At 71.7% G+C, this 112219-nt stretch carries 103 protein-coding genes, 1 tRNA gene, 3 pseudogenes and 2 riboswitches (2 of these 109 cut by a window edge); of the genes and pseudogenes, 70 read left to right on the top strand and 37 right to left on the bottom strand.

Features of this window, described 5'->3' with window-relative positions; all coding sequences use genetic code 11:
- A protein-coding gene (locus ACWDX6_RS06610; protein WP_451483837.1) for an ATP-dependent DNA ligase crosses the window boundary here: on the bottom strand, positions 1 to 7 show its 5' portion. 1064 nt of this gene lie to the left of the window's left edge; only the first 7 of its 1071 coding nucleotides appear in the window; its start codon is at positions 5 to 7; its stop codon lies off the left edge, out of view.
- Positions 8 to 59: 52 nt separating this feature from the next.
- On the opposite strand from ACWDX6_RS06610, the gene ligD reads away from it, so the two are divergent.
- From ligD to ACWDX6_RS06590, 4 genes are all read left to right on the top strand, one after another.
- A complete protein-coding gene (ligD, locus tag ACWDX6_RS06605) occupies positions 60 to 1082 on the top strand; it encodes a non-homologous end-joining DNA ligase (RefSeq protein WP_451483836.1) in 1023 nt (340 codons plus the stop codon).
- A 77-nt stretch (positions 1083 to 1159) separates the two neighbouring features.
- On the top strand, positions 1160 to 1924 hold the full coding sequence (locus ACWDX6_RS06600; protein WP_451483835.1) for a class I SAM-dependent methyltransferase: 765 nt from the start codon (positions 1160 to 1162) through the stop codon (positions 1922 to 1924).
- Between the two features lie 97 nt (positions 1925 to 2021).
- Positions 2022 to 2297 (top strand): WhiB family transcriptional regulator, encoded by a 276-nt coding sequence (locus ACWDX6_RS06595; RefSeq protein ID WP_451483834.1) that lies wholly within the window; start codon positions 2022 to 2024, stop codon positions 2295 to 2297.
- A 101-nt stretch (positions 2298 to 2398) separates the two neighbouring features.
- Positions 2399 to 3730 carry an SDR family oxidoreductase gene (locus ACWDX6_RS06590; RefSeq protein WP_451483833.1) on the top strand — a complete coding sequence of 444 codons (1332 nt, stop codon included), beginning with the start codon at positions 2399 to 2401 and terminating at the stop codon, positions 3728 to 3730.
- Positions 3731 to 3743: 13 nt separating this feature from the next.
- On the opposite strand, the gene ACWDX6_RS06585 is transcribed toward ACWDX6_RS06590, so the two are convergent.
- The 3 genes from ACWDX6_RS06585 to ACWDX6_RS06575 form a co-directional block, all read right to left on the bottom strand.
- Complete coding sequence (locus tag ACWDX6_RS06585) at positions 3744 to 4718, bottom strand: acyl-ACP desaturase (protein ID WP_451483832.1); 975 nt, start codon at positions 4716 to 4718, stop codon at positions 3744 to 3746.
- Between the two features lie 243 nt (positions 4719 to 4961).
- Entirely contained in the window at positions 4962 to 6611 is a 1650-nt protein-coding gene (locus ACWDX6_RS06580; protein ID WP_451483831.1) for an ABC-F family ATP-binding cassette domain-containing protein, read from the bottom strand.
- 252 nt (positions 6612 to 6863) lie between these two features.
- Positions 6864 to 7280: an SsgA family sporulation/cell division regulator gene (locus ACWDX6_RS06575; protein ID WP_451483830.1), complete on the bottom strand. Its 417-nt coding sequence runs from the start codon at positions 7278 to 7280 to the stop codon at positions 6864 to 6866.
- Positions 7281 to 7461: 181 nt separating this feature from the next.
- On the opposite strand from ACWDX6_RS06575, the gene ACWDX6_RS06570 reads away from it, so the two are divergent.
- Positions 7462 to 8544: a WD40/YVTN/BNR-like repeat-containing protein gene (locus tag ACWDX6_RS06570; RefSeq protein WP_451483829.1), complete on the top strand. Its 1083-nt coding sequence runs from the start codon at positions 7462 to 7464 to the stop codon at positions 8542 to 8544.
- 58 nt (positions 8545 to 8602) lie between these two features.
- On the opposite strand, the gene ACWDX6_RS06565 is transcribed toward ACWDX6_RS06570, so the two are convergent.
- Positions 8603 to 8902: a YciI family protein gene (locus tag ACWDX6_RS06565; protein WP_451483828.1), complete on the bottom strand. Its 300-nt coding sequence runs from the start codon at positions 8900 to 8902 to the stop codon at positions 8603 to 8605.
- Positions 8903 to 8986: 84 nt separating this feature from the next.
- Here ACWDX6_RS06565 and ACWDX6_RS06560 point away from each other — a divergent pair, with 84 nt between their 5' ends.
- From ACWDX6_RS06560 to ACWDX6_RS06550, 3 genes are all read left to right on the top strand, one after another.
- The gene (locus tag ACWDX6_RS06560; RefSeq protein WP_451483827.1) at positions 8987 to 9685 is read left to right on the top strand and encodes an endonuclease V; all 699 of its coding nucleotides are present in this window, start codon (positions 8987 to 8989) and stop codon (positions 9683 to 9685) included.
- Positions 9686 to 9798: 113 nt separating this feature from the next.
- Positions 9799 to 9936: a morphogenic membrane protein MmpA gene (mmpA, locus tag ACWDX6_RS06555; RefSeq protein ID WP_451483826.1), complete on the top strand. Its 138-nt coding sequence runs from the start codon at positions 9799 to 9801 to the stop codon at positions 9934 to 9936.
- A complete protein-coding gene (locus ACWDX6_RS06550; RefSeq protein ID WP_451483825.1) occupies positions 9933 to 10325 on the top strand; it encodes a VOC family protein in 393 nt (130 codons plus the stop codon). The genes mmpA and ACWDX6_RS06550 overlap by 4 nt, the downstream gene beginning before the upstream one ends.
- Positions 10326 to 10398: 73 nt before the next feature.
- On the opposite strand, the gene ACWDX6_RS06545 is transcribed toward ACWDX6_RS06550, so the two are convergent.
- The 3 genes from ACWDX6_RS06545 to ACWDX6_RS06535 all read right to left on the bottom strand — a co-directional run bounded on the left by ACWDX6_RS06545 (position 10399) and on the right by ACWDX6_RS06535 (position 12092).
- A complete protein-coding gene (locus ACWDX6_RS06545) occupies positions 10399 to 10755 on the bottom strand; it encodes a hypothetical protein (protein ID WP_451483824.1) in 357 nt (118 codons plus the stop codon).
- A gap of 229 nt (positions 10756 to 10984) precedes the next feature.
- Complete coding sequence (locus ACWDX6_RS06540) at positions 10985 to 11806, bottom strand: DUF2637 domain-containing protein (protein WP_451483823.1); 822 nt, start codon at positions 11804 to 11806, stop codon at positions 10985 to 10987.
- On the bottom strand, positions 11799 to 12092 hold the full coding sequence (locus ACWDX6_RS06535) for a hypothetical protein (RefSeq protein ID WP_451483822.1): 294 nt from the start codon (positions 12090 to 12092) through the stop codon (positions 11799 to 11801). Before ACWDX6_RS06535 ends, ACWDX6_RS06540 begins: the two co-directional genes overlap by 8 nt.
- 683 nt (positions 12093 to 12775) lie before the next feature.
- Here ACWDX6_RS06535 and ACWDX6_RS06530 point away from each other — a divergent pair.
- Positions 12776 to 12904 (top strand): hypothetical protein, encoded by a 129-nt coding sequence (locus tag ACWDX6_RS06530; protein ID WP_451483821.1) that lies wholly within the window; start codon positions 12776 to 12778, stop codon positions 12902 to 12904.
- Between the two features lie 110 nt (positions 12905 to 13014).
- Here ACWDX6_RS06530 and ACWDX6_RS06525 read toward each other — a convergent pair whose 3' ends face one another.
- Positions 13015 to 14220, bottom strand: a complete 1206-nt coding sequence (locus tag ACWDX6_RS06525) for a saccharopine dehydrogenase family protein (RefSeq protein WP_451483820.1) — start codon at positions 14218 to 14220, stop codon at positions 13015 to 13017.
- Positions 14221 to 14400: 180 nt separating this feature from the next.
- On the opposite strand from ACWDX6_RS06525, the gene ACWDX6_RS06520 reads away from it, so the two are divergent.
- The 4 genes from ACWDX6_RS06520 (at position 14401) to ACWDX6_RS06505 (ending at position 20197) form a co-directional block, all read left to right on the top strand.
- Entirely contained in the window at positions 14401 to 15558 is a 1158-nt protein-coding gene (locus ACWDX6_RS06520) for a CaiB/BaiF CoA transferase family protein (RefSeq protein ID WP_451483819.1), read from the top strand.
- Complete coding sequence (locus tag ACWDX6_RS06515) at positions 15555 to 16697, top strand: acyl-CoA dehydrogenase family protein (RefSeq protein WP_451483818.1); 1143 nt, start codon at positions 15555 to 15557, stop codon at positions 16695 to 16697. Before ACWDX6_RS06520 ends, ACWDX6_RS06515 begins: the two co-directional genes overlap by 4 nt.
- A 68-nt stretch (positions 16698 to 16765) precedes the next feature.
- Positions 16766 to 17983: an acetyl-CoA C-acetyltransferase gene (locus tag ACWDX6_RS06510; protein WP_451483817.1), complete on the top strand. Its 1218-nt coding sequence runs from the start codon at positions 16766 to 16768 to the stop codon at positions 17981 to 17983.
- Positions 17984 to 18022: 39 nt separating this feature from the next.
- Entirely contained in the window at positions 18023 to 20197 is a 2175-nt protein-coding gene (locus tag ACWDX6_RS06505; RefSeq protein ID WP_451483816.1) for a 3-hydroxyacyl-CoA dehydrogenase NAD-binding domain-containing protein, read from the top strand.
- Positions 20198 to 20227: 30 nt separating this feature from the next.
- Here ACWDX6_RS06505 and ACWDX6_RS06500 read toward each other — a convergent pair whose 3' ends face one another.
- Positions 20228 to 20983 carry a MerR family transcriptional regulator gene (locus ACWDX6_RS06500; RefSeq protein WP_451483815.1) on the bottom strand — a complete coding sequence of 252 codons (756 nt, stop codon included), beginning with the start codon at positions 20981 to 20983 and terminating at the stop codon, positions 20228 to 20230.
- A 344-nt stretch (positions 20984 to 21327) separates the two neighbouring features.
- Between ACWDX6_RS06500 and ACWDX6_RS06495 the strand changes: the two genes are divergently transcribed.
- Entirely contained in the window at positions 21328 to 21798 is a 471-nt protein-coding gene (locus tag ACWDX6_RS06495; RefSeq protein WP_451483814.1) for a hypothetical protein, read from the top strand.
- 61 nt (positions 21799 to 21859) lie between these two features.
- On the opposite strand, the gene sph is transcribed toward ACWDX6_RS06495, so the two are convergent.
- The gene (gene sph, locus ACWDX6_RS06490; protein ID WP_451483813.1) at positions 21860 to 22891 is read right to left on the bottom strand and encodes a sphingomyelin phosphodiesterase; all 1032 of its coding nucleotides are present in this window, start codon (positions 22889 to 22891) and stop codon (positions 21860 to 21862) included.
- Between the two features lie 136 nt (positions 22892 to 23027).
- Here sph and ACWDX6_RS06485 point away from each other — a divergent pair, with 136 nt between their 5' ends.
- Positions 23028 to 23516 (top strand): F0F1 ATP synthase subunit B family protein, encoded by a 489-nt coding sequence (locus ACWDX6_RS06485; protein WP_451483812.1) that lies wholly within the window; start codon positions 23028 to 23030, stop codon positions 23514 to 23516.
- A gap of 121 nt (positions 23517 to 23637) precedes the next feature.
- A complete protein-coding gene (locus ACWDX6_RS06480) occupies positions 23638 to 24555 on the top strand; it encodes an oxygenase MpaB family protein (RefSeq protein WP_451483811.1) in 918 nt (305 codons plus the stop codon).
- On the opposite strand, the gene ACWDX6_RS06475 is transcribed toward ACWDX6_RS06480, so the two are convergent.
- The 6 genes from ACWDX6_RS06475 to ACWDX6_RS06450 all read right to left on the bottom strand — a co-directional run bounded on the left by ACWDX6_RS06475 (position 24527) and on the right by ACWDX6_RS06450 (position 32063).
- Positions 24527 to 25894: a GH1 family beta-glucosidase gene (locus tag ACWDX6_RS06475; RefSeq protein WP_451483810.1), complete on the bottom strand. Its 1368-nt coding sequence runs from the start codon at positions 25892 to 25894 to the stop codon at positions 24527 to 24529. The two genes, ACWDX6_RS06480 and ACWDX6_RS06475, sit on opposite strands and share 29 nt — an antisense overlap.
- Before the next feature lie 46 nt (positions 25895 to 25940).
- Positions 25941 to 26777 carry a carbohydrate ABC transporter permease gene (locus tag ACWDX6_RS06470; RefSeq protein ID WP_451483809.1) on the bottom strand — a complete coding sequence of 279 codons (837 nt, stop codon included), beginning with the start codon at positions 26775 to 26777 and terminating at the stop codon, positions 25941 to 25943.
- Entirely contained in the window at positions 26774 to 27742 is a 969-nt protein-coding gene (locus ACWDX6_RS06465) for a carbohydrate ABC transporter permease (RefSeq protein ID WP_451483808.1), read from the bottom strand. Before ACWDX6_RS06465 ends, ACWDX6_RS06470 begins: the two co-directional genes overlap by 4 nt.
- A 107-nt stretch (positions 27743 to 27849) precedes the next feature.
- On the bottom strand, positions 27850 to 29163 hold the full coding sequence (locus ACWDX6_RS06460) for an extracellular solute-binding protein (RefSeq protein ID WP_451483807.1): 1314 nt from the start codon (positions 29161 to 29163) through the stop codon (positions 27850 to 27852).
- A gap of 181 nt (positions 29164 to 29344) precedes the next feature.
- Positions 29345 to 30370: a LacI family DNA-binding transcriptional regulator gene (locus ACWDX6_RS06455; RefSeq protein ID WP_451483806.1), complete on the bottom strand. Its 1026-nt coding sequence runs from the start codon at positions 30368 to 30370 to the stop codon at positions 29345 to 29347.
- 178 nt (positions 30371 to 30548) lie between these two features.
- A complete protein-coding gene (locus tag ACWDX6_RS06450) occupies positions 30549 to 32063 on the bottom strand; it encodes a M1 family metallopeptidase (protein WP_451483805.1) in 1515 nt (504 codons plus the stop codon).
- Positions 32064 to 32261: 198 nt separating this feature from the next.
- Here ACWDX6_RS06450 and ACWDX6_RS06445 point away from each other — a divergent pair, with 198 nt between their 5' ends.
- The 5 genes from ACWDX6_RS06445 to ACWDX6_RS06425 all read left to right on the top strand — a co-directional run bounded on the left by ACWDX6_RS06445 (position 32262) and on the right by ACWDX6_RS06425 (position 38012).
- Positions 32262 to 34256 carry a Xaa-Pro dipeptidyl-peptidase gene (locus ACWDX6_RS06445; RefSeq protein WP_451483804.1) on the top strand — a complete coding sequence of 665 codons (1995 nt, stop codon included), beginning with the start codon at positions 32262 to 32264 and terminating at the stop codon, positions 34254 to 34256.
- Positions 34253 to 35572 carry a M14 family metallopeptidase gene (locus tag ACWDX6_RS06440; protein ID WP_451483803.1) on the top strand — a complete coding sequence of 440 codons (1320 nt, stop codon included), beginning with the start codon at positions 34253 to 34255 and terminating at the stop codon, positions 35570 to 35572. The genes ACWDX6_RS06445 and ACWDX6_RS06440 overlap by 4 nt, the downstream gene beginning before the upstream one ends.
- A gap of 240 nt (positions 35573 to 35812) precedes the next feature.
- Complete coding sequence (locus ACWDX6_RS06435; protein ID WP_451483802.1) at positions 35813 to 37450, top strand: ABC-F family ATP-binding cassette domain-containing protein; 1638 nt, start codon at positions 35813 to 35815, stop codon at positions 37448 to 37450.
- Positions 37450 to 37599, top strand: a complete 150-nt coding sequence (locus ACWDX6_RS06430) for a hypothetical protein (protein WP_451483801.1) — start codon at positions 37450 to 37452, stop codon at positions 37597 to 37599. Before ACWDX6_RS06435 ends, ACWDX6_RS06430 begins: the two co-directional genes overlap by 1 nt.
- A complete protein-coding gene (locus ACWDX6_RS06425) occupies positions 37596 to 38012 on the top strand; it encodes a hypothetical protein (protein WP_451483800.1) in 417 nt (138 codons plus the stop codon). Before ACWDX6_RS06430 ends, ACWDX6_RS06425 begins: the two co-directional genes overlap by 4 nt.
- An 85-nt stretch (positions 38013 to 38097) precedes the next feature.
- Here the strand turns inward: ACWDX6_RS06425 and ACWDX6_RS06420 are convergent, their stop codons facing one another.
- Both ACWDX6_RS06420 and ACWDX6_RS06415 read right to left on the bottom strand, forming a co-directional pair.
- The gene (locus tag ACWDX6_RS06420) at positions 38098 to 40491 is read right to left on the bottom strand and encodes a Tex family protein (protein ID WP_451483799.1); all 2394 of its coding nucleotides are present in this window, start codon (positions 40489 to 40491) and stop codon (positions 38098 to 38100) included.
- Positions 40492 to 40625: 134 nt separating this feature from the next.
- Complete coding sequence (locus tag ACWDX6_RS06415; protein ID WP_451483798.1) at positions 40626 to 41492, bottom strand: SCO6745 family protein; 867 nt, start codon at positions 41490 to 41492, stop codon at positions 40626 to 40628.
- A gap of 111 nt (positions 41493 to 41603) precedes the next feature.
- Here ACWDX6_RS06415 and ACWDX6_RS06410 point away from each other — a divergent pair, with 111 nt between their 5' ends.
- On the top strand, positions 41604 to 42590 hold the full coding sequence (locus tag ACWDX6_RS06410) for a GlxA family transcriptional regulator (RefSeq protein ID WP_451483797.1): 987 nt from the start codon (positions 41604 to 41606) through the stop codon (positions 42588 to 42590).
- A gap of 7 nt (positions 42591 to 42597) precedes the next feature.
- Positions 42598 to 43236: a DJ-1/PfpI family protein gene (locus tag ACWDX6_RS06405; protein ID WP_451483796.1), complete on the top strand. Its 639-nt coding sequence runs from the start codon at positions 42598 to 42600 to the stop codon at positions 43234 to 43236.
- A gap of 17 nt (positions 43237 to 43253) precedes the next feature.
- Here the strand turns inward: ACWDX6_RS06405 and ACWDX6_RS06400 are convergent, their stop codons facing one another.
- A complete protein-coding gene (locus ACWDX6_RS06400; protein WP_451483795.1) occupies positions 43254 to 44006 on the bottom strand; it encodes an enoyl-CoA hydratase/isomerase family protein in 753 nt (250 codons plus the stop codon).
- Between the two features lie 65 nt (positions 44007 to 44071).
- Between ACWDX6_RS06400 and ACWDX6_RS06395 the strand changes: the two genes are divergently transcribed.
- Both ACWDX6_RS06395 and ACWDX6_RS06390 read left to right on the top strand, forming a co-directional pair.
- Positions 44072 to 44698: an HdeD family acid-resistance protein gene (locus ACWDX6_RS06395; RefSeq protein ID WP_451483794.1), complete on the top strand. Its 627-nt coding sequence runs from the start codon at positions 44072 to 44074 to the stop codon at positions 44696 to 44698.
- Positions 44699 to 44828: 130 nt separating this feature from the next.
- Positions 44829 to 45281, top strand: a pseudogene (locus ACWDX6_RS06390) (ATP-binding protein); the annotation flags it as partial.
- Between the two features lie 112 nt (positions 45282 to 45393).
- On the opposite strand, the gene idi reads toward ACWDX6_RS06390, so the two are convergent.
- The 3 genes and pseudogenes from idi to ACWDX6_RS06375 all read right to left on the bottom strand — a co-directional run bounded on the left by idi (position 45394) and on the right by ACWDX6_RS06375 (position 48261).
- Positions 45394 to 46002, bottom strand: a complete 609-nt coding sequence (gene idi, locus ACWDX6_RS06385; protein WP_451483793.1) for an isopentenyl-diphosphate Delta-isomerase — start codon at positions 46000 to 46002, stop codon at positions 45394 to 45396.
- A gap of 327 nt (positions 46003 to 46329) precedes the next feature.
- Positions 46330 to 47115: pseudogene (locus ACWDX6_RS06380) on the bottom strand (class I SAM-dependent methyltransferase); the annotation flags it as partial.
- A 204-nt stretch (positions 47116 to 47319) separates the two neighbouring features.
- Entirely contained in the window at positions 47320 to 48261 is a 942-nt protein-coding gene (locus tag ACWDX6_RS06375) for a cation diffusion facilitator family transporter (RefSeq protein ID WP_451483792.1), read from the bottom strand.
- Between the two features lie 434 nt (positions 48262 to 48695).
- On the opposite strand from ACWDX6_RS06375, the gene ACWDX6_RS06370 reads away from it, so the two are divergent.
- The 18 genes from ACWDX6_RS06370 (at position 48696) to ACWDX6_RS06285 (ending at position 67447) form a co-directional block, all read left to right on the top strand.
- On the top strand, positions 48696 to 50474 hold the full coding sequence (locus tag ACWDX6_RS06370; protein WP_451483867.1) for a DUF5941 domain-containing protein: 1779 nt from the start codon (positions 48696 to 48698) through the stop codon (positions 50472 to 50474).
- Entirely contained in the window at positions 50471 to 51208 is a 738-nt protein-coding gene (locus ACWDX6_RS06365) for a phosphocholine cytidylyltransferase family protein (RefSeq protein WP_451483791.1), read from the top strand. Before ACWDX6_RS06370 ends, ACWDX6_RS06365 begins: the two co-directional genes overlap by 4 nt.
- On the top strand, positions 51196 to 52257 hold the full coding sequence (locus tag ACWDX6_RS06360; RefSeq protein WP_451483790.1) for an iron-containing alcohol dehydrogenase family protein: 1062 nt from the start codon (positions 51196 to 51198) through the stop codon (positions 52255 to 52257). Before ACWDX6_RS06365 ends, ACWDX6_RS06360 begins: the two co-directional genes overlap by 13 nt.
- Positions 52235 to 53014, top strand: a complete 780-nt coding sequence (locus ACWDX6_RS06355; RefSeq protein ID WP_451483789.1) for a CDP-alcohol phosphatidyltransferase family protein — start codon at positions 52235 to 52237, stop codon at positions 53012 to 53014. Before ACWDX6_RS06360 ends, ACWDX6_RS06355 begins: the two co-directional genes overlap by 23 nt.
- A gap of 20 nt (positions 53015 to 53034) precedes the next feature.
- Positions 53035 to 53907 (top strand): glycosyltransferase family 2 protein, encoded by an 873-nt coding sequence (locus tag ACWDX6_RS06350; protein WP_451483866.1) that lies wholly within the window; start codon positions 53035 to 53037, stop codon positions 53905 to 53907.
- Positions 53908 to 53957: 50 nt separating this feature from the next.
- The gene (locus ACWDX6_RS06345) at positions 53958 to 54887 is read left to right on the top strand and encodes an ABC transporter permease (RefSeq protein WP_451483788.1); all 930 of its coding nucleotides are present in this window, start codon (positions 53958 to 53960) and stop codon (positions 54885 to 54887) included.
- The gene (locus ACWDX6_RS06340; RefSeq protein ID WP_451483787.1) at positions 54880 to 55668 is read left to right on the top strand and encodes an ABC transporter ATP-binding protein; all 789 of its coding nucleotides are present in this window, start codon (positions 54880 to 54882) and stop codon (positions 55666 to 55668) included. The genes ACWDX6_RS06345 and ACWDX6_RS06340 overlap by 8 nt, the downstream gene beginning before the upstream one ends.
- A 117-nt stretch (positions 55669 to 55785) precedes the next feature.
- Positions 55786 to 56439, top strand: a complete 654-nt coding sequence (locus ACWDX6_RS06335; protein WP_451483786.1) for a TetR/AcrR family transcriptional regulator — start codon at positions 55786 to 55788, stop codon at positions 56437 to 56439.
- Between the two features lie 314 nt (positions 56440 to 56753).
- On the top strand, positions 56754 to 57674 hold the full coding sequence (gene hpnC / locus ACWDX6_RS06330) for a squalene synthase HpnC (protein ID WP_451483785.1): 921 nt from the start codon (positions 56754 to 56756) through the stop codon (positions 57672 to 57674).
- On the top strand, positions 57671 to 58621 hold the full coding sequence (gene hpnD, locus ACWDX6_RS06325; RefSeq protein ID WP_451483784.1) for a presqualene diphosphate synthase HpnD: 951 nt from the start codon (positions 57671 to 57673) through the stop codon (positions 58619 to 58621). The genes hpnC and hpnD overlap by 4 nt, the downstream gene beginning before the upstream one ends.
- Positions 58622 to 58703: 82 nt before the next feature.
- Positions 58704 to 60101 carry a hydroxysqualene dehydroxylase HpnE gene (gene hpnE / locus ACWDX6_RS06320; protein ID WP_451483783.1) on the top strand — a complete coding sequence of 466 codons (1398 nt, stop codon included), beginning with the start codon at positions 58704 to 58706 and terminating at the stop codon, positions 60099 to 60101.
- Positions 60098 to 61198 carry a polyprenyl synthetase family protein gene (locus ACWDX6_RS06315; RefSeq protein WP_451483782.1) on the top strand — a complete coding sequence of 367 codons (1101 nt, stop codon included), beginning with the start codon at positions 60098 to 60100 and terminating at the stop codon, positions 61196 to 61198. The genes hpnE and ACWDX6_RS06315 overlap by 4 nt, the downstream gene beginning before the upstream one ends.
- A gap of 108 nt (positions 61199 to 61306) precedes the next feature.
- Positions 61307 to 63292: a squalene--hopene cyclase gene (shc, locus tag ACWDX6_RS06310; protein WP_451483781.1), complete on the top strand. Its 1986-nt coding sequence runs from the start codon at positions 61307 to 61309 to the stop codon at positions 63290 to 63292.
- A complete protein-coding gene (locus tag ACWDX6_RS06305; protein WP_451483780.1) occupies positions 63292 to 63945 on the top strand; it encodes a phosphorylase family protein in 654 nt (217 codons plus the stop codon). The genes shc and ACWDX6_RS06305 overlap by 1 nt, the downstream gene beginning before the upstream one ends.
- A gap of 7 nt (positions 63946 to 63952) precedes the next feature.
- Positions 63953 to 64975 (top strand): adenosyl-hopene transferase HpnH, encoded by a 1023-nt coding sequence (gene hpnH, locus ACWDX6_RS06300; RefSeq protein WP_451483779.1) that lies wholly within the window; start codon positions 63953 to 63955, stop codon positions 64973 to 64975.
- 140 nt (positions 64976 to 65115) lie between these two features.
- Complete coding sequence (locus ACWDX6_RS06295) at positions 65116 to 66501, top strand: aspartate aminotransferase family protein (RefSeq protein ID WP_451483778.1); 1386 nt, start codon at positions 65116 to 65118, stop codon at positions 66499 to 66501.
- Positions 66502 to 66578: 77 nt separating this feature from the next.
- A complete protein-coding gene (locus ACWDX6_RS06290) occupies positions 66579 to 67271 on the top strand; it encodes a helix-turn-helix domain-containing protein (RefSeq protein WP_451483777.1) in 693 nt (230 codons plus the stop codon).
- Between the two features lie 20 nt (positions 67272 to 67291).
- Positions 67292 to 67447, top strand: a complete 156-nt coding sequence (locus tag ACWDX6_RS06285; protein ID WP_451483776.1) for a DUF6126 family protein — start codon at positions 67292 to 67294, stop codon at positions 67445 to 67447.
- Positions 67448 to 67461: 14 nt separating this feature from the next.
- On the opposite strand, the gene ACWDX6_RS06280 is transcribed toward ACWDX6_RS06285, so the two are convergent.
- Positions 67462 to 68274 (bottom strand): tyrosine-protein phosphatase, encoded by an 813-nt coding sequence (locus ACWDX6_RS06280; protein WP_451483775.1) that lies wholly within the window; start codon positions 68272 to 68274, stop codon positions 67462 to 67464.
- Positions 68275 to 68664: 390 nt separating this feature from the next.
- Positions 68665 to 68821, top strand: a riboswitch (cyclic di-AMP (ydaO/yuaA leader).
- 4 nt (positions 68822 to 68825) lie between these two features.
- Between ACWDX6_RS06280 and ACWDX6_RS06275 the strand changes: the two genes are divergently transcribed.
- Both ACWDX6_RS06275 and ACWDX6_RS06270 read left to right on the top strand, forming a co-directional pair.
- Positions 68826 to 69767 carry a M23 family metallopeptidase gene (locus tag ACWDX6_RS06275; protein WP_451483774.1) on the top strand — a complete coding sequence of 314 codons (942 nt, stop codon included), beginning with the start codon at positions 68826 to 68828 and terminating at the stop codon, positions 69765 to 69767.
- A gap of 171 nt (positions 69768 to 69938) precedes the next feature.
- On the top strand, positions 69939 to 70733 hold the full coding sequence (locus ACWDX6_RS06270; protein WP_451483773.1) for an SGNH/GDSL hydrolase family protein: 795 nt from the start codon (positions 69939 to 69941) through the stop codon (positions 70731 to 70733).
- A 19-nt stretch (positions 70734 to 70752) separates the two neighbouring features.
- Here the strand turns inward: ACWDX6_RS06270 and ACWDX6_RS06265 are convergent, their stop codons facing one another.
- On the bottom strand, positions 70753 to 71376 hold the full coding sequence (locus tag ACWDX6_RS06265; RefSeq protein ID WP_451483772.1) for a TetR/AcrR family transcriptional regulator: 624 nt from the start codon (positions 71374 to 71376) through the stop codon (positions 70753 to 70755).
- Positions 71377 to 71507: 131 nt separating this feature from the next.
- Here ACWDX6_RS06265 and ACWDX6_RS06260 point away from each other — a divergent pair, with 131 nt between their 5' ends.
- From ACWDX6_RS06260 to ACWDX6_RS06220, 9 genes and pseudogenes are all read left to right on the top strand, one after another.
- Positions 71508 to 72749 (top strand): MBL fold metallo-hydrolase, encoded by a 1242-nt coding sequence (locus ACWDX6_RS06260; protein WP_451483771.1) that lies wholly within the window; start codon positions 71508 to 71510, stop codon positions 72747 to 72749.
- Between the two features lie 113 nt (positions 72750 to 72862).
- Positions 72863 to 72988: riboswitch (cobalamin riboswitch) on the top strand.
- A 104-nt stretch (positions 72989 to 73092) separates the two neighbouring features.
- The gene (locus ACWDX6_RS06255; RefSeq protein WP_451483770.1) at positions 73093 to 74202 is read left to right on the top strand and encodes a FecCD family ABC transporter permease; all 1110 of its coding nucleotides are present in this window, start codon (positions 73093 to 73095) and stop codon (positions 74200 to 74202) included.
- On the top strand, positions 74202 to 74987 hold the full coding sequence (locus tag ACWDX6_RS06250; RefSeq protein ID WP_451483769.1) for an ABC transporter ATP-binding protein: 786 nt from the start codon (positions 74202 to 74204) through the stop codon (positions 74985 to 74987). Before ACWDX6_RS06255 ends, ACWDX6_RS06250 begins: the two co-directional genes overlap by 1 nt.
- A gap of 15 nt (positions 74988 to 75002) precedes the next feature.
- Positions 75003 to 76025 (top strand): ABC transporter substrate-binding protein, encoded by a 1023-nt coding sequence (locus ACWDX6_RS06245; RefSeq protein WP_451483768.1) that lies wholly within the window; start codon positions 75003 to 75005, stop codon positions 76023 to 76025.
- A 257-nt stretch (positions 76026 to 76282) separates the two neighbouring features.
- Positions 76283 to 77622 (top strand): annotated as a pseudogene (locus tag ACWDX6_RS06240) (hemolysin family protein).
- Positions 77619 to 78635 (top strand): hemolysin family protein, encoded by a 1017-nt coding sequence (locus ACWDX6_RS06235; protein WP_451483767.1) that lies wholly within the window; start codon positions 77619 to 77621, stop codon positions 78633 to 78635. The pseudogene ACWDX6_RS06240 and the gene ACWDX6_RS06235 overlap by 4 nt, the downstream one beginning before the upstream one ends.
- A gap of 137 nt (positions 78636 to 78772) precedes the next feature.
- A complete protein-coding gene (locus tag ACWDX6_RS06230; RefSeq protein WP_451483766.1) occupies positions 78773 to 80092 on the top strand; it encodes a hemolysin family protein in 1320 nt (439 codons plus the stop codon).
- Complete coding sequence (locus tag ACWDX6_RS06225; protein ID WP_451483765.1) at positions 80089 to 81108, top strand: hemolysin family protein; 1020 nt, start codon at positions 80089 to 80091, stop codon at positions 81106 to 81108. Before ACWDX6_RS06230 ends, ACWDX6_RS06225 begins: the two co-directional genes overlap by 4 nt.
- A gap of 58 nt (positions 81109 to 81166) precedes the next feature.
- Positions 81167 to 81763 (top strand): DinB family protein, encoded by a 597-nt coding sequence (locus ACWDX6_RS06220; protein ID WP_451483764.1) that lies wholly within the window; start codon positions 81167 to 81169, stop codon positions 81761 to 81763.
- Between the two features lie 80 nt (positions 81764 to 81843).
- Here the strand turns inward: ACWDX6_RS06220 and ACWDX6_RS06215 are convergent, their stop codons facing one another.
- Positions 81844 to 83121 carry an Nramp family divalent metal transporter gene (locus ACWDX6_RS06215; RefSeq protein WP_451483763.1) on the bottom strand — a complete coding sequence of 426 codons (1278 nt, stop codon included), beginning with the start codon at positions 83119 to 83121 and terminating at the stop codon, positions 81844 to 81846.
- A gap of 600 nt (positions 83122 to 83721) precedes the next feature.
- On the opposite strand from ACWDX6_RS06215, the gene ACWDX6_RS06210 reads away from it, so the two are divergent.
- Genes ACWDX6_RS06210 through ACWDX6_RS06190 form a run of 5 tightly spaced genes read left to right on the top strand, consistent with a single transcriptional unit; the run spans position 83722 to position 87570 of the window.
- Positions 83722 to 85587 (top strand): sensor histidine kinase, encoded by a 1866-nt coding sequence (locus ACWDX6_RS06210; RefSeq protein WP_451483762.1) that lies wholly within the window; start codon positions 83722 to 83724, stop codon positions 85585 to 85587.
- A 7-nt stretch (positions 85588 to 85594) separates the two neighbouring features.
- Positions 85595 to 86029 (top strand): roadblock/LC7 domain-containing protein, encoded by a 435-nt coding sequence (locus ACWDX6_RS06205; RefSeq protein WP_403291751.1) that lies wholly within the window; start codon positions 85595 to 85597, stop codon positions 86027 to 86029.
- 2 nt (positions 86030 to 86031) lie between these two features.
- On the top strand, positions 86032 to 86403 hold the full coding sequence (locus tag ACWDX6_RS06200; protein WP_355115101.1) for a DUF742 domain-containing protein: 372 nt from the start codon (positions 86032 to 86034) through the stop codon (positions 86401 to 86403).
- On the top strand, positions 86381 to 87004 hold the full coding sequence (locus tag ACWDX6_RS06195) for a GTP-binding protein (protein WP_451483761.1): 624 nt from the start codon (positions 86381 to 86383) through the stop codon (positions 87002 to 87004). Before ACWDX6_RS06200 ends, ACWDX6_RS06195 begins: the two co-directional genes overlap by 23 nt.
- Positions 87001 to 87570, top strand: a complete 570-nt coding sequence (locus ACWDX6_RS06190; RefSeq protein ID WP_451483760.1) for a GAF domain-containing protein — start codon at positions 87001 to 87003, stop codon at positions 87568 to 87570. The genes ACWDX6_RS06195 and ACWDX6_RS06190 overlap by 4 nt, the downstream gene beginning before the upstream one ends.
- A gap of 75 nt (positions 87571 to 87645) precedes the next feature.
- Here the strand turns inward: ACWDX6_RS06190 and ACWDX6_RS06185 are convergent, their stop codons facing one another.
- From ACWDX6_RS06185 to ACWDX6_RS06175, 3 genes are all read right to left on the bottom strand, one after another.
- Complete coding sequence (locus ACWDX6_RS06185; protein ID WP_451483759.1) at positions 87646 to 88845, bottom strand: acyl-CoA dehydrogenase family protein; 1200 nt, start codon at positions 88843 to 88845, stop codon at positions 87646 to 87648.
- 532 nt (positions 88846 to 89377) lie between these two features.
- Entirely contained in the window at positions 89378 to 90271 is an 894-nt protein-coding gene (locus ACWDX6_RS06180; protein WP_451483758.1) for a transketolase family protein, read from the bottom strand.
- 73 nt (positions 90272 to 90344) lie between these two features.
- Positions 90345 to 91073, bottom strand: coding sequence for a transketolase (locus tag ACWDX6_RS06175; protein WP_451483757.1), 729 nt, complete (start codon positions 91071 to 91073; stop codon positions 90345 to 90347).
- Between the two features lie 127 nt (positions 91074 to 91200).
- Here ACWDX6_RS06175 and ACWDX6_RS06170 point away from each other — a divergent pair.
- Positions 91201 to 91274, top strand: a tRNA-Pro gene (locus ACWDX6_RS06170).
- A 464-nt stretch (positions 91275 to 91738) separates the two neighbouring features.
- Positions 91739 to 92590: a DUF72 domain-containing protein gene (locus ACWDX6_RS06165; RefSeq protein WP_451483756.1), complete on the top strand. Its 852-nt coding sequence runs from the start codon at positions 91739 to 91741 to the stop codon at positions 92588 to 92590.
- A gap of 189 nt (positions 92591 to 92779) precedes the next feature.
- On the opposite strand, the gene ACWDX6_RS06160 is transcribed toward ACWDX6_RS06165, so the two are convergent.
- Together ACWDX6_RS06160 and ACWDX6_RS06155 are read right to left on the bottom strand one after the other, a co-directional pair.
- Positions 92780 to 93187 carry an FKBP-type peptidyl-prolyl cis-trans isomerase gene (locus tag ACWDX6_RS06160; protein ID WP_451483755.1) on the bottom strand — a complete coding sequence of 136 codons (408 nt, stop codon included), beginning with the start codon at positions 93185 to 93187 and terminating at the stop codon, positions 92780 to 92782.
- 162 nt (positions 93188 to 93349) lie between these two features.
- A complete protein-coding gene (locus tag ACWDX6_RS06155; protein WP_451483754.1) occupies positions 93350 to 93907 on the bottom strand; it encodes a quercetin 2,3-dioxygenase in 558 nt (185 codons plus the stop codon).
- Positions 93908 to 94012: 105 nt separating this feature from the next.
- Between ACWDX6_RS06155 and ACWDX6_RS06150 the strand changes: the two genes are divergently transcribed.
- Together ACWDX6_RS06150 and ACWDX6_RS06145 are read left to right on the top strand one after the other, a co-directional pair.
- Positions 94013 to 94456 (top strand): MarR family winged helix-turn-helix transcriptional regulator, encoded by a 444-nt coding sequence (locus ACWDX6_RS06150; RefSeq protein ID WP_451483753.1) that lies wholly within the window; start codon positions 94013 to 94015, stop codon positions 94454 to 94456.
- Between the two features lie 222 nt (positions 94457 to 94678).
- Positions 94679 to 96187 (top strand): DUF4246 domain-containing protein, encoded by a 1509-nt coding sequence (locus ACWDX6_RS06145; RefSeq protein ID WP_451483752.1) that lies wholly within the window; start codon positions 94679 to 94681, stop codon positions 96185 to 96187.
- A gap of 62 nt (positions 96188 to 96249) precedes the next feature.
- Here ACWDX6_RS06145 and ACWDX6_RS06140 read toward each other — a convergent pair whose 3' ends face one another.
- Positions 96250 to 96822 (bottom strand): GNAT family N-acetyltransferase, encoded by a 573-nt coding sequence (locus ACWDX6_RS06140; RefSeq protein ID WP_451483751.1) that lies wholly within the window; start codon positions 96820 to 96822, stop codon positions 96250 to 96252.
- 264 nt (positions 96823 to 97086) lie between these two features.
- Between ACWDX6_RS06140 and ACWDX6_RS06135 the strand changes: the two genes are divergently transcribed.
- The 5 genes from ACWDX6_RS06135 (at position 97087) to ACWDX6_RS06115 (ending at position 101604) form a co-directional block, all read left to right on the top strand.
- Positions 97087 to 97218, top strand: a complete 132-nt coding sequence (locus ACWDX6_RS06135; RefSeq protein WP_451483750.1) for a hypothetical protein — start codon at positions 97087 to 97089, stop codon at positions 97216 to 97218.
- Positions 97215 to 97613, top strand: coding sequence for a VOC family protein (locus ACWDX6_RS06130; RefSeq protein WP_451483749.1), 399 nt, complete (start codon positions 97215 to 97217; stop codon positions 97611 to 97613). Before ACWDX6_RS06135 ends, ACWDX6_RS06130 begins: the two co-directional genes overlap by 4 nt.
- 325 nt (positions 97614 to 97938) lie before the next feature.
- Complete coding sequence (locus ACWDX6_RS06125) at positions 97939 to 99462, top strand: Re/Si-specific NAD(P)(+) transhydrogenase subunit alpha (RefSeq protein ID WP_451483748.1); 1524 nt, start codon at positions 97939 to 97941, stop codon at positions 99460 to 99462.
- Between the two features lies 1 nt (position 99463).
- Positions 99464 to 100882: a Re/Si-specific NAD(P)(+) transhydrogenase subunit beta gene (gene pntB / locus ACWDX6_RS06120; protein WP_451483747.1), complete on the top strand. Its 1419-nt coding sequence runs from the start codon at positions 99464 to 99466 to the stop codon at positions 100880 to 100882.
- Positions 100883 to 101028: 146 nt separating this feature from the next.
- Entirely contained in the window at positions 101029 to 101604 is a 576-nt protein-coding gene (locus tag ACWDX6_RS06115; protein ID WP_451483746.1) for a HutD/Ves family protein, read from the top strand.
- Positions 101605 to 101615: 11 nt separating this feature from the next.
- Here ACWDX6_RS06115 and ACWDX6_RS06110 read toward each other — a convergent pair whose 3' ends face one another.
- The 4 genes from ACWDX6_RS06110 to ACWDX6_RS06095 form a co-directional block, all read right to left on the bottom strand.
- Complete coding sequence (locus ACWDX6_RS06110) at positions 101616 to 103046, bottom strand: serine/threonine-protein kinase (RefSeq protein ID WP_451483745.1); 1431 nt, start codon at positions 103044 to 103046, stop codon at positions 101616 to 101618.
- Positions 103043 to 103852, bottom strand: a complete 810-nt coding sequence (locus ACWDX6_RS06105; protein ID WP_451483744.1) for an FHA domain-containing protein — start codon at positions 103850 to 103852, stop codon at positions 103043 to 103045. Before ACWDX6_RS06105 ends, ACWDX6_RS06110 begins: the two co-directional genes overlap by 4 nt.
- A 246-nt stretch (positions 103853 to 104098) precedes the next feature.
- On the bottom strand, positions 104099 to 106132 hold the full coding sequence (locus ACWDX6_RS06100) for a family 43 glycosylhydrolase (RefSeq protein WP_451483743.1): 2034 nt from the start codon (positions 106130 to 106132) through the stop codon (positions 104099 to 104101).
- A gap of 37 nt (positions 106133 to 106169) precedes the next feature.
- On the bottom strand, positions 106170 to 107693 hold the full coding sequence (locus tag ACWDX6_RS06095; protein ID WP_451483742.1) for a peptidoglycan DD-metalloendopeptidase family protein: 1524 nt from the start codon (positions 107691 to 107693) through the stop codon (positions 106170 to 106172).
- Positions 107694 to 107917: 224 nt separating this feature from the next.
- On the opposite strand from ACWDX6_RS06095, the gene ACWDX6_RS06090 reads away from it, so the two are divergent.
- The gene (locus tag ACWDX6_RS06090; protein WP_451483741.1) at positions 107918 to 110386 is read left to right on the top strand and encodes a penicillin acylase family protein; all 2469 of its coding nucleotides are present in this window, start codon (positions 107918 to 107920) and stop codon (positions 110384 to 110386) included.
- Between the two features lie 74 nt (positions 110387 to 110460).
- On the top strand, positions 110461 to 111498 hold the full coding sequence (locus ACWDX6_RS06085) for an alpha/beta hydrolase (RefSeq protein WP_451483865.1): 1038 nt from the start codon (positions 110461 to 110463) through the stop codon (positions 111496 to 111498).
- Between the two features lie 101 nt (positions 111499 to 111599).
- On the opposite strand, the gene ACWDX6_RS06080 is transcribed toward ACWDX6_RS06085, so the two are convergent.
- A protein-coding gene (locus ACWDX6_RS06080; RefSeq protein WP_451483740.1) for a peptidase M23 crosses the window boundary here: on the bottom strand, positions 111600 to 112219 show its end. 1036 nt of this gene lie beyond the right edge of the window; 620 of the gene's 1656 nt are visible here — the last part of the coding sequence; its start codon lies beyond the right edge, outside the window — the gene reads right to left on this strand; it ends in the stop codon at positions 111600 to 111602.

Genomic DNA, 112219 nt, shown 5'->3' with positions numbered 1-112219 from the left:
GATCCATGGGTCGATTGTCCGGTATGCGGGGAATGTCGGCGAGCCCTACGCTGACACGCATGGCAGGCAAGGCGGCAGCGGTGGAACTGGAAGTCGGCGAGCGGACCGTACGCGTGTCCAATCCGGACAAGGTGTACTTCCCCGAGCGCGGCTACACCAAGCTCGACATGGTCACCTACTACCTGGCCGTCGGCGAGGGCATCACCCGCGCGCTGCGGAACCGCCCCACCACCCTGGAGCGCTACCCCGACGGGGTGACCGGCGAGTCGTTCTTCCAGAAACGGGCCCCCAAATACCTGCCCGACTGGATCCCCACCGCGCACATCACCTTCCCCAGCGGACGGTCGGCCGACGAGATGTGCCCCACCGAACCCGCCGCCGTCCTGTGGGCCGCCAACCTCGGCGCCGTCACCTTCCATCCCTGGCCGGTGCGGCGCGAGGACACCGACCACCCCGACGAGCTGCGCATCGACCTCGACCCGCAGCCGGGCACGGACTACGCCGACGCCGTGCGCGCCGCCCACGAGCTGCGGGCCGTCCTCGACGAGGCGGGGCTGCGCGGCTGGCCCAAGACCTCCGGCGGGCGCGGGCTCCATGTGTTCGTACCGATCGAACCGCGCTGGACCTTCACCCAGGTCCGCCGGGCGGCGATCGCCTGCGGGCGCGAGCTGGAGCGCCGGATGCCGGAACACGTGACCACCCGGTGGTGGAAGGAGGAGCGCGGCGAGAAGATCTTCGTCGACTACAACCAGACCGCCCGCGACCGCACCATCGCCTCCGCCTACTCGGTACGGCCCCGCGCGCACGCCCCGGTCTCCGCACCGCTGCGCTGGGACGAGGTCGACGACGCGGTGCCGGAGGACTTCGACATCATCTCCATGCCGGCCCGGTACGCGGAGGCCGGCGACGTCCACGCGGACATGGACGACCGCCGGTTCAGCCTGGAGACCCTGCTCGACCTGGCCCGCCGCGACGAGGCCGACCACGGCCTGGGCGACCTGCCGTACCCGCCGGAGTACCCGAAGATGCCGGGGGAGCCCAAGCGCGTACAGCCCAGCAGGGCGAAGAAGGCGGCGGAGTGAGAGACCCGCTCAAGAGTGGGCGACTGGGCTTTCACCGTGATCGGTTCTACCGTTTCCCCCTCTGAAAGGGGGTCCGGATGGACCGGAACATACGCACGGTCGACGACGTACTGAAGCTCCTTGACGGCCTGTTCGCACCGGAGGCGGACCGCTGGACGGCCGGCGCGGCGGGCTGGTGGGACGGCTTCTACGACGACCGCTCCAAGACGGTCCCGTTCTTCGTCGCCAAGCCCGACGAGAACCTCGTCTCGTATCTCGGCCGAGGCCTGATCGCTCCCGGCGGCCGCGTCCTGGATCTCGGCTGCGGCCCCGGCCGCAACGCCCTCCACCTGGCCTCCCTCGGTTTCCGGGTGGACGCCGTCGATCTCTCGCCGCAGGCCATCGCCTGGGCCGAGGAGCGCGCCCGCGAGGCGGGCGCCGACATCCGCTTCCACCAGGGCGACGCCTTCGAGCTCGCCGCGACCAGCTTGACCGGACCGTACGACCTGATCCACGACTCCGGCTGCTTCCACCACCTGCCGCCCCACCGGCGCGTCAGCTACCTCGGCCTGCTCGACCGGCTCCTCGCCCCCGGCGGCCATCTCGCCCTGACCTGTTTCGCGGCCGGCGAGAACGGCATGGGCTCGGAGGTCTCCGACGCCGACCTCTACCGCCAGTCCGCACTCCACGGAGGCCTCGCCTACACCCCGGAGTCCCTGCGCCGGATCTTCTCCGACCTGACGGAGGTCGAACTGCGCCGCATGAACGACGAGCCGCCCGAGTCCCCGCACTTCGGCGAGGCGTTCCTGTGGACGGCCCTCTTCCGCCGGGACACCGCCGGCTCCGCCGACGCCGGCCGGTGATGCCGGGGACCTCCCCGAAGCTCCCGCACGCACATCGGCGCGCCGCATTGAGCGAACGTTGATGGACCGTTTACAGCCGCAGGGCAGCGTGTCCACCATGCAGACCGACACCACCGTACGGACCGCTCCGACCGTCCTGGCCGACCCCGACCTGTCCTGGCAGGAGAACGCCCTGTGCGCCCAGGCCGGCCCCGAGTTCTTCTTCCCGGCCCCCGGCTCCTCGACGCGCGAGGCGAAGCAGCTGTGCGGCGCGTGCGAGGGCCGGGTGGCGTGCCTGGAGTACGCCCTGGCGCACGACGAGCGGTTCGGCGTGTGGGGCGGGCTCTCGGAGAAGGAACGGTTCCGGCTGAAGAACGGGCGGGGCCGGGGCTGAAGCACCGGCGGGCCCGAAGCCCGGCGCGTGCCGGCTCACCGCCCGGGCGGGCCGATATCCGGATGCCGCCGCGCCCCTTCCCGCACTACGATCACGCGATCATGGAGCCCCACCAGACGCCCGTCACCGACGAGGAGTTGGCCGCCTTCGGCCGCACCATCGGCAGACTGCGCGCGCTGCCCCTCGGAGATCCCGCCCGTATGCGCGGCGAGGAGATGGCCGCGACCTTCACCCGCGAGAGCCGCAACAAGCGCCGCAAGGCCCACAAGGCCGAGCGGTCCGCCGCCGACGCCGCGCTCAGCGCGCGTACCGCGACCGGGGCGCTCGACCGGCGGGAGGACGCGCCCCTGGACACCGCGACCGCGACCGGAGCCTCCCCGGGCCGTTACCTCCGGGCCCGGCACTGCTACGTCTGCAAATCGCCCTATCGACAGGCCGACCCGTTCTACCACCGGCTCTGCCCGCCGTGCGCCGCCGACAACACCGCCCGCCGCGCCCTCTCCACCGACCTCACGGGACGGCGCGCGCTCCTCACCGGAGGCAGGGTGAAGATCGGCTTCCAGCTCGCCCTGATGATGCTGCGCGACGGCGCCGAGCTGCTCGTCACCAGTCGTTTCCCGCACGACACCCTGCGCCGCTTCCGCGCCGCCGAAGGCAGCGAGCGGTGGCTGGAGCGGCTGACCGTGGTCGCCATCGACCTGCGCGACCCCCGCCAGGTCCTCGGCCTGTGCGAGCGGCTGCTCGCCGACGGGCGACCGCTCGACATACTCGTCAACAACGCCGCCCAGACGATACGGCGGCCCCCGGAGGCGTACGCCCTGCTCGCCGCCGGCGAGCGCCAGGCGCTGCCACCGGGGGTGATCCCCGCACCCGGTTACGAGACGGCCGAGCGCGTGCCGGTCCTGTCCGGCCTGGAGCCGGACGAGGCCGGCCTGCTGCCCGACCTCGCCCCGTCCAACTCCTGGTCCGTGCGGCTCGGCGACCTCGACGCGGTCGAGCTGCTGGAGACCCAGCTCGTCAACGCCGTCGCGCCGGCCCTGCTGTGCGACCGGCTGCTGCCGCTGCTCCTCGCGTCCCCGCGCCCGCACCGGTACGTCGTGAACGTGTCGGCCGTCGAAGGCCGGTTCGCCGTACGCAACAAGACGGGCGGGCACCCCCACACCAACATGGCGAAGGCCGCCCTCAACATGCTCACCCGGACCAGCGCCGCCGAGCTCGCCGAGCGGGGCGTGCACATGCGCAGCGTGGACACGGGCTGGATCACGGACGAGAACCCGACGCCGCGCAAGGCGCGGATCGCCGCCGCCGGCACCCGTACCCCGCTCGACGTCGTGGACGGCGCGGCCCGGATCTACGACCCGATCGTCCGAGGCGAGGCGGGGGAACCCGTCTCGGGGGTGTTCCTCAAGGACTACGCCGTGGCCGACTGGTGACGCCCGGCGCGGCTCAGCCGGCCGCGCGGGCCTCCATCCGGGCCTTGCGGGCGGCGAGCTTCTCGTCGAACTTGCTGGCCTCGCTGTCGAGGCCGTTCATGTAGAGCCCCAGCTCCTCCTGGGCCTTCATGCCCTCGGGGCCGAGGCCCTCGATCTGGAGGACCTTGAGGAAGCGGAGCACCGGCTGCAGGACGTCGTCGTGGTGGATGCGCATGTTGTAGATCTCGCCGATCGCCATCTGCGCGGCCGCCCGCTCGAAGCCGGGCATGCCGTGTCCGGGCATCCGGAAGTTGACGACGACGTCCCGCACGGCCTGCATGGTCAGGTCCGGAGCGAGCTCGAAGGCGGCGCCCAGGAGGTTGCGGTAGAAGACCATGTGCAGGTTCTCGTCGGTGGCGATCCGGGCCAGCATCCGGTCGCAGACCGGGTCGCCGGACTGGTGCCCGGTGTTGCGGTGCGAGATGCGGGTGGCGAGCTCCTGGAAGGCGACGTACGCGACCGAGTGCAGCATCGAGTGCCGGTTGTCCGACTCGAAGCCCTCGCTCATGTGCGCCATCCGGAACTGCTCCAGCTTGTCCGGGTCGACCGCGCGCGAGGCCAGCAGGTAGTCGCGCATCACGATGCCGTGGCGGCCCTCCTCGGCGGTCCAGCGGTGCACCCAGGTGCCCCAGGCGCCGTCGCGGCCGAAGAGGCTGGCGATCTCGTGGTGGTAGCTGGGGAGGTTGTCCTCGGTGAGCAGGTTGACCACGAGGGCGATCTTGCCGATGTCGGTCACCTTGGACTGGGACGGGTCCCAGGCCTCGCCGTCCTCGAAGAAGCCGGGGAAGTTCCGGGCGTCGGACCACGGGACGTACTCGTGCGGCATCCAGTCCTTGGTGACCTTGAGGTGCCGGTTGAGCTCCTTCTCGACGACCTCTTCCAGCGCGTACAGCAGTCGGGCGTCGGTCCACCCGGTCGAGCTGCCGAGGTGGGGAGAGGTGAGCGTCACGGGGACTCCTGGGGGACGGGGAAAGGGGACGAAATACCTACGCATTCGTAGGTTACGAAACCGTAGGTTAAGGCTCCGTAAGGCGCTCGGCCAAGCCCGTCCCGGCGATGTCCGGTTACGTTCCGTTATGGGCGCAGCTCACGCCGGGGCGAGGGAGAGCCAGGTCACGCCTTTCCGTTACCCCCTGAGCCCGCGGTCATGACCGCACCCGGCGACCACACCCGGTGCGGCCTCGCGCCGAAATCACCCGAGGGTGTCCTGGAGCGTCCCTTCCCGCACGGCCTCGGCCGTCGTCGGACGCAGCTCGCCGTCGAGCAGCAGCCAGCGGGTGATGCCCAGGGACTCCAGGAACGCCACGTCATGACTGGCCACGATCAGCGCCCCCTCGTACGCCTCCAGCGCCGCCGTCAGCTTCCGGACGGACGCCATGTCCAGGTTGTTCGTCGGCTCGTCCAGCATCAGCAGCTGCGGGGCCGGATCAGCGAGCAGCAGCGCCGCCAGCGTCGCGCGGAACCGCTCGCCGCCCGACAGCGTGCCGGCCGGCTGATCCGCCCGCGCCCCCTTGAACAGGAACCGGGCGAGCCGGGCCCGGATCGCGTTCCCCGACGCCGTGGGCGCGAACCGGGCCACGTTCTCCACCACGCTCAACGCGTCGTCCAGGACGTCGAGCCGTTGCGGCAGGAACCGCACGGGCACCCGCGCCACCGCCTCGCCCGACACCGGCGGGATCTCCCCGGCGATCGTCCGCAGCAGCGTCGTCTTGCCCGACCCGTTGCGGCCGACCAGCGCGATCCGCTCCGGGCCGCGCAGCTCGAACCCGCCCGCTACCCGCGCCCCGTGACGCAGCCGCAGGTCGCGCAGTTCCAGCACCCCGCGGCCCGGGTGGACCGTGGTGCGCGGGAGCTCGATCCTGATCTCGTCGTCGTCCCGTACCGCCTCGACCGCGGCGTCGAGCCGCTCCTTCGCCGCGTCGAGCCGCTCGGAGTGCAGGGCGCGGTGCTTGCCGGCCGAGACCTGCGCCTCGCTCTTGCGGCTGTGCGCGACGATCTTCGGCACCACCTTGTTCCGCTCGCTCTTCTGCGCGTACCGCTTGCGCCGCGCCAACTTCATCTGAGCCTCGGACAGTTCGCGCTTCTGCCGCTGCACATCGGCCTCGGCGGCGCGCACCATCCGCTCCGCCGCCTCCTGTTCGGCCGCGAGGGCCCGCTCGTAGGCGGAGTACGCGCCGCCGTACCAGGAGACCTCGCCGTCGCGCAGATCGGCGATCTGGTCGACCCGCTCCAGGAGTTCACGGTCGTGGCTGACCACGACCAGCACCCCGGACCAGGCTTCCACCGCCGCGTACAGCCGCCGGCGCGCGTACAGGTCGAGGTTGTTGGTCGGCTCGTCGAGCAGCAGGACGTCCGGCCGCGCCAGCAGCAGCGCGGCCAGCCTCAGCAGCACGGACTCGCCGCCCGACACCTCGCCGATGGTGCGGTCCAGGCCGATGTGCCCCAGACCGAGCTGGTCGAGCGTGGCGAGTGCGCGCTCCTCCACGTCCCAGTCGTCGCCGACGGCCGTGAAGTGCTCCTCGGCGGGATCGCCGGACTCGATGGCGTGCAGCGCGGCACGGGCCCGGGCGATGCCGAGGGCCTCGTCGACCCGGAGCGCGGTGTCCAGGACCAGGTTCTGCGGCAGGTACCCGACGTCGCCGGCCGTGCGGACGGTCCCCTCGGTGGGGGTCAGCTCGCCGGCGATCAGCTTCAGGAGCGTGGACTTCCCGGAGCCGTTCAGACCGATCAGGCCGGTCCTGCCGGGCCCGACCGCGAGCCGGAAGTCGTCGAGGACCTCCGTGCCGTCCGGCCAGGAGAAGGAGAGGGCGGAGCAGGTGATGAAAGTGGGATGGGTCGCCATGGGGGCCTCCCGGTTGCGTGAGCGTGGGCTGGGGCAACGGGTGAGACACCGAGGACGCGGGCAGGGAGCAAGGCTCGTACGCCGAGGTCGAAGACGGCACACGCGATACGACGGGGCACGCGCGGCACGGTGTCTCGAAACCTCAGACGAGCAACGGCCTTCTCCGATCGGGCGACAACAGGGCCAGGTCAGGACGGTACGCCCGCCGCCGAGCGGGCGGCAACCGATTTACGCCCGGTCCACGCCCGGGACCTACGAGTACTCCTCCAGGAGCGCCGCCAGCTCCTCGTCCCAGTCGAGGTAGTGGTGCTCGCGCCCGGCCGGCACCAGATGCTGCGAGCGCTCCAGGAAACGCCGCAGCTCGCAGGTGCGGACATGGACCACGGCCACGCCCTCGGGCGCGTGGAACTCCACGACGGTCCGGTCGTAGCCGTAGGGGCGCACACGGACGTCCCCGTCCCCCGCCGGCGCGTCGACGCCCCGCGCCAGCAGCTCGCGCGCGAACGCCCACGACACCTCGACGCCCTCGAGCGTCGCGGGCGGCGGGAAGGCCATGCTCACCGCGAACGGGTCCTCGCGGTCGTAGCGCAGTGTGGCGGGGACGGTTTCCATCCGCGGAGCGGATGCGACCAGACGGGCCTGGACGGCCTGCTCGATGACGGTGGACAAGGCCAGCTCCTGTCACGCGGCTTCGGTTCCTGACGTCTCCCTGACACCAGGGAAGACGAAGGATCGGGCGGGAACGTGCACTGTGGGGTGACGTGAGCTGTGTCACCGCCCCGGGCGGTGGGCCACGGCACCCCGGAGGCACTCTGGACGGCACCTTCCTCGTGGGCTAGCTTCCCGCGCCATGACGTCCATGGGGAAGACGAGACGAATGATGTCGGTGGGTCTTGCCGGAGCGGCCCTCGCCATGGCCCTGGCGTCCCCGGCGCAGGCCGGGGAGACCTCATCTGCCGCGGTCGGCTGGCAGCTCACGCCGACCGGCACGGACGCCCGTTTCCGGGGGCTCGCGGCGGTGGACCGGAAGGTCGCCTGGGCCGCCGGTTCGAAGGGAACGGTGCTGCGGACCGGCGACGGCGGCCGCACCTGGCGGAACGTGTCTCCGCCGGGGGCCGGGGAGCTGGAGTTCCGCGACGTCGAGGCGTTCGGCGCCCGCGGAGCGGTGGTCCTGGCGATCGGCGAGGGCGAGGCGTCACGGGTCTTCCGCACGGAGGACGGCGGGGCGAACTGGACCGAGTCCTTCCGCAACACCGACCCGCGCGCCTTCTACGACTGCATGACCTTCTTCGACCACCGGCACGGGCTGGCGATGAGCGACCCCGTCGACGGGAAGTTCCGCATCCTGTCGACCCGCGACGGCGGCCGCTCCTGGACGGTGCTCCCGGACACGGGGATGCCGGCGGCGCTGCCGGGCGAGGCGGGGTTCGCGGCGAGCGGTCAGTGCCTGGTCTCGTCCGGGCCCAGGGACGTGTGGCTGGCGACCGGCGGCGGGGCCGCGGCGCGGGTACTGCACTCCGCCGACCGGGGGCTGACCTGGACCGTCGCCGAATCGACAGTCCCGGCCGGGGATCCGGCGCGGGGCGTCTTCGGTCTCGCCTTCCGCGACCGCACCCACGGTCTCGCGGTCGGCGGCGACTACCGCAAGGACCAGCCCTCCCTGCGGGCGGCCGCGGTGACGGGCGACGCCGGCCGCACCTGGCGCCAGGCCGCCGCACCCCCGCCCGCCTACCGCTCGGGCGTCGCCTGGCTCCCGCACAGCAGGTCGGCCGCGCTCGCCGTCGGCCCGACCGGCACGGACCTGACGACGGACGGCGGCCGCAGCTGGCGGACGGTCGACACCGGCTCGTACGACACGGTCGACTGCGCACGGGACGGCACCTGCTGGGCCTCCGGCGAGAAGGGCCGCATCGCCCGCCTGGGCCGTCCCTAGGAGATCGGCCCTAGGGCCTCTCGTTCGGATCATGCCGGCCTGATCCAAACGAAAGACCCTAGGCGGGCAACCGCTCCCGGTACGGGGCGAGCGCGTCGGACGTCTTGGTCGCGTAGAACTCCGTGATCCGGTACGCGCACACGCCCTCGACGCTGAACGGGTCGGCCGCCGCGATCTTCTCGATCTCCGGGCGGTCGACCCCGACGGCGAGAACGACGCCCCCGTCGCGCGGGTTCTTCCGCCCCGAGGCGATGAACACCCCGGCGGCGTACTGCGCGTCGAGCCACGCCATGTGCGCCTCCATCAGCGCGTCGACGCGCTCGACGGGCGCGGTGTAGGTCAATTCCAGTACGAACATGATCGTCAGGCTACCGGGGGACGTCGGCGGGCGGGAGAACCGCTCGCCTGGCGGACGGAGGGGCGCCGTAGGGTGGCCGTCATCATGAAGATCATCGACATTCCGGCGGGGTGGCCCGCCGACGAGGGCGACGCGCGTGAGCTCCAGCGGGAGCTGCGGCAGCGGCTCGTGCTCGACGAGCCGGGCCCCGCGCCCGGCACGGGCCATGTGACGGGGCTCGACGTGGCGTACGACGACGAGCGGGACCTCGTCGCCGCCGCGGCCGTCGTGCTCGACGCGCGGACGCGCGAGGTGGTGGAGGAGGCCACGGCGGTGGGCCGGGTCTCGTTCCCGTACGTCCCCGGGCTTCTCGCCTTCCGTGAGATCCCGACCGTGCTCGCCGCCCTGGACCGGCTCGGGACCGACCCGGGGCTGCTCGTGTGCGACGGCTACGGCCTCGCCCACCCCCGCCGCTTCGGCCTCGCGAGCCACCTGGGAGTTCTGACGGGACGGCCCTCCATCGGCGTCGCCAAGAACCCCTTCACCTTCACCTACGAGCAACCGGGCTCCGCACGCGGCGACTTCGCCCCCCTCCTCGCCGACGACGAGGAGGTCGGCCGCGCGCTGCGCACCCAGGCCGGGGTGAAGCCCGTGTTCGTCTCCGTCGGCCACCGGGTGTCGCTGGACACCGCCTGCGCCCACACCCTGCACCTCAGCCCCCGCTACCGCATCCCCGAGACGACCCGCCACGCCGACTCCCTCTGCCGCCGGGCGCTGAAGGAAGTGCTCGGTACCGCAACGTGACCGAGCCGGGCCCGGCCGCCACCCTGAGGTGAGCACGAGCGGCGGCGGAGCCCGGACGACCTGAGTACGAGTACGGATGGCGGGCCCCGATCCCGGGCGGCAGAGTGGCGGGCATGACAACCCCCGCTCCCACCGAGCTCCGCCCCGTCGAACGCGGCATGATCGCGGTCCTCTGCGTCGCCGCGGCCGTCGCCCTGGTCTGGGTCTGCGCCATGGTCGTCGTCCTCGCCGGCTGGGTGATGGCGGCGTGATCGGCAGCCTGCAGTGCGTCGTCCTCGACTGCCCCGACGTCATGGAGCTGGCCACCTTCTACCAAGGGCTGCTCGGCGGAGAGATCAACCGCCCGGACCCCCAGTGGGCCGTCAGCGACGCGTGGGCCACCCTCCACGACGCCTCCGGCGCGCCGGTCCTCGCCTTCCAGGGCGTGGCGGACCACCGGCCGCCCGTCTGGGGCTCGCCCGAGCAGCAGTTCCATCTCGACGTACGCGTCGAGGACCTGGAGGCCGCCCACCACGCGGTCCTCGCCCTCGGAGCGTGGCAGCTGGACGAGGGGGGCGCCGACCGCGCCTGGCGCATCTACGCGGACCCGGCCGGCCACCCCTTCTGCCTCGTACGCCACTCCCCGCGCCGGGGGTACTGAGCCCGAGCGTTTCCGGCACTCGTCAGGATCCGATCACGGCGACGACCTCCGGTGTGGTGGAGGTGTCGGGGCTTCACCGAGCAGCGGCAGCTGTTGCCGTCCGCGTCGTCCGCCCAGTCGGGGCGGCGGCGCCCCGGCGCTTCTCCGGACGCAGCGACTGGGTCGCCACCACTTGGCCATCGAATGCACCATGGCCCGGCTCGCCGGCTGCCGCCGACTCCACCGGCGCTACGAACGCGAAGCCGACCGCTTTCTCGCCTTCACGACGAACGAGGCGTGCGTTGGCTTCGAGTACGTGAATCAGATGCTGGCGGCGCCGCAACTCCTGTGTGTCGTGCCGCGGCATGCCCGTCCGGGCGGACGAGGCGAATGTGGTCACCAGCGAGCATGCCGAGACGCATGCCAGCAGAAGCCACAGGGACAAATCCATGGGGTAAGGCTCCTTTCAAGTGGGGGCGTACGGGGGCTCACCCAAGGCGGATAAGACGACTTTTCGGCAGCCGTCATCCGATCGAGTGACGGATCTTGCGTGGTGGATCTTGAAATTGGGAGACTTGCCACGTGAGCGAGGCGACGCCTCATTCCTTACGGCGGGCCGCCACGTACCGGTGGATTCATCAGGTCTTTCATCGGGCCCCGGGCGCCGACGGAGGGGGAGGTCATGGGCGGCGATCGCCGGCTGGGGAGGGCGGGAGGGGTGAGGAGACGCGGCGGCGGCGTCTTGGGTTGCGGGGTGGCTTGGTGAGGGTGATGAAGCGGACCAGTTGGTGAAAGCAAGCCAGCGACGCCGCGGTGGGCAAAGCGGCTGCCGCCACATCGGTACAACTCCAGTCGGCCTCCGCTACACAGAGCCATATCGCCATGAGCGAGAAGAACAGGACAACGAGCCAAGAGTTTGCGGCGCGGCGTTGATGAAAAGCAGCGCGCAGAATGGACAGAGAAGCCACGACCCAGGGCCCGAAGATGAGATACGGCCACCACGCGACCATGCCGGCAGGCGCTCGGGACTCAGCGATGCGCAGTAGGGGGCCGTATGCGATCGCACCGCTGAGAATGCTGACGACGCACACGAGGAAGACCCCGAGCGATGCGATGGAGAAGCTGACCACTCGCGCCCAACTCACCGTGGTGCGCCGGGCCTTTCGGTGGCCGGCCCCGGCGGAACGCACAGGTGGCAGGTCGGTTGCGAAGTCGGCGAGGCTTTCCAGGCGGGTGCGGTCGTGTGAGTAATCGTCGTCGTCCGGCAAGAAGGCCGAGGAGGGGGCCTGTTCAGCCTGCATGGCCTCCTGGAGGAGGAAGGCGAGCTCTTCGGTCGGATCCCACCCGGAATCCGTCAGACGGTTCGACGGGTGCGGGCCGTGAAAGTTCCTCTGAGGGTGGGCCTCGTCCTCAGCCGACGACCGAGCCCCCTGCTGATCCTCGACTCGATGGTAGAAGCCCGAACGTGCGTCCAGTGCTTCTTCGGCATGCCACTCACGCATGATGGTGAAGCACCGCTCTTCCCTGAGCCGGCTGCGGCAGGTGGGCATCCCTCCAGGCGCTGAGAAACTCCCGCTCAAGCTGGGACATGGCCGCGACGAACTCCTCCAGAGTCGGGGCTGACCACGTCAGGGCAATCACTCCGCCGACTCCCTCGAGGCGTGCGTTGACGCCTTCGGCCGAGGAGGCGGGAAGGAACACGAAATCGCCTATGGCAACGGAGCCGTCCGCCCAGGAAGGCGCACTCGCGCGCCTGGAGGTGAAGCTTTCAGGCAGTGCTGGGGTCATGCCCGGCTAACGCCTGGCCGAATCTCCCCGATGCGCGGCGTTCGGGTGACCCTGCGCCTCCAACCGGGGGACTCTCGGGAGTTTTATCGGTTCTGCAAATTCCTTCACGGCTATCCGGGACACGAACTGTGCGAGACAACCCCCGGCAATTCAGACAGTTCCGCCGACGGACGGAACCTGCGGGTGAACGGTGTGGCGTGGGCGTCCGCCAATGGAGACGGAATGAGAGGGTGCCCGAGCCGCCCCGGCACACCGGAGAAGCGTGGTTCAGGTGAGTGCCTTCGATTGAACCGACTCGGCTGCGACTTCCACCGGGCGGGGATCTCCCGCCAGGTGGAGCCGGCGCACGATGCTTTCCGTCTCGCGCCTGAGGTATTCGGCAGAGACCAGGCGCTGCCACAGCGGGTCGGGGCGGCAGGGGACGGTGGCGCCTCGGACGGCCCATTCCGCGGCGAGCTGCGTGTACAGCGGTGTGCCCCGGTCCGCGGCTTCTTCGGAGACCTGGCCACGGGCGTGTGCCGGGCTGGGGGAAGGCCTTCGGCGCGCTTGTTCCGGAAGACGGGATACCGCTCTGCGCTTGCCGCTGCCGGCCTCTGCGCCGCGGCGGGAATCTGCCCAATGCTCGTCTGTCACGTTCGTCAAAACGATTCTTCCACCGCTTGGACACCGTTTCAGGGCTTTATGTGGCAGCTGTTGCCGAGTCGTTCGACTGGAAGCACGAACTCGCCGAGTTCGGCAGCGGCCCGGGAGACTCTCCCGGGCCCACCGGACCCTGGAGCAGCGGCAAGGTGCAACGCCTGCGCCACACCTGATCATGCCGGGCTCGCGGGCCCTGCCGCCGCTCCCTCGGCCCTGGCGGGCATGGGGAGACCCCATGCGCCAAACCCCGCTCCCTGATCCGTCCTGATCCGAACGGAAGACCCTAACGCGCGTCGGCCACCCGGAAGCGGATCCCCGCCGCCCGCAGCCGGTCGAGTAGCGCGTCGCCCATCGCGGCCGCCGTCGTGACCTGCCCGGACGTCTTCGGCAGTGTGTCGAAGGCCAGGCAGAGCGCCGACTCCGCGAGCATCTTCGCCGTCTCGTCGTACCCCGGGTCACCGCCGGAGACCTCGGTGAACACCCGCCGGCCACCACCCTCGCCGACGAACCGCACGGAGAACCAGCTCCGTGCCCGCCGCTCCGCGCTCGGCCCCTGGCCCGCCTCGTACCGGCCCATCAGCCACCGGCGCAGTGGCGCCAGTTGCGCCGCCGCCAGGCCCGTACCGACCGCCGCCGCGCCGCCGATCGCCATCGGGAGCGTCCTGACCGAGGCGTAGTGCCGGTAGCGGAAGTCGGGGCCGTAACGTTCCAGCGCCGCCGCCGACCGCGCCACCACCTGCGGGTCGAGCGTCGGCAGCGGCAGCGCCCAGGTGCCGGTCTCCGTGCTGAACCGCGGGCCGCCCAGCGGCGCCCTGGCGCGGCGGCCCACCAGCCGCGGCTCGTGCAACCGCCGCTCGTGCGCGGCGCGCAGGATCTCCCGGCCCCGCCCCATCGCGGTGAGCGCCGACGCGAAGGTCCCGCCCGAGAAGACGGCCCCCGCCCGGACGAAGCCGTCGATCCTCAGCGGTACGTCCTTCGGCAGCTGCTGGACGGTGAAGTACACGCCCAGATCGTGCGGCACGGAGTCGAACCCGCACGCGTGGACGATCCGCGCCCCCGTCTCCCGGGCCCGCGCGTCGTACCGTACGTACATCAGATCGACGAACTCCGCCTCGCCGGTCAGGTCGACATAGTCCGTGCCGGCCTCCGCGCACGCGGCGACCAGCCCCTCGCCGTACCAGACATAGGGGCCGACCGTCGTCGCCACCACCCCGGTGGACTCGGCGAGTTCGCGCAGCGCGACCGGGTCGGCCGAGTCCGCCACGATCAGCGGAAGCTCCGCGCACCGCGGCCACCGGGCCGTGAGCCGGTCCCGCAGCGCCGCCAGCTTGGCGCGGTCACGACCGGCGAGCGCCCACCGGCACCCGGCCGGAGCGTGCTCGGCCAGATACTCCGCGGTGAGTTCGCCCACGAACCCCGTCGCCCCGAAGAGGACGAGGTCGTACGGCCGTGCCGCCGCGTCCCGCCCCGTGCCCGCCCCAGTCTCCATCCAGCCCCTCCGCCGTCGCCCGCGCCGTCGTCCGGGCGCGTGTCGTCGGCGGAGCCTAGCGGAACTCCGCACCGGCGCAATTTCCAAGCGCTTGCTCGGCCCGGGGTCTTGTGCACGGTGGAACACGTTCCTAGCATCTCTGGTGTTACATCACTGGTGTCACACACAGCTGGGGGCTTGATGGCAGGGACGCGGAACCCCCCGAAGGGCCCGCTCTCCGGCGTGCGCGTGGTCGAGCTGGCCGGCATCGGGCCCGGCCCCTTCGCGGCCATGCTCCTGGCCGACCTCGGCGCCGACGTCGTCCGGGTCGACCGCCCCGGCGGGGCAGGGCTCGGCATCGACCCCGCGTACGACCTCACCAACCGCAACAAGCGCTCCGTCCTCCTCGACCTCAAGGCCGAGGGCGGGCCGGCGGCCGTCCTTGACCTCGTCGAACGGGCCGACATCCTCGTCGAGGGGTACCGGCCCGGCGTCGCCGAGCGGCTCGGCGTCGGCCCCGACGCCTGCCTCGCCCGCAATCCGGCGCTGGTCTACGGCCGGATGACCGGCTGGGGGCAGGACGGCCCGCTCGCCGCCACCGCCGGACACGACATCGCCTACCTCGCCCTCACCGGCACGCTCCACATGATCGGCCCCGACCCGGACGGGCCGCCCACCGTGCCCGCCAACCTCGTCGGCGACTACGCGGGCGGCTCGCTCTACCTTGTCGTCGGCGTCCTCGCCGCCCTCCAGCACGCGCGCGTGCACGGCGAGGGCCAGGTCGTCGACGCGGCCATCGTCGACGGTGCCGCCCACCTCGCCACCATGATCCACGGCATGCTCGCCGCCGGCGGCTGGCAGGACCGCCGGGGCGTGAACCTGCTGGACGGCGGCTGCCCGTTCTACGGCACCTATGAGACCTCCGACGGCCGCCACATGGCCGTCGGCGCCCTCGAGCAGCGGTTCTACGACGAGTTCGCACGGCTCCTCGGCATCGAGGACACCGCCCCCGCCCGTCAGGATCCCGGACGCTGGGACGAGCTGCGCGCCGCCGTCGCCGACCGGTTCCGGACCCGTACGAGAGACGAGTGGACGGAGGTCTTCGCCGGCACCGACGCCTGTGTGGCCCCGGTCCTCTCGCTGCGCGAGGCTCCCGCCCACCCCCATCTCGCCGCCCGCGCCACCTTCGTCGAGTACGGCGGCCTCACCCAGCCCGCTCCCGCACCCCGGTTCTCCGCCACGCCCGGCGCCGTCCGCACCGGCCCCGCCCGGCCGGGCGCCGACACCGAAGAGGTCGCCCGCGACTGGGCCGTACCGTCCCTGATCAGCAAAGACGCCCCTCAGGAGCCCGAAGCATGAAGCGCCAGCTCTACACCGCCGACCACGACGCCTTCCGGGAGACCGTCCGCACCTTCCTCGCCAAGGAGGTCCTGCCGCACTACGAGCAGTGGGAGAAGGACGGCATCGTCTCCCGGGACGCCTGGCGCGCCGCCGGCCGCCAGGGGCTGCTCGGCCTCGCCGTCGACGAGGAGTACGGAGGCGGCGGCACCCCCGACTTCCGCTACAGCGCCGTCCTCGCCGAGGAGTTCACCCGCGCCGGCGCCCCCGGGATCGCTTTGGGCCTGCACAACGACATCATCGGCCCGTACCTCACCTCCCTCGCCACCGAGGAGCAGAAGCGGCGCTGGCTGCCCGGCTTCTGCTCCGGCGAGCTCATCACCGCCATAGCGATGACCGAGCCGGGCGCGGGCTCCGACCTCCAGGGGATCCGGACCTCTGCCGAGGACCGGGGCGACCACTGGGTGCTCAACGGCTCCAAGACCTTCATCTCCAACGGCATCCTCGCCGACCTGGTGATCGTCGTGGCGAGGACGACGCCCGAGGGAGGCGCCCACGGCCTGTCCCTGCTGGTCGTCGAGCGCGGCATGGCGGGCTTCGAGCGCGGCCGGAACCTCGACAAGATCGGACAGAAGTCCCAGGACACCGCCGAGCTCTTCTTCCGCGACGTCCGCGTCCCCAAGGAGAACCTCCTCGGGGAACTCGACGGCGCCTTCGTCCACCTCATGACCAACCTCGCGCAGGAGCGGATGGCCATCGCCGTGGCCGGCATCGCCGCCGCCGAGCACCTCCTGGAGATCACCACGCGGTACGTCAAGGAGCGCGAGGCCTTCGGGCGGCCGCTGGCCAAGCTCCAGCACATCCGCTTCGAGATCGCGGAGATGGCCACCGAGTGCGCCGTCACCCGCTCCTTCCTCGACCGGTGCATCGCCGATCACTCGAACGGGGAGCTCGACGCCGTCCACGCCTCGATGGCCAAGTGGTGGGCCACCGAACTGCAGAAGCGGGTCGCCGACCGCTGTCTGCAACTGCACGGGGGGTACGGCTACATGGCCGAGTTCCCGGTCGCCAGGGCTTTCACCGACGGCCGTGTCCAGACCATCTACGGCGGCACGACCGAGATCATGAAGGAGATCATCGGCCGTTCCCTGCTCGGCTGACCACCCGCTGTCCACCTTCCCGCGCTGACCACCCCTCCCGCGCTGTCCACCCTCCTGAAAGGCTTCTCGTGAGCACCGAAGCGTACGTGTACGACGCGATCCGCACCCCCCGCGGCCGCGGCAAGGCCAACGGCGCCCTGCACGGCACCAAGCCCATCGACCTGGTCGTCGGCCTCATCCACGAGCTCCGCGACCGCTTCCCCGGCCTCGACCCGGCCGCGGTCGACGACATCGTCCTCGGCGTCGTCGGCCCGGTCGGCGACCAGGGCTCCGACATCGCCCGGATCGCCGCCATCGCCGCCGGACTGCCCGACACCGTCGCCGGCGTCCAGGAGAACCGCTTCTGTGCCTCCGGCCTCGAAGCGGTCAACATGGCGGCGATGAAGGTCCGTTCGGGCTGGGAGGAGCTCGTCCTCGCCGGCGGCGTCGAGTCCATGTCCCGCGTCCCGATGGCCTCCGACGGCGGCGCCTGGTTCGCCGACCCCATGACCAACCACGAGACCGGCTTCGTCCCGCAGGGCATCGGCGCCGACCTCATCGCCACCATCGAGGGCTTCTCCCGCCGCGACGTCGACGAGTACGCGGCGCTCTCCCAGGAGCGGGCCGCCGCCGCGTGGAAGGACGGCCGCTTCGACCGCTCCGTCGTCCCGGTCAGGGACCGGCGCAGCGGCCTGGTCGTCCTCGACCACGACGAGCACATGCGCCCCGGCACCACCGCCGACTCCCTCGCCTCCCTCAAGCCCTCCTTCGCCGACATCGGCGACCTGGGCGGCTTCGACGCCGTCGCCCTGCAGAAGTACCACTGGGTGGAGAAGATCGACCACGTCCACCACGCCGGCAACTCCTCCGGCATCGTCGACGGCGCCTCGCTCGTCGCGATCGGCTCGAAGCAGGTCGGCGAGCGGTACGGCCTGACCCCGCGGGCCCGCATCGTGGCCGCGGCCGTCTCCGGCTCCGAGCCGACCATCATGCTCACCGGCCCGGCCCCCGCGACCCGCAAGGCGCTCGCCAAGGCCGGACTGACCATGGACGACATCGACCTGGTCGAGATCAACGAGGCCTTCGCGGGCGTGGTGCTCCGGTTCGTGAAGGACATGGGCATCAGCCTGGACAAGGTCAACGTCAACGGCGGAGCGATCGCGCTCGGCCACCCGCTGGGCGCCACCGGCGCGATGATCCTCGGCACGCTCGTCGACGAGCTGGAGCGCCAGGACAAGCGCTACGGCCTGGCCACCCTCTGCGTGGGCGGCGGCATGGGCATCGCCACGATCGTCGAGCGCGTCTGACCGTCCGTCCGTTCCCTTCCCATCTTCGGAGACACTCCAATGACCGAGAGCACCACCATCCGCTGGGAGCAGGACGAGACCGGCGTCGTCACCCTCGTCCTCGACGACCCGAACCAGTCCGCGAACACCATGAACCAGGCGTTCAAGGACTCCATCGCGGCGATCGCCGACCGCGTCGTGGCCGAACAGGACTCCATCCGCGGCATCGTCTACACCTCCGCCAAGAAGACCTTCTTCGCGGGCGGCGACCTCAAGGACATGATGAAGGTCGGGCCCGGCCAGGCCCAGCAGGCCTTCGACGCCGGCATGGCCATCAAGCGCTCCCTGCGCCGTATCGAGACCATCGGCAAGCCGGTCGTCGCCGCCATCAACGGAGCGGCTCTCGGCGGCGGTTACGAGATCGCCCTCGCCGCCCACCACCGCATCGCCCTCGACGCCCCCGGCTCCAGGATCGGCCTGCCCGAGGTCACCCTCGGCCTCCTCCCGGCCGGCGGCGGCGTCACCCGTACCGTACGGCTCATGGGCATCGCCGACGCCCTCCTCAAGGTGCTGCTCCAGGGCACGCAGTACGCGCCGCTGCGGGCGCTCGAGAACGGCCTGGTCCACGAGGTCGCCGCCACGCCCGAGGAGATGTTCGCCAAGGCGCGCGCCTTCATCGACACCCACCCCGAGTCGCGGCAGCCCTGGGACGTCAAGGGCTACAAGATCCCCGGCGGCACGCCGTCGAACCCGCGGTTCGCCGCCAATCTGCCGGCCTTCCCCGCCAACCTGAAGAAGCAGCTGAACGGCGCCCCCTACCCGGCCCCGCGCAACATCCTCGCCTGCGCCGTCGAGGGGTCCCAGGTCGACTTCGAGACCGCCCAGATCATCGAGGCGCGCTACTTCACCGAGCTGGTCACCGGGCAGACCGCCAAGAACATGATCCAGGCGTTCTTCTTCGACCTCCAGGCCGTCAACTCCGGCGCCAACCGCCCCCAGGGCGTCGAGCCCCGGCCGGTCCGCAAGGTCGCCGTCCTCGGCGCCGGGATGATGGGCGCGGGCATCGCCTACTCGTGCGCCCGCGCGGGCATCGAGGTCGTCCTCAAGGACGTCTCGGCCGAGGCCGCCCGGCGCGGCAAGGAGTACTCCGAGAAGCTGCTCGCCAAAGCGCTGTCGCGCGGCCGTACGACCGAGGAGAAGCGCGACGCGCTGCTGGCCCGGATCACGCCCACCGCCGACGCGGCCGATCTGGCCGGCTGCGACGCCGTGATCGAGGCCGTCTTCGAGGACACCGCGCTCAAGCACAAGGTCTTCGAGGAGATCCAGGACATCGTCGAGCCGGACGCGCTGCTCTGCTCCAACACCTCGACGCTGCCGATCACCGTGCTCGCCGAGGGCGTCACGCGCCCGGAGGACTTCATCGGCCTGCACTTCTTCTCGCCCGTCGACAAGATGCCGCTGGTGGAGATCATCAAGGGGGAGCGGACCGGGGACGAGGCGCTGGCCCGCGCCTTCGACCTGGTACGGCAGATCAACAAGACGCCGATCGTCGTGAACGACTCGCGCGGTTTCTTCACCTCCCGGGTGATCGGCCAGTTCATCAACGAGGGCGTGGCGATGGTCGGCGAGGGCGCCGACCCGGTCTCCGTCGAGCAGGCGGCCGCCCAGGCCGGCTACCCGGCCAAGGTCCTCTCCCTCATGGACGAGCTGACCCTGACGCTGCCCCGCAAGATCCGCGACGAGACCCGGCGCGCGATCGAGGAGGCCGGCGGCAGCTGGGCCGGACACCCCTCGGACGCGGTGATCGACCGGATGGTCGACGAGTTCGGGCGCACCGGCCGCAGCGGCGGCGCGGGCTTCTACGACTACGACGAGGAGGGCAGGCGGACCGGGCTGTGGCCGGGGCTTCGCGAGCACTTCACGCGCTCGGACGTGACGGTCCCCTTCGACGACATGAAGGAGCGGATGCTCTTCTCCGAGGCGCTGGACTCGGTCCGCTGCCTGGAGGAGAACGTCCTCACCTCGGTCGCCGACGCCAACATCGGCTCCGTCATGGGCATCGGCTTCCCGGCCTGGACCGGTGGTGTGCTCCAGTACATCAACGGGTACGAGGGCGGGCTTCCCGGCTTCGTGGCACGCGCGCGTGAACTGGCCGAGCGGTACGGCGACCGGTTCCTGCCGCCGGCGCTGCTGGTGGAGAAGGCGGAGCGGGGCGAGGTCTTCACCGACGCGTAGGTGCGGCCCGCCGATCCGGGCGGGCCGCGTTCAGTCCCGCTTCGCCTGACCGAACGCGGCCCGCAGCTCCTCGCGCAGCGAGCGCTGGAAGGCCGTGACGAGGGCCTGGACCACCATCGGCTGCATATGGGCCGAGAGCGACTTCATCGCCGCCAGGTGGTCCGGGTCCGCGGCGCGCTCCCGGTACGGGTTCCACACCTCGTCCTGGAACAGCCGGGACAGCTCCTGGGCGGCCGCCCGCGCGTGCTCCAGCAGGACGGTGCGGGAGGCCAGGATCGTCTCGTGGGCGATGGGCACGTCCAGCAGCTCGACGCCGAGGCGCAGCAGCGTCCCGTCGAGCCGGAACACCTCCGGATCGGGCCCCCGGTCCAGGACGCCCATCGCCGCGAGCCGCTCGACGTCCTCGTCGGTCAACGGCCGTCCCGCCCGCCGCTCCAGTTCGCGCCGGGTGATCTCCTCGGCCGACTCGGGCGCCCAGGAGGCCACCAGCGCGCGGTGGATCGCCAGGTCCTGCGCGCTCAGATCGGGCGGGAGCTGCTCCAGGTACCGCTCGATCGCGGCCAGCGTCATGCCCTGCCGCTGGAGCTCCTCGATCAGCGCCAGCCGGGACAGGTGCTCGGGGCCGTAGTGTCCGACCCGGCGGGCACCGATCACCGGCGGCGGCAGCAGCCCCTTGGTGCCGTAGAACCGCACCGTGCGCACGGTGACGCCGGCCCGGGCGGCCAACTCGTCGACGGTGAACGTCGCCGCCTGCGGCGACGTCCCCGCCTCGGTCCCGGTGGCCATCTGAGGTGCCTCGCTTCCCGTGCCGTTCACGCCCGACGTGCAACAGTATTGCTGTCTCACCATCGTTGTAAAAGCCCTGGGGCGCTGTCAGTGGCGGCCTCTACGGTGAGGGCATGTCGGAGATCACGTACGTCGAGGGGGACGCCACCGCGCCGCGGAGTGGTCACGTGTCGAACCGCTCGTCGTGGAGCGGCTGGTGGCCCGGGGGATACCGGTCATGGTGTACGACTTCGCGGCGTAGGCGGCCGTAAGGGGCACGGTCGCCCCCGACTCGCCGGGTGGGGTGGAGCTGCCGCTAGAGTCACGTGCTTGTTCGAATGCGGAGTTCGGGGCAGGGGAGGGGCATGTACGCGGAACTCAGGGACACGGCCACGGAGTTGGCCGGCGTCCTGTGGCGGGAGCACACCGTGTACCGGGAGCGGGGCGGTGGGGTGGTCATCCGGGGCGAGCACGTGGGGCGCTGGATAAGTCTCGCTCCCACCGGCGGGAAGGACCAGGCGCGGCTGCGCGCCGGGCGCCTCCTCGACGGGGGCACCACGGCGCCGGCGCGCTCGGAGATCGTGGTCGACCTCTCCGTCGGGACGAGCGAGCTGGCCGCGGTCTGCCGCCGTCTGCTCGCCGACGTCGCGGCCGCCGAGACCGAGCGGGTCCCGCCCGCCCGCGCTCGCCGCCCCTCCCGGCCGGAGCCGCCCGCCCGGCCCGGCCGCGAGCGCCGGCGCCGCCACACGGGCCTCGGCTCCTGGGCGGTGCTGATCTGCGTGGTGGGCGTCGTGGGCCTGTGGGCGTACAGCGTGTTCGGCGGCCACGGGTCCTAGCGTGCCCAGTCCGGAAAGGCCCTGCGGGACCACCGGCGAGGCAGTCCCGCAGGAGGCGTGCTCAGCCCGCCGCGTACCCGGTCACCGGATAGTGGTCGCTGAGGTTGGTGTACGTGTACCGCGTGCCCCAGCTGGAGACCGTCCAGGGCGCGCTCTTCTCCAGGACCACGTTGTTCGTCCAGCCCGTCGGCCGGGCGTGGCCCGCGCGGTGCAGGACGTAGTCCAGGTCCTCGCGCGGGTCGTCCGGGTAGCGCTCGGAGGCGATGGAGTTCAGCTCGGTGTCGAACGAGTACGGGTGTCCGGTCCTGGCCTCCTCGCCCACGAGGCCCATGTCGGAGAGCATCGTGCGGTACTCGGGCGTCCGCGAGTCGACGTTGAAGTCGCCGGCCACGACGACCTGCTCGCTCGCCGGGATGTTCTTGGCGTCGAGGAAGGCGTCCATCGCCTTGAACTGGAGGCTGCGCGTTCGCGCCGCCTCGCCCGCCGAGCAGCCCGGGTCCGTGGACTGGGCGTGGGTGCCGACGACGTGGACCCGCGCGCCGTTCACGTCGAGGACCGTGTAGACGAAGCCCTTGTTGGAGTACCAGTCGGCGCCGCAGGCGTCCTTGTAGACGTACTGCTCCTTGCGGACGATCGGCCACTTGCTGAGGATCGTCACACCGCCGTCCTCCGGCGTCGTGGTGGACCAGGCGCCGCCGGTGGCGTCCCAGCCGGTCCTGCTCCGGCCCATGACCGGGGTCTGGTGCGGATACTGGGCCGCCGCCTTCGCCTTGAGCGCGTCCGAGGAGGAGTTGTCGAAGGCCTCCTGGAGCACGACGACGTCGTTGCCCTGGAAGAAGGAGGCGGCGGGTATGGCCTCGGCCCGGTGGTCCTGGCCCCAGTTCGGGTAGAGCGACTTGGCGAAGAGGAACGCGTTGTAGGAGAGCACCTTCAGCCGGGGGGTCTCGGCGGCCGAGGCCTGCGGAGCGGTCGTCGCCAGCGTGGCGGCGGCGAGCGCGCCCGAGAGGGCGACGCCGAGGAAGCGGCGCTGGAGCGGAGCGAGCGGCACTGGAACTCCTGTGGAGTAGTGGGGGGTTGGACCGGCGCCGCACATCAAAGCAGCCGTGGTTACCTTCTGGTAGCCGTTGGGTGCCGGGAATCTTTCGCGGTCCGCACCAGCGCGCCAACTCTCCCGCGCCCCCATGCCACTCGTTTGAATTGTCGCTTTTGGGACCGGGTAGGATGCGCGCATGACCCTCGCGCAGAATTCGACGATCTTCAATATGGACCTCGGTCCGCTCAACCCTGTCACGGCGGAGCTCGTCCTCGGCCTCGTGCTGTTCGGCCTGACCTTCCTCGTCCTGGCGAAGGGCATCCTGCCGAAGATCAACAAGACCCTCTCCGAGCGCGAGGACGCGATCGCGGGCGGCACCGAGCGCGCCGACGACCTGCGCGCCGAGGCCACGCGGATCCGCGAGCAGTACGAGGCCGAGCTCGCCGAGGCGCGCCACGAGGCCGCCCGCATCCGCTCCCGGGCCACCGAGGAGGGCGCGGCCGCCATCGCCGCCGCGCGGGCCGAGGGCGTCGCCGAGCGGGACGCCATCCTCGCGGCCGGTGCCGAGCGCATCGCCGCCGAGCGCGCCGCCGCCGAGCGCGAGCTGACCGCCGACGTCGACGCCTGGGCCCACGCCCTGGCCGGCCGCATCGTCGGCGAGCCCGTCGGCGCGGACCGCGCCTGACACACACGCGTACGGGGCCGTGCCCCGGGCCCACGCCCGGGACGCGGCCCCCACCCATGTGCGCGCTTTGCCCCGAAGGCCCGGCGAGGGGCAGGCTGAGAGTGTGAGGAGTGAGCACCAGGTGACAGGAGCGAAGGCCCCCGCGACCCCCGCCGAGGCGGCGGCCGACGGCGCCGCCCGGCCGCCCGAGCCGCCGCCCGTCGGCGGGGTGCTGTGGAGCGTCGCCGGGGACGTCCGGGCGCTGCTGATGCTGCCCGCCGCCCTCACCCTGCAGGTCGCGCACCCCGCCGTCGGCGCCGGTGTCGACGAGCACTCCGTCTTCCGTACCGACCCCTGGGGCCGTGGCGAGCGCTCACTGCGCTCCGCACTGCTGTGGGTGTACGGCGGTGAGGCCGCCGCCGAGGAGGGGCGCCGGCTCCGGCGGCTCCACCGGACCATCCAGGGCACCGACGCCCACGGCCGCCGCTACCACGCCCTCACCCCCGCCCACTACGCCTGGGTCCACGCCACCGGTTTCCCCGTCTACCACCACGGCCTGCGCTATCTCCACCGCCCGCTCAGCGAGGCCCAGGAGCGGCAGCTCTACGCCGAGTGGCTCCAGGTCGGCCGGATCCTCGGCATCCACGACCGGGACATGCCCCGGACGATCGAGGAGTTCTGGCCGTACTACCGCACGATGCTCCGTGACGAACTGGAGGCCACCGTCGTCGTACGCGAGCTGCTGGACCCCGCCCAGCCGGTACCGCCGCCCGACCGGGGCCCCCTGCCGCTGCGGATCCTGCTCCGCGCGCTGTGGCCGGTGATCCTGCCCCGGCTCGCCCGCTTCCGCTCCTTCATCACCGTCGGCCTGACGCCACCCGACGCCCGCGAGGCCATCGGGCTCGCCTGGAGCGACGACCAGGAGCGGCGGCTGCGCCGTTTCACCCGGGTCGTACGCCTCGTGGTGCCCGTCCTTCCCGAGCGGCTGCGCTATCTGCCGATGGCGCGCGAGGCCCGTCGGCGGGCCCGGCTCAGCGGAGCAGCCCGCCGCGCGCGATGACCTCCGCGTACCAGCGCGCGCTGTCCTTCGGCGTACGGCGCTGGCTCGCGAAGTCCACGTGCACGATCCCGAACCGCTTGCCGTAGCCGTACGCCCACTCGAAGTTGTCGAGCAGCGACCACAGGAAGTAGCCGCGCACATCCGCCCCGGCGGCGATCGCCCGGTGCGCCGCCGCCAGGTGCGCGTCCAGATACGCCACCCGCTCCGGATCGTGGACCTCGCCCTCCGGGTCGGCGTAGTCGTCGTAGGCGGCGCCGTTCTCGGTGATCAGCAGCGGCACCCCGGGCAGCTCGTCGCGCAGCCGCACGAGCAGCTCGTACAGGCCCTCCGGGTCCACCGGCCAATCCATCGCCGTCCTCGGCCCGGGCGCCGGGACGAACCGGACCCGGTCCGCCGCCCCCGGCCACGGCGAAGGCGACTCCGACGTCCCGGCGGCCACGACGGCGGGGGAGTAGTAGTTGACACCGAGCGAGTCGATCGGGGCGGAGATCGTCTCCAGGTCGCCGTCGTGGACGAAGGACCAGTCCGTGAGAGGGGCCGTGTCGGCCACCAGGTCGTCGGGGAGCCGGCCGTGGAACACCGGGTCGAGGAAGATCCGGTTGCCGACGGCGTCGATCCGGCGGGCGGCGTCCCGGTCCTCCGGGGAATCCGAGAGCGCCCTGATCGCGTGGACGTTCAGGGTCAGGGAGATCTCGGTGCCGGCGGGAAGCGCCCCGCGCAGAACGCGGGCGGCGAGACCGTGCGCCAGATTGAGGTGGTGGGCGGCGCGCAGGGCGGCCGGCCCGTCGGTGCGGCCGGGCGCGTGGACACCGGAGCCGTACCCCAGGAAGGCCGCGCACCAGGGCTCGTTGAGGGTCGTCCAGGTGGCGATCCGGTCGCCCAGCGCCTCGGCGGCGAGGGAGGCGTACTCGGCGAACCGCTCGGCCGTCGCTCGCTCCGGCCAGCCGCCCGCGTCCTCCAGCTCCTGGGGCAGGTCCCAGTGGTAGAGGGTCGCGACGGGCCGGATCCCGGCCTCCAGCAGCTCGTCGGCCAGGGCACGGTAGAAGTCCAGGCCCTTCTGGGCGGCCGGGCCGCGCCCGGTCGGCTGGATCCGGGGCCAGGAGAGGGAGAACCGGTAGTCGGTGAGCCCCACCTCCTTCATCAGGGCCACGTCCTCGCGCATCCGGTGGTAGTGGTCGGCGGCGATGTCACCGGTGTCACCGTTGCGGACTCTGCCCGGTGTCCGGCTGAAGGTGTCCCAGATCGACGGTGTGCGGCCGTCCTCGGCCGCCGCACCCTCGATCTGGTACGCGGCGGTGGCCGAACCCCAGCGGAAACCGGCAGGGAAGAGAGCGTTCATGGGTGAGGAACTCCCGTGATGAGAGAGGAGACAGAGGAAGGAGGGGTCAGCCCTTGACCGCGCCCTGCATGATGCCGCCGACGATCTGCCGGCCCAGCAGGCCGAAGACGAGCAGCACCGGAAGCGTGCCGAGCAGCGTGCCGGCCATGATCACCGACTGGTCGTGGACGTAACCGCCGCCGAGCTGGCGCAGCGCGACCTGCACCGTCGGCTCCTGCGAGGAGAGCGCCACGATCGGCCAGAAGAAGTCGTTCCAGGCGGCCATGAAGGTGAGGAGCCCCAGCACGGCCATCCCGGGCCGGGCGATCGGCACCACGATCGACCAGAAGATCCGGGCGGAGGAGGCGCCGTCCACCCGGGCCGCCTCGATCAGCTCGTCCGGCAGCGCCTGGACCAGGTACTGGCGCATGAAGAAGACCCCGAAGGCCGAGACGAGCCCCGGCAGGATCACCGACTGGAGCTGGTTCACCCAGCCCAGCTCGGCGATCAGCATGAACAGCGGGATCACCCCGAGCTGCGGCGGGATCATCATCGTGCCCACCGTGACCGCGAGCAGTGCGCCCCGGCCACGGAAGCGCAGCTTGGCGAAGGCGAAGCCGGCCAGGGTGCAGCACAGCACGGTGCCCAGGGTGATCGAGCCGGAGACGATCAGGGAGTTCAGGAGCGCCTTGCCGATGTCCGCCTCCTCCATCACCGCCTCGAAGTTGCGGATCAGGTTGGGGCCCGGCAGCAAGGTCGGTGGCACCCGCGCCAGATCGGCGTTGGAGCGGCTGGCCGCGACGATCGTCCAGTAGAACGGGAAGGCGGAGACGAGGACGGCGAGAATCAGGACGGCGTACGTGATGCGGCCGCCGTGGCCCGTACGGGCGGAGCGCGCGGTCATGCCCGGCCCTCCTCGCGACGTGAACGGCGGTGCGCGATCAGGGCGTTGACCCCGACCAGGGCGAGGATCAGCAGGAACATCAGCCAGGCGATCGCGGCCGCCCGGCCCAGGTGGAAGAAGCCCCAGCCCTGTTCGTACAGATAGAGGCCGAGCGTCTGGTACTGGTGCGAGATGCCGCCCGAGGTCGAGCCCTCGAAGAGCAGCGGCTCACCGAAGAGCTGGGTCGCCCCGATCGTGGAGACGACGGTGGTGAAGACGATCGTCGGCCGCAGCCCGGGCAGCGTGACATGGAGGAACTGCCGCCACCGCGAGGCCCCGTCCATCTCCGCCGCCTCGTACAGCTCGGAGGGGATGGACTGCATGCCCGCGAGATAGATCAGCGCGTTGTAGCCGGTCCAGCGCCAGACGACGATCGACGAGACGGCGATCTGCGAGGCGAGTGTGCCGTTCTGCCAGTCGACGGGCTCGATGCCCACCAGTGACAGGACGTAGTTGACGAGACCGAAGTCCCGGCCGAAGAGCTGGGCGAACACCAGCGTGGCGGCGGCGACGGAGGTCGCGTACGGCAGCAGCATGGCGGTACGGAAGAAAGTCCGGCCGCGCAGCTTGTAGTTGAGCAGATGCGCCAGGCCCAGCGCCATCGCCAGCTGGGGGACGGTGGACAGGACGCCGATGGTGAAGGTGTTGCGCAGCGCGGTCCAGAAGAACTCGTCGGTGAGCAGCGCCGCGTAGTTCCCGAGGCCCCGCCACTCCATGTCGCCGGGGGTCTGGAGCTCGACCCGGTAGAGGGAGACGAAGGCGGTGTAGAGCAGCGGGAAGAGGCCGAACGCCGCGAACAGGGTGAAGAACGGGGCGAGATAGGCGTACGGCACGAAGGCGGCCCAGCGGCGGCGGGCGCGGCCCGGGGGCCGGGCCGGCGACGGCGGGACGGGCGCCGTCGTCGGCCCGGAGGCGGTGAGGGTCACGGTGCGGCCCTTCGGTCGTTCGGAGCGGGCGGGCGGGGCGTGGGGGAGGGAGGCGAGCGGGTGCCGGACGGGGGCGGGCGGCCCGCCCCCGTACACGGCCGGTCGGCTCAGCCGATGGCGTTCTCCACACCCTTCCGCGCGTTCGACCACGCCTTCTCCGGTGACGTGCCCTTGCGCTCCACCTCGCTCAGCGCGTTGGTGATCTGGTCGGCGACGTTCTTGTCGTGGACGCCGAGCACCTGCACCGGCGCCGCCTTCGCCGCGTCACCGAAGATCCGGCCGATCGGCGCGCCCGAGAAGTACGGGTCCGTCGCCGTCGCGACCTGGGCGATGGCGCCGGTCGAGGAGGGGAAGTTCCCCTGTTTCCTGAAGAGCGTGGCCTGCTGCGCCGGGGCGGTGAGCCACTGGATCAGCTCGTACGCCTCCTTCTTGTGCTTGGCCGCGCGCGGGACGGTGAGGTACGAGCCGCCCCAGTTCCCGGCGCCGCCGGGGAGCTTGGCGATGTCCCACTTGCCCTTGCCGGCGTCCCCGGCCTGGCCCTTGATGTAGCCGAGCATCCAGGCGGGGCAGGGGAGCGTGGCGAAGGAACCGGCGGAGAACGCCTGGTTCCACTGCGGCGACCACTGGTCCAGCTTGGCGCTCAGCCCCGCCTTCGCCGCCTTGGTGGAGGTCTCCCAGGCATGCTTCACGGCGGGGTTGTCCGCGTAGATCAGCGTGCCCGACGCGTCGTAGTAGCGCTCCTTCTCCTGGCCCACCATGACCGTGTAGAGACTGCCGACGCTGTCCAGCCAGGCGCTCTTGGCCGGGGCCTTGGCCCGGTACTGCTCGCCCAGCGCCAGGTAACCCTCCCAGGTGGACCACTTGCGCGCCAGTTCGGTGCGGTCGGTCGGCAGTCCGGCCTGCTGGAGGAGGTCGGTGCGGTAGCACATGGCCTCGGGGCCGACGTCGGTGCCGAGGCCGAGGATCCTGCCGTCCTTGGTGGTCGCCGCCGACCAGGTGGCCGGGGCGAACTCGCCCTTCAGCCTGTCCGCGCCGTACCTCGTCAGGTCCTCGAACTTGTCCGCCTGCTGCTGGGTGACCGACGCGATCCGGCCGACCTCGACGGCCTGGACGTCGGCGAGCCCGCCCCCGCCGGCGAGCCGGGTCTGCAGCGACTTCCAGTAGTCCTGCTCGTCCTCGGTGTCGGTCTGCTTGATCGTGACGTTCGGGTGGAGCTTCTCGTACGCGGCGTACAGCCCGGCCTCCTTGTAGCCGAACGAGCCGAAGAGGTCGACGGTGATCGTGACCTTTCCGCCCGCGCTGTCGGAGGCGCCGCCGGACCCCCCGGATCCGCAGGCGGCGAGGAGTGCCCCGGCGAGGGCGACCGCGCCGAGGCGGCGCATACGGGCGGCGGCGCTCCTGGCGGCTCGGGCAGTGGGCATGGGAAGCCTCCCTTGGCTTCGGGGTCCGTCGAGAAACGCTCGTCGGCGCGCTGGTGGCCCACCGCTTGAGAGCGCTCTCAGGAATGCGTCAGGAGCGTGCCTCCCCGGCGCGCTCCCCGTCAAGAGTCGAACACGTAACAGCTCGGTGGCGCGATGGAGTTGCCCCCCGGATTCAGGAGCCTTACGCGGAGGCGCGCAGGACGAGCTCGGTCGGTGTGATCACCGGCTCGGGGTCCTCGCCGTCCAGGGTGCGCATCAGGAGCCGTACCATCAACCGGCCCATTCCCTCGATGTCCTGACGGACCGTCGACAGGGGCGGGTCGGTCGCCTCGGCCACCTGCGGCATGTCGTCGAAACCGACGAGCGCCACGTCCTCGGGCACCCTCCTGCCGTGCTCGCGCAGCACGCCGAGGGCCCCCGACGCCATCAGGTCGTTGGCCGCGAACACGGCGTCGAGGTCGGGGCGCCGCGCCAGGAGCCCGGCCATCGCCCGTGCCCCGCTCTCCTCCGTGAACGCGCCGAAAGCCATCAGGTCCGGGTCGGAGTCCGGCAGTTCGTCCCGGTATCCCTCCAGTCGGTCCAGGGCGGACGTCTGGTCGCGCGGCCCGGTGATGTGGGCGATCGTCCGGCGGCCGAGCGAGCGCAGATGGCGCACGGCGGCCCGGGCGCCGCCCCGGTTGTCGCAGTCGACGTAGGGGACCGGCGGCTCGCCCGCCGGGGCCGTCCACCCAGGGCGGCCGCCGAACACCGTCGGCACCTGGACCCGGCGGACGATCGCGGGCAGCTGGTCGTCGGTGTGGAGCGAGAAGGCGAGTGCGCCATCGACATGGCCGCCGCCCAGATACCGGGCGATCCGCTCCTGGTCGCCGGGGCCCTCCACCCAGAGGAGCACCAACTGGGCGTCGTGGGCGGTCAGCTCACGGCTGATGCCCCGCACCTGCTGCTCGAAGAAGGGGTCGGAGAAGATCCGGAACTCGGGCTCCGCGATGATCACGGCGACGGCACCGGTGCGCCGGGTCACCAGGGTCCTGGCGGCGTGGTTGGGGATGTAGCCGAGCTCCTCGACAGCCTGGCGGACCTTCTCCACCAGGACCTCCCGGACCCCGGCGCCGCCGTTGACGACACGGGAGACCGTCGCCCGGGACACTCCGGCGCGCGCGGCGACGGCTTCCAGGGTGGGACGCGTCCCGGACGTCGGTTCGCTCAAGGCCGGCTCCTCACGGGGCGTGGACACGGGTATGACCACGGTGGACGACGCTGCTGACAGGACGAGGGTAACGGTTGGCCTCTGCACGGGAACCGGACGGGGAAAGCGCTCTCAAGGGGTGGGCCCCACGCGTCCGTGTCCCGCCCGGGGGAGCGGGACACGGACGCGGCCTACGGCATCAGTGCTCGTGGTCGTGGATGGTGTTCGTCTCCGCGATCTTCTTCCAGGACTTCGGCTCCACGGGCCGCGAGGTCGCGTCGGCGGCTGCGGAGCGCGCCGCCACCCCCGCTTCGGCCGCCGCCGGGGCCGCCGGCTTCACCGGCTGGTAGAGCCAGGTGTCGAAGAGGCCGGCCAGCGGCTTGCCCGAGACCCGCTCCGCGTACGCCACGAAGTCGGCGACCTTGGCGTTCCCGTACGCGAACTCCGTCGGCCATCCCTTCAGGACGGCGAAGAAGTCCTCGTCACCGATCTCGTTGCGGAGCGCCTGGAGCGCCAGGGCGCCCCGGTCGTAGACGGCGATGTGGAACTGGTCGTCCGGGCCCGGGTCGCCCGGCTTCACCGTCCAGAACGGGTCGTCGGCCGCGCGGGAGGCGTAGACGTGGTCGGCCAGCTCCTGGGCGGTGCCCTCGCCCTCCTTCTCCGACCAGAGCCACTGGCTGTAGCGGGCGAAGCCCTCGTTGACCCAGATGTCCTTCCAGCGGTCGACCGAGACGCTGTCGCCGTACCACTGGTGCGCGAGTTCGTGCACCACCACGGAGACGTTCGCCCCGTTGGCGAACTGCCGGGGGCTGTAGAACGGCCGGGTCTGGGTTTCCAGGGCGTAGCCGCTGGTCACGTTGGGGACGTAGCCGCCGAGCGCGTTGAAGGGGTACGGTCCGAAGACCCCCTCCAGCCACTCCGCGACCTCGGCCGTGCGCTCGACGCTGGCCCGCGCCGCGCCCGCGTTGTCGCCGAGGTCCTTGCTGTACGCGTTGAGGACCGGCAGTCCGTTGGCCGTCCTGTCGGTCGTGATGTCGAACTTCCCGACGGCGAGTGTGGCCAGATAGGTCGCCTGCGGCTTGTTGGACCGCCAGTTGTAGCGGGTCCAGCCGAGCCGCGACGACTGCGACTGGAGCACGCCGTTGCTGATGGCCTGGGTGCCGTCCGGCACGGAGACCGAGACATCGAAGGTGGCCTTGTCCAGTGGATGGTCGTTGGACGGGAACCACCAGGCGGCGGAGTCCGGCTCCTGCGCCGCGACGCCGCCGTCGGGGGTGCGGTGCCAGGCGGTCCAGCCGCCGATCCTCACCTCGGACGGCTTGCCCGCGTACCGCACGACGACCGAGATGGAACGATTCTTCTCCAGCGGGGCCGCCGGAGTGATCTCCAGCTCCTGCTCGCCGGAGGTGGTGAACCTCGCCTTCGTGCCGTTCACCCGCACCTCGCTGACCCTCAGTCCGAGGTCGAGGTTGAAGCGGGAGAGGTTCTGCCTCGTCGTGGCCAGGATCGTCGCCGTGCCCTCCAGGAGGTCGGTGGCGGGCTGGTACCTCAGGCGCAGGTCGTAGTGGGAGACGTCGTAACCGCCGTTGCCACTGGCGGGGTAGTAGGGATCGCCGATGCCCGGGGCGCCCGGGACGTAGTCGGCCGCCGATGCCGGGATCGCCAGCAGGACGGAGGCCGCGAGAGCGCTCGGAACGATGAGTCTGCGGTGCACAGGGGCTCCAAGTCGTCAGAAGCGTAAGACGTGCGGGTGGTCGTCGGTCCTTATCGACACTATTCAGAACCCCGACGGGCCGTCATGTCCATGGGCCCCACCGACACATGATCGCCATTCGGCCGACATGAACCACCCGCACCTCGGCTCCCGATCGCACTCTTTTGCTCAGGAGTCGACGGCGGTACGTTCCGCCCCATGCCGATACGTGTGCGGAGAACCCGCAGAGCCCGTCTGTCGTGCAGAACCCTCGTGACGGCCGCCGCGGCCGCCCTGACCACCGCGCTCCTCACCCCGTCCGGAGCCCAAGGCGCCCCCGTCGTACGGGAGTCGGCGCCCGTTCACTCCTACGCCGACGCGATCCGGGAGTCGGTCTGGGTGGACACCGGGCTCGACGGCGACGGGGACGGACGGGCCGACCGGGTCGCCGCCGACATCATCCGGCCCCGCGAACCCGCGGCGGCCGGCCGGAAGGTCCCGGTCATCATGGACGCCAGCCCGTACTACGCCTGCTGCGGACGGGGCAACGAAAGCCAGAAGAAGACGTACGACGCCGACGGCGACCCCGTCCGGTTCCCGCTCTTCTACGACAACTACTTCGTCCCTCGCGGCTACGCCTTCGTCGCCGTCGACCTGGCCGGCACCAACCGCTCCGACGGGTGCGACGACGTCGGCGGCCGCTCCGACGTCCAGTCCGCCAAGGCCGTCGTCGACTGGCTGAACGGCCGCGCCCGGGGCTACACCTCCCGCACCGGCCACGAGCGCGCCCGCGCCACCACCTGGTCCACCGGTGACGTCGGCATGATCGGCAAGAGCTGGGACGGCACCGTCGCCAACGGAGTCGCCGCCACCGGGGTCGAAGGGCTCAAGACGATCGTGCCGATCGGCGCGATCTCCTCCTGGTACGACTACTTCCACTCGCAGGGCGCCCCGCTCTACAACGCCAACCCGAGCTGGCTCTCCGACTACGTCAACAGCCCCGAGGCGAGGGAGCGTTGCGGCGCCGTCCAGGACCGCATCACGGCCGCCACCCCCTACAGCGGCGACTGGACCCCCGCCTGGACCGAGCGCGACCACGTCCGGGACGCCGGAAAGGTGAAGGCCAGCGTCTTCGTCGTACACGGGCAGCAGGACCTGAACGTCCGCGCCAACCACTTCGGCCAGTGGTGGGACGCCCTCGCCGCCCACGGTGTGGAGCGCAAGATCTGGCTCTCCCAGACCGGCCACGTCGACCCCTTCGACTTCCGCCGCGCCGACTGGGTCCGCACCCTGCACCGCTGGTTCGACCACTACCTCCTCGGCCACGAGAACGGCATCGACCGCGAGCCGATGGCCGACATCGAGCGCGCCCCCGACCGCTGGTCCACCGACCGGTTCTGGCCGCCGCGCACCACCGCACCGACCGAACTGCGCCCCGGCGAGGGCGCCGCGCCGGGCGTCGGCACCCTCGGCCGGACACCGGCCCCGCCCGGAGCCGCCGAGACCTTCACCGACGACCCGGACCTCGGCGAGAACGACTGGGCCGCCCGGATCGACAGCCCCACACCGGCCAAGGCCGGCTTCGTCACCCGTACGCTCACCCGGGACCTGCGGCTCTCCGGCTCCTCGCGAGTGACCGTCACCGCCACCCCGACGACAGAGACGGCCCACCTGACCGCCGTCCTCGTCGACCTCGGCCCGGACACCATCCGCGACTACGCGGCACCCGGCGAAGGCATCACCACGCTCACCGAACGCACCTGCTGGGGAGCGAGCACGAGCGGCGACAGCGCCTGCTTCAAGGAGACGAAGGCGCGTACGGCGGACGTCGGCCACACGGTCGTCAGCCGTGGCTGGGCCGACCTCGGCACCTGGGCCGACCCCAGGAAGGGCCGTCCGCTGACCCCCGGCACGGCGTACACCGTCACCCTGCGGCTCGCGGCGACCGACCACGTCGTCCCGGCAGGCCACCGGCTCGCCCTCATCATCGGCGGCACGGACAAGGACCTCCTCGACCCGCCCTCGACCACCCCGACGCTCATCCTCGACCTCGCCCGTACATCGGCCAGGCTGCCGCTGGTCGGCGGCCCCGCGGCCTTCGCGCGGGCGACCGCCGGCCCCGCCCAGGGGCGCCCGGCGCCGGCCGAGAAGGCGCCGGCCGGGCTGACCGCGCCCCAGCGTTCCGGCCACCCGATCCCCGGGGAGACGCGATGACCCGCACACAGAACCGCCGTTCCCGGCGCACACTCACCCTCGCGGTGACCGCCGTCGCCCTCGGCCTCCCGCTCGTCACCGTCCCCGCCGAGGCCGCCGACACCCCCGCGGCCGCCCCACCGCCCCGCACCGGCTTCGAGACGAGCGACGGCGCCCACTGGACCACGGAGGCGGGAGAGAGCGCCTTCCTCGCGGCGGTCGACCGCGGCAGCGACCGGGTCTCGGTGCGCTCCGTGGGCACGACGAAGCAGGGCCGCCCGATCCGGCTCGTGACCGTCGGCGCGGGCGGCGCCGCCCGCACCGGCATGACCGTGCTGCTGATCTGCGCCCAGCACGGTGACGAGCCGTCGGGCCGGGAGGCGTGCCTGAGCACCGTCCGCGACCTGGCGTACGCCCGGGACGAGAAGACCCGGCGCTTCCTCTCCCGTACCACTGTCCTCGTCGTCCCCACGGCCAACCCCGACGGCCGGGAGGCCGACACCCGGGGCAACGCCGACGGCGTCGACATCAACCGCGACCACATCGCCCTGAAGACCGCCGAGGGGCGCGCGCTCGCCGCCGTCATCCGCGACCGGCGCCCCGAGCTGGTCCACGACCTGCACGAGTACGGCGGCACCTCGCCGTACTACGACAAGGACCTGCTCGCGCTCTGGCCCCGCAACCTCAACACCGACCGGCGCGTCCACGACGAGGCGCACACCCTGTCGGAGTCGTACGTCCGGCCGGCGGCCGCGGCGGCGGGCTTCAGCAGCGGCGTCTACGGCATCTGGACCGACCCCCGCACCGGGAAACCGATCAGGCAGGTGGCGGGCGACGGCCAGGAGCGCATCCTGCGCAACGCGGCCGGCGTCAAGCACGCCGTCGGTCTGCTCGTCGAGACCCGGGTCGAGGCGCTGGACGAGGCGGGGGAGAACGACCGCGCCCGCGACCAGCGACGCCGCGTGCACACCCAACTCGCCGCCCTGAAGGGGACCGTCGCCTTCGTCGAGGAGCGGCGCGGACGGATCGCCGCGGCCACGGCGGCGGCCCGGGCCGCCGGGTTCGCCGACCGGGGCCCGGTCCTGCTCGGCGGCGCCGACAACGATCCGGCCGAGCCCGCCGAGATCATCGAGAACCCGCCGTGCGGATACCGCCTCGACGGCGGGCAGTACGCGCAGTTCGGCGACGAGCTCGCCCTGCACGGGATCACCGTCCGCCGAGGTGGTGACGGCTGGGTCGTACCGCTGCGGCAGTCGCACCGCGCCCTCGTCCCGCTGCTCCTCGACGCCCGGGCGACCTACCGGCTCACCACCGCGCAAGCCGTGGAGGTCTGCTGATCCGCCGACGTCCGTCCCACCCGCGGTACCGCGTGACGGAGAAGGAGCGCTTCTCCCGTCGTACGTGAAAGTGCTGTCCGTGCCGCAGGGCGAACCCCAGGGACAACGGCCGGCCGGACATACCGTCCGGCCGGTCAGGGATCCGGGAGCTCAGGGCCGGACCGATCCGGCACCCGCGCACCCGCGCACCCCGGCCTCCACGAAGGGTCCGGCCGCGGCTGACCTAGGATTCATCTCCTGATGACTGCCACTCTCGTCGCCAAGGACCTCGCCGCCGGCCACGGCGAACGCTCCCTCTTCGCCGGACTCGACCTCGTCGTCGCCCCCGGCGACGTCATCGGCCTCGTCGGCGCCAACGGCGCCGGCAAGTCGACACTGCTGCGGCTGCTCGCCGGGCTCGACACGCCCGAGGACGGCGAGCTGAGGCTCTCCCCGCCCACCGCCACCGTCGGCCACCTCCCGCAGGAGCCGGAGCGGCGCGAGGGCGAGACGGTGCGGGAGTTCCTCGCCCGTCGCACCGGTGTGGCCGCCGCCCAGACCGCCATGGACGAGGCCACCCAGGGCCTGGTCGACGGCGCGCCCGGCGCCGACGACGCGTACGCCGTCAGCCTGGAGCGCTGGCTCTCGCTCGGCGGCGCCGACCTCGACGAGCGCGCCGAGGAGGTCGCCGCCTCGCTCGGCCTCACCGTCGGCCTCGACCAGCCGATGACCTCCCTCTCCGGCGGCCAGGCCGCCCGCGCCGGACTCGCCTCCCTCCTCCTCTCCCGGTACGACGTCTTCCTGCTCGACGAGCCCACCAACGATCTCGACCTCGACGGTCTGGAGCGGCTCGAGTCCTTCGTCCAGGGGCTGCGCGCCGGCACGGTCGTCATCAGCCACGACCGCGAGTTCCTCACCCGTACGGTCACCAAGGTCCTGGAGCTGGACCTCGCCCAGCAGCAGATCACGCTGTACGGCGGCGGCTACGAGGCCTACCTGGAGGAGCGGGAGACCGCCCGCCGCCACGCCCGCGAGGGCTACGAGGAGTACGCGGGCCGGAAGGCCGCCCTGGAAGCACGCGGCCACATGCAGCGGTCCTGGATGGACAAGGGCGTCAGGAACGCCCGCCGCAAGGCCACCGACAGCGACAAGCTGGGGCGCAACGCCCGCAGCGAGGCCAGCGAGAAGCAGGCCGCGAAGGCCCGCCAGACCCAGCGGATGATCGAGCGGCTGGACGTCGTCGAGGAGCCCCGCAAGGAGTGGGAGCTGCGGATGGAGATCGCCGCCGCGCCGCGCTCCGGCTCGGTGGTGGCGACCCTGCGCGCGGCGGAGGTCCGGCGCGGCGACTTCCGCTTCGGCCCGGCCACCCTCCAGATCGACTGGGCCGACCGGGTCGCCATCACCGGCGCCAACGGCGCCGGCAAGTCGACCCTGCTCGCCGCACTCCTCGGCCGCCTGCCGCTCGACTCCGGCGACGCGGTTCTCGGCTCGGGCGTCGTCGTCGGCGAGGTCGACCAGGCGCGCAAGCTGTTCCACGGCTCGGAATCCCTCCTCGACGCGTTCTGCGCGGCCGTGCCGGAGACCGAGCCCGCGGAGGTCCGTACGCTGCTCGCCAAGTTCGGCCTCAAGGCCGAGCACGTCCTGCGCCCGGCGACGACGCTCTCCCCGGGTGAGCGGACCCGCGCCGCCCTCGCCCTCCTCCAGGGCCGGGGGGTGAACCTGCTGGTCCTGGACGAGCCGACCAACCACCTGGACCTGCCGGCCATCGAGCAGCTGGAGTCCGCCCTCGACTCGTACACCGGGACGCTGCTCCTGGTCACCCACGACCGGCGGATGCTGGACGCCGTCCGCACGACCCGCCGCGTCGAGGTCGCGGACGGCAAGGTGACGGAAGTCTGATGGGCGTCATGGCGGGGCTGCACCGTGGCGATCCAGGGCGTGAACTGTACGAGTACGGCTATCCGCGGGATGTGGCGGTGGCCGCCGGGGCCGACACCTCGGAGACCGTCCCCGTCCTGACGGACGGCGCATTCCTGGAGGCATCATGACCGACCTGCTGACCCGGCTCACCGAGATGCTGGACGACCTCGACGCCGACGTCGACGAGACGATCGACCTGGCCGACGAGATCGCCGCGTCGGGCGACGCCGCGCTCCTCCCACGGCTCCAGGCCGAGCTGGACCGCGCCCTCACCGAACAGAACGCCTACGCCCGGGAGCTCCTCGGCGGCGTCCTCGCCGCGATCGGCGGCCCGGACGCCCTCCCGGCGCTGCTGCGGGCCTCCTCCGTCGACCTCGGCGACGACCATGACGCCCTGGCGACCGAGATCGTCGACGTGGTCCGATCCGCCCCGGACCGCTCCCGCACGGTCCTGGGCCCCCTGACGGAGGACGACGACCTGGGGGTCGCCAACCGCGCGGAATGGGCCCTGCGCTTCCTCCCGACCGACGAGAAGCCGTAGGTCCTGTCCGGAAAGTCCCGTCCGGGCGGTGACGCCCGCACGCGCTCGACAGAAGGGCCCGGCCTTCCGGCCGGGCCCGTCCGTGTCAGCGGCCGCGTCGCCCGCCGCCTCCCTCGCCGAGGAGGCCCGCCTTGCGCAGGGCGTCGGCCATCGCGCTGTTCGACGGGGCCGCGGCCTGCGAGCGGCCCCGGTCACCGCCACCGCCGCCACCGCCGCCACCGCCGCCACCGCCTCCACGGCGCTGCTGCGGCGGCCGTCCGCTCCGTTCCTTGCGGGGCTGCGGCGCCGGCTCCGCCGTCGCCGTCGCCTCGTCGTCCAGCCGCAGCGTGAGCGAGATCCGCTTCCTGGGGATGTCCACGTCCATCACCTTCACCCGGACCACGTCCCCCGGCTTCACCACGTCCCGAGGGTCCTTCACGAACGTCTTCGACATCGCCGACACATGCACCAGGCCGTCCTGGTGCACGCCGATGTCCACGAACGCCCCGAACGCCGCCACGTTCGTGACCACGCCCTCCAGGAGCATCCCCGCCGCCAGGTCGCCGATCTTCTCGACGCCCTCCTTGAACGTGGCCGTTTTGAACGCGGGCCGCGGGTCACGCCCCGGCTTCTCCAGCTCGCGCAGGATGTCGGTCACCGTCGGCAGACCGAAGGTCTCGTCCACGAAGTCGTCGGCCCGCAGCGACCGCAGCACACCCGTGTTGCCGATCAGCGACGCCACCTCCCCGCCGACCGTCTTCACCATCCGCCGGACCACCGGGTACGCCTCCGGGTGCACCGACGACGCGTCCAGCGGGTCGTCGCCGCCCCGGATCCGCAGGAAGCCCGCACACTGCTCGTACGCCTTCGGACCGAGCCGCGCCACGTCCTTCAGCGCCTTGCGCGACCGGAAGGGGCCGTTGGCGTCCCGGTGCGCCACGATGTTCTCGGCGAGCCCGGCGCCGATGCCGGAGACGCGCGAAAGCAGCGGCGCGGAGGCGGTGTTGACGTCGACGCCGACGCCGTTCACGCAGTCCTCGACCACCGCGTCCAGCGACCGCGAGAGCTTCACCTCGGACAGGTCGTGCTGGTACTGCCCGACCCCGATCGACTTCGGGTCGATCTTCACCAGCTCGGCCAGCGGGTCCTGCAGGCGCCGGGCGATCGAGACGGCGCCGCGCAACGACACGTCCAGGTCCGGGAGTTCCTGCGACGCGAACGCCGACGCTGAGTACACCGACGCGCCCGCCTCCGAGACCATCACCTTGGTGAGCTTCAACTCCGGGTGCTTGGCGATGAGTTCGGCGGCGAGCTTGTCCGTCTCGCGCGAGGCCGTGCCGTTGCCGATGGCGACCAGTTCGACCGCGTGCTCCTTCGCGAGCCGCGCGAGCCTCGCCAGCGACTCGTCCCACCTGTTCGCCGGGACGTGCGGGTAGATCGTGTCGGTGGCCACGACCTTGCCCGTGGCGTCGACGACGGCGACCTTCACCCCCGTACGGAAGCCGGGGTCGAGGCCCAGCGTCGCCCGCGTCCCGGCCGGGGCCGCGAGCAGCAGATCCCGCAGGTTCGCCGCGAAGACCCGTACCGCCTCGTCCTCCGCCGCCGTACGCAGCCGCAGCCGCAGGTCGATCCCCAGGTGGACCAGGATCCGGGTCCGCCAGGCCCAACGGACCGTGTCCAGGAGCCACTTGTCCCCCGGACGCCCCCGGTCGGCCACACCGAAGCGCGAGGCGACCATCCCCTCGTACGAGGAGGGGCCGGGCAGCTCCGACGGCTCCTCCGGCTCCAGCTCGAGGGAGAGCACGTCCTCCTTCTCGCCGCGCAGCATCGCGAGGATCCGGTGCGAGGGCAGCGCGGTGAACGGCTCGGCGAAGTCGAAGTAGTCGGCGAACTTCGCGCCCGCCTCCTCCTTGCCCTCCCGTACCTTCGCGACCAGCCTGCCCCGGCCCCACATCCGCTCGCGCAGTTCGCCGATCAGATCGGCGTCCTCCGAGAACCTCTCGGCGAGGATCGCCCGGGCCCCCTCCAGCGCGGCGGCCGCGTCGGCGACCCCCTTGTCCGCGTCGACGAAGGCCGCCGCGGCGGCCGCCGGCTCCACCGACGGGTCGGCGAGCAGCCCCTCGGCCAGCGGTTCCAACCCGGCTTCGCGGGCGATCTGCGCCTTGGTGCGGCGCTTGGGCTTGAAGGGGAGGTAGATGTCCTCCAGGCGGGCCTTGGTGTCGGCCGCCAGGATCCGCGCCTCCACCTCCGCCGTCAGCTTCCCCTGCTCGCGCACGGAGTCGAGGACGGCGGCCCGCCGGTCCTCCAGCTCCCGCAGATAGCGCAGCCGCTCCTCGAGCGTGCGCAGCTGCGCGTCGTCGAGCATCTCGGTCGCTTCCTTGCGGTAGCGCGCGATGAACGGCACGGTCGAGCCGCCGTCGAGCAGCTCGACGGCCGCCCTCACCTGTCGCTCGCGTACGCCGAGTTCCTCGGCGATCCTGCTTTCGATGGACGTCGTCACGGTGTCCCGACTCGCCTTCTCGTGCCTCAAGCTTGCGAGTGCATTGTGCCGGGTCGGTCACCGGATCGCCGCACGCGCCCCGTCCGCGCGCGGCGAGGCGCCGCGCGCGGGGACGGACCCGTGCTCCGGGCCGGTCAGCCCTTGCCGGTGAGGTCGTCGGGGAACGCGCCCGCGCCCACCGCCGTGACGAGGAAGCCCCGACCCAGCTCCGTCAGGCGTTCCACCCCGGCCGCGCCCAGGTGCTCGTACGGGGCCGCGTCCAGCCGGTCCGTCTCGGCCTCGACGGACTCGCGCAGTCCGGCGCCCGCCTCCGTGAGCTCGCCCTCGGCGTCGATCAGCCCCCGCTCCCGAAGCCGCTCCCGCGCCGCGTCCCAGTCGGCGCGCTGCCAGCCGCGGCTGCCCAGGGCCCAGCGCGGGTTCATGCCCTTGCCGGTGGCGGTGTGGCTGACCAGGGCCTCCAGTGGGTCGAGGCCGGCGGTCAGCAGGGCGGCCAGATGTCCGTCGCCCCGGTGCTCGCGCAGCAGCGTGGCGGCGTGCCAGTACCTCAGGTGCGGCTCGCGCGGCACCGGCAGGTCGGCGTTGGCGGAGTACAGCGGCCGGGCGTGCCGGGTGCAGGCCTCGGTCGCGCGCAGCGCCAGCTCGGCGGCCTCCGCCATCTCGGGCGACGCGATGGCCTCCTCGCCCAGCAGCCGGCGCAGGGTGGCGTCGGCGGTGCGCAGCCGGGCGTCCAGGACGGCCGCCGGGGCGGCGGTCTCCCAGACGGCCGGCAGGTGCCGCGCGAGGAGATCGACGTTGTAGTTGGAGAAGGTCGCGGCGACCGTCCCGGCGCCCACCGCCCCGAGCGCGGCGGCGCGCGCCGCCAGCCGCATGGCGGACGGGTCCCGGAAGCCGAGGGCCGCGAACTCGCGGTCGAGGTCCGGCGAGAAGTAGAGGGTCGAGTGCAGCGGGTTGAGGGCGTTGTGGCAGCGGCGCCCCGCGCGCGGCGGCAGAGAAGTCGTCATGCCCGCACGTTACCGACTGGTCGGTACGACGGGAACCGCCGGGCCCCCGATGGCAGGAAAGGTGGGGTACTCGTCATTGCGGCCGTCCCCCGCCGCGCGAAGGATGAGGGCATGACACAGCGACTCGTCCTCGTCGTCCTCTTCGACGGCGTGCAGAGCCTGGACGTGACCGGACCGGTGGAGGTGTTCGCCGGCGCCGGCCGCTTCGACGGGGGAAGAGCCGGGACCTACCCGATCCGTACCGCCTCGCTCGGCGGAGCCCCCGTCCGTACGCACAGCGGACTGCGGCTGCTGCCGGACTCCACGCTCACCGAGGCCGTCGCGGCCGGGCCCCCGCACACCCTGCTCGTCCCGGGCGGCGAGGGCACCCGCGAGCCGGATCCGCGGCTGATCGCATGGCTGGGCGAGAACGCCCCGCGCGCCGAGCGGCTGGTCTCCGTCTGCACCGGGGCGCTGCTGCTCGCCGAGGCCGGGCTCCTCGACGGGCACCGCGCGACCACGCACTGGGTGGCCTGCGACCATCTCGCCCGCTGCTATCCCGAGGTCGAGGTCGATCCGGACCCGATCTTCGTCAGGGACGGAAGGCTCTCCACCTCCGCCGGGGTGACCGCGGGCATCGATCTGGCGCTCGCTCTGGTCGAGGAGGACCTGGGCCGGGACGCGGCGCTCGCCGTCGCCCGCCATCTCGTCGTCTTTCTGCGCCGCCCGGGCAACCAGGCGCAGTTCAGCGTCCAGCTCGCCGCCCAGACCGCCCGTCGGCAGCCGCTGCGCGAGCTCCAGCACTGGATCACCGAGCACCCCGAAGGGGACCTGTCCGTCGAGTCCCTGGCCGCCCGCGCGCGGCTCTCGCCCCGCCATTTCGCCCGCGCGTTCCACGCGGAGACCGGTACCACCCCCGGCCGCTACGTCGACCGCGTCCGGCTCGAACACGCGCGCCGGCTCCTGGAGGACTCCACCCACGGAGTCCAGGAGGTGGCCAGGGCGGCAGGCTACGGCACGCCCGAAGCCATGCGCCGCGCGTTCGTCAAGGCGCTCGGTACGGCCCCGGCCGACTACCGCCGCCGCTTCCACGCCCCCGTACACCCCACCAGCCGATAGGGACCCCATGCAGATCGCCGTCCTGCTCTACGACCGCTTCACCGCCCTCGACGCCGTCGGCCCCTACGAGCTCCTCGCGCGCCTGCCCGGAGCCGAGACCGTCTTCGTCGCCAAGGAGACCGGCCCGGTCCGGGGCGACCAGGGCAGCATCGCCCTCGTCGCCGACCGGAGTCTCGCCGACGTGCCGCACCCGGACATCGTGCTCGTCCCCGGCGGTCCCGGCGCGCGCCTGGCCATGCACGACCCGGAGATCCTCGCCTGGCTCCGTACCGCCGACGCCACCAGCACCTGGACCACCTCGGTCTGCACCGGCTCCCTGGTCCTCGGGGGCGCCGGCCTGCTCTCCGGCCGCCGGGCCACCAGCCACTGGCTCGCACTCGACGACCTGAAGCCGCTCGGGGCCGAACCCACCGGCGAGCGCGTCGTCTTCGACGGCAAGTACGTCACCGCCGCCGGGGTCTCCTCCGGCATCGACATGGCCCTGCACCTGCTCGGCCGGATCGCGGGGGACGAGACGGCCCAGACGATCCAGCTGCTGACCGAGTACGACCCGCAACCGCCCTACGACGCGGGCTCACCGGCCAAGGCCCCTGCCGCGATCGTCGCGCACTGGCGCGGCGAGAAGGTCCTCGTCCAGGAGGGCTGAGACACCGGGCCCGGGGGTCACACCCCGTACGTGAAGCGGGGCGCTCGGCGCTCCAGGAAGGCGGCGACCCCCTCCGCGGTGTCGCCGCTGCCCCGCGCCTGCTCCGCCCAGTGCGCGTCGCGGTCCGTACGGCCGTCCGCGAACTCCTTCGCCGCGGCCTGCGTCAGCTGCGAGCGCGAGACCAGCACTCGGGCGAACTCGGCCACGCGCTTGTCCAGTTCGCCCGCCGGCAGCACCTCGTCGACCAGGCCGGTGCGCAGCGCCCGGGCTGTGTCGATCAACTCGCCGGAGAAGAGCAGGTACTTGGCGGCCGCCGGCCCGACGAGCGCGGCGAGGCGCCGGGTCGAGGAGGACGGATAGACGATGCCGAGCTTCGACGGGGTGATCCCGAAGAGCGCGCCCTCCTCGGCGAACCGCAGGTCGCAGGCGGCGGCCAGCTGACTGCCGCCCCCCACGCAGTAGCCGCGCACGGCGGCGAGCGTCGGCTTGGGGAAGGCGGCGAGCGCCTCCTCGGCCCGTACCGCGAGCGACTGCTGCTCGTCGCCCGGCTCCCGCAGCGTGGAGATGTCCGCGCCGGCGCAGAAGGTCCCGCCCTCGCCGGTGAGGACCAGCGCGCGCACCGTGCGGTCGGCCGCGAGCGGGGCGAGCAGCGCGGGCAGGCTCCGCCACATCCCGGCCGTCATGGCGTTGCGCTTGGCCGGGTTCGCGATGAGGACGGTGGCGATCCCGTCGGCGACGGAGGTCTTCAGCTGCGGCTCGGTGGGCTCCATGCGGCGGATGCTATCCGGGCCGCCCGACCGTACGATCAAGAAGGGGCAGCGAGGAGGAGACGCGCATGATCCGGGAGTCCCACGACGCGGTACGGGAGAGCAAGAGGCTCAGCCGCAGCTTCGGCTGGCTCGCACTGCTCGGCGCGCTGCTCGTCCTCGGCGGGATTGTCGGTCTTGTCTACACGGGCGTCGCCACGCTCACGTCGATGCTCCTGTTCGGCTGGCTGCTGCTCGTCGGCGGTGTCGTGGGGCTGCTGCACGCCATCGAGTCCCGTGGCACCAGCTACTTCTGGCTGGCCGTCGTGGTCGCCGCGCTGAACCTCGCCGCCGGTGTGGTCGTCATCCGTCACCCGGAGGGCTCGGCCGAGGCGCTGACCATGTTCGCCGCGCTGCTCTTCCTCACCGGTGGTGTCTTCCGGCTGGTGGGGAGTGCGGTGGTGCGCGGGCCGCAGTTCGGCTGGACGCTGCTGCAAGGGGCGTTCGGGCTGCTGCTCGGTGTGCTCGTGCTCCTCGACTGGCCCGACAGCAGCCGCTATGTCATCGGCTGCTTCTTCTCGCTGGCGCTGCTCTTCGACGGGCTCGGCCTGATCGCCATCGGCGTCGGGGGCCGGCGGATCGTCGGCTTGGTCGCACCCCCGGAAGCCACTCTTCCGAAGACGTCAGAAGAAGATCAGGATCAGTCGAACAACTGACGTTGGCATACTCACCCGATCAAAAGCCGGTCGATAAGTGTCGACTTATGGTCAGTAGCCCGGTGCGGACCGGCGGATTACCAAGACTCGACCTGTGGCGACAATCGAGCACGAGGGTGGGAGCCGGACTATGGAGAGCCGCGGGAGCGTGCCCGCCCGGCCACCGTCCTACGAAGGGGTCTGGCGCTTCACCGCTCCCGCGGTCGACGTCTCCGTTCCGCAGGCCAGGCATGCTGTACGCGATCTTCTGATCCGTCAAGGAGTACCGGTCCACGAGGACACCGTCCAAGGACTGCTCCTGATCGTCTCGGAGCTGGTGACCAACGCCGTCAAGCACGCGGCGCTGCTCTCCCCGGAAGTGGCGGTGGAGGTGGCCATCGGAGCGGAGTGGATCCGGGTGTCCGTCGAGGACAACCATCCCTACCGCCCCAAGGCGCTGGAGGCGGACTACGGCCAGACGGGCGGCCGCGGGCTGCTCCTGGTGCGGGAGACCGCGCTGGAGGCGGGCGGGACGTGCGACGTGGAGCACACCGCGAGCGGCGGCAAGATCATCTGGGCCGCGCTGCCCCTGACCCCACGGATGACGGCGCCCGGAGGCGTGCCCGCGCCGCCCGGAACCCTGCCGGGCGGCGTCCCCGGAACCGTGCCCGCGCCCGGTGGCGCTCCCCCGTACGGAAACGTTCCCCCGGCCGGGATCACCAGCCCCCGGCCGGACCCGTCAGCTCCCTGATCGCCGGACGCGCCGCGTCCAGCACGGTCATGAACCAGGCGGAGAACGGCGCGGTCGCGTGCCGCTCGGCCAGCTCGGCCGCCGTCACGAAGGCGGCCTCCTCGACCTCCTCCGGGTCCGGCCGCAGCTGTGCCTGCACCATGCCGACGAAGAGGTGGTTGTACTCCTGCTCCACCAGGCCCGAGGCCGGGTCCGGGTGGTTGTAGCGGACGGTGCCCGCCTCGGCGAGCAGCGAGGGCGAGACGCCCAGCTCCTCGTGGGTACGCCGGGCGGCGGCCGCGAACGGCGCCTCGCCCGGGTACGGGTGACCGCAGCAGGTGTTCGACCAGACACCGGGGGAGTGGTACTTGCCGAGCGCGCGGCGCTGCAGCAGCAGACGGCCCGCCTCGTCGAAGAGGAACACCGAGAACGCGCGGTGCAACTGCCCCGGCGCCTGATGCGCGGCGAGCTTCTCGGCCGTGCCGATGGTGTTGCCGTCCTCGTCGACCAGCTCGAGCATGATCGACGCCTGGACGCCGTTCGAAGAGACTCCGTTCGGCGAGCTGTGTGCCGCGGTGGCTGGTGTGGTCGGCATACCCGTCCTTCGCTTCGGTGTCGGCCCGGTGGGGGCACCTCAGTCTGCCGTACAAAAGCGGCTTGTCCGTACTTCGGCGGCCGGACGCGGCCGTGCCCACCGCACCGGAGTACATCCCGGTGCGGCGGGCACGGCCGTCAGGTCAGCCGCCGAACACCCCCGGACAGCCGACCGCGCCCGAGGACACGGGATCGCAACCGCCCGGGACCAGGGCCGTCATGGCCTCCTCCGCGACCCGGAGACCCGGCCCGGCCCCGTACCGCGAATCCGGTACGGGGCCGAACTCCGGGTCGTACTCCGGGTGGCCGAGCACCTCCCCGTGGGTCACCGGGTGTCGGCGGGCCGCAGGACATAGCCGGTGTAGCCGTACTCCCCGCCGTGGTCCCGGCGCAGGGCGATCTCCTCGCGGGTGGAGGCGAGCGCCTCGGCCATGCCCGGCGCGGCGGGGTTCGCGGCGTCGGCCCGCTCGCCGAGCGGGCCGTAGTACGCGTCCCAGTCGCTCTCGGGCTGCGGAACGACGCCGAGGACGCGATAACCGGCCGCGACGCATGCCGCGGTGTTCTCGGCGGTGGTACGGAGCCGGTAGTGCCGCTCCCAGAACGCGCGGGCCTCCGGGCCCGGCTCGTCGACGGTCCACTCGCACTCGGTGAGCACCAGCGTGCCCCCGGGGGCGAGCAGCCTCCGCCAGGAGGCGAGCGCGGTGTCGAAACCGATGGAGTAGGCCGAGCTCTCGGCCCAGACGAGATCGAAGGACCCGTCCGGGAGCGGAAGCTCGCCCATGTCGGCGTGGAGCGTACGGATCGAGTCGCCGAGGCCCCGGGCGTCGGCGGCCTCGCGCAGCTCCCGCAGGAACGGCTCGTGCAGATCCACCGCCGTCACCTCGGCGCCCGCCTCGGCGGCCAGGAGCAGCGCGGCGCGGCCGGGCCCGCAGCCCAGGTCGAGCGCGCGCGGACGCTCGGGAAGCTGGCTGGGGCTCCCCCCGCGCCCCCCAGGGGCGTAGAGGGCGAGTGCCAGCAGGCGGCGGGTGGTGGTGTCGGAACCCGGGCCCTGCCGCGGAAGACCGTGGTGCAGGGCGAAGAACGCTTCGTACAGAGCGTTGTTGTTGTCGGACAACGTGGGAAACCCTTGTGTGAGAGGGGCCCCGGCCGATGCCGTGACATGCCGGTCCCGTGATGCGGGGAACCGGGGAATCAGATCAGCCGGAGACCCGGGAGCTGAAGCCGGACCGGGCGCTGCCGCACTGGGCAGCCTCCATCGCGACGGTCATCGACCTCAGCTCCTCTCCACCTCACGTCCGTCCGAGGAGACTAACAGGGATCACAGACACAGCTTGGCCTCGTGCGCCGCGTGGCCTGCGGGCTCCAGCTGGAAGGTGCAGTGCTCCACATCGAAGTGCGAGCCCAGGCATCCCTGCAGGTCGTGCAGCATCTTCTCGTGCCCCACCGAGTCCAGGGCGGCCTGGTCGACCACCACGTGGGCGGAGAGGACCGGCATCCCGGAGGTGATCGTCCAGGCGTGCAGGTCGTGGACGTCCTCGACGCCGGGCAGGGCCAGTATGTGCGACCGCACCTCCGCCATGTCGACGCCCTTGGGGGCCGACTCCAGGAGCACGTCCAGTGTCTCGCGCAGCAGCTTGACCGTGCGGGGCACGATCATCAGGCCGATCAGGATCGACGCGATCGGGTCCGCGTACTGCCAGCCGGTCGCGAGGATGACGCCGGCGGCGACGAGCACCGTCACCGAACCCAGCGCGTCCGCGAGCACCTCCAGATAGGCCCCGCGCACATTGAGGCTCTCCTTCTGCCCGCGGACGAGCAGGGAGAGCGAGATCATGTTGGCGACCAGACCGATCAGCGCGAACGTGATCGTCAAGCCGCCCTTGGTCTGGGCCGGCTCGATGAACCGCTGGATCGCCTCGTACAGCACATAACCGCCGACGCCGAGCAGCAGCAGACAGTTGGCGAGCGCGGCCAGGATCTCCGCCCGGGCGAAGCCGAAGGTGCGGTTCTCGGTGGGTGGACGGTTGGCGAAGTGGATCGCGAGCAGGGCCATCGCCAGGCCGACCGCGTCGGTCGCCATGTGGGCCGCGTCGGCGATCAGCGCGAGCGAGTCGGCGAGGATGCCGCCGACGATCTCGATCACCATCACGGAGAGGGTGATCGTGAGCGCGACGCGCAGCCGGCCCTTGTAGGCCGCCGCCGCCGTACCCGTCGGCGGCGGGCCGCCGTGGCTGTGCCCGTGATCGTGTCCAGCCCCCATGACAAGGCCTCCCGGTCGTGTCGTTCCTGTGCCCCGAGGGGCAAGTGAACTACGGGTGGGGGGTATCCGCAACACGGCACTGAACACCGTTGTCAACTGCCTGACCTGCGGTTATGTCCGCAGGTCAGGCGCTCGCGGCGATCATGGCCGTTGCAGGCGCGGGCGGACACCGGCGGCGGGAGGCGGCGGGACGCGGTTTGTGGGGCGGGGCGCCGATCGCCCATGATGATCTCCGCAGGACGCGGTCCGCTCGCGGTGATGCGAGTGGGCCCGGGGGAGTCCTCGTCGCGAAGCCTCGGTGAACTCGCGCTTTCGTTCATCCGATAGCCTCGGCCGACGTGCCGCCGCCCGACGCCGGGCCGCACCCACCATGCCCGGGGCCGTGTGCCAAGGGCCCGCCGGCCCCGTCCGCCAGCTCCAAGGAGTGAGTTCGTCTGTCGACCGCCATCCTCACCGGTCCGCCGGCACCCGGATCATCGCTCGACGGCGATCTGCGGTCGCTCGGCTTCGACGTCAGGGTCGCCTCGGGGCCGCACGAGACGGGCGCACTGCTCGCCGCCGTACCGGCCGCCGAACGCGTCGCCGTGGTCGACCCCCGGTTCGTCGGACACCTCCACGCACTGCGCCTGGCCCTCACCGACCCCCGCTTCCCCGCGGCCGCCGCCCCCGGTGTGCTCTCGGCCCAGGGCGAGGCCCGTCCGGCGCTGACCCGCGCGCTGGCCGACGCCCCGGCGGGCGAGAGCCTGCCCGACGCCCTCGCCGACGCCCTCGGCGCCGACGGCGTGGCCGTGCACCGCCCCGAGCTCGGTTCGCTCGTCGCCGCCGTGCCGGTCGACGCCGAGGCCCGCCACGCGGCCCGCGCCGCCGTCGCCGCCGTCGACGACGAGGCCGTCCGCCTGCGCTCCGCGGTCAAGGCCCACGACGGCTTCTTCACGACCTTCTTCATCAGCCCGTACTCCCGTTACATCGCCCGCTGGTGCGCCCGGCGCGGGCTGACCCCCAACCAGGTCACGACCGCCTCGCTGCTCACCGCGCTCGTCGCGGCCGGCTGCGCCGCCACCGGCGAGCGCGGCGGCTACCTCGCCGCCGGCGTCCTGCTCCTCGTCTCCTTCGTCCTGGACTGCACCGACGGGCAGCTCGCCCGCTACTCCCTCCAGTACTCCACGATGGGCGCCTGGCTCGACGCCACCTTCGACCGCGCCAAGGAGTACGCCTTCTACGCGGGCCTCGCCCTCGGCGCCGCACGCGACGGCGACGACGTCTGGGCGCTCGCGCTGGGCGCGATGGTCCTGATGACCTGCCGCCATGTCGTGGACTTCTCCTTCAACGAGGCGAACCACGACGCCCAGGCCAACACGAGCCCCACCGCGGCCCTCTCCGACCGGCTGAACAGCGTCGGCTGGACCGTCTGGGCCCGCCGCATGATCATCCTTCCGATCGGCGAGCGCTGGGCGATGATCGCGGTCCTCACCGCCGTCACCACGCCCCGCGTCGTCTTCTACGCCCTGCTCGTCGGCTGCGCCTTCGGCGCCTGCTACACCACGGCCGGTCGCGTCCTGCGCTCGGTGACCCGCAAGGCGCGCCGCACCGACCGCGCCGCCCAGGCGCTCGCCGACCTCGCGGACCCGGGCCCGCTCGCCGAGCTGGTGGCCAAGGCCGCGCGGCGACCCCTGCCCGTACCGCCGCCGGTGCTCGCCCTGCTCGGCGCCGCGCTCCTGTTCGGGGTCGCCGCGACCCAGGACATCGGCAGTTGGGCCGTCGTCGGCGCCGCCGCCGGCTACGCGATCCTCGCCGGGCTCGCCGTCGCCCGCCCCCTCAAGGGCGCCCTCGACTGGCTCGTCCCGCCCGTCTTCCGCGCCGCCGAGTACGGCACCGTCCTTCTGATCGCCGCCCAGGCGGACGCCCCCGGGGCGCTGCCCGCCGCATTCGGGCTGATCGCGGCGGTCGCCTACCATCACTACGACACGGTGTACCGCATCCGCGGCGGCACCGGCGCGCCGCCCTCGTGGCTGGTGCGCACCATCGGCGGTCACGAGGGCCGCACGCTCCTGGTGACCCTGCTCGCCGCTCTGCTCGCGAGCCGTGGCGACGACTTCACCCTGGCGCTCACCGCCCTCGCGGTCGCCGTTGCGCTCGTGGTGCTCGTGGAGTCCATCCGCTTCTGGGTGTCCTCCGGAGCACCCGCCGTACATGACGAAGGAGAAACAGCATGATTGGCCTCGTACTGGCAGCCGGTGCCGGAAGGCGTCTGCGCCCCTACACCGACACGCTCCCGAAGGCCCTCGTGCCTGTCGACGGTGACACCACCGTCCTCGACCTGACTCTGAAGAACTTCGCGGAGGTCGGCCTCACCGAGGTCGCCATCGTCGTCGGCTACCGCAAGGAGGCCGTGTACGACCGCAAGGCGGCCCTGGAGGAGAAGTACGGCGTCACGCTCACCCTGATCGACAACGACAAGGCCGAGGAGTGGAACAACGCCTACTCCCTGTGGTGCGCCCGTGACGTCCTGAAGAAGGGCGTCATCCTCGCCAACGGCGACACCGTGCACCCGGTCTCCGTCGAGAAGACCCTGCTCGCCGCGCGCGGCGACGGCCAGAAGATCATCCTCGCCCTCGACACGGTGAAGAGCCTCGCCGACGAGGAGATGAAGGTCGTCACCGCCGACGGCAAGGGCGTCCAGCGCATCACCAAGCTGATGGACCCGGCCGACGCCACCGGCGAGTACATCGGCGTCACCCTCATCGAGGCCGAGGCCGCCGAGGAGCTCGCCGACGCCCTGAAGGCCACCTTCGAGCGCGACCCCGACCTCTACTACGAGGACGGCTACCAGGAGCTCGTCAACCGCGGCTTCACCGTCGACGTCGCGCCCATCGGCGACGTGAAGTGGGTGGAGATCGACAACCACGACGACCTGGCGAAGGGCCGTGACATCGCGTGCCAGTACTGACCCGGCTCATTCCGTCGCCGGTCGTCGTCGACATCCGCCGAGGAGCGCTGGAGGACCTGTCCGCGCTCCTCGCGGACCAGCGGATCTCCAGCAACGGCAAGATCGCCGTCGCCATCAGCAGCGGCTCCGGCGTCAAGCTGCGTGACCGCTTCGCCCCCGAGCTGCCCGGCGCCGACTGGTACCCCGTCGAGGGCGGCACCATCGACGCGGCCGTCAAGCTCGCCGACGCGATGCGCGGCCAGCGGTACGACGCCGTCGTCGCGCTCGGCGGCGGCAAGATCATCGACGTGACCAAGTACGCGGCGGCCCGTGTCGGCCTGCCGCTGGTCGCCATCGCCACGAACCTGTCGCACGACGGCATCTGCTCGCCGATCTCCACCCTCGACAACGACAACGGCCGCGGCTCCTACGGCGTCCCGACCCCGATCGCGCTGGTCATCGACCTCGACGTGATCCGGGACGCCCCGGTGCGCTTCGTCCGCTCCGGCATCGGCGACGCGATCTCCAACCTCTCCGCCATCGCGGACTGGGAGCTCTCGCACGCCCAGACCGGCGAGAAGGTCGACGGCCTGGCCGCGGCCATGGCCCGCAGCGCGGGCGAAGCGGTGCTCCGGCACCCCGGCGGCGTCGGCGACGACGACTTCCTCGTCACCCTCTCCGAGGGCCTGGTGATGTCCGGCATCGCCATGTCCATCAGCGGCGACAGCCGGCCCTCCTCGGGCGCCTGCCACGAGATCAGCCACGCCTTCGACCTGCTCTTCCCGGCCCGCGCGGCCAGCCACGGCGAGCAGTGCGGCCTCGGCGCGGCCTTCGCGATGCACCTGCGCGGCGCGCGCGACGAGTCCGCGCTGATGGTCGACACCCTGCGCCGGCACGGCCTGCCCGTGCTGCCGGAGGAGATCGGCTTCAGCGTGGACGAGTTCGTCCGGGCCGTCGAGTTCGCCCCGCAGACCCGTCCGGGCCGCTTCACCATCCTCGAACACCTCGACCTGTCCACAGACGAGATCAGGGACGCGTACGCCGACTATGCCAAGACCATCCGTAGCTGAGCTCCGTCCGGTCGTCCACCCGGCGGGAGTGAAGGACCGGCGCAGCGGTGAGCACTGGGGCGGCCGCCTGTACATGCGGGAGGTCTCGCTGCGTATCACCCGGCATCTGGTCGGCACCCGGGTCACGCCCAACCAGCTGACCTATGTGATGACCGTGTGCGGCGTCCTCGCCGCCCCGGCCTTGCTGATCCCGGGCATCTGGGGCGCCGTCCTCGGCGTCGTCGCGGTCCAGCTCTACCTGCTGCTCGACTGCGTCGACGGCGAGGTGGCCCGCTGGAAGAAGCAGTTCTCGCTGGGCGGTGTCTACCTGGACCGGGTCGGCGCCTACCTGTGCGACGCGGCGGTCCTCGTCGGCTTCGGCCTGCGCGCCGCCGACCTGTGGGGTCCGGGGCGCGTCGACTGGCTGTGGGCCTTCCTCGGCACCCTCGCCGCCCTCGGCGCCATCCTGATCAAGGCCGAGACCGACCTGGTCGGCGTCGCCCGCCACCAGGGCGGGCTGCCGCCGGTCAAGGAGGCGGCCTCCGAGCCGCGCTCCTCCGGCATGGCGCTGGCCCGCAAAGCCGCCGCCGCGCTCAAGTTCCACCGGCTGATCCTCGGCATCGAGGCCTCGCTGCTGATCCTGGTCCTCGCGATCGTGGACGCCGCCCGGGGCGACCTGTTCTTCTCGCGGCTCGGTGTCGCGGTCCTCGCGGGCATCGCGCTGGTCCAGACCCTGCTGCACCTGGTGTCGATCCTGGCGTCGAGCCGGCTGAAGTGAGGACAAGCGTGAGTACGCCGATGAAGCTGGGCGCCGTCATCATCACCATGGGCAACCGGCCCGACGACCTGCGCGCCCTTCTCGACTCGGTCGCCAAGCAGGACGGCGACCCGATCGAGGTCGTCGTGGTCGGCAACGGCGCCCCCGTCACCGGGGTGCCGGACGGCGTCCGCACCATCGAGCTGCCGGAGAACCTGGGCATCCCCGGCGGCCGCAACGTCGGCATCGAGGCCTTCGGCCCCGGCGGCACCGACGTGGACGCCCTGCTCTTCCTGGACGACGACGGTCTGCTGGCCGGCACGGACACCGCCGAGCTGATCCGGCAGGCGTTCACCGCCGACCCGCGGCTGGGCATCATCAGCTTCCGGATCGCGGACCCGGAGACCGGCGTCACCCAGCGCAGGCACGTACCGCGCCTGCGGGCAGCCGACCCCATGCGCTCCTCGCGGGTGACCACCTTCCTCGGTGGCGCCAACGCCGTCCGTACGAAGGTGTTCGCCGAGGTCGGCGGCCTGCCGGACGAATTCTTCTACGCCCATGAGGAGACCGATCTCGCCTGGCGCGCCCTCGACGCCGACTGGATGATCGACTACCGTTCCGACATGGTGCTGCTCCACCCCACCACCGCGCCATCCCGGCACGCGACCTACCACTTCAACGTGGCGCGCAACCGCGTGTGGCTGGCTCGCCGCAACCTCCCCGCACCCCTGGTTCCGGCGTATCTCGGTGTCTGGCTGTTGCTCACGCTGGCACGGCGGCCGTCCGTCTCCGCCCTCAAGGCATGGTTCGGCGGTTTCCGGGAAGGGTGGACGACTTCCTGCGGACCGCGCCGCCCCATGAAGTGGCGTACGGTGTGGCGGCTGACCCGACTGGGACGCCCACCCGTCGTCTGACATCGTGGTACCCGACTTGCCGCGCATCTTGAATACGAAAGTTTCGACTTGTGAGTGACACAACCCACGACGGTGCGGTCGCGACGAGCTCCCCGCCGTCCGCCGACGACGGCCTGAGCCCCGCCGCGCTCGCCGCCAAGCACGGTCTGTCGGTCAGCGGCGCCCGGCCGGGGCTCTTCGAGTACGTCCGGCAGCTGTGGGGCCGGCGCCACTTCATCCTGGCCTTCTCCCAGGCGAAGCTCACCGCCCAGTACAGCCAGGCCAAGCTCGGCCAGCTCTGGCAGGTGGTCACCCCCCTGCTCAACGCGATGGTCTACTTCCTGATCTTCGGACTGATCCTGGAAGCCGACCGGGGCATGACGCGCGAGGTGTACATCCCCTTCCTCGTGACCGGCGTCTTCGTGTTCACCTTCACCCAGAGCTCCGTCATGGCCGGGGTCCGGGCGATCTCCGGCAACCTCGGTCTGGTACGGGCGCTGCACTTCCCCCGCGCCTCTCTCCCGATCTCCTTCGCGCTCCAGCAGCTCCAGCAGCTGCTGTTCTCGATGATCGTGCTCATCGCCATCGCGGTCGCCTTCGGCAGCTACCCGTCGCTCAGCTGGCTGCTGATGATCCCCGCGCTGGTCCTGCAGTTCCTCTTCAACGCCGGTCTGGCCATGATCGTGGCGCGGATGGGCGCCAAGACGCCCGACCTCGCCCAGCTGATGCCCTTCATCATGCGCACCTGGATGTACTCGTCCGGCGTGATGTTCTCGATCCCGGTGATGCTCGCGGACCAGCCGGCCTGGATCGCCGACCTCCTTCAGTACAACCCGGCCGCCCTGCACATGGACCTGATCAGGTTCGCCCTGATCGACGGCTACGTCTCCGACAACCTGCCGCCGCACGTCTGGTTCGCCACGCTCGCCTGGTCCGTGCTCGTGGGCCTGGGCGGCTTCGTCTACTTCTGGAAGGCCGAGGAGAGGTACGGCCGTGGCTGAGACCGGCACTCAGGGACGCGTTCCCACCGTCATCGCGGACAACGTCCACATCGTCTACCGCGTCAACGCCGGCGGCGGCGGCAAGGGAAGCGCCACCGCCGCGCTGAACCGCATCATCCGCCGGAAGAAGAGCGACAGCGCCCGCGGCGTCCGCAAGGTGCACGCCGTGCGCGGAGTCACCTTCACCGCCTACCGCGGAGAGGCCATCGGCCTCATCGGCTCCAACGGCTCCGGCAAGTCGACCCTGCTGCGCGCCATCGCCGGGCTGCTCCCCACGGAGAGCGGCAAGGTGTACACCGACGGCCAGCCCTCGCTCCTCGGGGTCAACGCGGCGCTGATGAGCGACCTCACCGGCGAACGCAACGTCATTCTCGGCGGTCTCGCCATGGGCATGACCAAGGAGGAGATCCGCGACCGGTACCAGGGCATCGTCGACTTCTCCGGCATCAACGAGAAGGGCGACTTCATCAGTCTGCCGATGCGCACGTACTCCTCCGGTATGGGCGCCCGGCTCCGCTTCGCCATCGCGGCCGCCAAGAACCACGACGTCCTCATGATCGACGAGGCGCTCGCGACCGGCGACCGCAAGTTCCAGATCCGCTCCGAGGAGCGGATCCGCGAGCTCCGCAAGGAGGCCGGCACGGTCTTCCTGGTCAGCCACAGCAACAAGTCGATCAGGGACACCTGCGATCGAGTGCTGTGGCTGGAGAAGGGCGAGCTGCTGATGGACGGGCCCACGGAAGAGGTCCTCAAGGCGTACGAGCGCGAGACCGGGAAGTAGCTCCGCACCTCGCGCGAACGGGTCCTGCCGGCGACAACCGGCAGGACCCTCGCCGTTTCCGCGCGTCGAGCCCCGACCTGGAATGTTCATGCGGTCAACATCGGGCAGGATGAGCCCATGGCAGCCTTCTCGGGGGGAAAGTCCTACCACCACGGCGATCTGCGCAACGCGCTGATCGCCGCGGCCGTCGACCTCGCCACCGAAGGCGGCCCCGAACGGGTCGTGCTGCGCGAGGCCGCGCGCCGGGTCGGCGTCTCGCCCACCGCCGCCTACCGCCACTTCGACGGGCGGGGCGAGCTGCTGCGCGCCGTCAAGATCCACGCCCAGCGGGCGCTCGCCGACGCCATGGACCGCGCCGCCGCCCGCACCCCGGGCGCCGACGATCCCGCCGTCGCCGCCGAGCTGCGGCTCGCCGCCCTCGGCCGCGGCTACGTCGGCTTCGCCCTCGACCAGCCCGGGCTCTACCGCGCCGCCTTCTGCACCCCCCGACCCTCCTGCGCGGACCGCTTCGCACCCGCCGTACCCGCCGCGGAGTCCGAACCCGAGATCCGGGCGTTCACGCTGCTCACCGACGCGCTGGCCGCCCTGGCCCGGACCGGCCGCGTCCAGGACCGGGCCCGGCCGGCGACCGAGGTGGCGGCATGGTCCGCCGTGCACGGACTGTCCCTCCTGCTGCTCGACGGTCCCCTCCGGCGGCTCCCCGCGCAGCGCCGCCACGACGTCGTCGAGTCCACCCTCGCCATGGTCGTCTCCGGCGCCCGCGCCGAGTGAAGGCCGACGGAGAGTGAACTTCCGCCACCCGAAGGAAAGTTGACGCGCACGGCGAAGTTTTCCCGGTGTGCTCCGCACCCCGGAGCGGCGTCGGGCGTTGTACAACGTAAGCTGTAGCGGTGCTGATTCGTGGCAAGTGGGGCGATACCCCCTAGCATCCCGGCCGCCAGGCGGTGATCCCTCCGGGGAAGACCGGTGGCGTGTCCGAAATAGGATGGATTGGATCGGCAGTGTAGAACAGGAGATGTGACGGCCATGACGCGAAATCTCCAGCTCCCCGAGGGTGTCGCCGTCCCCGCGTCGGGCAGCCCTCAGTGACGGGATCCCGGCAGGTGCGCCCCGACGCCACATCGCGCGCCACGCTCGACAAGGCCACGGACGAGAACTTCCCCGTGGCCCCCTTCTTCCTGCCACGGGCCTGGCGCGACGACCTCATGGCCGTGTACGGCTACGCCCGCCTCGTCGACGACATCGGCGACGGCGACCTCGCGCCCGGCGGCGCCGACGCCCGCCACCTCGGCGTCGACCCCGGCCGGGCCGAGGACCGGCTCGCGATGCTGGACGCCTTGGAGGCCGATCTCGCGCGGGTCTTCGGCTCCACGCACGGCACCCCCCGGCACCCGCTGCTGCGGGCGCTCCTGCCGACCGTCCAGCGCTGCGGCCTCACCCCCGACCCCTTCCTCGGGCTGATCGAGGCCAACCGCCAGGACCAGCTCGTACGCCGCTACGAGACCTACGACGACCTCGTCGCCTACTGCGAACTCTCCGCCAACCCCGTCGGCCGTCTCGTCCTCGCGATCACCGGCACCCAGACCCCCGAGCGCGTCCGCCGCTCCGACGCGGTCTGCACCGCCCTGCAGATCGTCGAGCACCTCCAGGACGTCGCCGAGGACCTCCGCCGGGACCGGATCTATCTCCCCGCCGAGGACCTGAAGCGGTTCCACGTCACCGAGGCCGACCTCGCCCGGCCGACCGCCGGCGCGTCGGTGCGCGCCCTGATCGCCTTCGAGGCCGCACGCGCCCGGGCGCTCCTCGACGACGGAACCCCCCTGATCGGCAGCGTCCACGGCAGGCTGCGCCTGCTGCTCGCGGGCTTCACCGCCGGCGGGCACGCGGCGCTCGACGCGATCGCCGCCGCCGGTTTCGACGTCCTGCCGAGGCCCCCCAAGGCCACCACAGCGAGTCTGATGCGCCAAGCGGGAACGGTCCTGCTCCGAGCGCGGAGAGAGGGGTGAGCCGCCCCGTGGAGGAACAGACGGAGGCGTCCGCACCGGTACAGGCGGCGTACAGCTACTGCGAGGCCGTCACCGGACAGCAGGCCCGCAACTTCGCCTACGGGATCCGACTGCTGCCCACCGAGAAGCGGCAGGCCATGTCGGCGCTGTACGCCTTCTCCCGGCGCGTCGACGACATCGGCGACGGCACCCTCGCGCCCGACGCCAAGCGGGACCGGCTCGAATCCACCCGCGCCCTGCTGGACCGGATCCGCAAGGGCGCCGTGGACGAGGACGACACCGACCCCGTCGCCGTCGCGCTCACCGACGCGTCCCGCCGCTTCCCGATCCCGCTCGGCGGCCTCGACGAACTCATCGACGGCGTACTGATGGACGTCCGCGGCGAGACGTACGAGACCTGGGAGGACCTCAAGGTCTACTGCCGGTGCGTCGCCGGCGCCATCGGACGGCTCTCGCTCGGCGTCTTCGGCACCCAGCCCGGCGCCCACGGTGCCGAGCGCGCCCCCGAGTACGCCGACACCCTGGGGCTCGCCCTCCAGCTGACCAACATCCTCCGTGACGTACGGGAGGACGCCGGGAACGGGCGCACCTACCTGCCCGCCGACGACCTGGCCAAGTTCGGCTGCGGCGACGGCTTCACGAGCGACACACCGCCGGCCGGGGCCGACTTCACCGGACTCGTCCACTTCGAGGTCCGCCGCGCACGGGCCCTGTTCGCCGAGGGCTACCGCCTGCTGCCCATGCTCGACCGGCGCAGCGGTGCCTGTGTCGCCGCCATGGCCGGGATCTACCGGCGCCTGCTCGACCGGATCGAACGCGACCCCGAGGCCGTCCTGCGCGGACGCGTCTCCCTGCCCGGTCGGGAGAAGGCGTACGTCGCCGTGCGCGGCCTCTCCGGCCTCGACACCCGCCACATCGCCCGCCGCACCGTCAGGAGGCGCGCGTGACGCCCCCGTACGAGCCGGGACGGCGGGCAACCCGTACGGCACCCGGCGCGTCCCTGTCCGCGACGGCCCGAGGGGGGAGCGCATGACCACCGACGCCACGCTCGAAGGCCCACCGCCGCACGCCGTCGTCGTCGGCGGCGGCCTCGCCGGGATCACGAGCGCGCTGCGCCTGGCGGGCGCCGGAGTCCGCGTCACCCTGCTCGAAGGACGGCCGCGGCTCGGCGGCCTCGCGTTCTCCTTCCGGCGCGGCGACCTCACCGTCGACAACGGCCAGCACGTCTACCTGCGCTGCTGCACCGCCTACCGCTGGTTCCTCGACCGCATCGACGGCGCGCACCTGGCGCCCCTGCAGAAGCGCCTGGACGTGCCCGTCCTCGATGTCGCCCACCCCCGCGGCCCCCGCCTCGGACGGCTGCGCCGTACCGCCCTTCCCGTACCCCTCCACCTCGCCCGGAGCCTGGCCGGCTATCCGCACCTCTCCCTCGGGGAGCGGGCGAGCGTCGGACGCGCGGCGCTCGCGCTGAAGCGGCTCGACCCCGCCGACCCGGCGCTCGACGGCATCGACTTCGGCACCTGGCTCGGCCGGCACGGCCAGTCCCCGCGCGCCATCGAGGCCCTCTGGGACCTGGTCGGCGTGGCCACGCTCAACGCCACCGCGTCCCACGCCTCCATGGGCCTGGCCGCGATGGTGTTCAAGACCGGTCTGCTCTCCGAGCCGGGCGCGGCCGACATCGGCTGGGCCCATGTGCCGCTCGGCGACCTGCACGACACCCTGGCCCGCAAGGCCCTCGACTCCCTCGGGGTCCGCACCGACCTGCGGACCAAGGCCGAGCGGATCACCCGCACCGACGACGGGCGCTGGGCGGTCGCGGTGCCGGGGGAGACGATCGAGGCGGACTGCGTCGTGCTCGCCGTACCGCAGCGCGAGACCCGCGAACTCCTCCCCGACGGTGCCCTCGACGACCCCGACCGGCTCCTCGACATCGGCACCGCCCCCATCCTCAACCTGCATGTCGTCTACGACCGCAAGGTGCTCCGGCAGCCGTTCTTCACCGCCCTGGGCTCCCCCGTCCAGTGGGTCTTCGACCGCACCGACTCCTCCGGTCTCACGGGTGGCGGGCAGTACCTCGCCGTCTCCCAGTCGGCCGCCCAGGACGACATCGACGAGCCCGTCGCCGTCCTGCGCGAGCGCTACCTCCCCGAGCTGGAGCGGCTGCTGCCCGCCGCGCGCGGCGCCGGGATCCGGGACTTCTTCGTGACCAGGGAGCGGACGGCGACGTTCGCCCCGGCCCCGGGCGTCGGCCGGCTCCGCCCCGGCGCCCGCACCCGCGCCCCCGGCCTCTACCTGGCCGGTGCGTGGACCGCCACCGGTTGGCCCGCGACCATGGAGGGTGCCGTCCGCAGTGGTTTCAGCGCCGCGGGTGCCGCGCTCTCGGCCCTCGGCCGCCACCATGAACATCCGCTGCAGGAGGCGGTATGAGTGTGAGTACTGGAACAAGAGGAGAGACCGTGCCGACTGTGCCCCCGGTGAAACCGGCCGTCGACACCGCGGACGTGACCGCGCTGCTGGAGCGGGGGCGGACCCTGTCCACCCCCGTACTGCGGGCGGCCGTCGACCGGCTCGCACCGCCCATGGACACGGTGGCCGCCTACCACTTCGGCTGGATCGACGCCCACGGCAACCCCGCCGACGGCGACAGCGGGAAGGCGGTGCGCCCCGCGCTCGCGCTGATCTCCGCCGAGGCGGCCGGGGCGCCGGCCGAGGTCGGCGTCCCCGGCGCCGTCGCCGTGGAGCTCGTCCACAACTTCTCGCTGCTGCACGACGACCTGATGGACGGCGACGAGCAGCGCCGCCACCGCGACACCGTCTGGAAGGTGCACGGCCCCGCCCAGGCGATCCTCGTCGGCGACGCCCTGTTCGCGCTCGCCAACGAACTACTGCTCGAACTCGGCACCGTCGAGGCCGGCCGCGCGACCCGCCGGCTGACCACCGCCACGCGCAAGCTCATCGACGGACAGGCCCAGGACATCTCCTACGAGCACCGCGAGCGGGTCACCGTCGAGGAGTGCCTGGAGATGGAGGGCAACAAGACGGGCGCGCTGCTCGCCTGCGCCGTCTCGATCGGGGCCGTCCTCGGCGGCGCCGACGACCGCACGGCGGACAAGCTGGAGGAGTACGGCTACCACCTCGGCCTCGCCTTCCAGGCCGTCGACGACCTGCTCGGCATCTGGGGCGACCCCGAGTCGACCGGGAAGCGCACCTGGAGCGATCTGCGCCAGCGCAAGAAGTCCCTGCCGGTCGTCGCCGCCCTCGCCGCGGGCGGACCGGCCTCCGAGCGGCTCGGCGAACTCCTGGCCGCCGACGCCAAGTCCAACGAGTTCGAGTCCTTCTCGGAGGAGGAGTTCGCCACCCGCGCGGCCCTCATCGAGGAGGCCGGCGGCCGCGACTGGACCTCCCGGGAGGCCCGCCGCCAGCACGCCATCGCCATCGAGGCCCTGCACGAGGTCGACATGCCCGAGCGGGTCAGGGCGCAGCTCACCGCGCTCGCCGACTTCGTCGTCGTACGGAAGAGATGATCACCATCACCCTGATATGAGCTCGCGGTCGCCGGCCGGTGCCCTCCGGCGCCGGCCGACGGCAGACCCGAAGAAGCAGAAGTAGACCTACTGCACGAAGGGGAAGCCATGACAGCGACGACCGACGGAAGCGCCGGGGCCGTGGGCCCCAGCATGACCGCGGCCCATGCGACACCCGACACCGCGCCCGCGGCGCCCGGCCTCGACGAGGTCGCCGCCCGGGCCATGGAACGCTCCGTCGAGCATCTGCTCGGCCGCCAGGACGCCGAAGGCTGGTGGAAGGGCGACCTGGAGACCAACGTCACCATGGACGCCGAGGACCTTCTGCTGCGGCAGTTCCTCGGCATCCTGGACGCCGACACCACGCGAGCCGCCGCCCTGTACATCCGGGGCGAGCAGCGCGAGGACGGCACCTGGGCCACGTTCTACGGCGGGCCCGGCGAACTCTCCACCACCATCGAGGCGTACGTGGCGCTGCGGCTCGCCGGGGACCCGCCCGACGCCCCCCACATGGCCCGCGCCGCCTCCTGGATCCGCGACCGGGGAGGCATCGCCTCGGCGAGGGTCTTCACCCGGATCTGGCTCGCCCTGTTCGGCTGGTGGCGCTGGGAGGACCTGCCGGAGCTGCCGCCCGAGCTGATCTTCCTGCCGAAGTGGTTCCCGCTCAACATCTACGACTTCGGCTGCTGGGCCCGGCAGACCATCGTGCCGCTCACCGTCGTCTCCGCCAAGCGGCCGGTACGCCCCGCCCCCTTCACGCTGGACGAGCTGCACACCGACCCGGACCTGCCGAACCCGCCCAAGCCCTTGGCCGCGGCGAGCAGTTGGGACGGTGTCTTCCAGCGGCTCGACAAGGCGATGCACCTCTACCACAAGGTCGCTCCCCGCCCGCTGCGCAGGGCCGCGATGAACACCGCCGCCCGCTGGATCGTCGAACGCCAGGAGAACGACGGCTGCTGGGGCGGCATCCAGCCGCCCGCCGTCTACTCCGTGATCGCCCTGCACCTCCTCGGCTACGACCTCCAGCACCCCGTCATGCGGGCGGGCCTGGAGTCCCTCGACCGGTTCGCCGTCCGGCGCGAGGACGGAGCCCGCATGATCGAGGCCTGTCAGTCGCCGGTCTGGGACACCTGCCTCGCCACCATCGCGCTCGCCGACGCCGGCCTTCCCGCCGACCACCCGGCCCTGGTCAGGGCCGCCGACTGGATGCTCGGCGAGGAGATCGTCAGACCCGGCGACTGGGCGGTACGCAGGCCCGGACTGCCCCCCGGCGGCTGGGCGTTCGAGTTCCACAACGACAACTACCCCGACATCGACGACACCGCCGAGGTCATCCTCGCACTGCGCCGCGTGCGCCACCCCGACCCCGCCCGGGTCGAGTCCGCCATCGCCCGCGGCGCCCGCTGGACCCTCGGCATGCAGTCACGGAACGGCGCGTGGGCGGCCTTCGACGCCGACAACACCAGCGCCTTCCCCAACCGGCTGCCGTTCTGCGACTTCGGCGAGGTCATCGACCCGCCGTCGGCCGATGTCACCGCCCATGTGGTGGAGATGCTGGCCTACGAAGGCAAGGCCCAGCACCCCCGTACCCGCAGGGGCATCGAGTGGCTGCTCGCCGAACAGGAGCCGAACGGAGCCTGGTTCGGACGCTGGGGCGTCAACTACGTCTACGGAACCGGCTCGGTGGTTCCCGCCCTCGTCGCCGCCGGGCTGCCCGACTCTCACCCGGCGATCCGCCGGGCCGTCGCCTGGCTGGGGTCCGTGCAGAACGAGGACGGCGGCTGGGGCGAGGACCTGCGCTCGTACCGGGAGGAGCCCTGGATCGGCCACGGCGCCTCCACCGCCTCGCAGACGGCCTGGGCGCTGCTGGCCCTGCTCGCCGCCGGGGAGCGCGGGACCGAGGCCGTGGAGCGGGGCGTCGCCTGGCTCGCCCGGACCCAGCTCCCGGACGGCTCCTGGGACGAGCCCTACTTCACCGGCACCGGGTTTCCGTGGGACTTCTCCATCAACTACCACCTCTACCGGCAGGTGTTCCCGCTGACGGCGCTCGGCCGCTATGTGAACGGCGAGCCCGCCGTTGCCAAGGAGGGCTGATGGGCGAGGAGCCGGGGACCTCGGGCTCCCTGCCGCCGCTGCTGATCGCCTGCGCGCTGGGCATCGAGCAGTTCGCCCTGCGCAGCGGCGGCAGGGGCGGCGCGCCCGGCGCGTACACCGTGCTGCGTACGGGCATGGGCCCCGCCCACGCCCGTACCGCCGTCGCCCGGGCGCTCGGCGAGGCGGACCGGCGGGACGCGGCGGTCGTGGCGTCCGGATTCTGCGCGGGCCTCGCCCCCGGCATGCACCCGGGGGACCTGATCGTCGCCGACGAGACCCGAGGCCCCGACGGCACCTCCGCCTGCACCGGCACCGAGCTGCTGGTCAATGCCCTGACCCGGGCGCTGCCCGGGCGGACCGTGCACACCGGGCCGCTGACCGGCTCCGACCACGTCGTACGGGGCCACGAGCGGGCGGAGCTGCGGGCCACCGGCGCGATCGCGGTCGACATGGAGTCCGCCGCCACGCTCCGTACCGCCCTGGCCGCCGGGCCGCGCCCGGTTGCGGCCGTACGGGTGGTCGTGGACGCTCCGGAGCACGAACTGGTCCGGGTCGGCACGGTACGCGGTGGAATATCGGCTTTCCGTGTTCTTCGTGCCGTCCTTCCCGCATTCTTCGAATGGCACCGTTCTTTGCTGCTCCCCAGGAGGTGAGCGAGTTATGGCCATGCCGCTCCGTCAGTCCATCCGGGTCGGGACCTACCTCTTCGAACAGAAGCTCCGCAAGCGGGACAAGTTCCCTTTGATCGTCGAACTGGAGCCGCTGTTCGCCTGCAACCTCAAGTGCGAGGGCTGCGGAAAGATCCAGCACCCGGCGGGTGTCCTCAAGCAGCGCATGCCGGTCGCCCAGGCGGTCGGCGCGGTCCTGGAGTCCGGGGCGCCGATGGTCTCCATCGCGGGCGGTGAGCCGCTGATGCACCCTCAGATCCATGAAATCGTGCGTCAGTTGGTGGCGAAGAGGAAGTACGTCTTCCTCTGCACCAACGCGATGCTGCTGCGCAAGAAGCTGGAGGACTTCACCCCCTCCCGGTACTTCGCCTTCGCGGTGCACATCGACGGGCTGCGGGAGCGGCACGACGAATCCGTCGCCAAGGAAGGCGTCTTCGACGAGGCGGTGGCGGCCATCAAGGAGGCCAAGCGACGCGGCTTCCGGGTCACCACCAACTCCACCTTCTTCAACACCGACACCCCGCAGACCGTCATCGAGGTGCTCAACTTCCTCAACGACGACCTCCAGGTGGACGAGATGATGATCTCGCCCGCGTACGCCTACGAGAAGGCACCCGACCAAGAGCACTTCCTGGGCGTCGAGCAGACCCGGGAGCTCTTCAGGAAGGCCTTCGCCGGCGGCAACCGCCGCCGCTGGCGGCTCAACCACTCGCCGCTCTTCCTGGACTTCCTGGAGGGCCGGGCGGACTTCCCGTGCACCGCCTGGGCGATTCCGAACTACTCCCTCTTCGGCTGGCAGCGCCCCTGCTATCTGATGAGCGACGGCTACGTCCCCACCTACCGCGAGCTGATCGAGGAGACCGACTGGGACAAGTACGGCCGCGGCAAGGACCCGCGCTGCGCCAACTGCATGGCGCACTGCGGCTACGAACCCACCGCCGTCCTCGCCACCATGGGCTCGCTCAAGGAGTCCCTCAGGGCGGTCCGCGAGACCGTCTCGGGGAGCAACGGGTGAGCTGAGGAGTGCGGGGAGCCCGCGCGGCCGTCGCGCGGGCTCCCCGGCCGGCGAGGACCACAGCCGCACGGGCGGGGTCGGCGCGGCCGCCGGCCAGGCGCTGCGCGACGTGCCGCCCTGGCACACAAGGAGAACGGTCAATGAGTACGGAGTTCGACCTCGCGGCGCTGCTCGCCGCCCGTGGCGCCGAGCGCTACGACCTGCACGCCCGGCACCTCAACCACCAGCTCCCGCGCATACTGCACACCATCGGCTTCGACAAGGTGTACGAGCGGGCCGAGGGCGCCCACTTCTGGGACGCCGAGGGCGGCGACTACCTCGACATGCTGGCCGGCTTCGGCGTCATGGGCCTGGGCCGGCACCACCCCGTCGTCCGCAAGGCCCTCCACGACGTCCTGGACGCCTCGCTCGCCGACCTCACCCGCTTCGACTGCCAGCCGCTGCCCGGGCTGCTCGCCGAGAAGCTGCTCACCCACAGCCCGCATCTGGACCGGGTCTTCTTCGGCAACAGCGGTACGGAGGCGGTGGAGACCGCGCTGAAATTCGCCCGGTACGCCACCGGCCGGCCCAGGATCCTCTACTGCTCCCACGCCTTCCACGGACTGACCACCGGCTCCCTGTCGGTCAACGGGGAGGACGGCTTCCGGGACGGCTTCGCCCCGCTCCTTCCCGACACCGCGATCGAGCTCGGCGACCTCGACGCGCTGGAGCGGGAGCTGCGCAGGGGCGACGTGGCCGCCTTCGTCGTCGAGCCCATCCAGGGCAAGGGGGTGCACGAGGCGCCGCCCGGCTTCCTGCGCGCCGCCCAGGATCTGCTGCACCGGCACGGGGCCCTGCTGATCGCCGACGAGGTGCAGACGGGGCTCGGCAGGACCGGCGACTTCTACGCGTACCAGCACGAGGAGGGGATCGAGCCGGACCTGCTCTGTGTCGCCAAGGCGCTCTCCGGCGGATATGTGCCCGTGGGCGCGACCCTCGGCAAGGACTGGATCTTCAAGAAGGTCTACTCCTCGATGGACCGGGTCCTCGTCCACTCCGCCAGCTTCGGCTCGAACGCCCAGGCCATGGCGGCCGGTCTCGCCGTCCTCTCGGTGATGGAGTCCGAGGGGACGGTGGCCAACGCCCGCCGGATGGGGGAGCTGCTCTCCTCGCGGCTGAGGGAGCTCGTGCCGCGCTACGAGCTGCTCCACGAGATCCGGGGGCGGGGGCTGATGATCGGAATCGAGTTCGGCCGCCCCTCGTCGCTCGGACTGCGCAGCCGGTGGACGATGCTGCAGGCCGCCCGCAAGGGCCTCTTCGCCCAGATGGTCGTGGTGCCGTTGCTTCAGCGGCACAGGATCCTGACCCAGGTGTCCGGGGACCGTCTGGAGGTGATCAAGCTCATTCCGCCGCTGATCATCGACGAGGCGGATGTGGACCGGTTCGTGACCGCGTTCACGGCCGTGATGGACGACGCCCACGGCGGGGGCGGACTGATGTGGGACTTCGGGAGGACGCTGGTCAAGCAGGCGGTCGCGCAGCGCTGAGAACGCGGCCGGGACGCTGCTTTGCCTCTGAGGCAAGAAATTTGCCCCGAGGGAAACGTCCCGGGTCCAATGGAGGCATGGAGCACCTCGCCGGGGAGCCGTCCCCGGACCCCGCCGCACCAGACGACCCGGCGCTCGACGCCCGCGACCCGGCCGTGTCCGACGCCTCCGGCCCCGCCGCGCGGGAGGCGCTTCCCTATGTCGCGCCGCAGCTGCGCGGGCTGCGCCGGCGGCGCGGGCTCACCCTGGAGGCCGCCGCCCGGCGGGCCGGTCTGTCGCCGGCCCATCTCTCCCGGCTGGAGACGGGCCGCCGCCAGCCCTCGCTGCCGATGCTGCTCGCCCTCGCCCGCATCTACGGTACGACCGTCTCGGAACTCCTCGGCGAGGCGCCCCCCGAGCGCGACCCGATCGTCCGCGCGGGCCGGGCCGAGCCCGTCGAGGCCGACGGCTGGGTCTACCACCAGGCCGGCGGCTCCGGACGCGCCCTTCAGGCGCTCCGCGTCCACGTGCCGTACGCCACCCGCGCCGACATCGTGCGGGTCCACCCCGGCGAGGAGTGGCTCCACGTCCTGGACGGCCGGGTGCGGCTCGCGCTCGGTGACGCCGTGCACGTGCTCGAACCGGGGGACAGCGCGCACTTCGACTCGCTCACCCCGCACCGCATCGGCGCCGCCACCCGAGGCGGGGCCGACCTGCTCTTCGTCCACACGCTGATGCAGAGCCCCGCCGCCGAGCTGTGTCTCGGCGAGGGGACCCCGCACCCGCGCTGAGCCCTTTGGAAGGTGCTGAAATGTCCGACAAATCCGCCGCGATCACTGGTGAGGAGCGCGGGGGCGGCAAGTTCCCCAAGGGGCTGGTCCTCCGCCTCTTCGCCTACCTGGTCGCCGGCCACCTCTTCGCGGGCTTCCTCTATCTGCTCTTCATGCTCGGCGGACAGAACCAGTAGCCGCGCCGGCCGGGCTACGCCTCGGTGACGAGGCGCTCGCGCAGCCGCTCACGGGTCTCGGGAGCGAGCCCGAGCCCCTGCGAGAGGTAGTTCTCGGCCGTGCCCCAGGTCTGCTCCATCGTCTCGAACGCCGCCCGGAGGTACTCCACGCGCGCGTCGAAGAGCGGACCGAGCAGCTCCATCACCTCGGGTGCCATGGCGTCCGCGGAGGTGGAGCTGCGGCGGATCTTGTAGCGGCGGTGGGGGTCGTTCGACTTGATGTAGTCCGCCTCGATCGCCTCGCGCTCGACGCCCACTGCGAGCAGCGAGATCGCTATGGACAGACCCGCGCGGTCCTTGCCGGCCGCGCAGTGCATCAGGGCGGGGACGCTGTCCTCGGCCATCGCGTGCAGGACGCGGCTGTGCTCCGCCGTACGCTCGACGATCATCTTCCGGTACGACTCGGCCATGCGGTCGGCCGCCTTGCCGTCGCCGAGCGCGTCGCGCAGCTGCTCCAGGTTGCCCCCGCTGACCAGCTTCCAGAACTCCTTGCCGTCGGCCGGGTCGTTGAGCGGTATGTTCACATTTCGTACACCCGGCAGCTCGATGTCCGCGCCCTCCACCTTCCGGTCCGCCGCGTTGCGGAAGTCGAAGACGGTGTGCAGTCCGAGGGTGGACAGGAAGGCCGCGTCCTCCTCCGTGGCGTGCGCGAGGTGGCCGCTGCGGAAGAGCCGTCCGAACCGCACCGAGCCGCCGTCCACGGTCGGCAGGCCGCCCACGTCCCTGAAGTTTCGGACCCCGGTCAGCTCGGGTTCGGTCGACGGGACCTGCGGCAGCTGCTGCGTCACGAGTACTCCTGAGTGTTGGCGGACTTCGACGATACGAGATCGGTTCCTGGGGCAATCATTCCGGGTGGCGGCCCGCTCGCACACCCCTGAGGCGGTAATGAGCGTTCTGTCCGAATTGGGATGTTAGGGATAACGCGCCCTGATTGCAGGGGAGATGGGTTCCGGGGCGTGAGCAGCGTCATAACCGTGACGGACCGTGCCTGATCGTCTTCCGCAATAGCCCTGGCAGAAAAGGAAATCGAGCCTCCGTCATCGCGGAGGGTGACCGGAATTCCGGTTGAATTTCACGGCGGGGAATGCGAGATGAATGCGACGGCTTGTTCACGCCGACCCCCCTCGTCTACGGTCACCGTCAATCCGGTCGGACCGCCGAATCCTGCCACCGTCCGGAATCCGCACCCACCCACGTATGGCAGGAGCGGGGGACCCAGGTAGTACGCCGAACCGGCTCGTGCCGGCCCGGCTCGGGGTGAAGCCGCGTGAGAACGCGGCCGGGCATCTCCAGTCCGAACCCGACAGCTCACCTCGCAGGCGACGGAGAGGAATTCGCCATGCCCGCGAAGGGTAAGCACCGCCGTCCCAAGGTCAACCCGATCACGCGCGGATTCGTCGCCGCCGGTACGGGCGGCGCCGTCGTCGCCCTGCCGCTCCTCGGCGCGACCGGCGCCCACGCCGCCGAGAAGACCGCTCCCGCCGTGATGCCCGAGCAGGCCGTCGCCGCCGCCGCGAAGGCCCCGGCCGCCGCCAAGGCCAAGCCGAAGACGTACTCCGTCGTCGCCGGCGACTATCTGTCCAAGATCGCCGCCGAGCACCACCTGGCCGGCGGCTGGAAGAAGCTCTACGAGGACAACCGCCAGGTCGTCGGCGAGAACCCCTCGCTGATCTTCCCCGGCATGAAGCTCACCCTCGGCGCCAAGTCCACGGCCAAGGCGCCCGCGCCCAAGGCCGCGGCTCCGAAGGCCGCGCCCAAGGCGGCTCCGAAGGCGGCTCCGAAGGCCGGGAAGTCCACCTCCGACGCGGCCGAGTCGCGCAGCTCCCGCAGCAGCGAGCGCGCCGCCGCGGAGTCGAAGCCGGCGTCGCAGTCCTCCTCCGGCTGGGTCTCCCCGGTGAGCGGCGGCGTCTCCACGCCGTACCGCGCCTCCGGCTCGATGTGGTCCTCCGGCTACCACACCGGTGTCGACTTCATGGCCTCCTCCGGCACCTCCGTCAAGGCCGTCGGCGCGGGCACCGTGTACTCCGCCGGCTGGAGCGGTTCGTACGGCAACGAGGTCGTCATCCAGCACGCGGACGGCACCTACTCGCAGTACGCGCACCTCTCCTCCCTCTCCGTCTCCGCCGGCCAGTCCGTCAACGGCGGCGACCAGATCGGCCTGTCCGGCTCCACCGGCAACTCCAGCGGTCCGCACCTGCACTTCGAGATGCGCACCGGTCCGAGCTACGGCTCGGACATCGACCCGCTCGCCTACCTGCGCGAGAAGGGCGTCAGCATCTGACGCGTCACCACTCGACGCGTCCCACGGCACGCACCCCGGGCCCGGCACCTTCGTGCCGGGCCCTCGGCGTATTCCGGCTTGGCGCAATCTTGACCGGTGGCGTATCTCACCTGCCGTCAACCACTCCTTACGGTCGCGTAGGTCACACCCCCAAGGGAAAGATGTGCTCCCGTGGCAGACGATTCGAGATCAAGAGACATGGACGTATTCGGGTCGTACGCGGCGATCGGTGACAGCTTCACCGAGGGCGTCGGAGATCCCGGACCCGACGGGACGTATGTGGGATGGGCGGACCGTTTCGCGGTGCTGCTGGCCGACCGGCTGCCGGAGCACGAAGCGTTCCGCTACGCCAATCTGGCCGTACGCGGCCGCCTCCTCGACCAGATCGTGGAGGAGCAGGTCCCCCGCGCCAAGGAACTCGCCCCCGACCTGGTGACCTTCTGCGCGGGCGGCAACGACATCATCCGCCCCGGCAGCGACCCGGACGACGTCGCCGAGCGCTTCGAGCGCGCCGTCGCCGACCTCACCTCCGCCGTCGGCACGGTCATGGTCACGACCGGCTTCGACACCCGGGACGTGCCCGTGCTGCGCCATCTGCGCGGCAAGATCGCCACCTACACGGCCCATGTCCGGGCCATCGCCGACCGCTACGGCTGCCCCGTCCTGGACCTCTGGTCGCTCAAGTCCGTCCAGGACAGGCGTGCTTGGGACGGCGACCGGCTGCATCTGTCGCCCGAGGGGCACACCCGGGTCGCCCTGCGCGCCGCCCAGGTCCTCGGCATCCCGGTACCGGCCGACCCGGACCAGCCGTGGCCGCCGCTGCCCCCGCGCGGGACGCTGGAGGTGCGCCGCGACGACATCCTGTGGGCCAGGGAGTACCTGGTGCCCTGGATCGGCCGCCGGCTGCGGGGCGAGAGCTCGGGCGACCACGTGGCGGCCAAGCGCCCGGACCTCATGCCCCTGTAGGCGTGATGGCCACGGCGGTCTACGAGCCGCGCTGAGCCCCCGTGTCGGGCCCGGGCAGGCCCAACTCCCGGTCCAGCGCCGCATCGGCCCACTCCAGCATGGCGGCGCGCGAGAGCGATCCGGCGTACGAGGTCATCTGCACCGCCAGCCCGTCCAGGAAGGCGGTCAGCCGCCAGGCCGCGGCCGCCGGGTCCCGGCAGGGGAACTCACCGGCCGCCGCGCCCTCGGCGATCACCTCGGCCAGCGCCGCCTTCCACTGCTGATCGAGGGCGCCGGCGACCTCCCGCAGGGCCGGTTCGCGCAGACTGGCCGACCAGCCCTCGATCCACAGCCGCCAGCCCTTGGCCTGCCCGGTGGGCGCGTACCAGCGGACCGCCGACCGCAACCGGCGCAGAGCCGTCGTGCGCCGCCCGAGCAGCGCCCGCAGATGGCCGAGGTCGCTCTCGGCGGCGTAGGCGAAGGCCGCCGCGACGAGCTTCTCCTTGGTCGAGAAGTGGTAGAGCACCAGGGCGTTGCTGACCCCGAGCGCGGAGGCGACGTCGGCGATCCGTACGGCCGCCACGCCCCGGACCTCGATCTGCGCGACAGCGGCCCGCAGCAGATCCTCGCGCCGCTCCGCCACGTTCAAGCGCACTCTCGCCACGTCGCTCAGACTACACAGCACATGACGCGGGCATGATCATTTTACGGTGCGCCGGGTGCCGCGATCCACCGCCCGCCCATGACGGTCAGCGGCCGCACATAATGGAACGACCCCCAACCTCAGGAGGCCCTGTGACCGGCACCGGCTCCGACCATCCGCCGCGGTCCCGGCTGCGCGCCCTGCGGCCTGCCGCCTTCGGCGCCGACCCGGTGGGAGAGCGCATGGAGCGCATCCGCCGCTCGCCGAACTTCGCGGACGGGGTCTTCCGGAACCCCGTGTCGGCCCGGCACCGGCCCTCCGGCTCCATGCTCGAGTTCGCCAAGGTCTACTTCCGGAAGGAAGCGCGGGCGCGCCGGGCCCCCACCGGCGCGATCCCCCTCCACACCGGCACCCTGGACCACCTCGCCGAGCCCCCGGCCTCCGGTCTGCGGCTGACCTGGATGGGGCACTCCAGCGTCCTCGCCGAGATCGACGGCCACCGGGTGCTCTTCGACCCCGTCTGGGGCGACCGCTGCTCGCCCTTCGCCTTCGCCGGCCCCCGGCGTCTGCACCCCGTCCCGGTGCCGCTCGCCGAGCTGGGCCCGGTCGACGTGGTCGTTATCTCCCACGACCACTACGACCACCTCGACCTGCCCACGATCAGAGCCCTGGCCTCGACGGACACCCTCTTCGCCGTGCCGCTGGGCGTGGGCGCCCATCTGGAGCGCTGGGGCGTGCCCGCTTCCCGGCTGCGCGAGCTGGACTGGGACGAGACGGCAAAGATCGGCGCCCTGCGGCTCACCGCGACCCCCGCCCGCCACTTCTGCGGCCGCGGCCTGCGCAACCAGCAGCACACCCTGTGGGCGTCCTGGGTCGTCGCCGGTCCCACGCACCGGATCTACCACAGCGGAGACACGGGCTACTTCCCCGGCTTCCAGGAGATCGGCGCCGCCCACGGCCCCTTCGATGCCACCATGATCCAGATCGGCGCGTACTCGGAGTACTGGCCCGAGAACCACCCGGACCTCACACCGCTGCCGGGAGCGTGGCCGGACATCCACATGTCGCCCGCTCAGGGGGTCCAAGCCCACCTCGACCTGCAAGGAGGGCGGCCGGGCGGTGTCCTGCTCCCGATCCACTGGGGCACCTTCAACCTGGCGCCCCATCCGTGGGCGGAGCCGGGGGAGTGGACGAAAGACGCCGCCGAGGAGGTCGGACAGGCCGCCGCGTTCCCTCGCCCCGGCCAGCCCTTCGAGCCCGCCGGAAAGCTGCCCTCGGAGCCCTGGTGGCGGGCGGTGGCCCACCCCATCGCCCACCCATGGCGCCGGCCCCGGTCGGTGCGGGTCTCCACCGAGGGCCGTATGGACGATCTCGATCTCGCCGGTGATCGCTGACGGCGAGTCAGGACCGCCTCAGCCGGAGGGTGCGCGGCCGCCGGCGTGTCTCCCGCCGGAGGAGCGCGGCAGCCCCGCGTCCTCCCGGGCGCGGCCGCGGGGAGCTCGGCCGTACACGCTATGCTGCAAACCGCCCCGCGGGGGAAGCCGGTCGAATTCCGGCGCTGACCCGCAACGGTAGACGGAGCCGCGTACGCGGCTCCGTGAGCCCGATTACCCGCGGTGGTGAAGGCTCCTGTCAATTCGCCGTGGACTGCGAGAGGGTGCTGCGCAGGGCGCCCGGCGTCCCGGGCCGCTCCTTTGCTCACGTGGGTGCACGGCTTGAGGCGAAGGCGATCAGCCCGTGGCCACACCCCTGGAAACCGAACCGGCCGCGCCACCCCACACGGCGCGCACCCGCGTCGGCCCCGCACCGCCCCAGCGCGTATCCCTGCCCCTTCTCTTCGCCGTCCTGTGCGCCGCGCTCGTGTTCTCCATCGTCTGCGGGGCGGGTATGGGGGCCTCGGGACTCACCTGGGGCGAGGTGCTGCGCTTTCTCTGGGCCGGGCTGACGGGCGGACCCCTCTCGCCCGACGACGTCTCGGCCTACACGATCGTGTGGGAACTGCGCTTTCCGCGAGCCGTGCTGGCCGCGGTCGTCGGAGCCGGACTGTCGGCCATCGGCGTCGCCGTGCAGGCCATGGTCCGCAACGCCCTCGCCGACCCGTTCGTCCTGGGCATCTCCTCCGGCGCGGCCGTCGGTGCCAATGCCGTCCTCCTCTTCGGAGCCTTCGGCGCTCTCGGCCTGTGGGCCCTGTCCACGGCGGCCTTCCTCTCCGCGCTCCTCGCCATGGCCCTGGTGTACGCGATCGCCCGCACCGCCGACGGTCTGACCCCGCTGCGGCTCGTCCTGACGGGCACCGCGATGTACTACGGGTTCTCGGCCGTCACCACGTTCATGGTGTTCGCGGCCGAACGCGGCGAGGCGGCCCGCTCCGCGATGATGTGGCTGCTCGGCAGCCTCGGCGGAGCCAGCTGGGCCTCCGTGCCGATCGCCGCGGGAGCCGTGCTCGCCGGCCTCACCCACCTCACGGTGTCAGCGCGTCGCCTGAACGCGCTGGCGATGGGTGACGAGACCGCGGCCGCCCTCGGGGTGGACGCGGGGAGGCTGCGCAAGGAGCTGTTCCTGGTCTGTGCCGCCGTCACGGGGGCCGTGGTCGCGGTGAGCGGCGCGATCGGTTTCGTCGGCCTCATGGTCCCGCACGCCGCACGGATGCTGGTCGGCGCGGACCACCGCCGACTGCTGGCCGTCGCCCCCCTCGCCGGAGCCGTCCTGCTGATCTGGGTGGACATCCTGTCGCGTGTGGTGCTCGCGCCCGTCGAGCTGCCGGTGGGCGTGCTGACCGCCGCCATCGGCGTCCCCTGCTTCGTCCTGCTGATGCGCCGCCGCTCCTACACCTTCGGAGGCGCGTGATGCGGATCGACATCGACGCACTGACGGTCGAGGTCGCCGGCGCGCGGCTGGTGCGCGAGGCCACCCTCCGCGCGGACGGCGGACAGGTCGTCGGGCTCGTCGGGCCCAACGGCAGCGGGAAGTCCACCCTGCTGCGCTGCGTCTACCGCGCCCTGCGCCCCTCGGCGGGTACGGTCCGGCTCGCCGGTGAGGACCTGCACTCCCTCAGCGCGCGCGAAGGCGCCCGGCGACTGGCCGCCCTGCCCCAAGAGGCGGTCACCGAGTTCGACTTCACGGTCGCCGAGGTCGTGGCGATGGGGCGGCTGCCCCACCAGCGGTCGGTGGCCCGGACCACCGACGAGGACCGCAAGGCGTGCGAGGCCGCGCTGGTGCGGGTCGGCGCCGGCCACCTCGCCGGCCGCGGCTTCCTCACCCTCTCCGGCGGCGAGAAGCAACGGGTCATGATCGCCCGCGCGCTCGCCCAGCAGCCGCGCGTCCTGGTCCTCGACGAGCCGACCAACCACCTCGACATCGCCCAGCAGTTGGAGGTCCTGGCCCTCGTGCGCGGAAGTGGCCTGACCGTGCTCACCGCACTGCACGACCTCAACCTCGCCGCCCTCCACTGCGACCTGCTCTACGTCATCGACAGCGGCCGGATCGTCGCCTCCGGCGCCCCGCACGACGTGCTGACGCCCGAACTGCTGGCCGAGGTCTTCGGCGTACGGGCGCACCGTGTGCCGCATCCGGAGTCCGGCGCCGTGCAGTTGCTCTTCGACCGTCTCCCGCCCGCCCATCCCGCTTCCTGAGGAGTCATCGCCACCATGCCGAACCTCGTACGCCCCGCCGCACTCGCCCTTGCCGCCGCCCTGGTGCTCACCGGTTGCGGCGCGCAGGTCACCCCGGAGAAGGAGGAGGGGGGTGGTGCCAAGGCGCGCGGCGGCCACTATCCGGTCACCATCGAGAACTGCGGCCAGAAGAAGAGCTACGACAAGGCCCCCGAGCGCGTGGTCACCAATGACGTCGGCATCACCGAGATCATGTTCGCGCTCGGGCTCGAGGACCGCATGGCGGGTTATGTGATGCCCGACGACAGGGGCGACCTCACCTCCGTTCCCTGGAAGGACGCGTACCAGAAGACGACGTGGCTCTCGAAGAAGACGATCAACAAGGAGCTGGTCCTCGACGCCCGCGCCGACCTGGTCTTCGCGGGCTGGAACTACGGCTTCAACGAGGGGGAGGGCTTCAGCCCCACCGAGCTGGCGCGGGTGGGCATCGACTCGTATCTGCTGAGCGAATCGTGCCGCAACGGGCAGGGAAAGGCGCGCGGCGTGATGCCGCCGCTCGAAGCGCTCTACACCGACCTGCGGAACCTGGGAAAGATCTTCGACGTCGAGGACCGCGCGGAGGCCCTCGTCGCGGACTTCCGGAAGCAGGTGGCCGACGCGCAGGCGAAGGCCCCGAAGGGCGCTGACCGCCCGCGCGTCTTCCTCTATGACGACGGGCGGGACAAGCCGCTGACCTCGGGCCTGTACGCCGGGCCGCACGACATCATCACCAAGGCGGGGGGCGATCACGTCATGAAGGACCTGGAGGACAGCTGGGCGACGGTCGGCTGGGAGACCGTGGTCGAGCGTGACCCCGAGGTGATCGTGATCAACGATTACGGTGACACCACCGCGGAGCAGAAGCGGAAGTTCCTCAAGTCCTACCCGCCGCTCGCCGGCGTCTCGGCCGTCAAGAACGACCGGATCGTCGTCCTCGACTACGCGGAGCTGGTGGAGAGCCCGCGCAATCCCGCGGCCATCGCCTCGCTCGCCGCGGACCTGAGGAAATTCGCTTCCTGACCTGCCTGACCTGACCTGACGTGCCTGACCTGCCTGACCTGCCTGACCTGCCTGACCTGACGTGCCGCTGGCCGCGCATGCGGGCGGGGAGGCTGCCGGGATCCGGACCTCGTCCTTTACGGTGGGAGTAGGCATTCGGGTGGTGATCCCCGAGTCCGGAACGAGTGAAGGAGCCACAGGCCCGCGATGGAGCCTCCCAGTACCAGCCGTGCCGCGTCCCGCCCACTGTGCTTCGCCACGGGGCCGGGGGTGGCACGGTGACCGAGCTCCTTCTTCTGCTTCTGGCTGTCGCGCTGACCCTCGCGTGCGCGGTGTTCGTCGCGGCCGAGTTCTCCCTCACGACCGTCGAACGCGGTGAGCTGGAGCGTGCCGTCGAGGCGAAGGAGCGTGGCGCGGACGGGGCCCTGCGGGCGGTCCGGCGGCTGACGCTCCAGCTCTCCGGCGCCCAGCTGGGCATCACCGTCACCTCGCTGGTGATCGGCATGCTCGCCGAGCCCTCCCTGGCGGCCCTCCTGCGTGGCCCGCTGCGGGCCGTCGGGCTCGGCGGGGCCGCCTCGTCCGTCGCCACCTTTCTCGGGGTGGCGATCTCGACCGTGGTCCTGATGGTGGTCGGCGAGCTGGTGCCGAAGAACTGGGCGATCTCCCACCCCCTCGCGGTCGCGAAGGTCGTCGCCGGACCGCAACGGGCGTTCACCGCCGCCTTCGGCCCGTTCATCCGGCACCTCAACCACACCGCGAACCGGTTCGTGCGCCGCTTCGGCCTGGAGCCCGCCGAGGAGCTGGCCTCCGTCCGCACCCCCGCCGAGCTGGCCTCACTGGCCCGCCACTCGGCCGCCGAAGGCGCCATCGACGCCGACTCCGTCGAGCTGTTCGTACGGACACTCCACCTGAGCGAGCTGACGGCGGAGAACGTCATGACCCCGCGTGTCGAGGTCCGCGCCCTGGAGGCCCGGGCCACGGCCGCCGACGCCGCCAACCTCACGTACGCCACCGGCCTGTCCCGCTTCCCCGTCTACCGGGTGAACCTGGACGACGTGATCGGCACCGTCCACATCCGCGACGTCCTCGCGCTCGAGCCGGCCGCACGGGCGCTACGCCCATCACCGGACTGGTGACCGAGCCCCTCCTCGTGCCCGAGACACTGCCCGCCGACCGGCTCCTGGAGCGGCTGCGGGCTCATCGGACGATGGCGGTCGTGATCGACGAGTACGGCGGCACGGCCGGCGTGGCGACGGTCGAGGACATCGTCGAGGAGGTCGTCGGCGAGGTCCGCGACGAGCACGACCCCGTCGAGGCCCCGGACCTGCTGCCCGCGCCGTCCACGGAGGACGGCCGGGCCGGCTGGGAGGCCGGCGGAGGCGTCCGCATCGACGAGCTGGCCCGGATAGGACTGCGGGTGCCGGAAGGGCCGTACGAGACCGTCGCGGGGCTGATCGCCACGCGCCTCGGCCGTATCCCCGAGCCGGGCGACGCGGTCGATCTGGTGGGATGGCGGCTGGACGTGCTGGACGTCGACCACCACCGCGCCGACCGGGTCCACATCACCGAAGCCGCCGGCCTCCCGCCGCGGAAGCACCACCACGGAGCGGCCCGATGACCGTCGTCCAGCTCACCATCGGCTTCCTCACCCTCCTGACGAACGCGTTCTTCGTCGGGGCCGAGTTCTCCCTGATCTCCGTACGGCGCAGTCAGATCGAGCCGTACGCCCACGACGGCCACCAGCGCGCCCGCATGACCCTGTGGGGCCTGGAACACATCTCGACGGTGATGGCGACGGCCCAGCTCGGCATCACCGCCTCCTCGCTCGTCCTCGGAGCGGTCGCCGAACCGGCCATCGCCCACCTCGTGGAGCCTGTCTTCGAGGCGGCGCACGTGCCCGGCGGCCTGGTCCACCCGGTCGCGTTCGTCATCGCGCTCACCCTGGCGACGTACGCGCACATGCTGATCGGCGAGATGGTCCCGAAGAACATCGCCCTGGCCGCGCCGGTGAGGACCGCGCTGCTGCTCGGGCCGCCGATCGTCGCCCTGACCCGGACCCTCAAGCCGGTCGTCTTCGGCATCAACGCGGCCGCCAACGCCCTGCTGCGCCTGCTCCGGGTCGACGCCAAGGACGCGGTCGCCTCCGTGTTCACCGACGACGACCTCGCCCGGATGGTCCAGGACACCAGCGAGGCCGGGCTGCTCTCGCCCGCCGACGGGCAGCGGCTGCGCGACGCCCTGGAGCTGGGGACCCGGCCGGTCGGCGAGATCCTTGTACCGGCGGCCAGGATGGTCACGGTCGACCATCGCATCGCCCCCGCGCAGCTGGAACGAGCCGCGGCCCGCGCCGGCTACTCCCGCTTCCCGGTCACCGGCCCGACCGGAGCCGTCCTCGGCTATCTGCACATCAAGGACACCCTCGGCGCCGTCGACCGCGACAAGCCGTTCCCCCGCGCCACGCTGCACGCGGTCACCCGCGTCCGTGTCGACACCCCGCTGGACGACACGCTCACGGCGCTGCGGGCCGCCGGCAGCCACCTCGCCGCGATCACGGGCGAGACGGGCGCCGTGCTCGGCTACGTGACGATGGAGGACGTCCTGGAGGAGCTCGTGGGACCCGCCGCCGTGTGAGGCTCTCCGGGCCCGCCGACACCCCGATACTCAGTTCTCACCGCCCTTCTCTCACCACCCTTCTTTCACCCCCTTCGCGAAGGAGCCTTCTTGTCCGCCAGACCGACGTCCACCGATGCCACGAAGAGGTGCGGTCGATGAACGCCGCTCTCGGCCTGCTGGCCGTCTTCGTCCTGACCGCCGGCACGGGCTACTTCGTCGCGCAGGAGTTCGCCTACGTCGCCGCCGACCGGCTCGCGCTGGCCCGCGACGCCGAGGGGGGCGACAAGCGGGCGGCGCGTGCGCTGAAGGTCCTCGAACGGCTCTCCTTCATGCTGTCCGGGGCACAGCTCGGCATCACCGTGACCGGTCTGGTCGTCGGTTTCCTGGCCGAACCGTCCGTCTCCGCGCTGATCGAACCGGCCCTGGAGGGAATGGGGCTGCCCGACGGCGCGGTCTCCGCGATCTCCGTCGTCCTCGCCTTCGCGGTGGCGACGGTCCTGCAGATGGTGCTCGGCGAACTGGCCCCGAAGAACCTGGCCCTCGCCGTTCCGGAGCGGCTCGCCAAGTCCCTCGCCTCCTCCACTCTCGTCTATCTGAAGATCGTCGGACCGGTCGTGCGCGTCTTCGACGGTGCCGCCGACAAACTGCTGCGGAAGGCCGGCATCGAGCCGGTCGAGGAACTGCACCACGGGGCCACGCTGGAGGAGCTGAGTCATCTGATCGGCGAGTCCCACGAGCAGGGCGAACTGCCGCCGGACACCGCCGGGCTGCTCGACCACGCCCTGGAGTTCTCCGAGCGGACCATGGACGAAGTGATGGTGCCGCGCGTGGACGCCGTGTTCGTACGCAAGGACGCCACCCTCACCGAGGCCGTGGAGCTCATCGCGCGGCACGGGCACTCCAACTACCCCGTTCTCGGCGACCACCCGGACGACGTCGTCGGGGTCCTCGGCGTGAACGAACTGATGCGCCTGCCCGCCGCCGACTTCGACACGACCACGGCGGGTGAGGCCGCCCGCCGCACCCTCCTGCTTCCCGACACGCTGCCGCTGCCCCAGGCGGTGGCGCAGATGCGTGAGCGCGACGACGAGTTCGCCGTGGTCCTGGACGAGCACGGCGGCGTCGCCGGCATCGTCACGTACGAGGACATCGCCGAGGAGCTGGTCGGCGACATCGCGGACGAGACCGACGTCGTGGTCGACCTGGCCGTCCCGGACGGGGCCGGCTGGCGCGTCGACGCGGGCCGCCGCCTCGACGAGATCGAGGAGGCCACCGGGATCGACCTGCCGGAGGAGGACGACTACGACACCGTCGCGGGCCTGATCATCGACCGCCTCGGCCGTTTTCCGACGATCGGTGACCGCCTCACGGTGGACGACGTCCGGATCGAGGTCCTCAGCCTGGACCGTCACGTCCCCGAACGCGTACGTATCGAGAAGAGCGTCGCCGAGCGGTCCGAGGAGGCCCAGGTATGAGCTTCCCCATGGCTCTCTTCGTCACGATCCTGCTGCTGATCGGCAGCGGATTCTTCGTCGCCGCCGAGTTCGCGCTCGTCGCCGCCAAGCGGCACCGCATCGAGAAGGCCGCCGCGGAGGGGCGGCGCGGAGCCAGGGCCGCGCTCGCCGGCATGCGCGAGCTGTCCCTGATGCTCGCCGGTGCCCAGCTCGGCATCACCATCTGCACCTTGGGCCTCGGCTCCATCTCCAAACCCGCCATCTCCCACGAACTCGACCCGCTCCTCGTCCGGCTCGGCCTGCCCGCGGGGCTGAGCTACGGGATCGCGTTCGCCGTCGCCATGACCATCGTGGTCTTCCTGCACATGGTGGTCGGCGAGATGGCCCCCAAGTCCTGGGCCATCGCCCATCCCGAGCGCTCGGCGATGCTCCTCACCCCGGCCTTCCGCGCCGTCGTCAAGACGGTCAGGCCGCTGATCTGGCTGCTCGACAAGGTCAGCAACGCGCTGGTACGGATGTGCCGCGTCCAGCCCCGGGACGAACTGGCCGCCGTCCACAACCGCGAACAGCTCACCCACCTGGTGGAGGAGTCCGAGCGGCTCGGCCTGATCAACAAGACCGACTCGCAGCTCATCACCCGCTCCCTCACCGAGCCCCACACACCGGTGGCCGAACTCCAGACCCCGGCCGCCGCCATCGTCACCGTCCCCGCCTCCGCCGGCCTCGACGCGATCCTCGCCCGCGCCGCCGAAGCCGACCGCTCCCGCCTCCTCGTCCACGACGGCGAGCGCGTGCTCGGCTCGGTCCACGCCCGCGACGCCCTGGTCGCCCGCACCCGCGGACGGAACCTGACCGCCCGGGACCTCGCCCGGCCCGTACCGGAACTGGCGGCCGCGGACACCGTCTCCCACGCCGTCGAGCAGCTGCGGCAGCGCCGTTCCTCCCTCGCCGTCGTACGCGACGAGCACGGCACGCTCACCGGCCTGGTCAGCCTCGACGACCTGCTTGTACGGCTCATGGGACCGCACATGGTCTGACCGCGGCGACGTCCGATGTCACGCCCGGCTGTCAGTGCCGGGTGGAAGACTGCCCGGCATGAGCGAACCGAACCCGAAAGCGGACCTGCTGCGGTACCTGCGAGAGGCGCGTGACGCGCTGGTGTGGAAGCTCGAGGGGCTTTCGGAGTACGACATCCGCCGTCCGCTGACCCCCACGGGCACGAACCTCCTGGGGCTGGTCAAGCACGCCGCCGGCGTGGAGCTGGGGTACTTCGGCGACACGTTCGGGCGGCCGTTCTTCGACGAGGGGCCGCCGCCCTGGTGGTACACCGAGGAGCCGGCCGCCGACGCGGACATGTGGGCCACCGCGGACGAGTCACGGGAACAGGTCGTCGGGCTGTACCGCCGGGCGTGGGAGCACTCCGACAGCACGATCGCGACGCTGCCACTCGACGCGACCGGTCACGTCCCGTGGTGGCCGGAAGAGCGCCGGGAGGTGACCCTGCATCAGGTCCTGGTGCGCGTGATCTCCGATACGCAGCGGCACGCCGGCCACGCCGACATCGTGCGCGAGCTCATCGACGGCTCCGTCGGAAGTCTGCCGGGCAGGGACGACATGCCGCCAGGGGATCAGGCCTGGTGGGAGGGCCACCGGAGCCGACTGGAGCGCGTGGCGCGGGAAGTCGGCGGCTGACGCGTCTTCGGACGGCACCCCGCGTCGCCCGCCCACGCCGTGGACGTACGACGGGCGACGCGAGAGGGGTCCGTCGACGGCTACCAGGGCAGGTCGCGGACCTGTTGGACGCAGAGCACCAGGAACAGCAGGCCGGCCGCGCCCAGCATGCCGTTGCTCAGCAGGCCGTTGCGCCACTCGGCCGGGGTGCGGGAGGAGTTCAGCAGCCACAGCAGGGTCAGGGCCAGGAACGGCATGAAGAGGGCGCCGATCACGCCGTACGCGACGATGAGGCCGAACGGCTGGTCGAGGAAGAGCAGGCTGATGGGCGGGAAGGTGAGCCAGAGCAGGTAGGCGCGGAAGGGCAGGGACTTGTCCGGGCGGGTGCCGGGGGCGGTCAGGGACGGCCGGTACTTCGTCACGAAGTCGGCGAACATCAGGCTCACGCCGTGCCAGACGCCGATCAGCGAGGTGAACGACGTGGCGAAGAAGCCGATCAGGAAGAGCCGGGCGGTCGCCGCGCCGTAGCGCTCCTCCAGGACGGCGCTCAGGTCGAGCAGCCCCCTGTCGCCCTTCGCCAGAGCCACGCCGGACGAGTGCAGCAGCTCCGCCCCGACGAAGAGCATGGCCACCACGAAGATCCCGGTGGTGATGTAGGCGACGCGGTTGTCGAGCCGCATCACCTTCATCCAGCTCGTGTCGTTCCAGCCCTTGGCGTTGACCCAGTAGCCGTACGCGGCGAGGGTGATCGTGCCGCCCACGCCGCCGATCAGGCCGAGCGTGTAGAACAGCGACCCGTCCGGAAGGACGGGCGCGAGGCCGGCGAAGGCGCTGTCGAGACGGGGTGTGACCCTGATCGCGAGGTAGACGGTGACCAGGAACATCACACCGACCAGGACCGTCATGACCTTCTCGAAGACGGCGTACCGGTTGAACCAGACGAAGACAAGACCCACCAGGCCGCACAGCACGGCCCAGAGCTTGAAGTCCATCACGTCGGGGAAGAGCGCGGCCAGTGGAAGCGCGCTGGAGGACATCGCCGCGGCGCCGTAGACGAAGCCCCAGATGACGACGTACCCGGCGAAGTAGACGGTGGTCCAGGAGCCGAGGCTGCGCCAGCCGTCGAAGAGGGTACGGCCGGTGGCGAGGTGCCAGCGGCCCGCCGCCTCGGCCAGCGAGATCTTGACCAGGCAGCCGATCACCGCCGCCCAGAGCAGGGTGTAGCCGAACTTGCCGCCGGCGATGAGGGTGGCGACGAGGTCACCCGCACCGACGCCGGTCGCCGCCACCACGATACCCGGACCGATGGATCGCCACGATGCCTTGCGCGGCGCCTCGTTCCCTCTGCCCGCCGTATCGGTCTGCTTGGTGTCCGCCATGCGTGGCCGCCCTCTCGTTCGCCCTGGAGATGATGATGACGGGGCCACCAAAACCGGTCGGCGGCGGTCGCGCAAGAGGTCCGCCCAGGACAGCGGGGTCCGCACGCGCCGGAACGCACCGACGCCGGGCTCGCCGCCCATACGGACAGTCACCTCCTACGGGCCACCGGAACCCGGCCGGACGCGAACCCCCAGGCCACGCCACGGTCGGTGAGCGGCGCGCGGGGGCACCGGCCGGAGGGCACGCGAGGCCGCGCCCGCCCCCGGGCCCGGGAGCGGCCCGGCGCGGCCCCGGCGGATTCCGGTCAGCGGCGATTTCCTCGCGCGGGAGGGGCGTGCACCCGCCTCCGCCCCCCTCCGCTCCGCCGCCCTCCCGCCCACCGGTGACTTTCGGCCGAGCATTCTCGGCCTGGCGTGCGAGGGCTGATACCAGAGTGGGACGCTGTACGGGTAAGTTTGCCAACTGCGCGCCGCACATGAACGGTTGACGACTACAGTGTGTGGTTGGTGATCATCGGTAGGCTCATCACACCCACGTAGCACAGACCCGTCAGCACACATCGCAGTACGCCGATTCCTGGGCACGTACCAAGGACACTCATGTCTCAACTTCGCGCACCCGCCGCGCGGTCCGAACGCCGCGAGGGCGGGCGGCACGGCCGGACAGGCGCCCGCTCCGCTCCCCCCGCGGGCGCCCCCAACCCGGCGCAGCGCTCCGCGCCGCTGTCGATGGAAGCCCGCATACGCCCCCAACTCCTGCGCACCTCCGTACTCCCGGCCGTGGCGGTGGCCCTCGGCGGCGCCGCCGCCGTGCTCTTCACCCTCCGCTCCACCGGCGCCAGCCCGACCCCCGGCCTCTGGGCCGCGCTGACGGGCGCCGCCGCCCTCACGATCGCCTCCGTCACCGCGGCGGCGCTCGGGGCCGACCGGGCCGCCAAAGCCGTCCTGGACCGCTGCAACGCCCTGCGCCGGACCAGCGCCCGCGGGCAGAGCGAACTGCGTACGATCGTCGAACAGTTGCGCCGCGGCGACGGGCCGCCCGCCCGCCCCGCCGCGCCGCCCGCCGCCGCCTCCGGCGACGAGTTCGACCTGCTGGCCCAGGAGCTGAACCGTTCCCACGAGGCCGCCGTGGCCGCCGTGGTCCAGGCGTCCCGGCTCTCCAGCAGCGTCGGCAACGAACAGAAGGTCGAGGTCTTCGTCAACCTCGCCCGCAGGCTCCAGTCCCTCGTCCACCGCGAGATCCAGCTCCTGGACGAGCTGGAGAACGAGGTCGAGGACCCGGAGCTGCTCAAGGGCCTGTTCCACGTCGACCACCTGGCCACCCGCATCCGGCGCCACGCCGAGAACCTCGCCGTGCTCGGCGGCGCCATCTCCCGGCGGCAGTGGTCGAACCCGGTCACCATGACCGAGGTGCTGCGCTCCTCCATCGCGGAGGTCGAGCAGTACCCGCGCGTGAAGCTCGTCCCGCCGATCGACGGCACGCTGCGGGGCCACGCCGTGGCCGACGTCATCCACCTCCTCGCCGAACTGGTCGAGAACGCGACGCTCTTCTCCGCTCCGCACACCACGGTCCTGCTGCGGGCCCAGTACGTCACCGCCGGCCTCGCCATCGAGGTCGAGGACCGCGGCCTGGGCATGCCGCTCACCGAGCAGAACAAGATGAACGCCCTGCTCTCCGACCCCGACCAGGTCAACGTGGCCCACCTGCTCCAGGACGGCCGCATTGGGCTGTTCGTCGTCTCGGCGCTCGCACGGCGCCACGGCATCGCCGTACGCCTCCAGTCGAACATCTACGGCGGTGTCCAGGCCGTACTCGTGCTGCCGCAGGGGCTCCTCGGCGCCGACCCCGAGGGACTCGCGCAGAACGACCGCCAGGCCACGGGCGCCGCGGCCCAGGCCCAGGCCGCCGCCCAGAGCCAGCCCCCGGCCGTCGGCGCGGCTCCGGCCCAGCCGGCCGCCGCCCCGTCGCACCCGGCCCCGGGCGTGACCGGCACGCCCGCACCCGTACCCGTGGAAAGGCCCGCGCCCACCCCCGTACGGGAACCGCTGGCCGCACCCGTACGGGACCGGCAGGACGTGCCGGAGCCCGAACCCTCGCAGCGCGCGCGGTCGTACACCACCGCGGCGGCCGCGGTGCCGCTCCAGCCGACGCACACCGGCGACCCCTACCCGGCCGGCGACCGTCCCCGCACCGGCGGCGCCCCGCTGCCCCCTCAGGCACCTCCCGGCCCGCCGGCCCCCCCGGCCGCGCGGGTGGAGACGCCGACCCGCCCCCTCCTCCCCAAGCGGCGTGCCCAGGAGCACCTCGTCCCGCAGTTGCGCGACGAGCCCGCGGCCCGCAAGCCCGAGGAGCACACTCTGCACGACCCGGGTCTGATGGCCGCGTTCCAGCGCGGCATCGGACTCGCCGAATCCCAGCCCTCCCCCCAAGAACCGCTGCGTCCCGGTGACGCGCACAAGGAGTAGATGCACCATGGCGAGCAATGCGCCGAACGGCCATTCCTCGGATCTCGACTGGCTGCTGAGCGGTCTGGTCCAGCGGGTCCCGTACACCCGCAACGCTGTACTGCTCTCCTCCGACGGCCTGGTGAAATCGGTCCACGGCCTCGACACCGACGCCGCCGACCACATGGCCGCGCTGGCCTCCGGACTGTACTCGCTCGGCCGCAGCGCCGGCGCCCGCTTCGGCGACGGCGGCGAGGTGCGGCAGGTGGTCGTCGAACTCGACTCCACCCTGCTGTTCGTGTCCACCGCCGGCTCCGGCACGTGTCTGGCGGTGCTCGCCGGGCGCGAGGCGGACGCCGCCGTCCTCGGCTACGAGATGGCGATGCTGGTCAAGAGCGTACGGCCGTATCTCGTCACGCCCGCCAGGCAAGCGGCGGGCGCGGCGGGCAGCACGGGGCAGTGAGCGTGACGTCCCCACAGGAGGGACCCTGGCTCGACGACGCGGCCGGCCGGCTGATCCGCCCGTACACCGTGAGCGGCGGGCGGACCCAGCCCACCACGGCGCTGGACCTCCTCTCCATGGTGATGGCGACGGGTTCCTCCCCGCAGCCGCACATGGGTCCCGAGCACAGCCTGGCCCTCGGGCTGTGCGACGGACCCACCTCCGTGGCGGAGATCGCGGCGCACTTACGGCTCCCGGCGGTCGTCACCAAGGTCCTGCTCTCCGATCTCGTGGACTGCGGGGCGCTCACCGCCCGCGCCCCGCGTTTCCACGCCAATCCAACCGACCGTTCCTTGCTGGAGGCAGTGCTCGATGGCCTACGACAACGGCTCTGAGCGCCACGAGAGTTTCGCGACCGACCCGTTCCCCACCGCTCTGAAGATCCTGGTGGCCGGCGGCTTCGGCGTGGGCAAGACGACCTTCGTGGGCGCGGTCAGCGAGATCGAACCGCTGAGCACCGAAGAGCTGCTGACCCAGGTCAGCGCGGCCACCGACAGCCTGGAGGGCGTGGAGTCCAAGACCACGACCACGGTCGCGATGGACTTCGGGCGCATCACCCTCGACGACCGCCATGTGCTGTACCTGTTCGGGACCCCGGGCCAGGAACGTTTCTGGTTCATGTGGGACGAGCTCTCCGAGGGCGCCCTCGGAGCGGTCGTCCTCGCCGACACCCGCCGCCTGCAGGACTGCTTCTCCGCGGTCGACTTCTTCGAGCGGCGCGGCATCGGATTCGTCGTGGCCGTCAACGAGTTCGACGGCGCCCACCGCTACGAGCCGGACGAGGTACGCGCCGCGCTCGACCTCAAGCCCGAGGTGCCGGTCGTGAAGTGCGACGCCCGGATCTCCAGCGCCGGAATCCGCACGCTGCTCACCCTCGTCCAGCATCTGCTCACCACCATCCCGGCCGCCGTGCCGAGCTACGGAGCACCGACATGACGTACGACCCGACCGGTCATCTGCTGCTGACCCCCATCGACCGGGAGGCGCCGACCCGAGTGCGGCGACTGCGCGAGCTGGGGCTGGGGGAGCGGCCGGAGCCGGCCTTCGACGAGTTCGCCCACCGCCTGGCGGAGGTGACCGGTGCCCCGTACTCGATGGTCAACTTCATCGACGAGAACCGGCAGTTCTTCGCCGGACTGCACACTCCGGCCGGTACGCACTCGGGCAGTGACCTGGGTGCGGCGGCGGCCGGCGGCAACGTCGGCCGGTTCATGGCCCGCGATCACGGCTACTGCCCGCACGTGGTGGTGCGCCGCAAGGCCCTGGTCCTGGAGGACGTCTGCGACTACCCGCGCTTCGCGGGGAACCCGGTGGTGGACGAGATCGGCATCCGCTCCTACATGGGAGCGCCGCTGATCGACCGTACGGGCGTGGCGCTGGGCACGATCTGCGTGGTCGACACCGATGTACGGCCGTGGGGCCGGGCCGGTCTGGAGACCATCAAGACCCTGGCGGCGGAGCTGGTGGAGCAGATCCACCGCCGCGAGAAGGGCCTGATCTGACGCACGGGCGGCGCCCCGGTACGGCATGCGGCCGTTCCGGGGCGCTTCTCCGTCCGCATCTACGCACCCTGGTTCTCAGGCGTGTACGGGTTCCAGCTTGACCAGCTCGGACAGCTTCTCGGACCAGCTCCCCTTGGCCGTGCCGAGGGCGACCTCGGCGAGCCGGAGCAACTGGATGTCCGAGGTGCCGGCGGGGGCGAAGATGTGGTGCGCGTCGCGCAGATAGCGCTCGATCGGGCGGTCCGTGAAGAGCCCCGCGGCGGCGTGGATCTCCATCGCGTTGCGGGCGGAGTCGAGCGCCGACTCGACGTTGAACAGCTTGGCGTTCATCAGCTCGGCGTCGCAGGACAGACCGCGGTCGAGCAGATGCACCGCGTGGTACGCGGTGAGCCGGGCGGTCATCAGCCGGGACTGCATCTGGCCCAGTTTCAGCTTGACCGAGGGGAGTTCGTGGAGCGGCTTGCCGTAACGGTGGCGTTCGGCCGTGAAGCGGGTGGTCTCCTCCATGATCGCCTGGTGGATGCCGAGCGAGACGGCGGTGAGGTTGGCGCGGCCGTAGAGGACGCTGGAGGAGTACGCCACGGACAGCCCGTCACCCTCGTCGCCGAGGCGGTTGGAGGCCGGGACCCGGCAGTTCTCGAAGACGAGCTCGCCGAAGCTGAAGCCGTGCAGACCCATGGCGGGCTGCTGGGGGCCGGTCCGGAAACCGGGGCGGTCGGATTCGACCAGGAAGGCCGTGAGGCCCTTGGAGCCGGGGCCGGTCCTGACCACCACCCCGTGCAGGTCGCCCACGTGGCTGTTGCCGACGAACACCTTGCTGCCGTTGAGGATGTAGTCGTCCCCGTCGCGGACCGCGCTCGCGGTCATGCCCAGGACATGCCCGCCGGACTCCGGCTCGGTGACCGCGATGGTGGGCAGGCACTCGCCGGCCGCGATGGCCGGAAGCCAGGTCTTGCGCTGCTCGTCGCTGCCGAAGTGCACGATCTTGGCGGTGCCGAGCTGGGAGGCCTGGACCATGGCGCCCATCGCGCCACTGACCCGGGAGAGCTCCTCGATGATGATCGTCTTGGCGAGATGTCCCGCCCCCATGCCGCCGTACTCCTGGCTGATTGTCGCTCCCAGCCATCCCTGTTCGGCTATCAGCCGCGACAGTTCATGGTGTACGGATCGAGACGCCTCCATGGCGGGTATCCGTGGCCGAACCTCACTCTCCGCGAAGGCTCGGACCGTCTCCCTGAGCTGATGATGGAGCCGGCTGCTGAAGTAGCTGTCCATACGAGTCCTCCCCTGCGAAACGCCTGCTCGTTCGGTTGTTCGAGCAGGTGGTGCATCGGCAGTGGTCCCGTCCCGAACAGGCCGACCACTTCATGGTGTTGATCTTTCGGGAGTGGAGCAATATCGCCACGGAGTTTGTCTGAAAACGGAGTGGTTGACGTTTGAAGCTGACTGTGTTTCGCGTGGTCTTGGCCTGCTCGGTCCGGCCACCACGTCATTCCCACGGGGCGTCTTTCTGCCACATGCCAACGGCAACCAGTTCCAGGGCATATGGCGATGAGGGCATTCTGGTCACCTCATACGCCCCTTCTTCACCACAGGAGTGCCGTTCCGGAACCGTCCCCGCTTCCGGACTGACGAGGATCCACGGGCTTTCCCGGCGCCCGAGTGCTGGGCGCGGGCCTCCGACGCGGCGTACGGGGGTGACGGGCGGCGCCGGGGCGCGTCACGTAGCGTGACGGTCGTGTGCTCTGGCGCGTACGCCGGTTTCCACGCCGGTGGCCGCCCCGGCGCCCCCGGGCAGTGCCTCGGCTCAAGGGGCGAGGAACCTCGTGATCCGCTCCCGCAGGCCGGCCGGGTCGAGGCCGTGCGCGGCCAGGTGCTCCTCGATGGTTCCGTACCGACGCAGCTCGCGGCGCGGGACGCCCAGGCCCAGGACGCGGTGGGGGACCTCGCCGAGCGCGTCGTTGGCGGCGGCCGTCGAGGTGCCGGCGAGGTAGGGCTCCACCAGGACGACGTCCGCGCGAGCCGCCGCGGTCGCCCGCCGCAGGGTCGGGGCGTCGAAGGGGCGGATCGTGGAGGCGTAGAGGACGGTCACGTCCAAGGCCTCGGTGGCGGCCAGCACATGGTCCAGCATGGGGCCGACGGCGACGACCACTCCGGCACGGCCCTCGCGGAGCCGGGTGAAGCCCGTGGACACGGGGCGGGGGGAGGCGTTGGACTGCAGAGAGAGCCGGATGTAGACGAGATCGTCCCCGGTGGCCGCCGCGCGCAGGAGTGCCTCGGCCTCGTCCGGGTGGCCCGGGACGTGCACCGTCCAGCCGTCCAGGGTGTCGAGCAGGGCCACGTCCCCGGGCGACATATGGGTGAAGCCGCCGGCCGGCCAGTCGTAGGAGGCGCCGGCGCTGACGAACACCCCGCCGACCCCCTGGTGCCCGAAGTCCAGCTTGAGCTGCTCGAAGGGGCGCTCCACCAGGAAGCTCGCGAAGGTGTGCAGCACCGGCCGCATCCCGGTCAGGGCCAGCCCGCCGCCCGCGCCGATCAGGAGCTGCTCCCGGATGCCGACGTTGATCACCCGGTCGGGGTGGCGTCGCTCGGCCTCACTGAACCCGTCTCGGCTGATCTCCGCGAGGACGAGCGCGAGGCGGGGATCGTCGTCGAGAAGGCGGCTGGTGGTGGAGATGAAACGGTCGCGCATGGTGTCCATGGAACGGCTCTCCTGTGACTGTGGATCTGTCGTGGGCCGCCGACCGATCGGTCGGCCGACGGGTCGGGCCTGGTCAGGTGTTCTTGGGCTCGACGCGGGCGACGACAGCGCGCGGGCGCCCCGGATGCGGCGCGGTGAAGGCGTCGTACAGCGCCTCGTGATCGCGTCCGTCGACGGTCTCGGCGGACCACCCCGCCGCCTCGAAGCGCGAGGCGATCCCGCCGGGCCAGCCGTGGGTGGCTGAGCCGTTGTCGATCACCAGCGTGTGCAGCTGCTCCAGGCGGGCGGGCCCGGCGTAGGCGATGGCCTCGTGATTGCTGCCCTCGTCCAGCTCGGCGTCCCCGATCAGCACCCAGACCCGCGGCTCGGTGAGCCCTTGCGCCCGTAGTCCGAGCACACTGCCCACGGCCAGCGGCAGCCCGTGCCCCAGTGACCCGCTCCCGATCTCGGCCCCCGGCACGAGCGTCCGGTCCGGGTGGTGCCCGAGCGGGGAGTCGTACGAGCCGAAACCGGGGAGCAGCTCCTCGGGGAAGAAGCCCTTGGCGGCGAGGACGGCGTAGTACGCCATCGGCCCGTGCCCCTTGGACAGCAGGAACCGGTCCCGCCCGGCCGCGTCGACGGTCTCGGGCGATACCCGGAGCACCCGGTCGTAGAGCACCCAGAGGGCGTCGAGCGTGGAGGTGGCGGCGGGGGAGTGCTTCTCGTCGCCGACCATGAGCCCCATGAGGCGCGTCAGCCGGTCGAGGTGGGCGCGATGATCGCGACGATCGCGCGGGGTGAGCGTCTCTGCCGTGTTCGTCATGGTCCACAGCGTCCAACCTCAAGCGAGCTTGAGGTCAAGCCGGTCATGGGGTTCGTGACCACCGGGCGAAGTGCGGTATTGTTCTCATGCGCGTTCGGCCAGGGGAAATCCCAGGTCAAACGGGTGCCGGGACGTGGCGCAGCTTGGTAGCGCACTTGACTGGGGGTCAAGGGGTCGCAGGTTCAAATCCTGTCGTCCCGACTGTGCGGAAACGCAGGTCGGAGGCCGTTCTCTCATCCATGGGAGGGCGGCCTTTCGTGCGTCCGGGGCCATGGTGGTCGCTGTGTGGTCCCAGGTCCGAGCCGGGGCTGGCCCGCCAGGGTGCTGGTGGCGGGTGGCGTGGGGACGCGGAGCTGCACCAGAGCCTTCGCCGCCAGCCACGCGTCCAGGGAGGCGGCGACGGTCTGGGGCGGGTCCGTGTCGAATCCGCCGGCCCCACCCGGATCGGCATCGGTGAGAGGGCGGCGCGCGGGACCGGCAAGCCTCAGGAGCCGGTGAAGCGGGGACGCCTCGCTCGGCCCGCTGCCGAAGGCGTTCACGGTCGGGCCCGGCCGACTTCGTGGCGGTCGCCCCATGCCATGGCGTCACGCGTGAACCCACCGTTCGTCACGAAGGGCGGTGAGAGCTTTCCCGGGTAGAGGAGCCGCGAGGAAAGGACGGCCGGTATGGGCGAGTTGTTGATCGGGACATGTTCATGGACGGACAAGGCGCTGGTGGCCAGCGGATGGTACCCACCCGGGCGGCGCGACCCGGAGGGGAGGCTGCGGCACTACGCCGAACGCTTCTCCGTCGTGGAGGTCGACGCCGGCTACTACGCTCTCCCCAGCGTGCGCAACAGTCTGCTCTGGAGCGAACGCACGCCGCCGACCTTCCGGTTCGATGTCAAGGCGTTCTCCCTGCTCACCGGCCACCCGACCCGCAAGACCGCCCTGCCCGCCGACCTGCGCGACCGCACCCTCGGCGACCCGGAGCTGCTCGACGAGGTCTGGCATCGTTTCGGCGCGGCCCTGCGGCCGCTTCGCGAGTCCGGCCGGCTGGGCGCCGTACTGTTCCAGTTCCCGCCGTGGTTCGGTCCGGGCGCGCGGGCGGAGACCGTGCTCCATGCCACCAGGAAACGGGCGTACCAGTGGCCGATGGCCGTGGAGTTCCGCCATCCCGAGTGGTGGCGCGAGGACCGGCGGGAGCGCACTGCCGCCCTGTTGAGGGACCTGGACGCCACCGCGGTGGCCGTCGACACGGCCCAAGGACTGCCCCTCTCGATGCCCGCCGTCACACCCGTCACGTCCTCGAGGCTCGCAGTGGTCCGCTTTCACGGCCGTAGCGCCGCCTGGGGGACCGGAAGCAAGGAGGACCGCTTCCGCCATTCCTACACGCGGGAGGAACTGGCCGCCTGGCTGCCGCGCCTGCGCTTCCTGGCGGACCGGGCCGAGCAGCTGCACGTCCTGTTCAACAACTGCTGCGGTGACGCCGCGGTACGCGCCGCCGAGACGCTGCGCGGTCTGCTGGAAGATTCCTGAGGCGACCGTCCGGTCACCGCCGCCGCAGTGGCGAGTGGGCGCTCACGCCGCAGCGGCCTGAAACGCAGGTCTGAGGCGTTCTCTCCTCCATCAGAGGGCGGCCTTTCGTGCGTCCCCGCCCCGCGTCCGCGACGGCGCGGGGCACCCGCGGGGGACCGGCCGCGCCGGTTGCGGGGAAGTCGGCCCAGCTCAGGACGTGCTGCTCCACCCGGCGGTCCGGGAGTACGAGTCGAGCAGGTCCACCACGAAGACCAGGGTCGAGTGCGCCGGGATCAACGGTGAGGGCGCCTCATTGCCGTAGCCCAGACGCGGAGGAACGACGATCTCGCGCCGCCCGCCGACCCTCATCCCCCGCACACCCCGGTCCATACCCTTGATGACCCTGCCGCCGCCCAGGGCGAACTTGAACGGCTCGCCGCGGTCCCAGGAAGCGTCGAACTGCGTCCCGGACTCGAAGGTCACCCCTACGTAGTGCACCCGGACCACCATGCCCGGCTTCACCTCGGCCCCGTCCCCGACGATCAGGTCGCGGATGGTCAGCTCGGTGGGAGCGGCACCCTTCGGAACGTCGACCTCGGGCTTCGTCCGCTCACCCATCACAGCCTCATCACTCTCCGCAGGCGACCCGCCCGGACCATCCGGACACACGGACTCTCCATGGCAGCCTATGCCGGTCTCGTGGCGGTCGCGGACGCCGCTCGGGGGATACCCACCGCGCCGGGGCCGCTACCCGCAAGCGAGGCGAGGGCCCGGTCGCCGTCATCGGGTCCGCCACTGGTGGTCGGGCAGGAAGCGTACGTCGTACTGCTCCGGGACACTGGCGAACTTGTGGGGTGCCGGGACGACCGGCTGGTGCGGCAGGCCGAGTTGCTCGGCAGGCGCGCCGAGGTTCTCGAAGAACCGCTCGAAGGTGCCTCCCGGGCCGGCGGCCACGCCGACGACCTGGCTGTGGTGGCGCTCCATGCGGTAGGCGTGGCGGCAGTTCTTGGGTACGAAGCCGAAGTCGCCGGGCGTGAGCAGTTTTTCCTGCTGGTTGCCCTCGGTGTCCTCGACGAACAGCCGGACCGCGCCTTGGGTGATGTAGAAGACCTCGTGGGTGTCGGTGTGCAGGTGGGCCGGGATGAGGTCGCCCTTGGGGCCTTCGACGGTGAAGAAATTGAAGGTGTTCTCGGTCTGCTCACCGCCGGCGTAGATGGTGATCAGGTCGCCGAACAGATGGGCGCGGTCTCCCTCTCCCTTCTCGATGAAGTAGGGCTTCCCCGGTTCCGCGGGTATCCGTGATGCCTGCCGGTAGCGGGTGGCGTACTCGATGGTCATGTGTCCTCCGGTGATCGAACTCCGCCCATGATGTCAGGTGCCCTGACATGAGAGGGTGTCGGTGATCAAGTACCGGACACGAGACCGGCCCATGGTGAGGAACAGATGCAGTCCACCCGCCGTAACCTCCCCCAGTTGCTCGGCGACGCCCGGCGCTGGTTCGAAGAAGGACTGCTGGCGGGCCTGGAAGCAGCCGGAGCCACGCCGGTGTCCCCGACGCAGGTCCAGCTCTTCGCCGTGCTGGACGACCAGGGCACCACGGTCTCCGAGCTGGCCCGGCGCATGGGCGTCACCCGGCAGACCGCGCACCAGGCCGTGCACGGCCTCGTCGCCACGGGGCTGCTCGAACAAGTCCCGGACCCCGCCTCCGCCCGGCAGCGCTTGATCCGCCGCACCCGTGAAGGAGAACGCGCACACCGTCAGGCCTGCATCATCCTCGACCGGCTGGAGGTGCGGCTCGCCGAGCGGATCGGCCGGAAGGCGGTCGATGCCCTGCGGGCGACGCTGGAAGCCCCGTGGGGCGGGCCGCCCTCCCCGAGCTCGGAGTGAGGCTGCCGCGACGGCACCCGCGGAACCAGGCCCCGGGCGTGGCGACCGGCTGGGAGCTCCAGCTGCTTGTTCATCGGCCCGTGCCCATCGAGCGGCCCCTTGCCGACGACGACATGATCCAGCAACGCCCACCTCGCCGACCGGGCTGGGGCCACGGCCGCGGTGTCAGTCTGCTGAGCTATTGTTCCCGCCACCGCACAACGACTGTAGGGACCACGAGAATTGACCGGCCTGTCTGCTTTCCCGCTGCCCTTCCACGCTTCCCGTTCCATATCGTTCGCGACACCCCGGACGCTGCGGGAACTCGAGATGATGCAGTGCAGCGCGCACATCCGGGCGAAGCCGGGGTGGTTCGACAAGATGAACGACGCCGACATCGTCGCCAAGTGGACGCGAGAGGCGGTCGATCAGGGCCTCACCGAAGCGCAGGTTCGTTACGTGCTTGCCGAACTCGGGCACTACGCCGCGCTGCGGGACGGACGAACCGGCATCGAGGTGTCCGCCGTCGACGGGGTGTGGCAGTCGGACACACTCGTCGACGACACGCTCCGGTCCCGGCTGCGCGAGGCCGTCCGGGTTCTGGAACAGGTCCCCGAAGCGGAACGGGACTGGCATCCCGGATCCGGCGGGCAGGTACTGGATCTGGTGCATCCCTCACTGTTCTGCCTGGTGAGGGACGTGAGCGGCGCGCCCGAGCGGGCCTGGCAGAACCCGACGGACCGTTACTCGAAGTACGAGTTCTCGGAGAGGTTCCAGTGGCTGCCCACGGATGTCGACGTCAGTGACGACGGCGCGGTCGCCTTCCGTTCGTACGTCAACAACGTCCACCCCGAGGCCCATCATGAACTGGCCTCCGTCCTCCCGGACTTGTTCGGGCGCATGCGCCCGCTGCTGGAGAACGTGCTCACCGACCTGCGCCATCCGCGGCCTCTGCGGATCGAGGCCGATCCCTACGGGTGGTACGACTCGGAACCGGCGCGTCCGGACAAGTCTTCCTACAGCGATGCCGCGGTCTACGCAGAAGCCCTCCGCGCATGGGAAAGGGCTCAGGACGACTGGTGGGAGAACCGCCGCCCGGTCGTCCCGGACGCCCCGGCCTTCACCCCGCCCGTGCTGCCCGACGAGTCCGCCCGAGTCGACCTGCGCGGCCGCCGTCTTCAGGTCATCGTCAAGCTCGCCACCCTTCACCTCACCCCGGACAAGCCCGAGTACCCAGGCGGTTCCTGGCATGTCGAGGGGATGCTGAACGAGCGGATCGTCTCGACCGGCATCTACTACTGGGACAGCGAGAACATCACCGAAAGCCGGCTGAGTTTCCGGGCGGCGCTCGACGACCCGGACTACGAACAGAACGACGACAACGGTCTGCGTGAGGTCTACGGCCTGGAGAACGAAGACGCGCTGAACCAGGTGCTGGGATCGGCATCGACGCCGGCGGGCCGCTGCCTGGCGTTCCCGAACATCCTGCAACACCGTGTCGGCTCATTCCGCCTCGCGGACCCCACCCGCCCCGGACACCGCAAGATTCTTGCCTTCTTCCTGGTCGACCCGTCGCAAAAGATCGTCTCGACATCCGATGTGCCACCGCAGCAACCGTGGTCCCAGACCTCGACCATGACGCTTGAACAGGCCAAGAACTACCGCGAAGAACTCATGCGGGAACGCAAGTTCTTCGTCGACGAACACAACCAGGAGCTCTACGAACGAGAATTCTCGCTCTGCGAGCACTGACGGACCGGGGGAGAACACCGGGCGGTGTCGCGGACGAGGAAGGGGGCCGACCGGGACGGCCGTCATGTCCGGCGAGGCTGTGAGCTGCCAGGGGGCGTCATCGCGTCCGCCGGGACCTCGAAGACGATCGCGCGCCCGTCGCGCTCGCTGCCCTGCTCGCCGACGCGTGTGAAACCGAAGCCCGCGATGGTGGCCAGGGAGGCGGTGTTGTCCGGGCTGATCCTGGCCCGCACGGTCCTGACATCGGGTTCGGCGGCGGCCCTGGCGAGTAGCGCCGTCAGCATGGCGCGGGCATAGCCCCGGCGGCGGTACCCGGGCACGACGGTGAAGCCGACCTCGACCATGCCGTCCTCGTCCGGCGGCCCGTGGAACCCGGCGTCGCCGACGACGATCCCATCGGGCTCGGACACCGCGGCCCGCGCGATCCAGGGCGCGGCAGACGGGTCCTCGGCAAGCTGGTCAGCGCGATAGCCGAAGATCCAGCGGGCCCGGTCGCAGACGAAGTGTTCGTCGAGGGCGACCCCTGCCTCGGCGCTGCCGCCGGCGAGGTCACCGTCGGCGAGCGCCCGCAGCGCCTTCGCGCCGAGCTCGACGAAACGGACACGTTTGGGGGTGGAGAGAGGTTCGCCATGCATCGCGGAGATGCTCGCCCAGCGGCCGGAAGGCTGTCCACCGCTTTACGGCCGCGGACGCGGTGCCCGACGTGACGGGCGGAGACGTGAACGACGAGTTGCTGAGAGTCCGCGACACGGTTTCACAAGTCACCGGAGTACCGGCCCGGCCCTTCCGGCAGTGGGCTTCGGAGAACGCCGCCGCCCTCCGATGAACCACCCTGGCGGGCTGCCTACGGACCCGAACAGGCCTCGTCAAGGCGGGGACCAAGATCGTAAGGTCAGGCCATGACCCCAGGATCACCCACCGAGAACCAGCCCGCCCCGCCGTTCCCGCCGGTGCTGACGACCCGTCATGCCGACGCCGGGACCTGCGCCGACAGCCCGGTCTGGCGCGCGGCGCTGGAGGTGTCGGCGTGATCGACTCCACGGTTCATGTCCGGGTGGCGCGGCCCTCGCGGGATCTCGCCGCGGCCGAACGCTTCTATGTGGACGGCCTCGGCCTGCACGTCCTGTGGCGCACCACCGAGCGCGTCCCGGGCGAGCACGACCTCGTCATGATCGGCCCGCCTGACGCGGGCTGGCATTTCGAGCTGACTCACGACCCCGAGCGCCCGCTGGAACCCACCCCCACAGTGGACGACCTGTTCGTGTTCTACCTGGGCGAGCCGGCGGACGAGGAGCTGGTCGACCGCTTGGCGGCGTGCGGAGGCACCCGCGTCCCGGCCCACAACCCGTACTGGGACGAGTACGGAGTGACGATCGCCGACCCGGACGGCTACCGCCTGGTGCTGTGCTCCCGTACCTGGGCCTGAGGGGAGCGGGGCGAACTCCTCCACGCTGCACGGAGAACTCCGGCGCGATGACCGACGCATCGTGCCTGCGGCCGGCTACGTCGCGGGAGTGACCTCCATAGACACCCCGGGTTGTTCTCCTGACGGCACCACCTGTCCGCACGGCGTTATGTGAGACATGGGGGTCGTGTCCCGTCGAGTGTTGCGTGTACCTCACCTGTGGGTGCTGTTCAAAGAGAGGTCTCCACGGCCAAGCTGAGCGTCGTGCTCCGGATCGATGCGGGTGCACTTCTGATCGTGTGGAGAACACGCCGGTGACGGCCAGAGCAGCGAACGGAGAACACTCGTGATTGTCGGAGTCCTCAAGGAAGCGCGGGCCGGTGAGAGTCGCGTCGCGGCCACGCCGGCCACGATCCAACAGATCCGCAAACTGGGGTACGACGTGGTCGTCGCCCCGGGCGCGGGGGTCGCGGCCGGCTTCACCGACAGTGCCTACGAGGCCGCCGGCGCGACCGTCGGCGAGGCGGCGGCCGCCGACGTGGTGCTGGGGGTCAACGCCCCGACCCCGTCGCAGCTGGACGGGGTACGCCCCGAGGCGACGGTGATCGCCCTGTTCGCGCCGGCCTTCGACCCGGCGATGGTCGAGGATCTGAGCCGGCGTCCCTTCACGGTGCTGTCGATGGACGCCGTGCCGCGCATCAGCCGGGCCCAGTCGATGGACGTGCTGTCGTCCATGGCGAACATCGCCGGCTACCGGGCCGTCATCGAGGCCGCGCACGAGTTCGGGCGCTTCTTCACCGGCCAGGTGACCGCGGCGGGCAAGGTTCCGCCGGCGAAGGTCCTCGTCGCGGGTGCCGGGGTCGCCGGTCTGGCGGCGATCGGCGCGTCCGGTTCGCTCGGTGCGATCGTACGGGCGACCGACCCGCGACCGGAGGTCGCCGACCAGGTCCGCTCGCTGGGCGGCGAGTACCTGTCGATCGCGTCCCCCGAGGTGGAGGTCTCGAAGACCGGCTACGCCAAGGAGATGGGCGACGACTACAAGGCGCGCGAGGTGGAGCTCTACGCCGCGCAGTGCCGCGAGGTCGACATCGTCATCACCACCGCGTTGATCCCGGGCCGTCCCGCGCCGACGCTCATCACCGCCGAGATGGTGGCGAGCATGAAGCCGGGGTCAGTGATCGTCGACATGGCGGCCGCCAACGGCGGCAACGTCGAAGGCACGGTGAAGGGCGAGAAGACCGTCACGGAGAACGGCGTGACGATCCTCGGATACACCGATCTGGCGGGCCGGCTGCCGGCCCAGGCCTCGCAGCTGTACGGCACGAACCTCGTGAACCTGCTGAAGCTGATGACGCCGGGCAAGGACGGGTCGCTGGTCCTCGACTGGGACGACCCGGTGCAGCGCTCGATCACCGTCGTACGCGAGGGCGAGTCGGCCTGGCCGCCCCCGCCGGTCCAGGTGTCCGCGGCCCCCGCGCCCGCGGCTGCCCCGAAGGAGCCGGCGAAGCCGAAGAAGGCGCCGATGACGGCGCGGCAGACGTTCGGCGGCGTGGCCCTCGGCGCGCTGGCGCTGTTCCTCACCGCCGCGTTCGCCCCCGCGGCGCTGCTGCCCCACGTGACCGTCTTCGTGCTCGCGATCGTGATCGGCTACTACGTGATCGGGCACGTGCACCACGCGCTGCACACACCGCTGATGTCGGTGACGAACGCGATCTCCGGGATCATCGTCGTCGGCGCGCTCCTGCAGATCGGGCACACGAGCACGGCGGTCACGGTGCTCTCGTCCGTCGCGATCCTTCTGGCCAGTATCAATGTCTTCGGCGGCTTCGCGGTGACGCGTCGCATGCTCGCCATGTTCAACCGGAGCTGACATGTCTGCGACCCTCGCCGCACAGGCGGCCTACCTTGTTGCCGCGCTGCTGTTCATCCTCGCGCTGGCAGGACTCTCCAAGCACGAGTCGGCACGGCTCGGCAACGCGTTCGGCATGCTCGGCATGGGCGTCGCGCTCGTCGCGACGGTCGTGCTCGCGTTGGACGGCGACGTCAGCGGCGCCGGCCTCGGTCTGATGGCCGTCGCGATGCTGATCGGCGCGCTGATCGGCCTGCAGCGGGCCCGCGGCGTCGAGATGACCGGAATGCCCGAGCTGATCGCGCTGCTGCACTCCTTCGTCGGTCTGGCCGCCGTGCTGGTCAGCTGGAACGGCTACCTCAACGTCGAGCACGACCCGGACGGCCACGAGGCCAAGACCCTGGACGCGCTCGGCACCCTGGGCATCCACCACGCCGAGGTGTTCATCGGCCTGTTCATCGGCGCGGTGACCTTCACCGGCTCCATCGTGGCGTATCTGAAGCTCGCCGCGAAGATCGACTCCAAGCCGTTGGTGCTGCCGGGCAAGAACGCCCTGAACCTCGGCTCGCTGGTCCTCTTCCTCGCCCTCACGGTGTGGTTCGTGATCACCCCCGAGCTGTGGCTGCTGATCACCGTGACGGCCCTGGCGCTGGCCCTCGGCTGGCACCTGGTGGCCTCGATCGGCGGCGGTGACATGCCGGTCGTCGTCTCGATGCTCAACAGCTACTCCGGCTGGGCGGCGGCTGCCTCCGGCTTCCTGCTCGGCAACGATCTGCTGATCATCACCGGTGCGCTCGTCGGCTCCTCCGGTGCCTACCTGTCCTACATCATGTGCAAGGCGATGAACCGCTCGTTCCTGTCCGTGATCGCCGGCGGCTTCGGCATCGAGGCGCCGTCGGGCGCGGACGTCGAGTATGGCGAGCACCAGGAGACCACCGCTCAGGGCGCCGCCGAACTCCTGGCCTCGGCCCGGTCCGTGGTCATCACGCCCGGGTACGGCATGGCCGTCGCCCAGGCGCAGTACCCGGTCGCGGAGCTCACCTCCAAGCTGCGCGCGAAGGGCGTCGACGTACGGTTCGGCATCCACCCCGTCGCCGGCCGTCTGCCCGGCCACATGAACGTGCTCCTCGCCGAGGCCAAGGTGCCGTACGACATCGTGCTCGAAATGGACGAGATCAACGACGACTTCGCCAAGACCGACGTCGTCCTCGTGATCGGCGCCAACGACACGGTCAACCCGGCCGGAGCGGAGGACCCCAGCAGCCCGCTCGCCGGCATGCCGGTCCTCAACGTCTGGGAGGCCGGCAAGGTCATCGTCTTCAAGCGCTCGATGGCCTCCGGCTACGCCGGCGTGCAGAACCCGCTGTTCTTCCGTGAGAACACCGCGATGCTCTTCGGCGACGCGAAGGCCCGGGTGGAGGACATCGTCGGCGCCCTCTGAGAAGCACGACAGGTGAGACTCCCCGCATCGGCGTGGACGGAGACGTCCACGCCGATGCCGGCAGACCGCAGCCGTCACGGACGGCCGCTCCATCGTTGTCCGCCCGGGTGGTCCGCACCCGTACCGCACGCAGCTCAGGAGCCCGCATGCACCACTTCGATGTCGAGACCCTGACGGCGGGCCCGTGGCGCAACAACGGGGGCGCCACCCGGGAGATCGCCTCGTGGCCGCTCGGCGCCGAGGAGTTCCAGTGGCGTGCGAGTGTGGCGGACATCGACCGGGACGGGCCGTTCTCGGCGTTTCCCGGTGTCGACCGGACGCTCACGCTGCTGGCGGGCGACGGTGTGCGGCTGACGGCCCCCGGGGGGTTCGACCGGACGGCGCGAGCGCAGGAGCCCCTCGGGTTCTCCGGAGACCTGGAGCTGACCGCCCACCTGCTCAACGGGCCCTGCCGGGTGCTCAACATCATGGTGCGGCTCGGCCGTCGGACGGCCCGGGTGGACCGGATCACCGCGCCTGTCGTGCCGGCCGGCGGCCACGCCGGGGTGTTCCACGTGCTGCGCGGCCACTGGCGGACGGGTGCCGAGGGGCGCCTTCTGACGGCCGGCCAGGGCGCGTGGTGGGAGGGGAGCGACGACGCACCGGGCCGAGGGGTCGCACCGCTCTCACCGGACGCCGTCGCCCTGTGGGCGGATGTCGCGCCCGTGCGCCGCGGTGAGTGAGACGACCGCCGTCACGGGACCTCGCGGAGGCACTGCGGCAGCGCCGGGTGTTCCTCGCTGCGTACGGCCGGGAGCCAGGCCGTCGGGGGCTTGGAGCCGGCCGGGAGGCGGACACGGAACCAGCGGGTGGACCGCCGGTCCTCCTCGTCGATGATGGGCTCCCCGTCAAGCACCTGGCAGTCGGCGGTGAGAACGTCGCCGTGCCACACCCGGGTCGGCACGACGTTCTCCGCGGTGTAGGGCCGCTCGGGGTCGATCGCCAGGCCCAGACTGCACCGCGGGTTCCGGTCGACGCGCTCCCGGCAGCCCCGCTCCGCGTTGTACACCCGGACCGCCCCGGGCGTCGTGGCGTCCGCACCACCGGGCGGCGCGGCCGAGGTCGCCCGTACCGCGTCCGAGCACAGGGACGCGCCGGCGATCCCGCACAGCGCCGTGGCCAGGACGGCGGCGCGGGCCCGGCCGCCACGCCGTCCCGCCCCTGCCCCGGGTGCCTCCTGGTGGGCGGTGATGCGGGCGAGCAGGCTCTCGGCGGTGTGGGGGGCGCGGGCCTCGTGGGACGGGGCGAGGCAGTCGGCGGCCAGCTGCCGCCAGAACGGCGGCACGGCGTGGTCCATGCGCAGCGGCGCGCGCCCCTCGCCGTACTCCTGGACCGCAGCACCCCGCGCCACGGGGGTCGCCCCGGCGAACGGTGAGCCGCCGGACGCGAACACCTCGTGGATGACGATGCCGAGCGCCCAGATGTCCGCGGTCGGCCGCACCCGCACGCCGAGTTCGCCCAGGGGTGCCCTCCAGCGCTCGGGCGGGAAGTAGTCCAGGGTGCCCATGGGAGGCGCGTACCCGTGGGTCCCCGTCAGCTCGGTGGCGAGCCCGAAGTCGGAGAGCTTCACGGAGCGGTCCCTGCCCAGCAGGACGTTCTCCGGCTTGAGATCCGCGTGGACCCAGCCCGACCGGTGGAGATGGGCGAGTCCCTCGCAGATGCCGGCGATCAGCCGGCCGCGATCGGCGTCCGGCACGCCCGCGTCGACCAGCTCCCGCAGACTGCCGGCGGCCCGTTCCATGACCAGCACGATCGCGCCCTCCAGGGAGGGGCGGTCGGGTGCGGCCGGCACGAACGACTCCAGGAGGCCGATCAGCCGGGGATGCCCGGCCCTGCGCCCGAGTTCGACCTCGCGGCGGGCCGATTCCACGATCCTGCGCACCTGGCGCGGCGCCAGCCCGGCGGTCGGCATGATCTTGAGCGCGACTTCGGTGGGGGGCGGGGGCGTGGCGCTCCCGCCGGTTCGGTCCGGGCGCCCCTCGGCCGGACGGGCCGCGTAGACCGTGGACCAGCCCCCGGCACCGATCAGCTCGGTGACCACCCAGTCTCCGACCCGGCAGCCGGCGGGGAGCAGGTCCGTCCGGTCGCGTTCCGTGGTGCCCCCCAGGCCGTGCGGCGGTCTCATCGTGCGGCCTGCCGCTCCCGCCCGCCGGCCCCCGCCAGGGGCGGCAGCAGCGCGAGATGCTCCTCCCGTACGAGCCCGAACCGCAGCGCCAGCCCGACGATCTCCTCCCGCTTGCCGTTGCGGCGCTCGCCCTTGCCGGGCTCGTGGGCGTCCGGGACGGCGATGCGCAGCTTCTCCTCGGCGAGATAGTCGATGTGGGAGCTGACCGCCCGCGCGGTCAGCGCGCCGCAGGTGGCGTGCCCCCTGAGCCGCTCGACGATCTGGGGAGTGGTGGGGACCGCCACACGCGACTGGTCGCGCAGACGCGGTTCGCAGAGTGCGACCAGGACGAGGAAGTACGTGGCCGTCTCGTCCAGCGAGTACGCGGTGACCGTGCTGTTCCCCCAGGGAACACCCATGGCCTCCGGGTCCAGATAGACGTGGTCGGGAGCGAACACCTGGAAGGAGACCGTGACGTCACCGCGGGTGGGCAGCACGACGCGCGCGAACTCGAACGGGATCGGCGCCCCCACCCGTCGCGGCGGAACCCTCAGGTATTCGCCCGCTCCCTCCGGGTTCTCCACCAGATAGCTGTGGGTGGTGCTGTGGTTCGTCAGCTGCCAGTGGTCGTCGGTCACATGGATCTCCCCGGCGAGCCGGGAGATCGCCGGGTCGTCGAGGCGCAGCTCGACGGGGACCGCCGTGGAGCCCCGTCCGAAGCGGGCGACCTCACCGGGCCCCAGCCGCAACGTCACCGCGCCACCGTGCGGTTCGCCGTCGACGGCGCCACCGCTTCCCCCTGGCAGATGGACGACTACGCCGCTCACCGCTCCCCCCGTTCCCCGTGTCGTTTGTCCGACCAGCGGAACGATACTCATCTCTCCGGGGAGTTCACGGGCGTACTTCGGCCACATCGACAAAACCGGCCGCCGGGGGCCGTGGTTGCCCCGTTCCCGACCGCGCACAGTGGGGAAAGTCACCGTACGGGCAGGCGGAAGACCGCTTCGTGGCGGGAGGGGCGGCGGGAACGGAGCACCCGCCGCCGACCACGTGGCGAGATCCGCACACTGCGCTCAGAGAGCGGGGCCGCCCGACACCAGGGGCGCGACCGAGTGGTCCCCGAAGGCCGTCCACGGCTGCCAGCCGCCGCTCGGCCGGGCCTGGACGCGGGTCCGCATCCGGCCCGCGACGGTGACGGCGAAGACGTGCAGCCGACCGGCGGCGTCGAGTGCCGCCGTCGGCGTGGCGGCGAGCCGGAGGCCGGGCTCGCCGAACTCCCCGCCGGGATGGGTGTCCCCACCCGGAGCGACCTGCCAGCGGTGGTCGAGCCGGGCGCCGCCGGGCGTCAGCGAGAACGCCTCGAGCCGGCCGTCGGCGTTCACGGCGAACGCCGGGGCGGCGGCGCTCCAGCCGAACAGCGGCAGCCACTCGCCCCAGCCGCCGCTCGGCACGGCCTGCCGCCGGACGAAGGTTCCCACGCCGGACGGTCCGATCGCGGCGACGCCGAGCCGGCCGCTGCCGTCCCTGGCCACCCGGGGCGCGGCGCCGGCGGCGGTGCCGAACCGGTGCCATGCCGCGGTCCAGGGGCCGCCGGGGGACTCCTGCCACCGGTGGTCGATGGCCGCGCCGCCGGGGGCGAGGGCGAACACCTCGAGCCGGCCGTCGGCGTTCGCCGCGACAACCGGTGGCGCGCCCGCCGCCCCGCCGAATCCGGGCTCCCACGGGTCCCAGGCCGTGGACCCGGCCGACCTCTGCCGTCGCCGCGCGACGGAGGCGCCGCCGGGGCTCAGGGCGAAGGCCTCCAGACGGCCGGAGGCGTCGCGGGCGACGGCGGGGGCCGCACCGGCCGGACCGCCGAACTCCGCCCAGTCGTGCCAGCCGCCGTCCGGCCGCTGCACCCGGTGGTGCAGCTGGACACCGCCCGGGGCCAGCGAGAACACCTCGAGCCTGCCGTCGGTGGTGCGGCCGAGCGTGGGAACCGCACCGGCGGGCCCGCCGAAGGGCTCCCACCCCGACCAGCTGTCCGTGTGCGGGTCGAGCTGGACGCGCCGCAGCATCGAGCGGTCGCCGGCGTCGAGGGCGAACACCGTCAGCCGGCCGTCCACGTCGAGACCGGCCACCGGGTTGTCGGGGCTCTGCCACGGCGGTGGCGTGTCCCGCCATGACAGGGGCGCCACGTACAGCCCGTTCCGGAACCAGCCCGCGGCGCCGGCGTACCAGGTCTCCCCGGCGCGGACCACCTCGACGGCGTGGCCGGCCACATGCCCGGCGTATCCGGCGAGCTCGAAATGGAACGGGTCCCGCGACGCGAGGACGTCGGTGCCCTCGTAGCCGTTGCGCGGGCCGATGAACAGGTAGTACCAGCCGTCTCGTTCGACGACGCACGGCGACTCGGTGACCGAGACGGTCGCGTCCGTGGTCGCGTCGGTGAACGCGACGCCCGGCTCGCTCCAGTGCAGCAGATCGGCGGAACGCCGGTAGGCCACGACATGCCGGCCGCCCGGGGCGGAGAGTTCGGTGTAGTACATGACCCACTCGCCGCCGGTCCGCAGCACCATCGGGTCGCGCGCCGCGAGCCCCCGGAACAGCGGGCCGGACGGTTCGCGGGTCCAGGTGAACAGGTCGGTCGACGTGGCGAGGTTGATGGCCGCGCCGCTCGCGCCGCCCGCGGCGTAGAACATCCAGAACCTGCCGCCCGCCTCGACGACGTGCGGCGCCCACAGGTGTTCCTCACCGAAATAGGACGGGTCGACGGTGAGCGCGTCGGGGTGGCTGGTCCACGGGCCCTGCGGGCTCGGCGCGGAGGCGTGGGCGAAGGAGATCTCCGCCGCGCTGTCCGGGGATTCACCGCGCGGCGCGCTGTTGCCGACGATGCCGAACAGGTGCCAGCGGCCCTGAGCCTCGATCAGGGTGTGATCGTTGAGATAGCGCGGGCCCGCGGAGGTGGACGGGTCGTAGACGTACGTGAAGGGTCCCGCGCCGACCCACTCAGGTGCCGGGGCGTACGCGGAGGCCGCCGCGGCGGCGGCCGGGCCGGCACCCAGGAACGGGAGGGCGCCGGCGCCGGCCGCACCGCGCAGCAGGCTCCGTCTGCTGATCGGAAGCATGGATTCCTTCGGTCGGGTCGGTCGACGGCCGGACAGGTCAGCCGACGGCGGGTCCTGCGGAGTTGTTGAGCCAGAGCCACTCGGACCAGGTGGAGAAACCGGTCTGCCACTTGTGGAACGTACCGGCGTGGCTCGTGCCGAAGACTTCGATCCGGCCGTCGGCGTTGGTGGCGGCCGTGACCTCGGTGCCGCCGGTGCCGAAGGACGCCCAGTCGCTGTAGGGGGCGTTGACGGCGGTCTGCCAGGTGTGCATGGCGGTGGTGCCGTTGATGGCGAAGACCTCGACGCGCCCGTCGGGGGTGCGTTCGCTGGTCAGCTGGGAGTCGGCGGGGCCGCCCGTGGGTTCCCACTCGGACCAACCGGCGGGGCCGGTCTGGTACCTGTGGAAGACACCGACCGGGCCGGAGGCGAAGACCTCCAGGCGTCCGTCGGCGTTGTGGTCGACGGTCAGGTCGTGCCCGCCCTCACCGAAGGCGCTCCACGGGGACCAGCCGCCGTTGGGTGCCGTCTGGTAGCTGTGCTGGAAGGTGGTGCCGTTCAGGGCGAAGACCTCCAGGCGTCCGTCGGGTGCCTTTCCCATCTCCACCCGGCTGTCGGCGGGGCCGCCGCCCGTGGGCTCCCACTCCGACCAGCCGCCGTTCGGGGCGAGTTGATACCGGTGGAAGAGCCCGACCGGGCCGGACGCGTAGACCTCGATGCGGCCGTCGGCGTTGACACCGGCCGCCGTGTCCCGGCCGCCCTCACCGAAGGTCTCCCAGCCCGACCAGCCGCCGGACGGGCTCAGCTGCCAGCGGTGCTGGAAGGTGCTCCCGTTCAGGGCGAGCAGTTCGAGACGGCCGTCGGCGTTCGGCGCGAGGGCGAGTTCGGCGTTGCCCGGTCCGCCGAGCGACTCCCATTCCGACCAGTCGCCGTTGACCGCCTGCTGCCAGGAGTGGTGGATGCCGTCGGCTCCGGCGGCGAAGACCTCCAGGCGTCCGTCCGCCGACCGCGCGGACACGACCCGGCCCGACTCCGCCGGGTACACCAGCGGCACGGGCCGCGGACCGCTGCCGGGGGTGCAGGGCAGGACGACGCCGCGCTCCGCCAGGTAGGGCTCGGGGTCGATTCCGTACGTGGCGGACCGGTCGCCCCAGATCCGCAGATGGAGGTGGGGGCCGGTGGACTGCCCCTCGGAGCCCATCAGGGCGATCTGCTGGCCGGCCACGACGCGGTCGCCGGCGGAGACGTCACGCCGGACCATGTGCCCGTACTCGGAGATCCTCCCGTCGGGGTGCTGGATCCGGATCCACTGGCCGTAGCCGGGCTCGCGCCCCGAGATGGTGACCTCGCCGTCGCCCACGGCGTAGATCGGCGTCCCGACGTCGTTGGCGATGTCGACACCGTTGTGGTTGCTGTGGAAGTGCTGGGACACGAAACCGGCGGCCGGGCAGGCCGCGGTGGCGACGGCGGCGGTGCTCCGGGCGGCCGCGGCCGGAGCCGCGGGCACCAGCGCCGGCAGCAGCAGGGCCGCTGTCGCCGCGAGAACCCAGGTCACTGCGCGTCGGGAAAGTCCTGGAAGCACGAGACCTCCTCCCCTTGGCTGTCTCGGGGTGAGTGGGACGGACGTACGGGCGGTACGGAAGCTAGCAACGGAGCGGGGTCCCGCAGACCCCGGAAGGTTACGGACTGACAGGCGGGAGCACCTCGGCTAGAAGCCCGTTGCCGCTGGTCATCGGGATTTCATCGGTCCTCCTTAGCGTGGCCGCGTTCACACGACGGCCCGAACGACAAGGAGAGGACGGCTCGATGGCGAGCAGGAGACGCAGCGCGAGGCTGCCGATAGCGGTCCTGGCGGCGGTGGCCGTGCTGAGCACCTCCGCGGCCACCGGTTCGACGACCACGGGGGCGGCCGCCGCCGAACCCGGGCCGGACAGACCGACGATCCGCTACACCGAGTACGGCATCCCGCACATCATCGCCTCGGACTGGGCGGGGCTGGGGACGGGGTACGGATACGCCGCGGCCAAGGACAACATCTGCATCCTGGCCGACACCTATCTGATGGTCGACGCCCAGCGCTCCCGCCACCTGGGACCCGAAGGCAGGGCGAGCCCCGGCCAGAACCAGAACACCACCACCAACCTCAACAGCGACCTGTACTTCCAGCGCATCAAGGACGACAAGGTGGTGGAGCGGCTCCTCGCCATGCCCGCCCCCGAGGGTCCGGAGCCGGAGGTCAAGGAGGCCGTTCGCGGCTACGTCCAGGGATACAACCGGTACCTGGCAGAGACGGGGGTGAACAACATCTCCGACCCGGCCTGCCGCGGCGCCGCCTGGGTCCGGCCGATCACGGAGCTGGACGTCTACCGGCACGCGCACGCCGAGATCATCATGGGCAGCGCCGACGCGCTCCTGGACGGCCAGGTGAACGCCGCACCCCCGGGGGCCTCGGCCGCCGCCCCCGCCCAGCGGCCGGCGTCCTCACCCGGGAAGACCGCGGCCAGGATCCGCGACGCGATGGCGGTGAGCCGGCAACAGAGCATGGGAAGCAACGCGTTGGCGGTCGGCTCGCGGGGCGTCTCCGGTGGCACCAGCATGATGCTGGCCAACCCGCACTTCCCGTGGCAGGGCAAGAACCGGATGTGGCAGAGCCAGCTGACGATCCCGGGCGAGGTCAACGTCTCCGGGGCGAGCCTGCTGGGATTCCCCGCCGTGAACATCGGCTACAACGACAACGTCGCCTGGAGCCACACCGTCGCCACCGTGGCCCCGTTCGGGCTCTTCGACGTACAGGTCGATCCGCTGAACCCGACCATGTACCTGGTGGACGGCGCCTGGGAGCGGATGACCTCGCAGCGGGTCGAGGTCGAGGTGCGGAAGCCGGACGGCTCCCTCGGCAAGGTCGCCCGCACGCTGTGGTCCACCCGCTACGGCCCGATCACCACCTCGATGCAGGGCGTCCCCTTGCCCTGGGTGGTCAGCGCCCACGCGGTACGCGACGTGAACATGAACAACCTGCGCGCGCTGAACACCTGGTTCCGCCTCGACCAGGCCAAGGACGTCCACGATGTGGTGGACATCCTGGAGACCACACAGGGCGTCCCCTTCTTCAACACGGTCGCCTCCGACCGCAAGGGCGAGGCGCTGTACGCGGGCATCCAGGCGACCCCGAACATCACCGACGAACACGCGCGGTCGTGCCTCACCGAGACCGGCAAGCTGCTGTTCAACCAGTCGCTACGGCTGCCGAACGCCCCGCCGGTCTCCATCTTCGACGGCAAGCGCGGCGCGTGCGACTGGCCCGACGACCCGAACGCGGTCGCGCCAGGGCTCCTCGACCCGCACAAGCAGCCGCGCCTGATCCGGTCCGACTTCGTGGGCAACGCCAACGACAGCGCCTGGCTGGCCAACCCGGAGCAGCCGCTGACCTTCCCCCGGGTGATGGGCGACACCGCGGCGCCCCGTTCGCTGCGCACCCAGGAACTCATCCTGACCGCGCAGAACCGGATCAACGGCACCGACGGCCTGCCGGGCCGGGGCTTCACACCGCAGACCATGGGGCAGTTGCTCTTCGCCGACAACAGCAGAGCGGCCGACCTCGCCCTGAACGCCACGGTGACGATGTGCCGGAACGTGGCCTTCGGGCTCATCCTGGTGGACGGCACCCTGGTCAACGTGAGCGAGGCATGCCCGGTCCTGGCCGCCTGGAAGAGCCACGACTACACCTCCGACAGCCGGGGCTCCTCGCTCTTCGCGACCTACTGGAGCTTCCTGCTCAACGGGCAGGGGATCGAGAAGCTGCCGTGGCGGGTCCCCTTCGACCCCAAGGACCCGGTGCACACGCCCAACTCGCTGGATACCGGGAGCTCCGCCGTCCGCGACGCGTTCGGCCGTGCCGTGATCGCCCTGCGCAAGGCGGGCGTTCCGCTGAACGCCCCCCTCTCGGACGTCCAGAAGGTCACCCGCGGTGGTGAGCAGATCCCGATCCACGGCTCGCTCGGGCAGCTCGGTGTGCTGAACGTGATCACGCCTGGCCAGGTCGACGGAGAACCGGACATCGTCTTCGGGTCCAGCTTCATCCAGCAGGTGAGGTTCACCGCAGACGGCCCGCCGCAGGCGTTCTCCGTCATGGCCTACTCCCAGTCGGCCGACCCGAACTCACCGCACTACGCCGACCAGACCAAGCTCTTCTCGGCCGGCACGTGGGTGACCGAGCGGTTCACCGAGGACCAGATCGCGGCTTCACCGGAATTGCGCGTCAAGGTTCTGAACTGAGAGCGCCCAATGACGTCCCCAGGAGGAAAGCAGTGACAACGAAGGTGAACTGGCGGCGGCTGGCGGTGGCGTGGATGCTCGCCGCCGCGGCCGTGGTCGCGCCGACGGGTTTGGTACAGGCCGCCGGCAGCGGCACCACCCCGCCGCCGATGGCGAACGGCTTCGGCCTGACCCAGGCCGGCCCGGCGACAGGAAGCGCCACCGACTTCTACCTCACCGTGACCACGCCCGAGGTCAAGGGCGAACAGCACATCAAGATCATCCTGCCGAGCGGTTACCACGACGACCCGGACCGGCGATACCCGGTGCTGTACTTCCTGCACGGATCGCCCGACGACCCGATCCAGCAGAACTATCCGGCGCTGTCCATGTCGAACGAGATGATCACCGTCATCCCGGACGGCGGCGCCCGGAGCTGGTACGCCAACTGGCTCAACCAGAAGACGGTGCTGGGTGCCCAGAACTGGGAGAACTTCCATCTCAAGCAGGTGATCCCGTTCATCGACGCGAACCTGCGGACCATCGCCACCAAGAAGGCCAGGGCCATCGCCGGCGTCTCGATGGGCGGGTTCGGGGCCTTCCACTACGCCCAGGCCCGCCCCGACCTCTTCAGCCAGACCGCGTCCCTGTCGGGTGACATCGACCTGTCGGCCCGGTCCATGGACCTGCGGATGGCCGTCGTCGCCTCCGTCACCGACGCTCTGGGCGCGATGTGCGCCTCGGCATCGGGGTACTGCGACCCGAACGAATCCCCGTACAAGCCCGGTGTGGACAGCGACGCCCTGTTCGGCTCGCCCTACCCCGTGTTCAACGTCGACCGGCGGTGGAACGAGGTCGACCCGTCCCAGCACATGGACCGGCTCGACGGAGTCGGGGTCTCCATCTACACGGGCGACGGCGGCGGCTCGCCGGTGAACATGGAGTTCTGGGTCTCGGGCGCGGCCAAGAACGTCAAGGCCGAGATGGACGCCCTGGCCATGCCCTACTACTACGTCAACTACGGCGACGGCTCCGGCTGGGGCACCCAGTGCGACGGCGGCCACAACGCCGGCTGCTGGGAACAGGACCTTCGCGACCTGATCCCCAGGCTGGAGAGGTCCTTCGCCTCCTGATCCCCGACGCGCCGAGCGCCCGCCGTCGTCCCGTCCGCCGCTGACGCGGTCCACGGGGCGACGGCGGGCGCGCGATCCGGCCCTGATCCGCCGGACAGGCCCTACCTGATCGCCGGACCGGAATCGTTCAGCCAGGCCCATTCCGACCAGGTGGTGAAGCCGGTCTGCCACCGGTGGTAGACGCCGGCGTGGCTGGTGCCGAACACTTCGATGCGGCCGTCGGCGTTGGTGCTCGCACCGATCGACGTGCCACCGGTGCCGAAGCTCTCCCACTGCGAGAACGCGGCGTTCGGGCCGGTCTGCCAGGTGTGGCTCGCCGTGGTGGAGTTGATCGCGAACACCTCGACCCGTCCGTCGACCGACCGCGAGGTGGTCAGCTCGGCGTCAGGGATCCCGCCGGTGCCGGTCCACTGCGACCACGAGGCCGGGCCGGTCTGCCAGCGGTGGAAGACCCCGTCGGCGTTGGAGGCGAACACTTCGAGCCTGCCGTCCTGGTTGTGGCTCGCCGTGACGGCGCGTCCTCCGGTGCCGAAGTTCTCCCAGGCGGACCAGCCGCCGTTGACGCCGGTCTGGTACAGGTGCTCGAACGTCGAGTCGGACAGCGCGAAGACCTCCAGCCGCCCATCGGGCGCGGTCTCCATGGCGAGTCGGGCGTTGGCCGGGCCGCCGCGGGTGCCTTCCCATGCGGCCCACCCGCCGCTGGGCGCGGTCTGCCAGCGGT

It is taken from the genome of Streptomyces sp. NPDC003027, assembly GCF_053591435.1.
Note: the sequence above shows the minus strand (reverse complement) of the source record. Positions and strands in the feature narration are given on the sequence as shown.

Bases quoted from the DNA above. Each gene is read 5' to 3' on its own strand.
- ACWDX6_RS06315 (WP_451483782.1), top strand. From the start codon at position 60,098: ATGAGTGTGAGTACTGGAACAAGAGGAGAGACCGTGCCGACTGTGCCC.
- ACWDX6_RS06195 (WP_451483761.1), top strand. From the start codon at position 86,381: ATGGCCTACGACAACGGCTCTGAGCGCCACGAGAGTTTCGCGACCGAC.
- ACWDX6_RS06500 (WP_451483815.1), bottom strand. From the start codon at position 20,983: ATGGCCACCGGGACCGAGGCGGGGACGTCGCCGCAGGCGGCGACGTTC.
- ACWDX6_RS06250 (WP_451483769.1), top strand. From the start codon at position 74,202: ATGCGGATCGACATCGACGCACTGACGGTCGAGGTCGCCGGCGCGCGG.
- ACWDX6_RS06580 (WP_451483831.1), bottom strand. From the start codon at position 6,611: ATGGCGACCCATCCCACTTTCATCACCTGCTCCGCCCTCTCCTTCTCC.
- ACWDX6_RS06235 (WP_451483767.1), top strand. From the start codon at position 77,619: ATGACCGTCGTCCAGCTCACCATCGGCTTCCTCACCCTCCTGACGAAC.
- ACWDX6_RS06190 (WP_451483760.1), top strand. From the start codon at position 87,001: ATGACGTACGACCCGACCGGTCATCTGCTGCTGACCCCCATCGACCGG.
- ACWDX6_RS06350 (WP_451483866.1), top strand. From the start codon at position 53,035: ATGAAGCTGGGCGCCGTCATCATCACCATGGGCAACCGGCCCGACGAC.
- mmpA (WP_451483826.1), top strand. From the start codon at position 9,799: ATGACAACCCCCGCTCCCACCGAGCTCCGCCCCGTCGAACGCGGCATG.
- hpnH (WP_451483779.1), top strand. From the start codon at position 63,953: ATGGCCATGCCGCTCCGTCAGTCCATCCGGGTCGGGACCTACCTCTTC.
- ACWDX6_RS06505 (WP_451483816.1), top strand. From the start codon at position 18,023: ATGACCGAGAGCACCACCATCCGCTGGGAGCAGGACGAGACCGGCGTC.
- ACWDX6_RS06525 (WP_451483820.1), bottom strand. From the start codon at position 14,220: ATGGAGACTGGGGCGGGCACGGGGCGGGACGCGGCGGCACGGCCGTAC.
- ACWDX6_RS06115 (WP_451483746.1), top strand. From the start codon at position 101,029: ATGCACCACTTCGATGTCGAGACCCTGACGGCGGGCCCGTGGCGCAAC.
- ACWDX6_RS06485 (WP_451483812.1), top strand. From the start codon at position 23,028: ATGACCCTCGCGCAGAATTCGACGATCTTCAATATGGACCTCGGTCCG.
- ACWDX6_RS06160 (WP_451483755.1), bottom strand. From the start codon at position 93,187: ATGGGTGAGCGGACGAAGCCCGAGGTCGACGTTCCGAAGGGTGCCGCT.
- pntB (WP_451483747.1), top strand. From the start codon at position 99,464: ATGTCTGCGACCCTCGCCGCACAGGCGGCCTACCTTGTTGCCGCGCTG.
- idi (WP_451483793.1), bottom strand. From the start codon at position 46,002: ATGCCGACCACACCAGCCACCGCGGCACACAGCTCGCCGAACGGAGTC.
- ACWDX6_RS06150 (WP_451483753.1), top strand. From the start codon at position 94,013: ATGCAGTCCACCCGCCGTAACCTCCCCCAGTTGCTCGGCGACGCCCGG.
- ACWDX6_RS06395 (WP_451483794.1), top strand. From the start codon at position 44,072: ATGATCCGGGAGTCCCACGACGCGGTACGGGAGAGCAAGAGGCTCAGC.
- ACWDX6_RS06220 (WP_451483764.1), top strand. From the start codon at position 81,167: ATGAGCGAACCGAACCCGAAAGCGGACCTGCTGCGGTACCTGCGAGAG.
- ACWDX6_RS06445 (WP_451483804.1), top strand. From the start codon at position 32,262: ATGCCGATACGTGTGCGGAGAACCCGCAGAGCCCGTCTGTCGTGCAGA.
- ACWDX6_RS06600 (WP_451483835.1), top strand. From the start codon at position 1,160: ATGGACCGGAACATACGCACGGTCGACGACGTACTGAAGCTCCTTGAC.
- ACWDX6_RS06275 (WP_451483774.1), top strand. From the start codon at position 68,826: ATGCCCGCGAAGGGTAAGCACCGCCGTCCCAAGGTCAACCCGATCACG.
- ACWDX6_RS06285 (WP_451483776.1), top strand. From the start codon at position 67,292: ATGTCCGACAAATCCGCCGCGATCACTGGTGAGGAGCGCGGGGGCGGC.
- ACWDX6_RS06440 (WP_451483803.1), top strand. From the start codon at position 34,253: ATGACCCGCACACAGAACCGCCGTTCCCGGCGCACACTCACCCTCGCG.
- ACWDX6_RS06295 (WP_451483778.1), top strand. From the start codon at position 65,116: ATGAGTACGGAGTTCGACCTCGCGGCGCTGCTCGCCGCCCGTGGCGCC.
- sph (WP_451483813.1), bottom strand. From the start codon at position 22,891: ATGTGCGGCGCCGGTCCAACCCCCCACTACTCCACAGGAGTTCCAGTG.
- ACWDX6_RS06405 (WP_451483796.1), top strand. From the start codon at position 42,598: ATGCAGATCGCCGTCCTGCTCTACGACCGCTTCACCGCCCTCGACGCC.
- ACWDX6_RS06155 (WP_451483754.1), bottom strand. From the start codon at position 93,907: ATGACCATCGAGTACGCCACCCGCTACCGGCAGGCATCACGGATACCC.
- ACWDX6_RS06375 (WP_451483792.1), bottom strand. From the start codon at position 48,261: ATGGGGGCTGGACACGATCACGGGCACAGCCACGGCGGCCCGCCGCCG.
- shc (WP_451483781.1), top strand. From the start codon at position 61,307: ATGACAGCGACGACCGACGGAAGCGCCGGGGCCGTGGGCCCCAGCATG.
- ACWDX6_RS06400 (WP_451483795.1), bottom strand. From the start codon at position 44,006: ATGGAGCCCACCGAGCCGCAGCTGAAGACCTCCGTCGCCGACGGGATC.
- ACWDX6_RS06410 (WP_451483797.1), top strand. From the start codon at position 41,604: ATGACACAGCGACTCGTCCTCGTCGTCCTCTTCGACGGCGTGCAGAGC.
- ACWDX6_RS06415 (WP_451483798.1), bottom strand. From the start codon at position 41,492: ATGACGACTTCTCTGCCGCCGCGCGCGGGGCGCCGCTGCCACAACGCC.
- ACWDX6_RS06225 (WP_451483765.1), top strand. From the start codon at position 80,089: ATGAGCTTCCCCATGGCTCTCTTCGTCACGATCCTGCTGCTGATCGGC.
- ACWDX6_RS06245 (WP_451483768.1), top strand. From the start codon at position 75,003: ATGCCGAACCTCGTACGCCCCGCCGCACTCGCCCTTGCCGCCGCCCTG.
- ligD (WP_451483836.1), top strand. From the start codon at position 60: ATGGCAGGCAAGGCGGCAGCGGTGGAACTGGAAGTCGGCGAGCGGACC.
- ACWDX6_RS06305 (WP_451483780.1), top strand. From the start codon at position 63,292: ATGGGCGAGGAGCCGGGGACCTCGGGCTCCCTGCCGCCGCTGCTGATC.
- ACWDX6_RS06355 (WP_451483789.1), top strand. From the start codon at position 52,235: ATGCCAAGACCATCCGTAGCTGAGCTCCGTCCGGTCGTCCACCCGGCG.
- ACWDX6_RS06135 (WP_451483750.1), top strand. From the start codon at position 97,087: ATGACCCCAGGATCACCCACCGAGAACCAGCCCGCCCCGCCGTTCCCG.
- ACWDX6_RS06545 (WP_451483824.1), bottom strand. From the start codon at position 10,755: ATGGATTTGTCCCTGTGGCTTCTGCTGGCATGCGTCTCGGCATGCTCG.
- ACWDX6_RS06590 (WP_451483833.1), top strand. From the start codon at position 2,399: ATGGAGCCCCACCAGACGCCCGTCACCGACGAGGAGTTGGCCGCCTTC.
- ACWDX6_RS06290 (WP_451483777.1), top strand. From the start codon at position 66,579: ATGGAGCACCTCGCCGGGGAGCCGTCCCCGGACCCCGCCGCACCAGAC.
- ACWDX6_RS06110 (WP_451483745.1), bottom strand. From the start codon at position 103,046: ATGAGACCGCCGCACGGCCTGGGGGGCACCACGGAACGCGACCGGACG.
- ACWDX6_RS06595 (WP_451483834.1), top strand. From the start codon at position 2,022: ATGCAGACCGACACCACCGTACGGACCGCTCCGACCGTCCTGGCCGAC.
- ACWDX6_RS06175 (WP_451483757.1), bottom strand. From the start codon at position 91,073: ATGACGAACACGGCAGAGACGCTCACCCCGCGCGATCGTCGCGATCAT.
- hpnE (WP_451483783.1), top strand. From the start codon at position 58,704: ATGACCACCGACGCCACGCTCGAAGGCCCACCGCCGCACGCCGTCGTC.
- ACWDX6_RS06515 (WP_451483818.1), top strand. From the start codon at position 15,555: ATGAAGCGCCAGCTCTACACCGCCGACCACGACGCCTTCCGGGAGACC.
- ACWDX6_RS06570 (WP_451483829.1), top strand. From the start codon at position 7,462: ATGACGTCCATGGGGAAGACGAGACGAATGATGTCGGTGGGTCTTGCC.
- ACWDX6_RS06100 (WP_451483743.1), bottom strand. From the start codon at position 106,132: ATGCTTCCGATCAGCAGACGGAGCCTGCTGCGCGGTGCGGCCGGCGCC.
- ACWDX6_RS06185 (WP_451483759.1), bottom strand. From the start codon at position 88,845: ATGGACAGCTACTTCAGCAGCCGGCTCCATCATCAGCTCAGGGAGACG.
- ACWDX6_RS06085 (WP_451483865.1), top strand. From the start codon at position 110,461: ATGCTCGCCGCCGCGGCCGTGGTCGCGCCGACGGGTTTGGTACAGGCC.
- ACWDX6_RS06560 (WP_451483827.1), top strand. From the start codon at position 8,987: ATGAAGATCATCGACATTCCGGCGGGGTGGCCCGCCGACGAGGGCGAC.
- ACWDX6_RS06475 (WP_451483810.1), bottom strand. From the start codon at position 25,894: ATGAACGCTCTCTTCCCTGCCGGTTTCCGCTGGGGTTCGGCCACCGCC.
- ACWDX6_RS06210 (WP_451483762.1), top strand. From the start codon at position 83,722: ATGTCTCAACTTCGCGCACCCGCCGCGCGGTCCGAACGCCGCGAGGGC.
- ACWDX6_RS06140 (WP_451483751.1), bottom strand. From the start codon at position 96,822: ATGCATGGCGAACCTCTCTCCACCCCCAAACGTGTCCGTTTCGTCGAG.
- ACWDX6_RS06470 (WP_451483809.1), bottom strand. From the start codon at position 26,777: ATGACCGCGCGCTCCGCCCGTACGGGCCACGGCGGCCGCATCACGTAC.
- ACWDX6_RS06430 (WP_451483801.1), top strand. From the start codon at position 37,450: ATGGGCGTCATGGCGGGGCTGCACCGTGGCGATCCAGGGCGTGAACTG.
- ACWDX6_RS06520 (WP_451483819.1), top strand. From the start codon at position 14,401: ATGGCAGGGACGCGGAACCCCCCGAAGGGCCCGCTCTCCGGCGTGCGC.
- ACWDX6_RS06215 (WP_451483763.1), bottom strand. From the start codon at position 83,121: ATGGCGGACACCAAGCAGACCGATACGGCGGGCAGAGGGAACGAGGCG.
- ACWDX6_RS06535 (WP_451483822.1), bottom strand. From the start codon at position 12,092: ATGACCCCAGCACTGCCTGAAAGCTTCACCTCCAGGCGCGCGAGTGCG.
- ACWDX6_RS06365 (WP_451483791.1), top strand. From the start codon at position 50,471: ATGATTGGCCTCGTACTGGCAGCCGGTGCCGGAAGGCGTCTGCGCCCC.
- ACWDX6_RS06165 (WP_451483756.1), top strand. From the start codon at position 91,739: ATGGGCGAGTTGTTGATCGGGACATGTTCATGGACGGACAAGGCGCTG.
- ACWDX6_RS06205 (WP_403291751.1), top strand. From the start codon at position 85,595: ATGGCGAGCAATGCGCCGAACGGCCATTCCTCGGATCTCGACTGGCTG.
- ACWDX6_RS06335 (WP_451483786.1), top strand. From the start codon at position 55,786: ATGGCAGCCTTCTCGGGGGGAAAGTCCTACCACCACGGCGATCTGCGC.
- ACWDX6_RS06565 (WP_451483828.1), bottom strand. From the start codon at position 8,902: ATGTTCGTACTGGAATTGACCTACACCGCGCCCGTCGAGCGCGTCGAC.
- ACWDX6_RS06090 (WP_451483741.1), top strand. From the start codon at position 107,918: ATGGCGAGCAGGAGACGCAGCGCGAGGCTGCCGATAGCGGTCCTGGCG.
- ACWDX6_RS06495 (WP_451483814.1), top strand. From the start codon at position 21,328: ATGTACGCGGAACTCAGGGACACGGCCACGGAGTTGGCCGGCGTCCTG.
- ACWDX6_RS06540 (WP_451483823.1), bottom strand. From the start codon at position 11,806: ATGCGTGAGTGGCATGCCGAAGAAGCACTGGACGCACGTTCGGGCTTC.
- ACWDX6_RS06425 (WP_451483800.1), top strand. From the start codon at position 37,596: ATGACCGACCTGCTGACCCGGCTCACCGAGATGCTGGACGACCTCGAC.
- ACWDX6_RS06230 (WP_451483766.1), top strand. From the start codon at position 78,773: ATGAACGCCGCTCTCGGCCTGCTGGCCGTCTTCGTCCTGACCGCCGGC.
- ACWDX6_RS06460 (WP_451483807.1), bottom strand. From the start codon at position 29,163: ATGCCCACTGCCCGAGCCGCCAGGAGCGCCGCCGCCCGTATGCGCCGC.
- ACWDX6_RS06180 (WP_451483758.1), bottom strand. From the start codon at position 90,271: ATGGACACCATGCGCGACCGTTTCATCTCCACCACCAGCCGCCTTCTC.
- ACWDX6_RS06435 (WP_451483802.1), top strand. From the start codon at position 35,813: ATGACTGCCACTCTCGTCGCCAAGGACCTCGCCGCCGGCCACGGCGAA.